General features: G+C 71.0%; 103 protein-coding genes (1 of these 103 running past the window's edge). 68 read left to right on the top strand and 35 right to left on the bottom strand.

The window, feature by feature from the left end:
• The 3 genes from IF78_RS0118465 to IF78_RS0118455 form a co-directional block, all read left to right on the top strand.
• On the top strand, nt 1-240 hold the final stretch of the coding sequence (locus IF78_RS0118465; protein WP_031483337.1) for an SAV_6107 family HEPN domain-containing protein. Its footprint begins 333 nt before the window's first position; only the last 240 of its 573 coding nucleotides appear in the window; its start codon lies beyond the left edge, outside the window; the stop codon is at nt 238-240.
• A 368-nt stretch (nt 241-608) separates the two neighbouring features.
• Nucleotides 609-1,436 carry a class I SAM-dependent methyltransferase gene (locus IF78_RS0118460; protein WP_078662493.1) on the top strand — a complete coding sequence of 276 codons (828 nt, stop codon included), beginning with the start codon at nt 609-611 and terminating at the stop codon, nt 1,434-1,436.
• Between the two features lie 290 nt (nt 1,437-1,726).
• Nucleotides 1,727-2,119, top strand: a complete 393-nt coding sequence (locus IF78_RS0118455) for a DUF3040 domain-containing protein (protein ID WP_031483339.1) — start codon at nt 1,727-1,729, stop codon at nt 2,117-2,119.
• A 259-nt stretch (nt 2,120-2,378) separates the two neighbouring features.
• On the opposite strand, the gene IF78_RS0118450 is transcribed toward IF78_RS0118455, so the two are convergent.
• The 4 genes from IF78_RS0118450 to IF78_RS0118435 all read right to left on the bottom strand — a co-directional run bounded on the left by IF78_RS0118450 (nt 2,379) and on the right by IF78_RS0118435 (nt 7,962).
• A complete protein-coding gene (locus IF78_RS0118450; RefSeq protein WP_031483340.1) occupies nt 2,379-4,766 on the bottom strand; it encodes a transglutaminase TgpA family protein in 2,388 nt (795 codons plus the stop codon).
• Nucleotides 4,763-6,136, bottom strand: a complete 1,374-nt coding sequence (locus IF78_RS0118445) for a DUF58 domain-containing protein (protein WP_031483341.1) — start codon at nt 6,134-6,136, stop codon at nt 4,763-4,765. The genes IF78_RS0118450 and IF78_RS0118445 overlap by 4 nt, the downstream gene beginning before the upstream one ends.
• Entirely contained in the window at nt 6,136-7,176 is a 1,041-nt protein-coding gene (locus IF78_RS0118440) for an AAA family ATPase (RefSeq protein WP_031483342.1), read from the bottom strand. Before IF78_RS0118440 ends, IF78_RS0118445 begins: the two co-directional genes overlap by 1 nt.
• Before the next feature lie 237 nt (nt 7,177-7,413).
• Nucleotides 7,414-7,962 carry a beta-class carbonic anhydrase gene (locus IF78_RS0118435; protein WP_031483343.1) on the bottom strand — a complete coding sequence of 183 codons (549 nt, stop codon included), beginning with the start codon at nt 7,960-7,962 and terminating at the stop codon, nt 7,414-7,416.
• 420 nt (nt 7,963-8,382) lie between these two features.
• Here IF78_RS0118435 and rsmH point away from each other — a divergent pair, with 420 nt between their 5' ends.
• From rsmH to IF78_RS0118355, 16 genes are all read left to right on the top strand, one after another.
• The gene (rsmH, locus tag IF78_RS0118430) at nt 8,383-9,339 is read left to right on the top strand and encodes a 16S rRNA (cytosine(1402)-N(4))-methyltransferase RsmH (protein WP_078662492.1); all 957 of its coding nucleotides are present in this window, start codon (nt 8,383-8,385) and stop codon (nt 9,337-9,339) included.
• A 38-nt stretch (nt 9,340-9,377) separates the two neighbouring features.
• Entirely contained in the window at nt 9,378-9,965 is a 588-nt protein-coding gene (ftsL, locus tag IF78_RS0118425; protein WP_031483345.1) for a cell division protein FtsL, read from the top strand.
• Nucleotides 9,966-9,970: 5 nt separating this feature from the next.
• Nucleotides 9,971-11,932, top strand: a complete 1,962-nt coding sequence (locus tag IF78_RS0118420; protein WP_280514409.1) for a peptidoglycan D,D-transpeptidase FtsI family protein — start codon at nt 9,971-9,973, stop codon at nt 11,930-11,932.
• A 172-nt stretch (nt 11,933-12,104) separates the two neighbouring features.
• Nucleotides 12,105-13,631, top strand: a complete 1,527-nt coding sequence (locus tag IF78_RS0118415; RefSeq protein ID WP_031483347.1) for a UDP-N-acetylmuramoyl-L-alanyl-D-glutamate--2,6-diaminopimelate ligase — start codon at nt 12,105-12,107, stop codon at nt 13,629-13,631.
• Nucleotides 13,632-13,635: 4 nt separating this feature from the next.
• A complete protein-coding gene (locus IF78_RS0118410; RefSeq protein WP_031483348.1) occupies nt 13,636-15,048 on the top strand; it encodes a UDP-N-acetylmuramoyl-tripeptide--D-alanyl-D-alanine ligase in 1,413 nt (470 codons plus the stop codon).
• Nucleotides 15,045-16,118 carry a phospho-N-acetylmuramoyl-pentapeptide-transferase gene (mraY, locus tag IF78_RS0118405; protein ID WP_031483349.1) on the top strand — a complete coding sequence of 358 codons (1,074 nt, stop codon included), beginning with the start codon at nt 15,045-15,047 and terminating at the stop codon, nt 16,116-16,118. Before IF78_RS0118410 ends, mraY begins: the two co-directional genes overlap by 4 nt.
• Nucleotides 16,100-17,524, top strand: coding sequence for a UDP-N-acetylmuramoyl-L-alanine--D-glutamate ligase (murD, locus tag IF78_RS0118400; RefSeq protein WP_031483350.1), 1,425 nt, complete (start codon nt 16,100-16,102; stop codon nt 17,522-17,524). Before mraY ends, murD begins: the two co-directional genes overlap by 19 nt.
• A gap of 103 nt (nt 17,525-17,627) precedes the next feature.
• Nucleotides 17,628-18,992 carry a putative lipid II flippase FtsW gene (gene ftsW / locus IF78_RS0118395; RefSeq protein WP_031483351.1) on the top strand — a complete coding sequence of 455 codons (1,365 nt, stop codon included), beginning with the start codon at nt 17,628-17,630 and terminating at the stop codon, nt 18,990-18,992.
• A gap of 6 nt (nt 18,993-18,998) precedes the next feature.
• Nucleotides 18,999-20,090 carry an undecaprenyldiphospho-muramoylpentapeptide beta-N-acetylglucosaminyltransferase gene (gene murG, locus IF78_RS0118390; protein WP_031483352.1) on the top strand — a complete coding sequence of 364 codons (1,092 nt, stop codon included), beginning with the start codon at nt 18,999-19,001 and terminating at the stop codon, nt 20,088-20,090.
• Nucleotides 20,091-20,115: 25 nt separating this feature from the next.
• Nucleotides 20,116-20,916 carry a cell division protein FtsQ/DivIB gene (locus IF78_RS0118385; RefSeq protein WP_031483353.1) on the top strand — a complete coding sequence of 267 codons (801 nt, stop codon included), beginning with the start codon at nt 20,116-20,118 and terminating at the stop codon, nt 20,914-20,916.
• A gap of 288 nt (nt 20,917-21,204) precedes the next feature.
• Nucleotides 21,205-22,410 (top strand): cell division protein FtsZ, encoded by a 1,206-nt coding sequence (ftsZ, locus tag IF78_RS0118380; RefSeq protein ID WP_031483354.1) that lies wholly within the window; start codon nt 21,205-21,207, stop codon nt 22,408-22,410.
• Nucleotides 22,411-22,420: 10 nt separating this feature from the next.
• Complete coding sequence (gene pgeF, locus IF78_RS0118375) at nt 22,421-23,149, top strand: peptidoglycan editing factor PgeF (protein ID WP_031483355.1); 729 nt, start codon at nt 22,421-22,423, stop codon at nt 23,147-23,149.
• Nucleotides 23,150-23,155: 6 nt separating this feature from the next.
• Nucleotides 23,156-23,875, top strand: a complete 720-nt coding sequence (locus tag IF78_RS0118370) for a YggS family pyridoxal phosphate-dependent enzyme (protein ID WP_031483357.1) — start codon at nt 23,156-23,158, stop codon at nt 23,873-23,875.
• A gap of 125 nt (nt 23,876-24,000) precedes the next feature.
• Nucleotides 24,001-24,642: a cell division protein SepF gene (locus IF78_RS0118365; RefSeq protein WP_031483359.1), complete on the top strand. Its 642-nt coding sequence runs from the start codon at nt 24,001-24,003 to the stop codon at nt 24,640-24,642.
• A 58-nt stretch (nt 24,643-24,700) separates the two neighbouring features.
• Nucleotides 24,701-24,988: a YggT family protein gene (locus IF78_RS0118360; RefSeq protein WP_031483361.1), complete on the top strand. Its 288-nt coding sequence runs from the start codon at nt 24,701-24,703 to the stop codon at nt 24,986-24,988.
• A gap of 55 nt (nt 24,989-25,043) precedes the next feature.
• Nucleotides 25,044-26,177 carry a DivIVA domain-containing protein gene (locus IF78_RS0118355; protein ID WP_031483363.1) on the top strand — a complete coding sequence of 378 codons (1,134 nt, stop codon included), beginning with the start codon at nt 25,044-25,046 and terminating at the stop codon, nt 26,175-26,177.
• Nucleotides 26,178-26,413: 236 nt separating this feature from the next.
• Here IF78_RS0118355 and ileS read toward each other — a convergent pair whose 3' ends face one another.
• Entirely contained in the window at nt 26,414-29,551 is a 3,138-nt protein-coding gene (gene ileS / locus IF78_RS0118350; protein ID WP_031483365.1) for an isoleucine--tRNA ligase, read from the bottom strand.
• Between the two features lie 602 nt (nt 29,552-30,153).
• Here ileS and IF78_RS0118340 point away from each other — a divergent pair.
• The 6 genes from IF78_RS0118340 to IF78_RS0118315 all read left to right on the top strand — a co-directional run bounded on the left by IF78_RS0118340 (nt 30,154) and on the right by IF78_RS0118315 (nt 36,306).
• A complete protein-coding gene (locus IF78_RS0118340) occupies nt 30,154-31,518 on the top strand; it encodes a TraR/DksA family transcriptional regulator (RefSeq protein WP_078662491.1) in 1,365 nt (454 codons plus the stop codon).
• 70 nt (nt 31,519-31,588) lie between these two features.
• A complete protein-coding gene (gene lspA / locus IF78_RS0118335; protein WP_031483369.1) occupies nt 31,589-32,242 on the top strand; it encodes a signal peptidase II in 654 nt (217 codons plus the stop codon).
• Between the two features lie 74 nt (nt 32,243-32,316).
• Nucleotides 32,317-33,261, top strand: a complete 945-nt coding sequence (locus tag IF78_RS0118330; protein ID WP_031483370.1) for an RluA family pseudouridine synthase — start codon at nt 32,317-32,319, stop codon at nt 33,259-33,261.
• Entirely contained in the window at nt 33,258-33,749 is a 492-nt protein-coding gene (locus IF78_RS0118325) for a GNAT family N-acetyltransferase (RefSeq protein ID WP_031483372.1), read from the top strand. Before IF78_RS0118330 ends, IF78_RS0118325 begins: the two co-directional genes overlap by 4 nt.
• A 191-nt stretch (nt 33,750-33,940) precedes the next feature.
• Nucleotides 33,941-35,527: a Na+/H+ antiporter gene (locus IF78_RS0118320; RefSeq protein WP_031483374.1), complete on the top strand. Its 1,587-nt coding sequence runs from the start codon at nt 33,941-33,943 to the stop codon at nt 35,525-35,527.
• 38 nt (nt 35,528-35,565) lie between these two features.
• Nucleotides 35,566-36,306, top strand: coding sequence for an SDR family NAD(P)-dependent oxidoreductase (locus tag IF78_RS0118315; RefSeq protein ID WP_031483376.1), 741 nt, complete (start codon nt 35,566-35,568; stop codon nt 36,304-36,306).
• 75 nt (nt 36,307-36,381) lie between these two features.
• On the opposite strand, the gene IF78_RS0118310 is transcribed toward IF78_RS0118315, so the two are convergent.
• Nucleotides 36,382-37,500 carry a mechanosensitive ion channel family protein gene (locus tag IF78_RS0118310; protein ID WP_031483378.1) on the bottom strand — a complete coding sequence of 373 codons (1,119 nt, stop codon included), beginning with the start codon at nt 37,498-37,500 and terminating at the stop codon, nt 36,382-36,384.
• A gap of 94 nt (nt 37,501-37,594) precedes the next feature.
• Here IF78_RS0118310 and IF78_RS0118305 point away from each other — a divergent pair, with 94 nt between their 5' ends.
• Nucleotides 37,595-38,164: a dienelactone hydrolase family protein gene (locus IF78_RS0118305; protein ID WP_031483379.1), complete on the top strand. Its 570-nt coding sequence runs from the start codon at nt 37,595-37,597 to the stop codon at nt 38,162-38,164.
• A 16-nt stretch (nt 38,165-38,180) separates the two neighbouring features.
• Here IF78_RS0118305 and IF78_RS0118300 read toward each other — a convergent pair whose 3' ends face one another.
• The 4 genes from IF78_RS0118300 to IF78_RS0118285 all read right to left on the bottom strand — a co-directional run bounded on the left by IF78_RS0118300 (nt 38,181) and on the right by IF78_RS0118285 (nt 42,987).
• Nucleotides 38,181-39,842, bottom strand: a complete 1,662-nt coding sequence (locus IF78_RS0118300) for an alkaline phosphatase D family protein (protein WP_031483381.1) — start codon at nt 39,840-39,842, stop codon at nt 38,181-38,183.
• 93 nt (nt 39,843-39,935) lie between these two features.
• Nucleotides 39,936-40,775, bottom strand: coding sequence for a thioredoxin domain-containing protein (locus IF78_RS0118295; RefSeq protein WP_031483382.1), 840 nt, complete (start codon nt 40,773-40,775; stop codon nt 39,936-39,938).
• 77 nt (nt 40,776-40,852) lie between these two features.
• A complete protein-coding gene (locus IF78_RS0118290; protein WP_031483384.1) occupies nt 40,853-41,554 on the bottom strand; it encodes a hypothetical protein in 702 nt (233 codons plus the stop codon).
• Nucleotides 41,555-41,643: 89 nt separating this feature from the next.
• On the bottom strand, nt 41,644-42,987 hold the full coding sequence (locus tag IF78_RS0118285) for a DUF2252 domain-containing protein (protein ID WP_031483386.1): 1,344 nt from the start codon (nt 42,985-42,987) through the stop codon (nt 41,644-41,646).
• 206 nt (nt 42,988-43,193) lie between these two features.
• Between IF78_RS0118285 and dnaE the strand changes: the two genes are divergently transcribed.
• Complete coding sequence (gene dnaE, locus IF78_RS0118280) at nt 43,194-46,733, top strand: DNA polymerase III subunit alpha (RefSeq protein WP_031483387.1); 3,540 nt, start codon at nt 43,194-43,196, stop codon at nt 46,731-46,733.
• A gap of 91 nt (nt 46,734-46,824) precedes the next feature.
• Here the strand turns inward: dnaE and IF78_RS48915 are convergent, their stop codons facing one another.
• Nucleotides 46,825-46,989, bottom strand: a complete 165-nt coding sequence (locus tag IF78_RS48915) for a hypothetical protein (RefSeq protein WP_167348319.1) — start codon at nt 46,987-46,989, stop codon at nt 46,825-46,827.
• A 245-nt stretch (nt 46,990-47,234) separates the two neighbouring features.
• Between IF78_RS48915 and IF78_RS0118270 the strand changes: the two genes are divergently transcribed.
• The 4 genes from IF78_RS0118270 (at nt 47,235) to IF78_RS43725 (ending at nt 51,343) form a co-directional block, all read left to right on the top strand.
• Entirely contained in the window at nt 47,235-48,455 is a 1,221-nt protein-coding gene (locus IF78_RS0118270; protein ID WP_031483388.1) for an NYN domain-containing protein, read from the top strand.
• Nucleotides 48,456-48,653: 198 nt separating this feature from the next.
• Nucleotides 48,654-49,628 carry an ABC transporter ATP-binding protein gene (locus tag IF78_RS0118265; protein WP_031483389.1) on the top strand — a complete coding sequence of 325 codons (975 nt, stop codon included), beginning with the start codon at nt 48,654-48,656 and terminating at the stop codon, nt 49,626-49,628.
• Nucleotides 49,629-49,731: 103 nt separating this feature from the next.
• Nucleotides 49,732-50,556, top strand: coding sequence for an ABC transporter permease (locus IF78_RS0118260; RefSeq protein ID WP_031483390.1), 825 nt, complete (start codon nt 49,732-49,734; stop codon nt 50,554-50,556).
• A 34-nt stretch (nt 50,557-50,590) separates the two neighbouring features.
• Nucleotides 50,591-51,343, top strand: a complete 753-nt coding sequence (locus IF78_RS43725; protein ID WP_051827981.1) for a DUF2567 domain-containing protein — start codon at nt 50,591-50,593, stop codon at nt 51,341-51,343.
• A 306-nt stretch (nt 51,344-51,649) separates the two neighbouring features.
• Here the strand turns inward: IF78_RS43725 and ybaK are convergent, their stop codons facing one another.
• From ybaK to IF78_RS0118235, 4 genes are all read right to left on the bottom strand, one after another.
• Nucleotides 51,650-52,147 (bottom strand): Cys-tRNA(Pro) deacylase, encoded by a 498-nt coding sequence (ybaK, locus tag IF78_RS0118250; protein ID WP_031483392.1) that lies wholly within the window; start codon nt 52,145-52,147, stop codon nt 51,650-51,652.
• Between the two features lie 40 nt (nt 52,148-52,187).
• Nucleotides 52,188-52,925 (bottom strand): LON peptidase substrate-binding domain-containing protein, encoded by a 738-nt coding sequence (locus IF78_RS0118245; protein ID WP_031483394.1) that lies wholly within the window; start codon nt 52,923-52,925, stop codon nt 52,188-52,190.
• Nucleotides 52,926-52,936: 11 nt separating this feature from the next.
• Complete coding sequence (locus IF78_RS0118240; RefSeq protein ID WP_037640740.1) at nt 52,937-53,971, bottom strand: hypothetical protein; 1,035 nt, start codon at nt 53,969-53,971, stop codon at nt 52,937-52,939.
• 140 nt (nt 53,972-54,111) lie between these two features.
• A complete protein-coding gene (locus tag IF78_RS0118235; protein ID WP_031483398.1) occupies nt 54,112-55,701 on the bottom strand; it encodes a hypothetical protein in 1,590 nt (529 codons plus the stop codon).
• Nucleotides 55,702-55,882: 181 nt separating this feature from the next.
• Between IF78_RS0118235 and hisD the strand changes: the two genes are divergently transcribed.
• The 10 genes from hisD (at nt 55,883) to IF78_RS0118185 (ending at nt 63,573) form a co-directional block, all read left to right on the top strand.
• Entirely contained in the window at nt 55,883-57,208 is a 1,326-nt protein-coding gene (gene hisD, locus IF78_RS0118230) for a histidinol dehydrogenase (RefSeq protein WP_031483399.1), read from the top strand.
• Nucleotides 57,205-58,311, top strand: a complete 1,107-nt coding sequence (locus IF78_RS0118225) for a histidinol-phosphate transaminase (protein ID WP_031483401.1) — start codon at nt 57,205-57,207, stop codon at nt 58,309-58,311. The genes hisD and IF78_RS0118225 overlap by 4 nt, the downstream gene beginning before the upstream one ends.
• Complete coding sequence (gene hisB, locus IF78_RS0118220; RefSeq protein ID WP_031483403.1) at nt 58,308-58,901, top strand: imidazoleglycerol-phosphate dehydratase HisB; 594 nt, start codon at nt 58,308-58,310, stop codon at nt 58,899-58,901. The genes IF78_RS0118225 and hisB overlap by 4 nt, the downstream gene beginning before the upstream one ends.
• Nucleotides 58,902-58,905: 4 nt before the next feature.
• The gene (locus IF78_RS48910) at nt 58,906-59,070 is read left to right on the top strand and encodes a hypothetical protein (RefSeq protein ID WP_031483405.1); all 165 of its coding nucleotides are present in this window, start codon (nt 58,906-58,908) and stop codon (nt 59,068-59,070) included.
• A complete protein-coding gene (gene hisH, locus IF78_RS0118210) occupies nt 59,067-59,708 on the top strand; it encodes an imidazole glycerol phosphate synthase subunit HisH (RefSeq protein WP_031483407.1) in 642 nt (213 codons plus the stop codon). Before IF78_RS48910 ends, hisH begins: the two co-directional genes overlap by 4 nt.
• A 4-nt stretch (nt 59,709-59,712) precedes the next feature.
• Nucleotides 59,713-60,438, top strand: a complete 726-nt coding sequence (gene priA, locus IF78_RS0118205) for a bifunctional 1-(5-phosphoribosyl)-5-((5-phosphoribosylamino)methylideneamino)imidazole-4-carboxamide isomerase/phosphoribosylanthranilate isomerase PriA (protein ID WP_031483409.1) — start codon at nt 59,713-59,715, stop codon at nt 60,436-60,438.
• Nucleotides 60,435-60,836, top strand: a complete 402-nt coding sequence (locus tag IF78_RS0118200; RefSeq protein WP_031483411.1) for a RidA family protein — start codon at nt 60,435-60,437, stop codon at nt 60,834-60,836. Before priA ends, IF78_RS0118200 begins: the two co-directional genes overlap by 4 nt.
• Nucleotides 60,833-61,588 (top strand): imidazole glycerol phosphate synthase subunit HisF, encoded by a 756-nt coding sequence (gene hisF / locus IF78_RS0118195; protein ID WP_031483413.1) that lies wholly within the window; start codon nt 60,833-60,835, stop codon nt 61,586-61,588. The genes IF78_RS0118200 and hisF overlap by 4 nt, the downstream gene beginning before the upstream one ends.
• 126 nt (nt 61,589-61,714) lie before the next feature.
• The gene (locus IF78_RS0118190; RefSeq protein WP_031483415.1) at nt 61,715-62,305 is read left to right on the top strand and encodes an ArsR/SmtB family transcription factor; all 591 of its coding nucleotides are present in this window, start codon (nt 61,715-61,717) and stop codon (nt 62,303-62,305) included.
• 32 nt (nt 62,306-62,337) lie between these two features.
• The gene (locus IF78_RS0118185; protein ID WP_031483417.1) at nt 62,338-63,573 is read left to right on the top strand and encodes an MFS transporter; all 1,236 of its coding nucleotides are present in this window, start codon (nt 62,338-62,340) and stop codon (nt 63,571-63,573) included.
• A gap of 21 nt (nt 63,574-63,594) precedes the next feature.
• On the opposite strand, the gene IF78_RS0118180 is transcribed toward IF78_RS0118185, so the two are convergent.
• On the bottom strand, nt 63,595-64,230 hold the full coding sequence (locus IF78_RS0118180) for a TIGR03085 family metal-binding protein (RefSeq protein WP_031483419.1): 636 nt from the start codon (nt 64,228-64,230) through the stop codon (nt 63,595-63,597).
• Nucleotides 64,231-64,370: 140 nt separating this feature from the next.
• On the opposite strand from IF78_RS0118180, the gene hisI reads away from it, so the two are divergent.
• The 11 genes from hisI (at nt 64,371) to lgt (ending at nt 73,308) form a co-directional block, all read left to right on the top strand.
• Nucleotides 64,371-64,769: a phosphoribosyl-AMP cyclohydrolase gene (gene hisI / locus IF78_RS0118175; protein WP_107049969.1), complete on the top strand. Its 399-nt coding sequence runs from the start codon at nt 64,371-64,373 to the stop codon at nt 64,767-64,769.
• An 11-nt stretch (nt 64,770-64,780) separates the two neighbouring features.
• Nucleotides 64,781-66,268, top strand: coding sequence for an anthranilate synthase component I (locus IF78_RS0118170; RefSeq protein ID WP_031483423.1), 1,488 nt, complete (start codon nt 64,781-64,783; stop codon nt 66,266-66,268).
• A gap of 69 nt (nt 66,269-66,337) precedes the next feature.
• Nucleotides 66,338-66,979: a TIGR02234 family membrane protein gene (locus IF78_RS0118165; RefSeq protein WP_031483425.1), complete on the top strand. Its 642-nt coding sequence runs from the start codon at nt 66,338-66,340 to the stop codon at nt 66,977-66,979.
• A 222-nt stretch (nt 66,980-67,201) separates the two neighbouring features.
• A complete protein-coding gene (locus tag IF78_RS0118160; protein WP_031483427.1) occupies nt 67,202-67,447 on the top strand; it encodes an HGxxPAAW family protein in 246 nt (81 codons plus the stop codon).
• Between the two features lie 103 nt (nt 67,448-67,550).
• Nucleotides 67,551-67,997 (top strand): DUF2752 domain-containing protein, encoded by a 447-nt coding sequence (locus IF78_RS0118155; protein ID WP_031483429.1) that lies wholly within the window; start codon nt 67,551-67,553, stop codon nt 67,995-67,997.
• 136 nt (nt 67,998-68,133) lie between these two features.
• The gene (trpC, locus tag IF78_RS0118150; protein ID WP_031483430.1) at nt 68,134-68,943 is read left to right on the top strand and encodes an indole-3-glycerol phosphate synthase TrpC; all 810 of its coding nucleotides are present in this window, start codon (nt 68,134-68,136) and stop codon (nt 68,941-68,943) included.
• Between the two features lie 21 nt (nt 68,944-68,964).
• Nucleotides 68,965-69,132 carry a tryptophan biosynthesis modulator TrpM gene (trpM, locus tag IF78_RS50880; RefSeq protein ID WP_369122750.1) on the top strand — a complete coding sequence of 56 codons (168 nt, stop codon included), beginning with the start codon at nt 68,965-68,967 and terminating at the stop codon, nt 69,130-69,132.
• A 136-nt stretch (nt 69,133-69,268) separates the two neighbouring features.
• The gene (trpB, locus tag IF78_RS0118145) at nt 69,269-70,555 is read left to right on the top strand and encodes a tryptophan synthase subunit beta (RefSeq protein ID WP_031483432.1); all 1,287 of its coding nucleotides are present in this window, start codon (nt 69,269-69,271) and stop codon (nt 70,553-70,555) included.
• Nucleotides 70,552-71,370, top strand: coding sequence for a tryptophan synthase subunit alpha (gene trpA, locus IF78_RS0118140; protein WP_031483434.1), 819 nt, complete (start codon nt 70,552-70,554; stop codon nt 71,368-71,370). The genes trpB and trpA overlap by 4 nt, the downstream gene beginning before the upstream one ends.
• Nucleotides 71,371-71,456: 86 nt before the next feature.
• On the top strand, nt 71,457-72,230 hold the full coding sequence (locus IF78_RS0118135) for a DsbA family protein (RefSeq protein WP_031483436.1): 774 nt from the start codon (nt 71,457-71,459) through the stop codon (nt 72,228-72,230).
• Between the two features lie 100 nt (nt 72,231-72,330).
• Complete coding sequence (gene lgt, locus IF78_RS0118130; protein WP_031483438.1) at nt 72,331-73,308, top strand: prolipoprotein diacylglyceryl transferase; 978 nt, start codon at nt 72,331-72,333, stop codon at nt 73,306-73,308.
• Nucleotides 73,309-73,443: 135 nt separating this feature from the next.
• On the opposite strand, the gene IF78_RS0118125 is transcribed toward lgt, so the two are convergent.
• The 7 genes from IF78_RS0118125 to IF78_RS0118095 all read right to left on the bottom strand — a co-directional run bounded on the left by IF78_RS0118125 (nt 73,444) and on the right by IF78_RS0118095 (nt 81,849).
• The gene (locus tag IF78_RS0118125) at nt 73,444-74,295 is read right to left on the bottom strand and encodes an HpcH/HpaI aldolase/citrate lyase family protein (RefSeq protein WP_031483440.1); all 852 of its coding nucleotides are present in this window, start codon (nt 74,293-74,295) and stop codon (nt 73,444-73,446) included.
• Entirely contained in the window at nt 74,292-75,494 is a 1,203-nt protein-coding gene (locus tag IF78_RS0118120) for a CaiB/BaiF CoA transferase family protein (RefSeq protein WP_031483442.1), read from the bottom strand. Before IF78_RS0118120 ends, IF78_RS0118125 begins: the two co-directional genes overlap by 4 nt.
• Complete coding sequence (gene rbsK / locus IF78_RS0118115) at nt 75,491-76,384, bottom strand: ribokinase (protein WP_031483443.1); 894 nt, start codon at nt 76,382-76,384, stop codon at nt 75,491-75,493. Before rbsK ends, IF78_RS0118120 begins: the two co-directional genes overlap by 4 nt.
• Nucleotides 76,381-77,856 (bottom strand): ADP-ribosylglycohydrolase family protein, encoded by a 1,476-nt coding sequence (locus tag IF78_RS0118110; protein ID WP_051827979.1) that lies wholly within the window; start codon nt 77,854-77,856, stop codon nt 76,381-76,383. The genes rbsK and IF78_RS0118110 overlap by 4 nt, the downstream gene beginning before the upstream one ends.
• Complete coding sequence (locus IF78_RS0118105) at nt 77,844-79,019, bottom strand: ADP-ribosylglycohydrolase family protein (protein WP_031483447.1); 1,176 nt, start codon at nt 79,017-79,019, stop codon at nt 77,844-77,846. Before IF78_RS0118105 ends, IF78_RS0118110 begins: the two co-directional genes overlap by 13 nt.
• A gap of 8 nt (nt 79,020-79,027) precedes the next feature.
• Nucleotides 79,028-80,482, bottom strand: coding sequence for an ADP-ribosylglycohydrolase family protein (locus tag IF78_RS0118100; protein ID WP_031483449.1), 1,455 nt, complete (start codon nt 80,480-80,482; stop codon nt 79,028-79,030).
• Between the two features lie 239 nt (nt 80,483-80,721).
• On the bottom strand, nt 80,722-81,849 hold the full coding sequence (locus IF78_RS0118095; RefSeq protein ID WP_234439850.1) for an ADP-ribosylglycohydrolase family protein: 1,128 nt from the start codon (nt 81,847-81,849) through the stop codon (nt 80,722-80,724).
• 270 nt (nt 81,850-82,119) lie between these two features.
• On the opposite strand from IF78_RS0118095, the gene IF78_RS0118090 reads away from it, so the two are divergent.
• From IF78_RS0118090 to IF78_RS0118080, 3 genes are all read left to right on the top strand, one after another.
• Nucleotides 82,120-82,851: a VIT1/CCC1 transporter family protein gene (locus IF78_RS0118090; protein ID WP_031483453.1), complete on the top strand. Its 732-nt coding sequence runs from the start codon at nt 82,120-82,122 to the stop codon at nt 82,849-82,851.
• A 391-nt stretch (nt 82,852-83,242) separates the two neighbouring features.
• Entirely contained in the window at nt 83,243-87,865 is a 4,623-nt protein-coding gene (gene gltB, locus IF78_RS0118085; RefSeq protein WP_078662489.1) for a glutamate synthase large subunit, read from the top strand.
• Nucleotides 87,858-89,318, top strand: coding sequence for a glutamate synthase subunit beta (locus tag IF78_RS0118080; protein WP_031483457.1), 1,461 nt, complete (start codon nt 87,858-87,860; stop codon nt 89,316-89,318). Before gltB ends, IF78_RS0118080 begins: the two co-directional genes overlap by 8 nt.
• A 96-nt stretch (nt 89,319-89,414) precedes the next feature.
• On the opposite strand, the gene IF78_RS0118075 is transcribed toward IF78_RS0118080, so the two are convergent.
• From IF78_RS0118075 to legP, 4 genes are read right to left on the bottom strand one after another with little or no spacing between them, the layout of a single operon-like run.
• Entirely contained in the window at nt 89,415-89,750 is a 336-nt protein-coding gene (locus IF78_RS0118075; RefSeq protein WP_031483459.1) for a YbaY family lipoprotein, read from the bottom strand.
• A 20-nt stretch (nt 89,751-89,770) separates the two neighbouring features.
• Nucleotides 89,771-90,031: a hypothetical protein gene (locus IF78_RS0118070; RefSeq protein ID WP_031483461.1), complete on the bottom strand. Its 261-nt coding sequence runs from the start codon at nt 90,029-90,031 to the stop codon at nt 89,771-89,773.
• A complete protein-coding gene (locus IF78_RS0118065) occupies nt 90,028-90,297 on the bottom strand; it encodes a hypothetical protein (protein WP_031483463.1) in 270 nt (89 codons plus the stop codon). The genes IF78_RS0118070 and IF78_RS0118065 overlap by 4 nt, the downstream gene beginning before the upstream one ends.
• A 33-nt stretch (nt 90,298-90,330) precedes the next feature.
• Nucleotides 90,331-91,422 (bottom strand): Dot/Icm T4SS effector Zinc-dependent metalloprotease LegP, encoded by a 1,092-nt coding sequence (gene legP / locus IF78_RS45075; RefSeq protein ID WP_051827976.1) that lies wholly within the window; start codon nt 91,420-91,422, stop codon nt 90,331-90,333.
• A 256-nt stretch (nt 91,423-91,678) separates the two neighbouring features.
• On the opposite strand from legP, the gene IF78_RS0118055 reads away from it, so the two are divergent.
• Both IF78_RS0118055 and qcrB read left to right on the top strand, forming a co-directional pair.
• Nucleotides 91,679-92,404 (top strand): vWA domain-containing protein, encoded by a 726-nt coding sequence (locus IF78_RS0118055; RefSeq protein WP_031483466.1) that lies wholly within the window; start codon nt 91,679-91,681, stop codon nt 92,402-92,404.
• 83 nt (nt 92,405-92,487) lie between these two features.
• On the top strand, nt 92,488-94,134 hold the full coding sequence (gene qcrB, locus IF78_RS0118050) for a cytochrome bc1 complex cytochrome b subunit (RefSeq protein ID WP_031483468.1): 1,647 nt from the start codon (nt 92,488-92,490) through the stop codon (nt 94,132-94,134).
• On the opposite strand, the gene IF78_RS0118045 is transcribed toward qcrB, so the two are convergent.
• On the bottom strand, nt 94,112-95,077 hold the full coding sequence (locus IF78_RS0118045; RefSeq protein ID WP_031483470.1) for an acyl-CoA dehydrogenase family protein: 966 nt from the start codon (nt 95,075-95,077) through the stop codon (nt 94,112-94,114). The two genes, qcrB and IF78_RS0118045, sit on opposite strands and share 23 nt — an antisense overlap.
• The gene (locus tag IF78_RS0118040) at nt 95,077-96,216 is read right to left on the bottom strand and encodes an acyl-CoA dehydrogenase family protein (RefSeq protein WP_031483472.1); all 1,140 of its coding nucleotides are present in this window, start codon (nt 96,214-96,216) and stop codon (nt 95,077-95,079) included. The genes IF78_RS0118045 and IF78_RS0118040 overlap by 1 nt, the downstream gene beginning before the upstream one ends.
• A gap of 57 nt (nt 96,217-96,273) precedes the next feature.
• Here IF78_RS0118040 and IF78_RS0118035 point away from each other — a divergent pair, with 57 nt between their 5' ends.
• From IF78_RS0118035 to IF78_RS0118025, 3 genes are read left to right on the top strand one after another with little or no spacing between them, the layout of a single operon-like run.
• Nucleotides 96,274-97,056, top strand: coding sequence for an SDR family oxidoreductase (locus IF78_RS0118035; protein WP_031483475.1), 783 nt, complete (start codon nt 96,274-96,276; stop codon nt 97,054-97,056).
• 15 nt (nt 97,057-97,071) lie between these two features.
• Nucleotides 97,072-97,683, top strand: coding sequence for a TetR/AcrR family transcriptional regulator (locus IF78_RS0118030; RefSeq protein ID WP_004002010.1), 612 nt, complete (start codon nt 97,072-97,074; stop codon nt 97,681-97,683).
• Between the two features lie 26 nt (nt 97,684-97,709).
• Nucleotides 97,710-98,867 (top strand): acetyl-CoA C-acetyltransferase, encoded by a 1,158-nt coding sequence (locus tag IF78_RS0118025; protein ID WP_031483478.1) that lies wholly within the window; start codon nt 97,710-97,712, stop codon nt 98,865-98,867.
• Here the strand turns inward: IF78_RS0118025 and IF78_RS0118020 are convergent.
• The 4 genes from IF78_RS0118020 to IF78_RS0118005 are packed head-to-tail and all read right to left on the bottom strand — an operon-like array spanning nt 98,851 to nt 102,247.
• Entirely contained in the window at nt 98,851-99,900 is a 1,050-nt protein-coding gene (locus IF78_RS0118020; RefSeq protein WP_031483480.1) for an NAD(P)H-dependent flavin oxidoreductase, read from the bottom strand. The genes IF78_RS0118025 and IF78_RS0118020 overlap by 17 nt on opposite strands.
• Nucleotides 99,900-100,655, bottom strand: coding sequence for a CoA-transferase subunit beta (locus IF78_RS0118015; RefSeq protein ID WP_031483481.1), 756 nt, complete (start codon nt 100,653-100,655; stop codon nt 99,900-99,902). The genes IF78_RS0118020 and IF78_RS0118015 overlap by 1 nt, the downstream gene beginning before the upstream one ends.
• On the bottom strand, nt 100,652-101,488 hold the full coding sequence (locus IF78_RS0118010) for a CoA transferase subunit A (protein ID WP_031483483.1): 837 nt from the start codon (nt 101,486-101,488) through the stop codon (nt 100,652-100,654). The genes IF78_RS0118015 and IF78_RS0118010 overlap by 4 nt, the downstream gene beginning before the upstream one ends.
• Nucleotides 101,489-102,247, bottom strand: coding sequence for an enoyl-CoA hydratase family protein (locus IF78_RS0118005; RefSeq protein ID WP_031483485.1), 759 nt, complete (start codon nt 102,245-102,247; stop codon nt 101,489-101,491). It lies immediately after the preceding gene.
• 54 nt (nt 102,248-102,301) lie between these two features.
• Here IF78_RS0118005 and IF78_RS0118000 point away from each other — a divergent pair, with 54 nt between their 5' ends.
• Both IF78_RS0118000 and IF78_RS0117995 read left to right on the top strand, forming a co-directional pair.
• Nucleotides 102,302-103,054 (top strand): SDR family oxidoreductase, encoded by a 753-nt coding sequence (locus IF78_RS0118000; protein ID WP_031483487.1) that lies wholly within the window; start codon nt 102,302-102,304, stop codon nt 103,052-103,054.
• Nucleotides 103,051-103,983, top strand: a complete 933-nt coding sequence (locus IF78_RS0117995; protein WP_031483489.1) for an SDR family oxidoreductase — start codon at nt 103,051-103,053, stop codon at nt 103,981-103,983. Before IF78_RS0118000 ends, IF78_RS0117995 begins: the two co-directional genes overlap by 4 nt.
• Nucleotides 103,984-104,034: 51 nt before the next feature.
• On the opposite strand, the gene IF78_RS0117990 is transcribed toward IF78_RS0117995, so the two are convergent.
• Nucleotides 104,035-104,943 (bottom strand): hypothetical protein, encoded by a 909-nt coding sequence (locus tag IF78_RS0117990; RefSeq protein WP_031483490.1) that lies wholly within the window; start codon nt 104,941-104,943, stop codon nt 104,035-104,037.
• A gap of 193 nt (nt 104,944-105,136) precedes the next feature.
• On the opposite strand from IF78_RS0117990, the gene IF78_RS0117985 reads away from it, so the two are divergent.
• Nucleotides 105,137-105,901, top strand: coding sequence for a S1 family peptidase (locus IF78_RS0117985; protein ID WP_031483492.1), 765 nt, complete (start codon nt 105,137-105,139; stop codon nt 105,899-105,901).
• Nucleotides 105,902-105,924: 23 nt separating this feature from the next.
• On the opposite strand, the gene IF78_RS0117980 is transcribed toward IF78_RS0117985, so the two are convergent.
• The gene (locus tag IF78_RS0117980; protein WP_031483494.1) at nt 105,925-107,700 is read right to left on the bottom strand and encodes a glycoside hydrolase family 35 protein; all 1,776 of its coding nucleotides are present in this window, start codon (nt 107,698-107,700) and stop codon (nt 105,925-105,927) included.
• An 86-nt stretch (nt 107,701-107,786) separates the two neighbouring features.
• Between IF78_RS0117980 and IF78_RS0117975 the strand changes: the two genes are divergently transcribed.
• From IF78_RS0117975 to IF78_RS0117955, 5 genes are all read left to right on the top strand, one after another.
• Complete coding sequence (locus IF78_RS0117975; protein WP_031483496.1) at nt 107,787-108,674, top strand: helix-turn-helix domain-containing protein; 888 nt, start codon at nt 107,787-107,789, stop codon at nt 108,672-108,674.
• 24 nt (nt 108,675-108,698) lie between these two features.
• Nucleotides 108,699-109,049 carry a chorismate mutase gene (locus IF78_RS0117970; protein WP_031483498.1) on the top strand — a complete coding sequence of 117 codons (351 nt, stop codon included), beginning with the start codon at nt 108,699-108,701 and terminating at the stop codon, nt 109,047-109,049.
• Between the two features lie 246 nt (nt 109,050-109,295).
• Entirely contained in the window at nt 109,296-109,841 is a 546-nt protein-coding gene (locus IF78_RS0117965; protein WP_031483500.1) for a response regulator, read from the top strand.
• A 79-nt stretch (nt 109,842-109,920) separates the two neighbouring features.
• Complete coding sequence (gene pepN, locus IF78_RS0117960) at nt 109,921-112,425, top strand: aminopeptidase N (RefSeq protein WP_031483502.1); 2,505 nt, start codon at nt 109,921-109,923, stop codon at nt 112,423-112,425.
• 240 nt (nt 112,426-112,665) lie between these two features.
• Complete coding sequence (locus IF78_RS0117955) at nt 112,666-114,234, top strand: pyridoxal phosphate-dependent decarboxylase family protein (protein WP_031483504.1); 1,569 nt, start codon at nt 112,666-112,668, stop codon at nt 114,232-114,234.
• Nucleotides 114,235-114,386: the final 152 nt, after the last annotated feature.

The raw sequence follows: 114,386 nt of genomic DNA, 5'->3' as shown, positions 1-114,386 counted from the left end.
GAGTGGAGCGCGCTGTTCGCCTCCGGCGCCCGCCGCCGCGCCAGGGCCGAGGCGGGCATCCAGGGCGCGGCCAGCCGCCGGGACGCCGACGACCTGATACGTGACGTGGCGATGTTCCTGCGCCTCGTCGAGCGGATGCTGGTACTCCAGCCGGTCCTGCCCCAGCCGCGAACGGACGCGGATGCGGGGGAGACCGACGGTTCGCGGCATGACCGGGAGGAGATGCCGGACGCGGGCTGATACGCGGGGCCGACGCGAGCTGAGGCGGGTTGACAGGGCTGACGGGGGCTGAAGAGGGCTGTAGGCGGGGGTGCCGGGCTTCTGCGCCGCGGGTTAGCGGTGGCGCCCGAGGCCGCCGCCCAGGCCCCTGCCGCCGCGGCCGCGGTGCGGGCTCCCGGGGCGCCGGAGACCACCCCCTGCCGACCGCCCCTGCCGTCCGCCGGGACAGACAGGTGGCGTCGCGTGGCACCGTGATGGCCGGGTGGGTCGCCGTAGGCAATAGGGTGGAGGGCGCCTGAAGCCTTCCTGCTCTCGTGACCCGGGCGCCGGGGAGGCAGTCGTTCGCTCCGCCGTGCAAGTGGCGGTGCCGTGCCGAGGAGTCACCTGCCGTGTCGGACCCGATGCGCCCGCCCGTCTCCCACAGCCACCCTCAAACGGCGTCGCTGCGCTCGGACCCCTCTCGACCCCGCGCCTCGCTTCGTACCGCCGTGGTCTGGGAGGTCCTCCAGGACGCCCTGGACCGCCGGGTCAAGGCGACGGGGCGTCAGGCGCTGGACGTCCTCGACACCGGAGGCGGCAGCGGCAACTTCGCCGTGCCGCTCGCTCGCCTCGGTCACCGCGTCACCGTCGTCGACCCCAGTCCGAACGCACTCTTCGCCCTGGAGCGGCGCGCCGCCGAGGCCGATGTCGCCGACCGGGTGCACGGCGTCCAGGGCGACGCCCACGGCCTCTTCGACGTGGTCGAGCGCGGCGGGTACGACGTCGTGCTGTGCCACGGCGTCCTGGAATACGTCGACGACCCCGCCGAGGGCGTCCGCAACGCGGTCGCCGCCCTGCGTGCCGAGGGCGTGCTCAGCCTGCTCGCCGCCGGACTGGGCGGTGCGGTGCTGGCACGGGCCCTCGCCGGTCACTTCAAGGAGGCCAAGCAGGCCCTGGAGGACCCGGACGGCCGCTGGGGCGAGGGCGACCCGGTGCCGCGTCGGTTCACCACCCAGCAGCTCACCGAGCTGGTCGAAGGGGCCGGCCTCCGGGTCGGTGCCGTGCACGGGGTGCGGGTCTTCGCCGACCTGGTCCCGGGTGTGCTGGTGGACACCGAGCCCGGGGCGCTGGAGGCGCTGCTGAAGCTGGAGGAAGCGGCGGCCGAGCTGCCCGCCTTCCACTCGGTGGCCACGCAGCTGCACGTGCTCGGCGAGACGCGGGAGACCGCGGGGGCCTGAGACCCCGCTGTGAGCGGGCCGCAGGCGTGTGCCTTGATCAGGGACTTGGCTGCACATGGAGTACGCCACAGGCCCCCCGATCGGGCGCTCGTCGCCGTATGATCGAGGGAGACCGTTCCGGCATGACGGGTCGGCTGCTGGGGAATGAAGATCTCAGCGAGCCGGAATGTCCATGCCGGAGCCCGGTTGGCCAATTGGCGTAGAGGGGCGGGTTTCACGGGGGCGATTCCCTGCCTATCCTGAAGGGACCCCCCGGGTCGCCCCGGCGACTGCACGATGAGGAGGACTCCGTGCCGCTCTCGGAGCACGAGCAGCGAATGCTCGAGCAAATGGAGCGAGCGCTGTACGCCGAAGATCCCAAGTTCGCGACAGCGCTTGAGGGAAGCGGGCTGCGTACGTACACCCGGCGACGGGTCTACCAGGCGGTCGCGGGCTTCCTCGTAGGTATCGCGCTCCTCATGGCTGGAATGGTCGCCAAGCAGGTCTGGCTCAGCGTGGTGGGCTTCCTCGTCATGCTCGGCTGTGCGGTACTCGCTGTGACCGGTTGGCGCAAGGCCCCCAAGCCGGGCGAACAGCCCGCCGGTGGCCCGCACGCCCGCCGTCAGCAACGTCAGAAGCGCTCCATGATGGACCGCATCGAAGAACGCTGGCAGCGCCGTCGCGACGAGCAGGGCGGCCATTAGCTCGACGAGCAGCTCCCGGACATACGCAGGGGGTGACCACCGGACTGGTGGCCACCCCCTGATGTATGCCCGCTGACGTATGCCCGCCCCTATACCGCTTGAGGAAGCGGGCCATCTCCCATGGGACGCGCCCTGTCAGCGCCGGGCTCGCCACCAGGCCGGTGCACGCTCAGCCGCCACCCGGCTGCTCGGCCCCGCGGAGCTGCTGCGGCCGCCGCCCGACGACGACCTCAGGCAGCCCCTCGCCCGCCGCGAGCCCTCATCCCCGTTGCCCGGGCGTCGACGGCCGTCGCCACGTCGGCCGGGCGGCGGCGGCCCGTCGCTTCACGTTGATCCACCAGTCCGACAGGGCCCAGGCCACCCGCACGCTGGAGCGCGGGGCCAGCAGGGCGCGCAGGTTCGTGGTCCAACCGACCTTGGACTCGAGGTTGGCGAGGACGCGGTGGACGTCCTCCGCGAGGCCGGCCACTGGTCGGGGAGTGGGCGCGTACAGGACCTGCTCTACCGCGTCGGCGACTCGGTGGACCGAGGCAGCGGCCGGTGGGTCGAGGTGACCCAGGCGGACGATGCGGGCGGCGGCCTTGCGGGGCGTCTGGGAGTCGTCCGGGGGAATGCCGAAGTCCCAGGCGCTGTCCGTGAGTTCTTGCCAGACCGCCAGCGTGTGGAGCGATACATCCGCCGCCGTGCGGCCGTGCCCTCCCAGCCGTACCGCTCGTGTCCGCAACCGCCACAGCATCGGCGCCAACGGGATCAGCAGCACCGCCGCCCCGCCCAGGATCCATAGCGGGACGACGACGTACCACCTCGGCCCGCCGCCGCCGACGCCCACCGCGGCCTCCGGGGACTCGCTCGCGCACAGCTGCGGGTTCTGCCCCGCGCAGCTCTCGCTCGCCGACGGCGAAGTGGAGGGGCCCGTGCTCGTCGACTGCGAGGGCCGCGCCACATCCGGAAGCGTGGAGCCGGGCGTGTCCGTCACGGTGTACGACGGAACCGAACCACGGGTCGGCGTCGGCTCGAAGCGGGTCCAGCCCACGCCCTCGAAGTACAGCTCGGGCCAGGCGTGTGCGTCCTTCAGCCCCACCGAGACCGAGCTGTCGCCCTGCGGGGTGCCGGGGGCGAAGCCCACCGCGACCCGGGCCGGTATGTCCAGCGAGCGGGCCATCGCCGCCATCGCGAAGGAGAAGTGGACGCAGAAGCCCTGCTTGTCCTTCAGGAAGCGGGCGATCGCCTGCCGACCGCTGCCCACCTTGACGTTGGTGTCGTACTGGAACCCGCCCGTCACGGCGAAGTACTCCTGCAGCTTGACCGCCTGCTCGTAATGGCTGGTCGCGCCCTCGGTCACCTGGCGCGCGGTCCGGGCGACCACGGCGGGCAGTGAGCCGGGCAGCTCGGTGAACTCGCGCTTCAGCGCGGCGGACGGCTCCGGGGCGTTCGCGAGCTGATCCGCCGTCGGCCGCACATCGAGACTGCGCACGGTGTACGTCACCCCGCGCGTGGTCTGGCGGCGGTCCCCGACGACCGTCATGCCCAGCGGCTCGTACCGCCAGTTGCCGTCGATGTTCACGCCGCTCGGCGGGTAGGGCATCGGCAGCCAGTTCTGGGCGTACCAGTCCGCGGCCGAGATCGTCGTCTCGACCTCCGCGCGCCGGACATCGGGGCCGAGGCCGATAGGAGTGGGGAACTGGCCCGGCACCGCCTGGATGCTGCGCTTCGACGGCTGCCAAGTGGTGCCGTCGAAGTCGTCCAGGGAGACGATCCGCAGATAGAGGTTGGAGAGATCGTCCGTGTTGGTCTTCAGGGACAGCACCTCGCGGTCCTCGTCCACGTTCAGGCTGTCGCGCAGCGACACCAGCGGGTTCACGGCGGAGATCGTGCCCCCGCTCCCGCTGCCCGAGCCGACGCCCGTACCGGCCGCGTCCAGCAGGCCGCCGTTCATGGCCGGCAGGGCGAGGGGCACCACCAGGGCGATGCCCAGCGCGACCATGCCGATGCGCCGCCCGGTGCGGACCGGGGCCACCGCGCCGCTCGGCTCCCCGCCCGGCGTCCGTGGCGCCCCGCCGAAGACCCGCCCCCACTGCGAGAGCCGGTCGCGTCCCTCGGCCAGCAGCAGCATCAGATAGCCCGCGGCGGCGACCAGGAACCACAGCCAGTCCGCGCCGCCGTCGGACAGCCCCGCGGCCACGGAGTACAGCGCCAGCAGCGGCAGCCCGGCCGGGGCCGCGCTGCGGAAGGTCACCGCGAGGGTGTCCACCGCGAGGCCGATGATCAGGACACCGCCGATCAGCATCAGCCGGATGCCGTCGGACAGCGGCGCCGGGATCGAGTACCGGCTGACGTCGTCCGCGCCGGCCCGCAACAGGTCGGCGAAGTGGCCGAAGGCCTCCGGGCCGGGGATCACCCCGAGGATCGCCTGCTGGTTGGCGAACGTCAGGGTCAGCAGCATCAGGGCGACGAGGGCCTGCGCCGCCACCGTCAGCGGCCGGGCCAGTGGCACCCGCCGGGTCGCCATGCCCACGCTGGTCTGGATCGCCAGCAGGAAGATCGCCTGGAGGAGCCAGGTGACCGGGGACACCAGCGGCAGCAGGGCGCACGATGCCAGCAGAGTGGCCGCCGCGGCGCTCAGCGCCATCCGTGTCCGCCCGCTCATGCCGCTCCCCCCTCGCCCCGTGCGCCGCTGGTCGCGGCGGCGTCCGTACGCGCTCGGTCCGCCTGCCGCCACAGCTCGGCCGGCGAAGCGCCCCGCGGCACGCTCAGGGCCGTCCAGCCCGCCTCCCGCAGCATCCGCAGCCGCTCCTCGCTCCTGTCCAACGGACCGGCCACATCGCTCGGTTCCCGCACCCAGGCCGCGCTGTCCAGCACGAAGGCCACCGCGCCTCCGCTGCGCTGCCGCATCTTGGCGGCCACCGTCGCCTGCTCCTCGTCGAGGTCGCCGAAGAAGGCGACCAGCAGCCCTTCGTTGCCGCCGCGCAGCACGTCGTACGCCCGCGACAGCCCCGTACCGTCGGAGTGGTCGATCACCGCGAGGGTGTCCATCATCAGCCCGGCCGCGTCCGCCGACTCCTGGCTCGCGCCCGCGAACCCGTCGGCACCCTCGCCGGGTACCGAGCTGCCGGTGTCGGTCAGCAGGCGTACCGAAAAACCCCGCTCCAGCATGTGGACCAGCACGGACGCGGCGCCCGAGACGGCCCACTCGAAGGCCGAGTCGGGGCCCGCGCCCTGGAAGGCCGGGCCTCGGGTGTCCAGCAGCACCGTGCAGCGCGCGCGCTGCGGCTGCTCCTCGCGGCGCACCATCAGCTCGCCGTAGCGCGCGGTGGAGCGCCAGTGCACGCGCCGCAGGTCGTCGCCGTAGCGGTACCCGCGCGGGATCACGTCGTCCTCGCCGGCCAACGCGAGCGAGCGCTGCCGTCCGTCGCCGTACCCCTTCGCCTCGCCGCTGAAGCGGACCGGTGGCAGCGGCTCCACGCGCGGGATGACCGTCAGGGTGTCGTACGTAGAGAAGGACCGGGTCAGTTCGCACATGCCGAACGGGTCGGTCAGGCGCAGCTGCAACGGGCCCAGCGGATAGCGGCCGCGCAGGTCGGAGCGGACGCGGTAGGACACCTCGCGGCTGCCGCCCGGCTCCACCCGGTCCAGCACGAAGCGGGGCCGCGGCCCGAGCACGTACGGCACCCGGTCCTGGAGCATCAGCAGGCCCGTGGGCAGCCGGGAGACGTTGTCCATCCGCAGGTGCACCCGGGCCTCGCTGCCCGCGGGCACGCGCGCGGGGGAGAGCCGGCGGCTGCCCGCGACCCGGTAGCGGGTGCGGTACAGCACGGTCGCGCAGACCAGCGGCAGCACGGCGAGCAGCAGCCCGACGCGCAGCAGGTCGCTCTGGCCGAGGACGTAGGCGCAGACGGCGGCCGCGACGCCGGCGGCCAGGAACGAGCGGCCGCGCGTGGTCAGACCGGCCAGCGCGGTGCGGATGCCGCCCTTCTCGCCGCGGTCCGCCTCGGCCTGGCCCGTACTGCCGGAGGTCATCACAGCCTCCGCGGCGGCTGCTGGCCGTACGCCGGAGTGCCGTGACCGAGGCCCCCGAAGCCGCTCTGCTGCTGCGGCGCGGCGGGCACCGGTGTGCGCTGCAGGATCTCCTGGACGACCTGCTCGGCCGTACGGCGGTTCAGCTGGGCCTGCGCGGTGGGCAGCAGGCGGTGGGCCAGGACGGCCACGGCGAGGGCCTGCACGTCGTCCGGCAGCGCGTACTCCCGGCCGCTCAGGGCAGCGGACGCCTTCGCCGCGCGCAGCAGGTGCAGCGTCGCGCGCGGGGAGGCGCCGAGTCTGAGGTCGGGGTGGGTACGCGTGGCGGCGACCAGGTCGACCGCGTACCGGCGGACCGGCTCGGCGACATGGACCCCGCGCACGGCGTCGATCAGCTTCACCACGTCGTGCGCGTGCGCCACCGGCTGCAGGTCCTCCAGCGGCGAGACGCCGCCGTGCACGTCCAGCATCTGCAGCTCGGCCTCCACGCTGGGATAGCCGACGGAGACGCGGGCCATGAAGCGGTCGCGCTGGGCCTCGGGCAGCGGGTAGGTGCCCTCCATCTCGACCGGGTTCTGCGTGGCCACCACCATGAAGGGGCTCGGCAGCTCGTAGGTCTGCCCGTCGATCGTGACCTGGCGCTCCTCCATGGACTCCAGGAGCGCGGACTGCGTCTTCGGCGAGGCGCGGTTGATCTCGTCGCCGATCACGATCTGGGCGAAGATCGCGCCGGGCTTGAACTCGAAGTCCTTGCGCTGCTGGTCCCAGATGGACACGCCCGTGATGTCGGACGGCAGCAGGTCGGGCGTGAACTGGATACGCCGCACCGAACAGTCGATGGACCGCGCCAGCGCTTTCGCGAGCATCGTCTTGCCCACACCGGGCACATCCTCGATCAGAAGATGCCCCTCGGCGAGCAGTACGGTCAGCGAAAGCCGTACGACCTCCGGCTTGCCCTCGATCACACCCTCCACCGAACTGCGGACACGCTCCACAGTGGCGGTCAGATCAGTGAGGCTCGCTCGATCGTCATAGGTCGTCACCCGGCCCTCCTCGGCCCGTTCTTTCCGGGCCGACGCTCTACGACGCGGACCGGTCCACCCCTGGAACACGGACACCACGCGTGAAAAGTTCCGCGTGTTGCCACACCCGCATTCTTGCTGCCGTTACCGATTCGTGTCACTCGCCTGTGGACAACTGCCTGCGATATGTCGGGTCTTACGGCCTTTTGGGCACGCCCGAGCCCAAATTGACAGCGAAACGACAGGTGTGGCGGATGGTCACGCGGGGTCGATCTCGCGCAGCAGACCCGTCTTCACGTCGAACACGAAGCCCCGCACGTCGTCGGTGTGCAGCAGGAACGGCGAGGTGCGCACGCGCTGCATCGACTGCCGTACGTCCTGGTCCACGTCCCGGAAGGCCTCCACCGCCCAGGCGGGCCGCTGGCCGACCTCCATCTCCAGTTCGGTGCGGAAGTCCTCGGTGATCGCCTCCAGACCGCAGCCGGTGTGGTGGATCAGGACGATGCTGCGGGTGCCGAGCTTGCGCTGGCTGATGGTGAGGGAGCGGATCACGTCGTCGGTGACAACGCCGCCCGCGTTGCGGATGGTGTGACAGTCGCCGAGTTCCAGCCCGAGCGCGGCGTGCAGGTCGAGACGGGCGTCCATGCAGGCCACGATGGCGACGTGAAGCACGGGACGGGCGTCCATTCCGGGGTCGGTGAACGCGGCCGCGTATCGCTCGTTGGCTTCCACGAGACGGTCCGTGACCGTGCCGCGGGGGGCTATGGCGCCCTCGGGACCTGCGGGAACCGATGCAGAAGTCGTCATACCCATGACGGTACTGGTCACGGCGTTTCCGGTCCTGTTGTGAGAAGGGAAAAAGAGCGTTATCACGCGCTCACTGTGAGGTAACCCACAAGGGTGAGGCGGAGGTTGCCGTGCGGGTGATTTCCCCCTGCTTGTCGCTTCAGGATCGCTCCTGAGCGCGACGCGCAGGCCGGTTGATTGACCGCGCGACACGGTGGACTAAAGTGACGCGAAGCGGGAGGGGCGGCTCTCCCTGCTGGACTGATTTTCCCGGAGACCCCGGCGATTTTCCGGAGATCTCCCCGCGTGCGCGGCGCGTACGTACGGCTCGGCCTCCTCCCGCTCCCGGTCGGCTGACGCTCTCGGCGCCGGCAGGCCTCCCCTTCACGAGCGGGCGGGGACCCGGCGGTGCGTACGGCCTGCCGGATCTGAGAGGGCCCCTTGAGCCAGAGTCGACATGTCCCGGTGATGCTCCAGCGGTGCCTGGACCTGTTGGCCCCCGCCCTGCAGCGGCCGGGAGCGGTGGTCGTCGACTGCACGCTCGGGCTCGGCGGCCACAGCGAGGCTCTCCTGGCGCGGTTCCCCGAGGCGCGGCTCGTCGCCCTCGACCGGGACAAGGAGGCCCTGCGCCTGTCCGGCGAGCGGCTCGCGCCGTACGGCGAGCGCGCGACCCTCGTGCACGCCGTCTACGACGAGCTCCCGGACGTCCTGGACAGGCTGGGCATCGCGCGCGTGCAGGGAGTCCTGTTCGACCTGGGCGTGTCCTCCATGCAGCTCGACGAGGCCGACCGCGGCTTCGCCTACGCCCAGGACGCCCCCCTGGACATGCGCATGGACCAGACGACCGGCATCAGCGCCGCGGAGGTCCTCAACACCTACCCGGCCGGCGAGCTGGTCCGGATCCTGCGCGCGTACGGCGAGGAGAAGCAGGCCAAGCGGATCGTGGCCGCGATCGTGCGCGAGCGGGAGAAGGAGCCGTTCAGCAACAGCGCCCGGCTCGTGGAGCTGATCCGCGACGCCCTTCCGCAGGCCGCCAAGCGCACCGGCGGCAACCCGGCCAAGCGCACCTTCCAGGCGCTGCGCATCGAGGTCAACGGCGAGCTCTCCGTCCTGGAGCGGGCGATCCCGGCCGCCGTGGAGGCCCTCGACGTCGGCGGGCGGATCGCCGTCCTGTCGTACCACTCGCTGGAGGACCGGCTGGTCAAGCAGGTGTTCGCGGCCGGCGCCGCCAGCACCGCCCCGCCGGGGCTGCCCGTCGTCCCAGAGCGCTACCAGCCCCGGCTCAAGCTGCTGACGCGCGGTGCCGAACTTCCCACCGAGGAAGAGGTCGCCGAGAACCGGCGCGCGGCACCAGCGCGCCTGCGCGGGGTCGAGCGCATCAGGGAGTCCATCGAATGAGGGGCGTGAGTTGGAGAACCGGACCCGGGGGAGGCTGAGTGAGTAGGAAACCCGAACTGAGGGGGCGTGCCGCCCGGCTCGCGCGACTCATTCCCGCAGGGCGCGCACGGGCCGCCCGCACCCCCTTCGTCCTCCTCGTCGTCCTGCTCCTCGGCGGCGGCCTCATCGGGCTTCTCGTCCTGAACTCCGCCCTCAGCGAAGGCGCTTTCAGGCTCGACGACCTGAAGAGGGACACCAAGGCCCTCACCGACGAGGAGCAGTCCCTCCAGCGGGACATCGACGCCTACTCCGCCCCCGACGCCCTCCAGCGCCGCGCCCACGAACTCGGCATGGTCCCCGGCGGCGACCCCGCCTTCCTCGACCCGGACGGCACGGTCAAGGGCGTACCGAGCCCCGCCCCCGCCGACCGGACCTCCGCGTACATGCCGCTGATCCTCGCCCCGGAGGCCCTCGTCAGCGAGCCCACGATGCCGCCGACGGTCGGCGCGACCCCCACGCCGTTCGCCGGGACCGCCCCCACCGCGCCCCAGTACGCGTCCCCCGAGGCCGCCCCCACCACGCCCCAGTACGCGCCCCCAGCCCAGCAGCCCACCCCGTTCTCGACGTATCCGACCCCCGGCAGGTGACGGAAGTGTCCGACAGGGAAGCGCCCCGCCGTCGCGTGCCCGGGCCCGCGAAGCCCGCCCGCTCCGGCGGCACCCAACGGCGTCCGGGCCCCGGTGCCCGCCCGGCCCGCCGCCCGGCACCGTCCCGCGGCCCGGGCCCCCGCATCATCCGGCTCGGCAGCCCACGCCCCCGGCTGCGCATGGTGAGCCTGGCCCTGACCCTCGTCCTGCTCGCGTTCGTCGTACGGCTGCTCCAGGTGCAGGGCGTCGACGCGGCCACGTACGCCGCCAAGGCCGAGAAGAACCGGTACGTCGGCTACACCCTGGCCGCGGAGCGCGGCGCCATCACCGACCGCAACGGCGTGGCGCTGGCGACCAGCGTGGACGCGTACGACATCACGGCCGACCCCACGCTGTTCAGCCGCGAGCAGCTGAAGATCGGCGACGGCCCCGAGCAGGCGGCCGCCCTCCTCGCGCCGATTCTCGGCCAGGACCAGGCCGCGATCGTCAAGAAGCTCCGGCCCGAGAACAAGAACCTGCGCTACACCCTGCTGGCGAGCCGCCAGACCCCGCAGGTCTGGAAGCAGATCAAGGACCTGAAGAACGCGCTGGCCACCAAGGCGGAGAAGGACAAGAGCACGGTCAACGTCCTCGCGGGCGTCCTCTCGGTCGCCAGCAGCAAGCGCGTGTACCCGAACGGCGACCTCGCCGCCGGGATACTGGGCTGGGTCAACGCCGACGGCAAGGGCGGCGGCGGTGTCGAGCAGCAGCTGAACAAGGAACTGTCCGGCAAGAACGGCGAGATCCGCTACGCCCAGTCCGGCGGCCGCCAGGTGCCCACCGTGAACTCCACCGAGACACCCGCCGTGCCCGGCAGCGAGGTCGAGCTCACCATCGACCGCGACATCCAGTGGGCCGCGCAGAACGCGATCAGCGAGCAGGTGGCGAAGTCCCAGGCGGACCGCGGCTATGTGATCGTCCAGGACACGCAGACCGGCGAGGTCCTCGCCATGGCCAACTCGCCCGGCTTCGACCCGAACAACCTCTCCCAGGCCAGCGCCGCGAACCTGGGCAACGCGGCCGTCCAGGACGCCTACGAGCCCGGCTCCACCGCGAAGGTCATCTCGATGGCCGCCGTACTGGAGGAGGGTGTGGCCACACCCGGTACGAATGTCGTGGTGCCCAACCGGCTGCACCGCGGCGACCGGCTCTTCAAGGACGACATCGACCACCCGACCTGGTACCTGACGCTCAACGGCGTCCTCGCCAAGTCCAGCAACATCGGCACCATCCTGGCCACCGGCCAACTGGGCAAGACGCAGAAGCAGTCCAACCGGATCCTCTACGACTACCTGCGCAAGTTCGGCTTCGGCAGCGCCACCGGGCTCGGCTTCCCGGGCGAGACCCCGGGCATCCTCGCCGCCCCGGGCACCTGGTCGACTTCGCAGCAGTACACGATTCCTTTCGGCCAGGGTGTGTCCATCAACGCGATGCAGGCGGCCTCCGTCTATTCGACGGTCGCTAACGGCGGCGTACGCGTCGAGCCCACGCTCGTGCGCGGCACCAAGGGACCCGACGGGCAGTTCACCCCCGCCCCGAAGCCCAAGAAGACCAGGGTGATCAGCGCCAAGACGGCGAAGACCCTCGCCCAGATGCTGGAGTCGGTCGTGGACGACAGGGAGGGCACCGGCACCAAGGCGCGCATCCCCGGCTACCGGGTCGCGGGCAAGACGGGTACGGCGAACCGTGTGGATCCGGCCACCGGCAGGTACCGCGGCTACACGTCGTCGTTCGCCGGCTTCGCGCCTGCCGACAAGCCCCGCATCACGGTCTACTGCGCGATCCAGAACGCCACCGCCGGCAACTACTTCGGCGGCCAGATCTGCGGACCCATCTACAAGAAGGTCATGGAGTTCGCGCTGAAGACCCTCCAGGTCCCGCCGACCGGAGCCAGGCCCGCGAAGCTCCCGGTCAGCTTCAAACCCTGACCACCCTGATCAGCACCGAGCACCCAGGAACCACCTCGTGACAACGATCACTCCCGACCCCGGGAACCAGAGCACGCCCCGCCCCTCACTTCGCTCCGAAGCCGGTGCGCCGGGTACGCTCACCGCCGTGCCACACGCTGATCAGTCCCAAACCACCCAGAAGGCGCATCCCGTGACATATCCGGGACCGCCCAGGCCGGCGCAGGTCTCCGCCACACCCCTCGCGGAACTCGCCGATCAGCTGGGTGTCCCCGCGCCGGAGACGAAAGGCGCCGCCGAGGTCACGGGCATCACCCATGACTCGCGCGCCGTCCGGCCCGGCGACCTGTACGCCGCCCTCCCGGGCGCCCGCCTGCACGGCGCCGACTTCGTCACGCAGGCCGCCGGCCTCGGCGCGGCCGCCGTGCTGACCGACCCGACCGGCGCCGGGCGCGCCGCCGAGACCGGACTGCCGGTCCTGGTCGTGGAGGACCCGCGCGGCCGGATGGGCGAACTCGCGGCGACGATCTACGGCCACCCCGGTCACGACCTGCTGCAGATCGGCATCACCGGCACGTCCGGCAAGACCACCACCGCGTACCTCGTCGAGGGCGGCCTCAAGAGCGCCCGCGCCACCGGACTCATCGGCACGGTCGAGATGCGTGTCGGCGACGAGCGCATCAAGTCCGAGCGCACCACCCCCGAAGCCACCGATCTGCAGGCCCTCTTCGCCGTCATGCGCGAACGCGGTGTCGAGGCGGTCGCCATGGAGGTCTCCAGCCACGCCCTGGTCCTCGGCCGGGTCGACGGCTGCGTCTTCGACATCGCCGTCTTCACCAACCTCAGCCCGGAACACATGGAGTTCCACTCCGACATGGAGGACTACTTCCGGGCCAAGGCGCAGCTGTTCACCCCGAAACGCAGCAAACTCGGCGTCGTCAACCTCGACGACGAGTACGGCCGCAGGCTCGCCAAGGAAGCCACCGTCCCGGTCGTCACCTTCTCCGCCGAGGGGCACCCCGACGCCGACTGGCGCGCCGAGGACGTCGAGATCGGCCCCATGGACTCGACGTTCACGGTGATCGGTCCCAAGGGCGATCGGATCGCCGCCCGGTCGCCGATCGCGGGCCCCTTCAACGTGGCGAACACCCTCGCCGCCATCACCGCCCTGGCCGCCGCCGGCCTCGACGCCCAGGCCGCCGCCGACGGCATCGCCGCCGTGCCCGGCGTGCCGGGCCGGCTCGAGCGCGTGGACGCCGGGCAGCCGTATCTCGCGGTCGTGGACTACGCCCACAAGACCGACGCCGTCGAATCGGTGCTCAAGGCGCTCCGCAAGGTCACCGAGGGCAGGCTGCACGTCGTGCTCGGCTGCGGCGGAGACCGGGACCAGACCAAGCGCGCGCCGATGGGCGCCGCCGCGGCCCGGCTCGCCGACACCGCCGTACTGACCTCCGACAACCCCCGCTCCGAAGACCCCCTGGCGATTCTCGCAACCATGCTCCAGGGCGCGGCGTCCGTGCCAGTACACGAGCGTGGCGAGGTCCAGGTCTTCGAGGACCGGGCCGCCGCGATCGCCGCGGCCGTCGCCCGCGCCGAGCCCGGCGACACCGTGCTGGTCGCGGGCAAGGGCCACGAGCAGGGCCAGGACATCGCCGGAGTGGTCCGTCCCTTCGACGACCGCCAGGTGCTTCGCGAAGCTATCCAGAAGACCCAGGGATGAACTTGTGATCGCCCTCTCTCTCGCCGAGATCGCAGAAGTCGTCGGCGGGCAGACGTACGACATACCGGATCCGTCCGTCCAGGTCACCGGACCGGTCGTCCGGGACTCCCGTGAAGTGGAGCCCGGCACCCTCTTCGCCGCCTTCGTCGGCGAGCGCGTGGACGGCCACGACTTCGCCGAGGCGGTCGTGGCGGCGGGTGCCGTCGCCGTACTGGCCTCGCGTCCCGTGGGCGTCCCCGCGATCGTCGTGGACGACGTCCAGACGGCCCTCGGCGCCCTCGCCCGTCATGTCGTACGACGGCTCGGCGCGACCCTCGTCGCCCTGACCGGCTCGGCGGGCAAGACCAGCACCAAGGACCTGATCGCCCAGGTGCTCCAGCGCAAGGCGCCCACCGTGTGGACGCCGGGCTCGCTCAACAACGAGATCGGGCTGCCGCTCACCGCACTCAGCGCCACCGAGGAGACCAGGTTCCTGGTCCTGGAGATGGGCGCCCGCGGCATCGGCCACATCCGCTACCTCGCCGATCTGACGCCGCCGAGGATCGGCCTCGTGCTCAATGTCGGCACCGCCCACATCGGCGAGTTCGGCGGCCGCGAGCAGATCGCGCAGGCCAAGGGCGAGCTCGTCGAGGGCCTGCCGTCGGAGGAGGACGGCGGCGCCGCGATCCTCAACGCCGACGATCCTCTCGTACGGGCCATGGCGTCCCGTACGAAGGCGAAGGTGATCCTTTTCGGAGAGTCAGGCGAAGCGGACGTACGCGCCGAGAACGTCAGACTCACGGACAGCGGACAGCCTGCTTTCACCCTTCACACACCCTCCGGTGCAAGCGATGTGACCATGCGCCTGTACGGTGAGCACCACGTGTCGAACGCGCTCGCCGCGGCCGCCGTCGCCCATGAGCTGGGCATGTCCGCGGAAGAGATCGCCACCGCGCTCTCCGAGGCGGGCTCCCTCTCCCGCTGGCGGATGGAGGTCACCGAGCGCCCGGACGGCGTGACGGTCGTCAACGACGCCTACAACGCGAACCCCGAGTCCATGAGGGCCGCTCTGCGTGCCCTTGCGGCCATGGGCAAGGGGCGTCGTACGTGGGCGGTGCTCGGCAAGATGGCCGAGCTCGGGGACGAGGCGCTCGCCGAGCACGACGCGGTCGGGCGGCTCGCCGTCCGGCTCAACGTCAGCAAGCTCGTCGCGGTCGGGGGCAGGGAAGCGTCCTGGCTGCAACTGGGCGCATATAACGAGGGTTCGTGGGGTGAGGAGTCGGTGCACGTGTCCGACGCACAGGCGGCGGTCGACCTGTTGCGCAGCGAGTTGCGCCCGGGGGACGTCGTACTCGTGAAGGCGTCCCGTTCGGTCGGTCTGGAGAGCGTTGCCCAGGCGCTCCTCGACGGTGCCGAGGGTGAGGTCGCAGCCCGATGATGAATCAGATCCTGTTCTCAGGAGTCATTGGTCTCTTCCTGACCCTGGTCGGCACCCCGCTGCTGATCAAGCTGCTGGCCCGCAAGGGCTACGGCCAGTACATCCGGGACGACGGCCCGCGCGAGCACCACAGCAAGCGCGGTACGCCGACCATGGGTGGTATCGCCTTCATCCTGGCGACGATCGCCGCGTACTTCCTGTCGAAGCTGATCACGGGCAAGCCGCCGACGTTCTCCGGCGTCCTGGTGCTCGGTCTGATGGCCGGCATGGGTCTGGTCGGCTTCCTGGACGACTACATCAAGATCGTCAAGCGTCGTTCGCTGGGTCTGCGGGCCAAGGCCAAGATGGCCGGCCAGCTCCTCGGCGGTATCGCCTTCGCGGTGCTGTCGCTGCAGTTCGCGGACAACCGCAACAACACCCCGGCCTCCACCAAGCTCTCCTTCGTGCAGGACTTCGGCTGGTCCATCGGCCCGGTGCTGTTCGTCGTCTGGGCGCTGTTCATGATCCTCGCCATGTCGAACGGCGTGAACCTGACGGACGGTCTGGACGGCCTCGCCACCGGCGCCTCCGTGCTCGTCTTCGGCGCGTACACGTTCATCGGCGTGTGGCAGTTCCAGGAGTCCTGCGCCAACGCCCAGACGCTCGCCAACCCCGGCGCCTGCTACGAGGTGCGAGATCCACTCGACCTCGCCGTCGTCTCCTCGGCGCTGATGGGTGCCTGCCTCGGCTTCCTGTGGTGGAACACGTCGCCCGCGAAGATCTTCATGGGTGACACCGGTTCGCTGGCCCTCGGTGGCGCGCTCGCCGGTCTCGCGATCTGCTCGCGCACCGAGCTGCTGCTCGCCATCCTCGGCGGCCTGTTCGTGCTCATCACCATGTCGGTGGTCATCCAGGTCGGCTCCTTCCGGCTCACCGGGAAGCGCGTCTTCCGGATGGCGCCACTCCAACACCACTTCGAACTCAAGGGCTGGTCAGAAGTACTCGTCGTGGTCCGTTTCTGGATCATTCAGGGCATCTGTGTGATCGTCGGACTGGGCCTCTTCTACGCGGGATGGGCAGCGGACAAGTGACCGACTGGCAGGGGAAGAACGTCACCGTCGCCGGGCTCGGCGTCTCCGGGATCCCGGCGGCCAAGGTGCTGCACGGCCTCGGCGCGAAGGTCACCGTCGTCAACGACGGCGACGACGCACGCGCGCGTGCCCAGGCCGAGGAGCTGGAGGCGCTCGGCGTCACCGTCCGCCTCGGCGACGGGGCGACCCTGCCCGAAGGCACCGAACTCATCGTGACCGCGCCCGGCTGGAAGCCGGACAAGCCGCTGTTCGCGGCGGCTCGTGAAGCAGGCATCGAGATCTGGGGCGACGTCGAGCTCGCCTGGCGGCTGCGCGGCCCCGACGCCGCGCCCTGGCTCGCGGTCACCGGCACCAACGGCAAGACCACGACCGTCCAGATGCTGGCCTCGATTCTGAAGGCGGCGGGCCTGCGCACCGCCGCCGTGGGCAACATCGGCGTCTCCCTCCTCGACGCGGTGCTCGGCGAGGAGCAGTACGACGTCCTCGCCGTGGAGTTGTCCAGCTACCAGCTCCACTGGGCGCCCTCGCTGCGCGCCCACTCCGCGGCCGTGCTGAACCTCGCCCCCGACCACCTCGACTGGCACGGCTCCATGGAGGCGTACGCGCGCGACAAGGGCCGTATCTACGAGGGCAACCGCGTCGCCTGCGTGTACAACGTCGCCGACAAGGCCACCGAGGACCTGGTGCGCGAGGCCGACGTCGAGGAGGGCTGCCGGGCCATCGGCTTCACCCTCGGCACGCCCGGCCCGTCCCAACTCGGCGTCGTGGAGGGCATCCTGGTCGACCGCGCCTTCGTCGAGAACCGGCAGCAGAACGCCCAGGAGCTCGCCGAGGTCTCCGACGTCAATCCGCCGGCCCCGCACAACATCGCCAACGCCCTCGCGGCGGCGGCCCTCGCCCGTGCCTTCGGGGTGCCCCCCAAGGCCGTCCGGGACGGGCTGCGGGCCTTCACCCCGGACGCGCACCGCATCGCGCACGTGGCGGACGTGGCCGGGGTCGCGTACGTCGACGACTCCAAGGCGACCAACACCCACGCGGCCGAGGCCTCGTTGGCGGCCTACGAGTCCATCGTGTGGATCGCGGGCGGGCTCGCCAAGGGCGCCGTCTTCGAGGAGCTCGTCGCCAAGTCGGCAAAGCGCCTTCGCGCGGCCGTGCTCATCGGCGCCGATCGTGGCCTGATCCGTGAAGCCCTCGCGCGACACGCGCCGGAAGTACCCGTCGTCGACCTCGACCGGACCGACACTGGGGCGATGCTCGCGGCAGTCCAGGAGGCGCAGCGGCTCGCACGACCCGGCGACACGGTGCTCCTTGCCCCGGCCTGTGCCTCGATGGACATGTTCGCCAACTACAACCAGCGCGGTGACGTGTTCGCGGAGGCGGTTCGCGAACTCGGCGCGGGCGCCTGACGCCGGGTCTCGGCCACTGCGGGTGCTTCGGGACCCTTGGAGGGACGCGTGACTCGGATGTGGCCGGCCAGTGTGTACGCGCATGGCGAGGCGGTGAGCGCCGATGCCCGGTAGCCGTACGGGACGGCCTCCCGTGCAGCGGGCCGTCCGACGCCGCCCCGACCCTCCCCGGCCGCCGAGCGACAACGCCGTACGACGGCTGTACACGCGCGTGCAGCGGGCGTGGGACCGGCCGCTGACCGCGTACTACCTGATCCTCGGCGGCAGCCTGCTGATCACCGTGCTCGGATTGGTGATGGTCTACTCGGCCTCCCAGATCAAGGCACTGCAGATGTCGTTGCCGGGGTCGTACTTCTTCCGCAAGCAGCTGCTGGCCGCGGCGATCGGCACCGGGCTGCTGTTCGCCGCCTCCCGGATGCCCGTGAAGCTGCACCGGGCGCTCGCCTACCCGATCCTCGCCGGCGCCGTCTTCCTGATGGCACTGGTGCAGGTGCCCGGGATAGGAGTCGCGGTCAACGGCAACCAGAACTGGATCGCCCTCGGCGGCTCCTTCCAGATCCAGCCCAGCGAGTTGGGCAAGCTCGCGCTGGTGCTGTGGGGCGCGGACCTGATCGCCCGCAAGCAGGACAAGAGGCTGCTGACGCAGTGGAAGCACATGCTGGTGCCGCTCGTGCCGGTCGCCTTCATGCTGCTCGGACTGATCATGCTCGGTGGCGACATGGGCACGGCGATCGTCATGTCGGCGATCCTGTTCGGCCTGCTGTGGCTGGCGGGGGCGCCGACCCGGCTGTTCGTGGGGGTCCTGTCGTTCGCCGGTGTGATCGGCGTGTTCCTGATCAAGAGCAGCGAGAACCGGATGGCCCGCCTGCAGTGCCTCGGCGCCACCGAGCCACAGGCCGGCCCCGTCGACTGCTGGCAGGCCGTGCACGGCATCTACGCGCTCGCGTCCGGCGGAATTTTCGGTTCCGGGCTGGGGGCGAGTGTGGAGAAATGGGGTCAACTCCCCGAAGCCCACACCGACTTCATCTTCGCCGTCACCGGTGAGGAACTGGGCCTGGCGGGGACGCTGTCGGTGCTCGCCCTCTTCGCGGCTCTAGGCTATGCGGGTATCCGCGTGGCCGGACGCACGGAGGACCCCTTCGTGAGGTACGCCGCGGGAGGCGTGACCACCTGGATCACCGCGCAAGCCGTGATCAACATCGGTGCGGTGCTCGGCCTGCTGCCGATCGCCGGTGTCCCCCTCCCGCTGTTCTCCTACGGAGGGTCCGCCCTGCTGCCGACCATGTTCGCCATCGGGTTGCTGATCGCCTTCGCGCGCGACGAGCCCGCTGCGCGGGCGGCGCTTTCTGCGCGGCAACCCCGCTTTGGTAGAAAGCGTGCGGGAGGCGCCGGCTCCGGCCGGGAGCCTCGGAGATGGAACACGATGCGACGGCGTGCCTCGGCGGCGCGTTCGTCCGGAGAGCGGTGAATTTCGGTGCATGTCGTACTCGCCGGTGGGGGGACCGCCGGCCACATCGAGCCCGCGCTCGCCCTCGCGGACGCCCTGCGCAGGCAGGACCCGACCGTGGGGATCACGGCCCTGGGCACGGAGCGCGGCCTTGAGACCCGGCTCGTGCCCGAGCGGGGCTACGAGCTCGCGCTGATCCCCGCCGTACCCCTGCCGCGCAAGCCCACGCCCGAGCTGATCACCGTCCCGGGCCGGCTGCGCGGCACGATCAAGGCGACCGAGCAGATCCTGGAGCGCACCAAGGCGGACTGCGTCGTCGGCTTCGGCGGCTATGTCGCCCTGCCCGGCTACCTCGCCGCCAAGCGCCTGGGTGTGCCCATCGTCATCCACGAGGCCAACGCCCGCCCCGGCCTCGCCAACAAGATCGGTTCGCGGTACGCGGCCCAGGTCGCCGTCTCCACCCCGGACAGCAAGCTCCGCAACTCGCGCTACATCGGCATCCCGCTGCGCCGGACCATCGCCACCCTCGACCGGGCCGCCGTCCGCCCCGAGGCCCGCGCGATGTTCGGGCTCGACCCGAACCTGCCGACGCTGCTGGTCTCCGGCGGCTCGCAGGGCGCCCGCCGCCTCAACGAGGTCGTCCAGCAGGTCGCGCCCTGGCTGCAGCAGGCCGGGATCCAGATCCTGCACGCGGTCGGTCCCAAGAACGAACTGCCGCAAGTGCATCAGATGCCGGGAATGCCCCCCTACATCCCGGTAAGTTACCTGGATCGGATGGACCTCGCGTACGCCGCGGCCGACATGATGCTCTGCCGCGCGGGCGCGATGACCGTCGCCGAACTCTCCGCCGTCGGACTCCCGGCCGCCTACGTCCCGCTGCCCATCGGCAACGGCGAACAGCGGCTGAACGCCCAGCCGGTGGTCAAGGCCGGCGGCGGGCTGCTGGTCGACGACGCGGAACTCACGCCCGAGTGGGTGCAGCAGAACGTCCTGCCCGTGCTCGCCGACCCGCACCGGCTGTACGAGATGTCCCGCGCCGCAAGCGAGTTCGGCCGCCGGGACGCCGACGACCTGCTCGTCGGCATGGTGTACGAGGCGATCGCCTCGCACCGTCGATAGGACTGTATGACGGAGGGCAGGGAGCGTGGCCGGACCGACGACCGCGGAGCGCGGTGAACGCCAGCAGGAGTCGTCCGACCCGCCCCTCGCCCGGCGGCGGTTGGGGCTGCGCCGCCGCCTTCGTACGATCATCATTCTTGTCGTCATCCTGGTGCTCCTCGGCGCGGGCTCCGTTTGGGCGTTGTACGGCTCTCAGTGGCTGCGCGTGGAGCGCGTCTCCGTCTCCGGAACGCGAGTCCTGACGCCCGGGCAGATCCATGACGCCGCCGACGTCCCCGTAGGGGCGCCCATGATTTCCGTCGACACCGATGCGATTGAGGCGCGACTGCGCCGGAAATTGCCCCGAATTGACGCGGTTGATGTGGTCCGTGCCTGGCCGCATGGAATCGGCCTGAAAGTGGTGGAGCGCACTCCGGTTCTGATTGTCCAAAAGGGCGGAAACTTCATCGAAGTGGACGATGAAGGTGTCCGTTTCGCCACGGTTTCTGAGCCACCGAAAGGCGTTCCCGCACTGGAATTGACGCCGTCCCGGTCCAGCTCCGCCGCGGCGAGCCTGCGACGCTTCGGAGAGGACCGTCTGGTGCGGGAGGCGGTGCGGGTCGCCCGCGCCATTCCGGCCGCCGTCGCGCGGTCCACCGAGGTCGTCAAGGTCCGTTCCTACGACGACATCTCGCTGGAGTTGGGTGACGGCCGGACCGTCGCGTGGGGGAGTGGCGAGAAGGGTGCCGCGAAGGCTCGCACACTCACCGCTCTCATGAAAGCCTCGCCGGATGCGCGGTACTTCGACGTCAGTGTTCCCACCGCCCCTGCGTCAGCGGGAAGTTGACGCACATTCGCGCAGGCCAGCACCCTGGTTGGGCAGCGACATGGCTGATCACATAGGGTGAAAAGAAAAACGGGAGGTTCGGCGTGTTCGTTGAACGTGCGCCACTTGTCGACTTAGTGTCCTGTTCAGAAGACTTCAAGGAACAGACACACTGGTAACCCTAAACTTCAGGGTTAGGGTTCGGGTCGGCGCTACGGACCGTCCCATTCGGCATCAGTCGCCGGTTCACGAAGGCACACCGCTTCCCGTGATCCGACGACCCGTAACTCGAGGCGAGAGGCCTTCGACGTGGCAGCACCGCAGAACTACCTCGCAGTCATCAAAGTCATCGGTGTCGGCGGCGGTGGTGTCAATGCCATCAACCGGATGATCGAGGTCGGTCTCAAGGGCGTCGAGTTCATCGCCATCAACACTGACGCGCAAGCTCTGTTGATGAGCGACGCCGACGTCAAGCTCGACGTCGGCCGCGAACTCACCCGCGGACTCGGCGCCGGAGCGAACCCGGCCGTCGGCCGCAAGGCCGCCGAGGACCACCGCGAGGAGATCGAAGAGGTCCTCAAGGGGGCCGACATGGTCTTCGTGACGGCCGGTGAAGGCGGCGGCACCGGCACCGGCGGGGCGCCCGTCGTGGCCAACATCGCACGCTCCCTCGGTGCCCTCACCATCGGCGTGGTCACGCGCCCGTTCACCTTCGAGGGACGGCGCCGCGCGAACCAGGCCGAGGACGGCATCGCCGAGCTCCGCGAAGAGGTCGACACCCTCATCGTCATCCCGAACGACCGGCTGCTGTCCATCTCGGACCGCCAGGTCTCGGTGCTCGACGCCTTCAAGTCGGCCGACCAGGTCCTGCTCTCCGGTGTCCAGGGCATCACCGACCTCATCACCACCCCCGGCCTGATCAACCTCGACTTCGCCGACGTCAAGTCGGTCATGTCCGAGGCCGGTTCGGCCCTCATGGGCATCGGCTCGGCCCGCGGCGACGACCGCGCGGTGGCCGCGGCCGAGATGGCGATCTCCTCGCCGCTCCTGGAGGCGTCCATCGACGGCGCCCGGGGCGTGCTGCTCTCGATCTCCGGCGGCTCCGACCTCGGCCTGTTCGAGATCAACGAGGCCGCCCAACTGGTCAGCGAGGCCGCCCACCCCGAGGCCAACATCATCTTCGGCGCGGTCATCGACGACGCCCTCGGCGACGAGGTGCGGGTCACAGTGATCGCGGCCGGCTTCGACGGGGGCCAGCCGCCGGCCCGCCGGGACAACGTCCTCGGCTCGACGTCGTCGTCCTCCTCCTCGGCCCGCCGCGAGGAGCCCACTCCGGTACGGCAGACCGAGAGCCGTCCGTCCTTCGGCTCGCTCGGCAGCGTCAAGCCGAAGGAGGAGCCGGAGCCGGAGCCCGAGCCGGTGGCCGACGTCCCGGTCGCCCCGCCGGTCCCGTCGTCGCGGACCTACGCCGACAGCGCGGCGGAGGAACTGGACGTCCCGGACTTCCTTAAGTGATCCTTCTGACGTGATAGGACAGCGCGACACCGTGAGCGGCGCGCACTTCGCCTTCACCGACCGGTGGGGCGGGGTGAGCGCCGCTCCGTATGAGGAGCTCAACCTCGGCGGGGCGGTCGGCGACGACACCGACGCCGTACTGACCAATCGCGAGCTCGCCGCCAAGTCGCTCGGGCTCGACCCGGGTGGCGTCGTGTGGATGAACCAGGTGCACGGGACGGACGTCGCCGTGGTCGACGGACCATGGCGTGATCGTCCGGTGCCCGACGTCGACGCGATCGTCACGGCGCGGCGTGGTCTCGCCCTCGCCGTTCTCACCGCCGACTGCGTGCCGGTCCTGCTGGCCGACCCGGTCGCCGGGATCGCCGCCGCGGCCCACGCGGGGCGGCCCGGCATGGTCGCCGGAGTCGTGCCGGCCGCGCTACGCGCGATGACCGAACTGGGCGCCGACCCGGCCCGGATCATCGCCCGCACCGGCCCCGCCGTATGCGGTCGGTGCTACGAGGTGCCGGAGACGATGCGCGCCGAAGTGGCCGCCGTGGAGCCGACGGCGCACGCCGAGACGAGTTGGGGCACTCCCGCGGTGGACGTCGCCTCCGGAGTGCACGCGCAACTCGCCCGACTCGGCGTGCGCGACCGGGAGCAGTCGCCGGTGTGCACCCGTGAGTCGGGCGACCACTTCTCGTACCGCCGCGACCGCACCACGGGGCGACTCGCGGGATATGTCTGGTTGGACTGAGAGAGCATGACGGACCGTAAGGGCGAACTCGCCGCGAACCTGGCGAAAGTGGAGGCGCGCATCGCCGCCGCCTGCGCCGCCGCCGGGCGGGGGCGCGACGAGGTGACACTCATCGTGGTCACCAAGACCTATCCCGCGAGCGATGTGCGGATCCTGTCGGAACTCGGTGTCCGTCACGTCGCCGAGAACCGCGACCAGGACGCGGCCCCCAAGGCCGCCGAATGCTCGGATCTGCCCCTCGCTTGGCATTTTGTTGGTCAATTGCAGACCAACAAGGTGCGATCCGTGGTGAGTTACGCGGATCTCGTGCAGTCCGTCGATCGTTCCAAGCTGGTGACGGCGCTCTCGAGGGAGGCCGAACGGCAGGAGCGCGAGGTGGGCTGCCTGATCCAGGTGGCGCTGGACGCGGGAGTGAGCCTGAGAGGCGAGAGAGGTGGTGTGGCGCCAGGTGGGATCGAAGAGTTGGCGGACCTCGTCGCGAAGGCTCCGGGGCTGCGGCTGGACGGACTCATGACCGTCGCCCCGCTCTCGGGGGAGTACGCCGGGCGCCAACAGGCGGCGTTCGAGCGGTTGATGGATTTGTCGACTGACCTGCGCCGAGCTCATCCGACTGCGAACATGGTGTCGGCAGGGATGAGTGCGGATCTCGAAGAGGCGGTGGCGGCCGGTGCGACACATGTGCGCGTCGGCACTGCGGTACTCGGAGTCCGCCCCAGGCTCGGGTAACGTCGCCAGGAAGTCGGACCACAGCAGAAAATATGGTCAATGTCGCCGAAAGGCGGGCGTAACGACCGCGTGGATGGCGGGCACTTGGCAGTCGCCGATCCACCACAGAGCGGAGGACTCAGAGCATGGCCGGCGCGATGCGCAAGATGGCGGTCTACCTCGGCCTCGTGGAGGACGATGGGTACGACGGCCGGGGGTTCGACCCCGATGACGACTTCGAGCCCGAACTGGACCCGGAGCCCGAGCGGGACCACCGACGGCACGAACCGTCACACCAGTCCCACAGCGCACATCAGTCCCAAAGGGACGAAGAGGTGCGAATCGTGCAGCCGCCCGCGCCGCGTGAACCCGTGGCCCGATCGACTTCGCTACCCGCGGAATCCAGCCGCCCGGCGCGTATCGCGCCCGTGGCATCCATCACACAAGAACGCGCAAGCCTGGAGAAGAACGCACCGGTGATCATGCCCAAGGTCGTGTCGGAACGAGAGCCGTACCGGATCACCACGCTTCACCCGCGGACGTACAACGAGGCCCGTACCATCGGGGAACACTTCCGTGAGGGCACGCCGGTGATCATGAATCTGACTGAGATGGATGACACAGACGCGAAGCGACTTGTCGACTTTGCGGCCGGTTTGGTGTTTGGTCTTCACGGCAGCATCGAGCGGGTGACGCAGAAGGTGTTCCTGTTGTCGCCTGCTAACGTCGATGTCACGGCGGAGGACAAGGCCCGCATCGCAGAGGGCGGGTTCTTCAACCAGAGCTGAGACGCACCACCGGAAGAACAGCACGGAACTGGGAACAGGGGAGAGGGAAGCACCAGTCATGAGCGTGGTCCTGCAGGTTCTTTACATCGCGCTGATGGTCTTCCTCATCGTGCTCATCTTCCGGTTGGTCATGGACTACGTCTTCCAGTTCGCCCGCTCATGGCAACCCGGCAAGGCGATGGTGGTCGTTCTGGAGGCCACCTACACTGTCACCGATCCACCGCTGAAGCTTCTGCGGCGGTTCATCCCGCCGCTGCGTCTCGGGGGCGTGGCGCTCGACCTGTCCTTCTTCGTACTGATGATCATCGTCTACATCCTGATCACGCTCGTGCGGAGCGCGATGTGAGCGATGTGACAGATACGGTCTTGCCGACTGCCGACGACAACGTTGAGGTGAAGAGATGCCGTTGACCCCCGAGGACGTGCGGAACAAGCAGTTCACGACCGTCCGCCTCCGAGAAGGCTATGACGAGGACGAGGTCGATGCCTTCCTCGATGAGGTCGAAGCCGAACTGACGCGCCTGCTCCGCGAGAACGAGGACCTGCGCGCCAAGCTGGCCGCGGCCACGCGTGCTGCTGCCCAGAACCAGCAGAACATGCGCAAGCCTCCGGAGCCGCCGCAGGACCAGCAGCAGGGCGGTATGCAGCAGGGCGGCATGCCGCAGCAGGGCATGCGCGGTCCCGGGGCTCCCGTTCCCGCCGGGATATCGGGCCCGCCGCAGCAGCAGATGGGTGGCCCCATGGGTGGTCCGCCCCAGCTGCCGAGCGGTGCCCCGCAGCTGCCCGCCGGTCCCGGCGGTCAGGGTGGCCCTCAGGGTCCCGGTCCGATGGGCCAGGGTCCGGGGCCGATGGGCCAGCCCCCCATGCAGCAGATGGGCGGCCCCATGGGCGGTCCGATGGGTGGCCCGATGGGCGGTCCCGGTCAGGGCGGCCCCGGTGGCGACAGCGCCGCGCGCGTTCTGTCGCTCGCCCAGCAGACCGCCGACCAGGCGATCGCGGAGGCCCGTTCCGAGGCCAACAAGATCGTCGGCGAGGCGCGTTCGCGTGCCGAGGGTCTCGAGCGGGACGCCCGTGCCAAGGCTGACGCCCTGGAGCGGGACGCGCAGGAGAAGCACCGCGTCGCGATGGGCTCGCTGGAGTCCGCTCGCGCCACGCTGGAGCGCAAGGTCGAGGACCTGCGCGGCTTCGAGCGCGAGTACCGCACGCGGCTGAAGTCCTACCTCGAGTCCCAGCTGCGCCAGCTGGAGACGCAGGCGGACGACTCGCTCGCCCCGCCGCGCACCCCGGCTACGGCATCCCTCCCGCCGTCCCCGGCGCCTTCCATGGCACCGGCCGGCGCGAGTGCCCCGTCGTACGGCGGCAACCAGACGATGGGCGGCGCCCCGTCTCCGGCCGGTCCGTCCTACGGCGGTCAGCAGCAGATGTCCCCGGCGATGACCCAGCCGATGGCACCGGTCCGGCCGCAGGGTCCGTCCCCGATGGGCCAGGCTCCGTCTCCGATGCGTGGGTTCCTCATCGACGAGGACGACAACTGACGGTTGGTAGTACGCCGTAGGCGTCGGCAGCGTTCAGGGCGGGGCCCCGGATTTCGATCCGGGGCCCCGCCCTTTTGCTACGCGTGTTCACGGGGTTTGCGGTGTTTGTTCGGACCGTGGGTGGGGTGTCCGACGTACGCAACGCCGAAGGCCCGGGCCGACCAAGATTTCTTGGCCGCCCGGGCCTTCGATGGGGCGCTTGCGTCCTCTAAGACGCGACGCTTCTCAGCGAAGCACTACATCTTGCGCAGGCGGAACGTCAGGGTCAGCCCCTCGTCCGTGAACGCGGAGCCATACCTGTCGTCCGCCTCGCCCTGGGCGAAGTCCGTCGCCAGGACCTCGTCGGCGATGAGCTCGGCGTGATCGCTGAGGGCTGCGGTCGTCGCCGCGTCCCTCGCCGTCCACCGCAGAGCGATCCGGTCGGCCACGTCCAGGCCGCTGTTCTTGCGGGCCTCCTGGATCAGGCGGATCGCGTCACGGGCCAGGCCCGCACGGCGCAGCTCCTCGGTGATCTCCAGGTCCAGGGCGACCGTCGCGCCCGAGTCGGAAGCCACCGACCAGCCCTCGCGCGGGGTCTCCGTGATGATCACCTCGTCCGGAGCGAGGGTGACCGTCTCACCGTCGACCTCCACCGATGCCGTGCCCTCGCGCAGGGCCAGGGACAGCGCCGCCGCGTCCGCGTTCGCGATGGCCTTCGCCACATCCTGGACGCGCTTGCCGAACCGCTTGCCCAGAGCGCGGAAGTTCGCCTTGGCGGTGGTGTCCACCAGGCTGCCGCCCACCTCGGACAGCGACGCCAGCGACGAGACGTTCAGCTCCTCGGTGATCTGCGTGTGCAGCTCGGGGTCGAGGGTCTCGAAGCCCGCGACCGCCACCAGGGCACGCGACAGCGGCTGGCGGGTCTTCACACCCGACTCCGCGCGCGTGGCACGGCCCAGCTCGACGAGTCGGCGGACCAGGACCATCTGCTTGGACAGCTCCGGGTCGATCGCCGACAGGTCCGCCTCCGGCCAGGCGGCGAGGTGGACCGACTCCGGGGCGCCGGGCGTGACCGGGACGATCAGGTCCTGCCAGACCCGCTCGGTGATGAACGGGGTCAGCGGGGCCATCAGCTTGGTGACCGTCTCGACGACCTCGTGCAGGGTGCGCAGCGCCGCCTTGTCGCCCTGCCAGAAGCGGCGACGCGAACGGCGGACGTACCAGTTCGACAGGTCGTCGACGAACGCCGAGAGCAGCTTGCCGGCGCGCTGGGTGTCGTACGCCTCCAGGGACTGGGTGACCTGGTCGACCAGCGCGTGCAGCTCGGACAGCAACCAGCGGTCCAGGACCGGGCGGTCGGCCGGGGCGGGGTCGGCCGCGGAGGGCGCCCAGTTCGACGTACGGGCGTACAGGGCCTGGAAGGCGACCGTGTTCCAGTAGGTGAGGAGGGTCTTGCGCACCACCTCCTGGATCGTGCCGTGGCCCACCCGGCGGGCCGCCCACGGGGAGCCACCCGCTGCCATGAACCAGCGGACCGCGTCCGCGCCGTGCTGATCCATCAGCGGGATCGGCTGCAGGATGTTGCCCAGGTGCTTGGACATCTTGCGGCCGTCCTCGGCGAGGATGTGGCCGAGGCAGACGACGTTCTCGTACGACGACTTGTCGAAGACCAGGGTGCCGACCGCCATCAGCGTGTAGAACCAGCCGCGGGTCTGGTCGATGGCCTCGGAGATGAACTGCGCCGGGTAGCGGCTCTCGAACAGCTCCTTGTTCTTGTACGGGTAGCCCCACTGCGCGAACGGCATCGAGCCCGAGTCGTACCAGGCGTCGATGACCTCCGGCACGCGCGTGGCCGTCTTTTCGCACTGGGGGCAGGCGAAGGTCACGTCGTCGATGTACGGGCGGTGCGGGTCCAGGGCGGACTGGTCGGTGCCGGTCAGCTCGGTGAGCTCCGCGCGGGAGCCGACGCAGGTGAGGTGGTCGTCCTCGCAGCGCCAGATCGGCAGCGGGGTGCCCCAGTAGCGGTTGCGGGACAGCGCCCAGTCGATGTTGTTGTTCAGCCAGTCGCCGAAGCGGCCGTGCTTGACCGTGTCCGGGAACCAGTTGGTCTTCTCGTTCTCCTCGAGGAGGCGGTCCTTGACGGCCGTCGTACGGATGTACCAGGAGGGCTGTGCGTAGTAGAGGAGCGCGGTGTGGCAGCGCCAGCAGTGCGGGTAGCTGTGCTCGTACGGGATGTGCCGGAAGAGCAGGCCGCGCTGCTGGAGGTCCTCGGTGAGCTTTTCGTCCGCCTTCTTGAAGAAGACGCCGCCGACGAGGGGGACGTCGTCCTCGAACGTGCCGTCGGGGCGGACGGGGTTCACGACGGGCAGGTCGTACGCGCGGCAGACCTTGAGGTCGTCCTCACCGAAGGCGGGGGACTGGTGGACCAGACCCGTACCGTCCTCGGTCGTCACATACTCGGCGTTGACCACGAAGTGGGCCGGAGCCGGGAACTCCACCAGCTCGAACGGACGTTGATACGTCCAGCGTTCCATTTCGGCGCCCGTGAAGGTCTGCCCGGTGGTCTCCCAGCCCTCGCCGAGGGCCTTGGCGACCAGCGGCTCGGCGACGACGAGCTTCTCCTCGCCGTTCGTCGCCACGACGTAGGTGACCTCGGGGTGCGCGGCCACGGCCGTGTTGGAGACGAGGGTCCAGGGCGTGGTCGTCCACACCAGGAGCGCGGCCTCGCCGGCCAGCGGACCGGAGGTGAGGGGGAAACGGACGTACACCGAGGGGTCGACGACCGTCTCGTAGCCCTGCGCCAGCTCGTGGTCGGACAGGCCGGTGCCGCAGCGCGGGCACCAGGGGGCGACGCGGTGGTCCTGGACCAGCAGGCCCTTGTTGAAGATCTCCTTCAGCGACCACCAGACGGACTCGATGTACTCGGGCTCCATCGTGACGTAGGCGTCGTCGAGGTCGACCCAGTAGCCCATGCGGGTCGTCAGGTCGGAGAAGGCGTCGGTGTGGCGGAGCACCGACTCGCGGCACTTGGCGTTGAACGCCGCGATGCCGTAGTCCTCGATGTCCTTCTTGCCGCTGAAGCCGAGCTCCTTCTCGACGGCCAGCTCCACCGGGAGGCCGTGGCAGTCCCAGCCGGCCTTGCGGGCCACGTGGTAGCCGCGCATGGTGCGGAAGCGGGGGAAGACGTCCTTGAAGACTCGGGCCTCGATGTGGTGGGCGCCGGGCATGCCGTTGGCGGTGGGCGGGCCCTCGTAGAACACCCACTCCGGGCGGCCCTCGGACTGCTCCAGGCTCTTGGCGAAGATCTTCTGCTCGCGCCAGAAGTCGAGCACGGCGTGCTCGAGCGCGGGCAGGTCGACCTGAGCGGGCACCTGGCGGTACGTCGGCGTTGTCATCAGCGAGCTTCCTCCGGCGGACTTGCTGCCTTCCGTCCGGAGGGACGAGAGCCGATTCTTTCCGTACGCCGGTTTCGGCGCGCTCCCGCGGTACCACCCTCCTTGGCCCTCCGACGCGGGGTGTGCGTCGGTGAGCCCCCTCATTGGGGTCGCGATGCCGGTTCTACTCGCCGCGACCTTCGGTTGCGGCTTTCTTCCGGCGGCTCCGGGGTGATCTTCACGTCGCGCTCGCCCCCGGGCTTCCACCGTCCCCGGGTCGCTCTGGGCTGCGTACGCCGCTACTCGTCCCCATCTACGCTTTTCGCTCCGCCCAGTGTACGGCGCCGCGCGGACAGCGGCCGACTGGATTTCCGGGCCGTGGGGGCGGGGACGCGGTTCCGGTCGTGCTGACCCGAATGGAGCGGTACGTGTGTTCGGAATCTGGGACGTTCGGCTCGGCGGCATACCCGGCGGGGAGCTGGGCACAACGCATGCATGTCTGGCGCGCGACATGCGCGAGGCGGGCGAATCGGGCGGTGTGCCCCGTTGCCGCGGGACTCAAGTCGATTTATCGTCCCAGCACGATTCGCGTGCAAGATCACAATATGTGAAGGGGCCGCGGCATGGTGGCGAAAGAGACCGCCGTACAGCAGTCGGCGTCGAGCAGCTCCACACATGCGCGTGCGGATGCCTCCGGCGGTGCGGCCAAGGGTGCTGGCGGGAAGAAAGGGATGCAGGGGGGTGCGACGGGGGCGGCCGGAGATATGCCGGTGAAGACGGTTCGAGGGGGCGTGGGGGTTGGGGCGGCGGCGAAGAGGGGCGTGAAGGAGGAGGGCTCGCGGGCGGCTGGGAAGGCGGCTGCGAAGAAAGCGAGTGGTAAGCAGGCGGCTGCGAAGCACGCGGCTGGGAAGCATGCGGCTGGAAAGAAAGCGGTCGCTGCCGGGACGCAGGCTCCCCAGGCGGTCGGCAAGAAGGCTGAGACGAAGAAGACAGCGGCGAAGAAGGCTGCGGCGAAGAAGGTGGCCAAGGACGCGGCGGCCAAGGGTGCGGCGGCCGAGAAGGCGGTTTCTCAGCGGAGGGCTGCCGGGGGCAAGGCGGCCGAGGAGAGCGCCGTCGAGAAGACGGCCGGGAAAGCAGGGGCTGGAAAGGAGACGGCCGGTAAGAGGGCCTCTGGCAAGCAGGGCGCCGGGGTGGAGGCGGGCGCTGCCGAGAAGGGCGCCTCCAAGAGGAGCGCTTCCAAGAAGGGTGCTTCCAAGAAGGGCGCCTCCGGGACGGGCGTTTCCGAGATGGGCGGCTCCGACAAGGGCGTCTCCGGGAAGAGCCCAACCGAGAAGAGCGCCTCCAGTAAGAGCGCCAAGAAGAGCGTCTCCAAGAAGAGTGCCTCCACGAAGGGCGCGGTCAGGCGGAGCGTGGGCGCGCAGGGGGCGGCCGGGAAAGGTGCGGTCGCCGAGAGCAGGGCCAAGATGGCGGGCGCGGCGCAGGCCGCGGAGCAGACGGGAGCCACGACAGTGGTTGCGAAGAAGACTCCTGGCACGGCCACGGCGGCGAAGACCGCCGTTCCCAAGGCACGCATCTCCGCGGCGGTGGAGCCCGGCGAGCTCGCGGTGCGCCCCGGTGAGGACCCCTGGACCGAGGAGGAGGTCGAGGAGGCGCGGGCCGAGCTGATGGCCGAGGTGATGCGGCTGCGCGACGAGCTCACGTCGTCCGAGGAGTCCCTCGTCGGCCTGATGCGGGACTCCGGCGACGGTGCCGGCGACGACCAGGCGGACACCGGCGCCAAGAACATCACGCGCGAGCACGAGCTGGCGCTCGCCGCCAACGCGCGCGAGATGCTCACCCAGACCGAGCGCGCCCTGGAGCGCCTCGACGCGGGCACCTACGGCCTGTGCGAGAACTGCGGCAACCCGATCGGCAAGGCCCGGATGCAGGCGTTCCCGCGCGCGACCCTGTGCGTGGAGTGCAAGCAGAAGCAGGAACGCCGGTACTGACCGGTAGGCGGGTGCCGCCGGACGTGCCGTACTCTCGTCCTCAGTCAGGTACCTAGGTTGAGGGACTCACGTGGCAGAGGCGGAGCGCATCATCGGTACGCCGCATACCCCAGAGCCGGCGGGAGCCGGGCCGGAGCAGTCCGACGCGGGCACGAAGGCCGCCCGCGACGCCGGGAACACGGCGTCGGCCGAGTCGTCCGGCGATGACGCGTCGCAGGCCGCAGCCGAGCGGCCCCGGGGCAAGCGCCGGATCGCCGTGCTGTTCGGGGTCGCCCTGTTCGCATACGCCCTCGACCTGATCAGCAAGATGCTCGTGGTCGCCAAGCTGGAGCACCACCCGCCGATCGAGATCATCGGGGACTGGCTGAAGTTCGAGGCGATCCGCAACGCGGGCGCCGCCTTCGGGTTCGGCGAAGCCTTCACCGTGATCTTCACGGTGATCGCGGCGGCCGTGATCGTGGTGATCGCCCGGCTCGCCCGCAAGCTGTACAGCCTGCCCTGGGCGATCGCGCTCGGCCTGCTGCTCGGCGGTGCGCTCGGCAACCTCACCGACCGGATCTTCCGCTCGCCGGGCGTCTTCGAGGGCGCGGTCGTGGACTTCATCGCGCCCAAGCACTTCGCGGTGTTCAACCTGGCCGACTCCGCGATCGTGTGCGGCGGCATCCTGATCGTGCTGCTGTCGTTCAGGGGGCTGGACCCCGACGGCACCGTGCACAAGGACTGAGCCCACGAGGCGCCCGGAAGGGTTGTCCACAGGCTCGGTACGGGGCTGTCGGACCCGTCCGGCATACTCGTCTGGTGAGCACAGTTCCCGAGGTCCGTACCCTGCCCGTGCCCGACGGCCTGGAGGGCGAGCGCGTCGACGCCGCCATCTCCCGCATGTTCGGCTTCTCCCGTACCAAGGCTGCGGAGCTCGCCGCGGCGGGCAAGGTGCTGGTCGACGGCACGGTGGTCGGCAAGTCCGAGCGGGTGAGCGGCGGGGCCTGGCTCGAGGTCGAGATGCCGCAGGCGCCCGCGCCGGTGCAGGTCGTCGCCGAGCCGGTCGAGGGCATGGAGATCGTGCACGACGACGATGACGTGGTGGTGATCGTCAAGCCGGTCGGCGTGGCCGCGCATCCGTCGCCGGGCTGGTCCGGGCCGACCGTCATCGGTGGGCTGGCCGCCGCCGGATACCGCATCTCGACGTCCGGCGCCGCCGAACGACAGGGCATCGTGCACCGGCTCGACGTGGGCACGTCGGGGCTGATGGTCGTCGCCAAGTCCGAGTACGCGTACACGTCGCTCAAGCGCCAGTTCAAGGAGCGCACGGTCGACAAGCGGTACCACACGCTCGTCCAGGGCCACCCCGACCCGACCAGCGGCACCATCGACGCCCCCATCGGCCGCCACCCCAACCACGACTACAAGTGGGCGGTCACCGCCGACGGCAAGCCGTCCGTCACCCACTACGACCTCATCGAGGCGTTCCGCGCGGCGTCGCTGCTCGATGTGAAGCTGGAGACCGGCCGCACGCACCAGATCCGCGTCCACATGGCGGCCCACCGCCACCCCTGCGTCGGCGACCTCACCTACGGCGCCGACCCGACGCTCGCCAAGCGGCTCCGCCTCACCCGCCAGTGGCTGCACGCGGTCCGGCTCGGCTTCGAGCACCCCGGGGACGGGCAGTGGGTCGAGTTCGAGAGCGACTACCCGGCCGACCTGGAGAAGGCCCTGGACCAGGTCCGCGAGGAGACGTGGGCATGAGCTCCCCGTCGTATCCGTCGGATGTCCCGTCGTATGCCGTGCGCGTCGCCGAGGACCCCGCCGACCGCGAGGCGTGCTTCGCGGTGCGCAAGGAGGTCTTCGTCGGGGAGCAGGGGGTTCCCGAGGACATCGAGTACGACGCGTACGACGCCACCGCCGTGCATGTGCTGGCGGTCCGGGAGGACGGCGTGCCGCTCGGGACCGGGCGGCTGCTGTACGGCGAGGCGGCCACGGCCAAGACCGACGGCGACCCGTCGGTGGGCTCGCTGGGCCGGCTCGCGGTGACGCAGGCGGCACGTGGCCTCGGCGTCGGGGCGGCCCTGGTGCGGGAGATCGAGGAGGCGGCACGCGCGCGTGGGCTGGCGGCCGTGGATCTGCACGCGCAGACGCATGCGCTGGGGTTCTACGAGCGGCTGGGGTACGTGGCGTACGGACCGGAGTTCCCGGACGCGGGGATACCGCACCGGGCGATGCGGCGTTCTCTGTAGCCGAAGCCGCCGGTCGAACGGGGCCCGCCGTGGCGGGTCGGCGCCGCCCGCCTGCGGCGCTGTGGCAGCTCGCCGCTGCGGGCGGGATCAGGGAACCGGCCGATCGCCGGCAAGGCGGCCCTCGGGTGGGTGAGCGTGGCACGCTGGACGACTGAAGGTTCTTGATCGTCCAGAGCTGCGGAGCGCTGACCGTGGATCAGCTCGCCCTGTTTTTCGTGCTCTTGCTCGGGGCCCTGGTGAGTGTCCCGGTGGGGGACCGGTTCAGATTGCCGGCGCCGGTGTTGATGACGCTGCTCGGAGTCGTGCTCGCGTTGCTCGACTTCGTGCCCAATGTCGACATTCCGCCGGACCTGATCCTGCCGCTGCTTTTGCCGCCGTTGCTGTACGCCGCCGTACGGCGTACCTCCTGGCGGCAGTTCGCGGCGAATGTGCGGCCCATCCTCCTGCTGGCCGTGGCGCTGGTGTTCGTCACGACGGTGTGCGTGGCGGCGGTCGCCCACGCGGTCGTGCCGGGACTGCCGCTCGCCGCCGCCGTGGCGCTGGGCGCGCTCGTGGCGCCGCCCGATCCCGTGGCGGCGACCGCTGTCGCCGGGCAGCTCGGGTTGCCGCGACGGCTGGTGTCCATCCTGGAGGGCGAGGGGCTCTTCAACGACGTGACGGCCATCGTGCTGTACCACGTGGCGATCGCGGCGGCCGTGAGCGGCACCTTCAGCCCCTGGTCGGCCGGACTCGATCTCGTGCTCTCCGGCGTCGTCGCGCTGGCCGTCGGGCTCGCCCTGGGCTGGGGCGCCAACAAGCTGATGGATCTCCTCGGGGACGCGACCCTGCAGATCGGGCTCACGCTGCTCGTGCCGTACGCCTCCTACGTGCTGGCGGAGGAGCTCCACGGCTCCGGCGTGCTCGCGGTGCTCGTCACCGCCCTGTTCCTCGCCGAGTACGGCACAGACGCCGACGACGTGATGACGCGGCTCGCCGGGCACACCTTCTGGGACATCGTCGACACGCTGGTCACCGGCGTCGCCTTCGGGCTGATCGGGCTGGAACTGCACAACGCGGTGCGCACGGCGTCCGGGCGGTGGGGCGAGATGCTCGGCTGGGCGGCCCTGGTGGTCGGGGTCGTCGTGGCGGTCCGGCTGCTGTGGCTGCTGCCGGCCACTTGGCTCACGAAGCGGCTGCACGCGAAACGGGACTACGACGAAGAAGTGCCGATGAGCTGGCGCGAGACCGTCGTGATGTGGTGGTCGGGGATGCGCGGCGTCGCCTCGGTCGCCCTGGCGCTGGCCGTTCCGCTGAAGACGGACTCGGGCGCCGCCTTTCCCGACCGGGACGAGATCGTGTTCATCGCGTTCGGGGTGATCATGGCGACGCTGGTGCTGCAGGGCCTGACCCTGCCCTGGCTGGTGAAACGGCTCGGCGTGCGCGCCGACAGCGAGCGGGAGAAGGAGTTCGAGAAACAACTGGCGGTGCGCGCGGCGAAGGCCGCGAAGCGAAGGCTCAAGGAGATCGAGGCCGTCGAGGATCTGCCGGAGGACCTGTCCGAGCAGATGCTGCGGCGGGCGTTCGAGATCGGGGTGCGGATCAGCCCGGAGATGGGCGAGGAGGAACGCAGGGGGGCGCACCGGCAGCGGGTCCGGCGGCTGAAGCGGGTGCGGCGGATCCAGGGCGAGCTGCTGAGCGCGGCGCGGCACGAGGTGCTGGCGGCACGCAGTGAGCCGGGGGCCGACCCGGAGGTGGTGGACCGGGTGCTGCGGCATTTGGACGTGCGCAGTCTGCGGTGACCTGGCAGCCGAGGCCGGTCCGTCCGTACGATCTGATCATGGCTCGCAACGTTGTCATCAGTGGAGGCGGTACGGGTATCGGCCTCGCGGCGGCCCACCTGTTCGCGGCGGACGGCGATCGGGTGCTGCTGCTCGGGCGGCGCGCCGAGGTGCTGGAGCGCTCCGGTGTGCCCGGGGCCCTCACCTACGCGGCGGATCTGAGCAAGTCGAGCGGCGCGCGGGGCGTGGAGCGGTTCGTGGCGGCGGAGTTCGGCACCGTGGACGTACTGATCCACAGCGCCGGAGGCAGCGGCTATCTGGAGCCCAAGGTGGACAGTGACGAGCCCCTCGACGTCGTCCTGCACAACTGGACCCTCAACTTCGGGCTCAACACCCTGACCGCGGCCCTGCTCACCGAGGCCCTCAAGGACCGGCTCGCGGACCCCGGCGGGCGGGTGCTGTTCCTCAGCTCCATCGCCGCCTTCCGGGGGTCCGGCAGCGGGGCGTACGCGGCGTCGAAGGCGGCGCTGCATCCGTACGCCCATGATCTGGCCCGGCAGCTGGGGCCGCGTGGGATCACCGTGAACGTGGTCGCGCCCGGCTTCATCGAGGACACCGAGTTCTTCGGCAACGGGATGAACGAGGAGCGGCGTGCCCGGCTCGTCGCGGAGACCTCGACCGGGCGGGCCGGCACGCCGGGGGACGTCGCCGCGACCCTGCACTGGCTGGCGTCCCACGGCGCCGGGCACATCACCTCGCAGATCATCCAGGTGAACGGCGGGGCCGAGCGCGGTCACTGAGCCGCCCAGGAGCGGCCAGGAGTGATCGGTGGCGGTCCGGGCCCGTCAGGCGTGGTCGGTGACGGTCGGGATCGGTCAGGGCCGCTCCGGCCGTGCGGCCGGCTGATGGTCGTGCTGGTGGGTGCGGCGGGCCGGGATGCGGGCGGGGACGGGGAAGCCGGGCGGCAGGGCCGCGTCCGTCGCGTTGACGCGCGGCAGCGCGTACGGGTGCTGCTCGGCCACCCAGGCGATCAGCTGCTCGCGCACCGTGACCCGTACCGTCCACAGGTCGTCCGCGTCCTTCGCCGTGACCAGGGCGCGCACCTCGATGGTGCTCGGTGTCGAGTCCGTGACGACCAGGCCGTAGTCGCGGCCGTCCCACGCGGGGCACGCGCGCAGGATGTCGCGGAGCTGCTCGCGCATCGCCTCCATCGGCGCCGAGTGGTCGAGGTGGAGGAAGACGGTGCCGGTCATCTGGGCACCGCCGCGCGACCAGTTCTCGAACGCCTTCGAGGTGAAGTACGACACGGGCATCGTGATCCGGCGCTCGTCCCACGTCCGCACCGTCAGGAAGGTCAGGGTGATCTCCTCGACCGTGCCCCACTCGCCGTCCACGACGACCGTGTCCCCCAGGCGCACCATGTCGCCGAACGCGATCTGGAACCCGGCGAACATATTGCTCAGCGTGGACTGCGCGGCGACACCGGCGACGATGCCGAGAATGCCGGCCGAGGCCAGCAGCGAGGCACCGGCGGCGCGGAACGCCGGGAACGTCAGCAGCATCGCCGCCACGGCCACCACGCCGACGACCGCCGCCACCACGCGCATGATCAGGGTCACCTGGGTGCGCACCCGCCGGACTCGGGCCGGATCGCGGTGCACGCGCGCGTAACGGCTGTACGTGGTCTCCACGACCGCCGCCGCGACACGGATCGCCAGCCAGGCCGCCGCACCGATCAGCACCAGCGTCAGCACCCGGCCGACGGCGACCTTGTGCTCCTCCAGCAGCTTCGACTCGTCGTACGACCCTCTGAGCAGGGCAGCGCACAGGACGAGCTGGTAGGGGACGCGGGCGCGGCGCAGCAGATCCCACAGCGGTGTCTCACTGTGCCGTTCGTCGGCCTTGCGCATCAGGCGGTCGGTCGCCCACCCGATGATCAGGGTGAGCAGGACCGAGCCACCGATCACGATCAGCGGTCGGAGTATGTTCTCCATCCCCCGAACGTAACCACCGGAGGGGGGTCATGAACATGTGCGCCGGTGAGGCGGTGGTCACGGCGCTGTCGTACCCGGCTGGCACCATGGCCTCATGAACATCATGCTCTTCCACTCGACCTATGGCCTCAGGCCCGCGGTGCGCCAGGCCGCGGACCGGCTGCGCGCCGCCGGACACGAGGTGTGGACGCCGGACCTCTTCGAGGGGCGTACGTTCGAGACGGTCGAGGAGGGCATGGAATTCAACGACCGGACCGGCAAGGACGAGCTGCTGAAGCGGGCCGTGCTCGCCGCCGCGCCCTACTCGGAACGCGGCCTTGTGTACGCCGGATTCTCGCTCGGCGCCTCCATCGCCCAGACCCTCGCCCTCGGCGACGAGAAGGCGCGCGGGCTGCTGCTCCTGCACGGCACGTCGGACATCGCGGCGAGCGCCTCCGTGGACGACCTTCCGGTGCAGCTGCATGTGGCGGAGCCGGACCCGTTCGAGACGGACGACTGGCTGAGCGCCTGGTATCTGCAGATGCGCAGAGCGGGCGCCGATGTGGAGGTGTACAGATACGCGGGCGCCGGCCACCTCTACACCGACCCCGACCTGCCGGACTACGACGAGGAGGCCGCCGAGGCCACCTGGCGGGTGGCACTCGGCTTCCTCGACACCCTCTAGGGGCTGTCAGGGGCTGTCAGACGGGGTCGTACGTCCGCTCGACCTTCTGCGTCCCGCTGCGCGTGCGGTACGAGCGCGCCCAGGAGGCGGTCGCGTCCTTCCTGGTCTTGTCGGACAGGACGTAGTAGTCCATCTGCGCCCGCTCGGCCGTGATGTCCAGGACGCCGTAGCCGTGGCGGTCGGTGTCGACCCAGTGGACGTGCCGGTTGGCCGCCTTGATGATCGGCGAGGCGATCGGGGAGACCGTGCCCTCGGGGACCTTGACGATGTCGTCGAGGTTGTCGGAGGTGACCGAGGTGACGACGAACTCCGTGGCGGCGGAGGCGGACAGCGGGTAGGTACCGGCGTCCACCGGCACGTCGTTGGCCCACGCCATGTGAATGTCGCCGGTCAGGAACACGGTGTTGCGGATCGCGTTCGAGCGCAGGTGGGCGAGCAGCTCCCGGCGGTCGTCGGTGTAGCCGTCCCACTGGTCGGGGTTGAGGGCGAGGCCCTCCTGCGGCAGGCCCAGCAGCTTGGCGAGCGGCTTGAGCAGGTCCGCGGTGAGGTTGCCGATGGCGAACGGCGAGATCATCACCGAGTTGCCGACCAGCCGCCAGGTGGTGTCGGAGGACTTCAGCCCCGCCTTCAGCCAGTCGAGTTGGGCCCTGCCGGTGAGCGTGCGGTTCGGGTCGTCGACCTCGCCGTTGCCGACGGAGACCTGCTGCGAGCGGAAGGAGCGCAGGTCGAGCAGGGAGAGGTCGGCGAGCTTGCCGAAGCGCAGCCGGCGGTAGGTGGTGCCCGCGATCGCCGGGCGCACCGGCATCCACTCGAAGTAGGCCTGCTTGGCGGCGGCCTGGCGCGCGGCCCAGGTGCCCTCGGCGCCCTCGGTGTGGTTCTCGGCGCCGCCCGACCAGGCGTCGTTGGCGATCTCGTGGTCGTCCCAGATCGCGACCACGGGCGCCTTCGCGTGCAGGGCCTGCAGGTCCGGGTCCGTCTTGTACTTGCCGTGCCGGACGCGGTAGTCGGCGAGGGTGAGGATCTCGTGGGTGGGCGTGGTCTGCCGGACGACGGTGCCGCGCGTGCCGTACTCGCCCGTGCCGTACTCGTAGATGTAGTCACCCAGGTGCAGCCACGCGTCCAGGTCACCGCGGGCGGCGAGATGGCGGTACGACGCGAAGTAGCCGGCCTCCCAGTTGGCGCACGAGACCACGCCGAAGCGCAGGCCCGCCACGGACGCGTTCGCCGCCGGCGTGGTGCGGGTGCGGGCCACCGGGGAGTCCGTGGGGCCCGCCGAGAAGCGGAACCAGTAGTCGGTGGCCGGCTCCAGGCCCCGTATGTCCGCCTTGACGGTGTGGTCGGAGGCAGCCTTCGCGGTGGTCGAGCCCTTCGCGACGATGTCCGTCAGCGCCTTGTCCCGGGCGACGATCCAGCTGACCTCGGTGTCCGGACCGAGCCCGGAGCCGGGGGTCGCCTCGGGGACCGGCGTCACCCGGGTCCACAGCAGGACGCCGTCGGGCAGCGGGTCACCGGAGGCGACACCGTGCAGGAAGGCGGGGGCCGCGTCGGCGGCGCCGGCGGGCAGCGCGGCGGCGAGCGGGCCGGCCAGGACAGCCGTCGCCGCCGCGGCCTTGACGACCGTACGGCGGCGCGGGGTAAGGGAGTTGAGCTGCTCGGATGATCTGTATCGACTGGTCACAGCCGATCAGGCTACTGATCGGTATGAACAAAGGCGGGCGAACCTGTGAAAGTTCGCCCGCCTTTCAGACGAAGGTCGGCTTCCCAGCCGGCGTCAGCCCTTGAGGGCCGCGTCCACCGCCTTGGTGAACTCCTCCGCCGTCCAAGGCTGGTTGGGGCCGGAGGTCTTCAGCTGCTTGCCGTCCATGACGAAGCTGGGGGTTCCCGTCACGCCGTCCTTGTTGGTGTCGAAAGCCTTCGACATGGCCAGCGCCCAGGCGTCGTAGGTACCCTTCTTCACCGCGTTCTCGAACTTGGCGTTGTTCTTCAGGGCGGGGACGGAGTTCCCGATCTCGATCAGGTAGTCGTCGTCCTTGAACTTGTCGTCCGACTCCTCCGGGTGGTACTTCGCCGAGTACAGCGCGTTCTTGTACTCCATGAACGCCTCCGGGCTCACGTTCAGCGCTGCGCCCATGGCGCTCATCGCGTTCTTGGAGCCCTCGGCGTTGGCGCCGATCTTGCCGTCCTTCAGTTGGTCGCCGTCAAGGAACGTGCCGCCGACGAACTGGATCTTGTACTTGCCGGCCTCGATGTCCTTGTCGACGACCGAACCGGCGGCCTGCTCGAACGAGGCGCAGACCGGGCAGCGCGGGTCCTCGAAGATCTTGAGGGTCTTCTTGGCGCTGTCCTTGCCGATGACTACGGTCGTGCCGTTCGTGCCCGTGGTGTTGGCCGGGGCGACGACCTTGTCGTCCTTCACGGCCTCCCAGTGACTGGGCTTGTTGGCCTGGACGATGGCGTAGCCGATGCCGCCAGAGGCCGCCAGGACGCCGACGATCGAGCAGGCGACGATGATCTGCCGCCTGACCTTCGCCCGCTTCGCCTCGCGCTCGCGCTCGGCGCGCAGCCGCTCGCGGGCCGCCGTCTTCGCCGCCTGGCTGTTCCGCTTGCTCATGTTGGTGATCTCCATGGGGACGCGCACACGTCGTGTGCGGGATACGTATGGGGTGGGCCGTGGTGCTCAGGTGCCGTTCACGCGCAGGTGAAGGCGGGTGAGCACGGCGGTCCACGCCGTCCCAGGGAGTGCACGAGGAAGCGGGTGCGGGCCGGGGCCGTACACCGTGCGGGGCGCGGCAGGCGCCGCACCGGCGCGGTCCGGGCGACCGTCACCGCGGCGACCGCCAGCAGCAGCGGGCGGAACGTGGTCGCCGTCACCGCCCCCAGCAGCTGGGCCAGAGCCCGCTCGCCGCGCCGCAGCCAGGCGGCGGCGAGGAGGCCGACGGCGATGTGCGCGCCTAGCAGGAGCCAGGGCGTCGCCGGGTCGGCCTGGGCCAGGACCGTGGCCAGGCGGTGCGGGTCGGCACCGGGCACACCGGCCAGGGGAGTGCCCACCGCGGTGTTGTCGCCGCACAGCACGTCGAAGCCGACGGACCGCAGCGGGCCCGTGACCGGGCCGCCCGCCCGGCCGTAGCAGACGTGCTGGCCGGTGGTGAGGATCGTGTCGGCGGCCAGCTCCAGCGGGATCAGCAGCGCCGCGATCCGACCGTAGGTCCGCTCCTCGCGGCCGGCCAGGGCGTACGCCAGCACGAACACGGCAGCCGTGAGCAGGGCCACCGTGTTCAGCGGCAGCGGCGCCCGGGACAGCAACACGTGCGACGCGGTGCTGAGCGTCACGACGAGTGACGTGAACAGCGCCGCGCGTACGGCTCGTAGCTGGGTCCCGGATATGTCCATTGCGGAGAAGAGTGTGTCACGTGGTCCTGTAAGAGACCCTTAAAGGATGCCTGTGAGCAGCCACCGAACGCCTGTGAGCTGCCTTTCCGTCACAGGCCCGGAATGCGGCCGTTGCGGAACAGGTCCACGAAGATCTGGTGGTCGGCACGCGCGCGTGCGCCGTAGCCGTGCGCGAAGTCGACCAGGAGCTCGGCGAAGCCCTCCTCGTCGGCCGCGATCGCCGCGTCGATGGCCCGCTCGGTGGAGAACGGCACCAGGGACTCGCCGGAGGTGTCGTCCGCCGCCGCGTGCATCGTGGCCGTGGCCCGGCCGAGGTCGGCGACGACCGCCGCGATCTCCTCCGGTTCGTCGATGTCGCCCCAGTCCAGGTCCACGGCGTACGGCGAGATCTCGGCGACCAGCTGCCCCGCCCCGTCCAGCTCGGTCCAGCCCAGCCACGGGTCGGCGTTCGCCTGGAGGGCGCGCTGGGAGATCACCGTGCGGTGGCCCTCGTGCTGGAAGTAGTCGTGCAGCGCCTGGTCCCTGATGTGCCGGGAGACGGCCGGGGTCTGGGCCTGCTTGATGTAGATCACGACGTCGTTCTCGAGGGCGTCGGTGTGGCCCTCCAGAAGGATGTTGTACGACGGCAGCCCGGCCGATCCGATGCCGATGCCGCGGCGGCCGACCACGTCCTTGACCCGGTAGGAGTCCGGCCGGGCCAGCGAGGCGTCCGGCAGCGTCTCCAGATAGCCGTCGAAGGCCGCGAGCACCTTGTAACGGGTGGCCGCGTCCAGCTCGATCGAGCCGCCGCCCGGGGCGAAGCGGCGCTCGAAGTCACGGATCTCGGTCATCGAGTCCAGCAGCCCGAAGCGGGTCAGCGCGCGGGCGTCGCGCAGCGCGTCCAGCAGCGGGCCCTGGGCGGTGTCCAGGGTGAAGGGCGGCACCTCGTCGCTCTTGGCGCCGGTCGCCAGGGCGTGCACACGTTCGCGGTATGCGCCCGCGTAGATCCGCACCAGCTCGCTGATCTGCTCGTCGCCCAGCGCCTTGGCGTAGCCGATGAGGGCGATCGAGGCGGCGAAGCGCTGAAGGTCCCAGGTGAAGGGGCCGACGTACGCCTCGTCGAAGTCGTTGACGTTGAAGATCAGCCGGCCGTTGGCGTCCATGTAGGTGCCGAAGTTCTCCGCGTGCAGATCGCCGTGGATCCACACGCGCGAGGTGCGCTCGTCCAGGTACGGGCCACTGGGCGTCTTCCCGCCACCTGCGTTCTCGGCGTCGAGGTCGTGGTAGAAGAGGCACGCCGTGCCGCGGTAGAACGCGAACGCCGAGGCCGCCATCTTGCGGAACTTCACGCGGAACGCGGCCGGGTCGGCGGCCAGGAGCTCGCCGAAGGCGGTGTCGAAGACGGCGAGGATCTCGTCGCCGCGCTGCTCGTCGTTGAGCTGGGGGACCGACATCGCTGGGTGCCTCCTGGTGCATGAACGTGTACGACAGCGTTTCTGTCGTCCTCAACGGGTGAGAGCACCCGGAAGTGCCCGCGACCCCTCGCTGTGAAGGTACGCGGGGGAGCCAGCCGAGTGTCAGTCCCGAGGCATAGACTTCGACGCTGACCCCAAGACTGTCCGCCAGCCTGTTGCCGCGCGTTTCCTTTGGAGGCCATACCGTGTCAAAGCCGCCGTTCACGCACCTGCACGTCCACACCCAGTACTCGCTGCTGGACGGTGCCGCGCGGCTGAAGGACATGTTCAACGCGTGCAACGAGATGGGCATGACGCACATCGCCATGTCCGACCACGGCAACCTCCACGGGGCGTACGACTTCTTCCACAGCGCGAAGAAGGCCGGTGTCACCCCGATCATCGGGATCGAGGCATATGTCGCCCCCGAGTCCCGGCGCAACAAGCGCAAGATCCAGTGGGGCCAGCCGCACCAGAAGCGGGACGACGTCTCCGGTTCCGGCGGTTACACCCACAAGACGATGTGGGCCGTCAACAAGACGGGCCTGCACAACCTCTTCCGGCTGTCCTCGGACGCGTACGCCGAGGGCTGGCTGCAGAAGTGGCCCCGTATGGACAAGGAGACCATCGCCCAGTGGTCCGAGGGGATCGTCGCCTCCACGGGCTGCCCCTCCGGCGAGGTCCAGACCCGGCTGCGGCTGGGCCAGGAGGAAGAGGCCCTCAAGGCGGCCGCCGACTACCAGGACATCTTCGGCAAGGACAAGTACTTCCTGGAGCTGATGGACCACGGCATCGACATCGAGCACCGGGTCCGCGACGGCCTCCTGGAGATCGGCCGCAAGCTCGGCATCCCCCCGCTGGTCACCAACGACTCGCACTACACGTACGCGCACGAGGCGGGCGCCCACGATGCGCTGCTGTGCATCCAGACCGGCAAGAACCTCTCCGACCCGGACCGCTTCAAGTTCGACGGCACCGGCTACTACCTGAAGTCCACGGACGAGATGTACGCCATCGACTCCTCGGACGCCTGGCAGCAGGGCTGTGCCAACACGCTCCTCGTCGCCGAGATGGTCGACACCGACGGCATGTTCGAGAAGCGCGACCTCATGCCCAAGTTCGACATCCCCGAGGGCTACACCGAGGTCACCTGGTTCAAGGAGGAGGTCCGTCGTGGCATGGAGCGCCGCTTCCCGGGCGGCATCCCCGAGGACCGCCAGAAGCAGGCCGAGTACGAGATGGACACCATCATCTCGATGGGCTTTCCCGGCTACTTCCTCGTCGTCGCCGACTTCATCATGTGGGCCAAGAAGCAGGGCATCGCGGTCGGCCCCGGCCGAGGCTCCGCGGCCGGCTCGATCGTCGCCTACGCCATGGGCATCACCGACCTCGACCCGATCCCGCACGGCCTGATCTTCGAGCGGTTCCTCAACCCCGAGCGCATCTCGATGCCCGATGTCGACATCGACTTCGACGAGCGCCGGCGCGTCGAGGTGATCAGGTACGTGACCGAGAAGTACGGCGCCGACAAGGTCGCCATGATCGGCACGTACGGCACCATCAAGGCCAAGAACGCGATCAAGGACTCCGCGCGCGTGCTGGGCTACCCGTACGCGATGGGTGACCGCATCACCAAGGCCATGCCCGCCGACGTCCTCGGCAAGGGCATCCCGCTCTCCGGCATCACCGACCCCAGCCACCCGCGCTACAGCGAGGCCGGCGAGGTCCGCGGGATGTACGAGAACGAACCGGACGTGAAGAAGGTCATCGACACCGCACGCGGCGTGGAGGGCCTGGTCCGGCAGATGGGTGTGCACGCCGCCGGCGTGATCATGTCCAGCGAGACCATCACCGAGCACGTCCCGGTGTGGGTGAGGCACACCGACGGCGTGACCATCACGCAGTGGGACTACCCGAGCTGTGAGTCGCTCGGCCTGCTGAAGATGGACTTCCTCGGCCTGCGCAACCTGACGATCATGGACGACGCCGTCAAGATGGTGAAGTCCAACAAGGGGATCGACATCGATCTCCTCAGCCTCCCGCTGGACGACCCCACGACCTTCGAACTCCTCCAGCGCGGCGACACCCTCGGCGTCTTCCAGTTCGACGGCGGCCCCATGCGCTCGCTGCTGCGCCTGATGAAGCCGGACAACTTCGAAGACATCTCCGCCGTGTCGGCCCTGTACCGACCGGGCCCGATGGGCATGAACTCCCACACCAACTACGCCCTTCGAAAGAACGGCCAGCAGGAGATCACGCCGATCCACAAGGAGCTCGAGGAGCCCCTCAAGGAAGTCCTCGACGTCACCTACGGCCTGATCGTCTATCAGGAGCAGGTGCAGAAGGCCGCCCAGATCATCGCGGGCTACTCGCTCGGCGAGGCCGACATCCTCCGGCGAGTGATGGGCAAGAAGAAGCCCGAGGAGCTGGAGAAGAACTTCGTCATCTTCCAGGGCGGCGCACGCAAGAACGGCTACAGCGACGAGGCGATCCAGGCCCTGTGGGACGTGCTGGTCCCGTTCGCCGGCTACGCGTTCAACAAGGCGCACTCGGCCGCGTACGGCCTGGTCTCGTACTGGACCGCCTACCTGAAGGCGAACCACCCCGCCGAGTACATGGCCGCCCTGCTGACGTCCGTCAAGGACGACAAGGACAAGTCGGCGATCTACCTCAACGAGTGCCGGCGCATGGGCATCAAGGTGCTCCCGCCGAACGTCAACGAGTCGGTGCACAACTTCGCCGCCCAGGGCGACGACGTGATCCTCTTCGGCCTCGAGGCGGTGCGGAACGTCGGTACGAACGTGGTCGAGTCGATCATCAAGAGCCGCAAGGCCAAGGGCAAGTACGCCTCCTTCCCGGACTATCTCGACAAGATCGACGCGGCCGCCTGCAACAAGCGCACCACCGAGTCGCTGATCAAGGCCGGCGCGTTCGACACCCTCGGCCACACCCGCAAGGGCCTCACCGCGCAGTACGAGCCGATGATCGACAACGTCGTCGCGGTCAAGCGCAAGGAGGCCGAGGGTCAGTTCGACCTCTTCGGCGGCATGGGCGAGGAGGAGAGCAACGAGCCCGGCTTCGGACTCGACGTGCAGTTCACCGACGAGGAGTGGGACAAGACCTATCTGCTCGCCCAGGAGCGGGAGATGCTCGGTCTGTACGTCTCCGACCACCCGCTCTTCGGCCTGGAGCATGTGCTGTCCGACAAGGCCGACGCGGGCATCGCCCAGCTGACCGGCGGTGAGCACGCGGACGGCGCGGTCGTCACCATCGGCGGCATCATCTCGGGCCTCCAGCGCAAGATGACCAAGCAGGGCAACGCCTGGGCCATCGCCACGGTCGAGGACCTCGCCGGTTCCATCGAGTGCATGTTCTTCCCGGCGACGTACCAGCTCGTCTCCACCCAACTCGTCGAGGACGCCGTCGTGTTCGTCAAGGGCCGCCTCGACAAGCGCGAGGACGTGCCGCGCCTGGTCGCGATGGAGCTGCAGGTGCCCGACCTGTCGAACGCCGGCACCAACGCGCCCGTGATCCTCACCATCCCGGCCACCAGGGTCACCCCGCCGATGGTCAGCCGCCTCGGCGAGATCCTCAGCCACCACAAGGGCGAGAGCGAGGTCCGCATCAGGCTCCAGGGCCCGACCAAGACGACGGTGCTGCGCCTCGACCGGCACCGGGTGAAGCCCGATCCGGCGCTGTTCGGTGACCTGAAGGTGCTGCTCGGGCCGTCCTGCCTGGCCGGCTGAGCGACCACCGCTCAACGCGCGAGAGGGGCGCACCCGCTCGGGGTGCACCCCTCTTCATGTGCCTGGGTCTCAACAACCCGTTATGCAGATGTCAGTTGTGACCGAAGCGCTTTTGCCGGCCCTTGCGGGCCATGTCGCCCGGGGTCGCCTGCGTGATGCGCTGCTCGGCCTGCGCCTCCATCGAGGGCTGCGGGGCCTGCTGCTGACCACGCTCGGCCTGCGGCTGCTTCCGGTCCTGTTTCTTGTTCTTGGCCATGGTGATGCCTCCTGTGGGGGATCTAGGGGCCAGGGCCGCGACCAGATTCACATAGGCTTACAAAGAACGCATTTCGGATAATTACCGTGTGTGACAGCGGTTGTCGGGGCGCGAGTCAAGGCGCGTCGCGGGAGCGATGCCCCGAAACGCCACGCCGAAGATCGAGTTCGCCCCGTTAACCCCCGCGTGGTCGGGCAGACTCGAAGGAAGCCCGAAGCAAACCTCCCAGGAAGAGGGTGAGTCGCGTGGACCGCTGCATCGTCCTGGTGGACGCCGGGTATCTGCTGGGCGCCGCCGCCAGCCTCCTCGCCGGGGAGCCCTCCCGGTCCCGGATCACCGTCGACCACGCCGCCCTCATCCAGGGCCTGCGCGAACGCGCCGAGTCCGACACCCAGCAGCCCCTGCTGCGCATCTACTGGTTCGACGGCGCCCCCGACCGCGTCCCCCAACCCGAGCACCGCAGGCTGCGCGTGATGCCCCGGGTCACCGTCCGGCTCGGCGCCCTGACCCGCAGCGACGGCCGCTGGGCGCAGAAGGGCGTGGACGCCGCGATGCACGCCGAGCTCACCGAGCTGGCCCGCAACCGCGCCTGCTCCGACGTGGTGCTGGTGACCGGGGACGGCGATCTGCTGCCGGGCATGATGGCCGCCAAGGAGCACGGAGTCGCCGTACACCTGTGGGCGGTGCAGGCCGCCGACGGTGACTACAACCAGTCCGAGGACCTGGTCGCCGAGGCCGACGAGCGGCGCGTCCTCGACCGTACGTGGATCACCAAGGCCGTACGCGCCAAGGAGCTCACCGGGGTGTGCGCGCCGCCACCCGCGCCCCGGCCGGAGATCGCGGCGATCCTGTCCGCGCCGCTGCCCGACTCCGCGCTCGGCGCGACGGCCGAGCGGCCCGCCGAGGAGGGCGAGCACGCCCCCGCGGTCGCCGCCTCCGAGAACGGCACGCAGGAGCGGGTGCCGGCACCCAAGGGCGTGCCCACGCCGAAGGACCTCGCCGCGCTGCGCGCGCCCGGCGTACAGCCGGCCCAGCACCCCACGAGCGCGACGTTGCGCTGGTCCTCCGACAAGGGGTGGGTCGACCGGCCAGGCGTCGCGGCCGAGTCGCCCGAGGCCGCGTCCATGCCGACACTGGCGCAGCTGACCACGGCGGAGCAGCGGTGGGCCGACCGGGAGGAGGACATCACGACGGTCGGCGGCGATCCGTACGAGGTGGGGCAGGTGTTCGCGCGGCGGTGGATGGGGCGGCTGGGAGACCAGGGCCATCTGCAGCGGCTGTCCGGGATGTACCCGCGGATCCCGCATCGGATCGACGGGGAGCTGCTGCGGTACGCGGCTCGGTTCGGACTGCTCGCGCACAAGGACGATCAGATCGACGAGCACGACCGGTACGCGATTCGGGCCGGGTTCTGGCGCGAGATCGATGTGCGGACGGCCGCGGAGCATGCGCCTGCCGGCGAGTGAGCAGGACCGGGGCGGTGAGTTCGGCACCGCCGCGGAACGCCGTCGTGGCGGATTTGTGGGTACCGGCGGATTTACTGCAGTGAGCAGGCGATTTGTGGCGAGTGGCCGACCCGAGGACGGATGGGGGTTCCGGACCCCGTAGTCTCGTCCCTTGTGAGTACGCGCGTGGGACAGGCACTTCGGCACAGTGGGGATGTCGTGTGTGCCGTGCGCGGGCTGACCAAGACCTATCCGGCCGTGCGGGGGCGGCGCGGCACGCCCGCGACACCCGAGGTGCGGGCCACCGACGATGTACGGCTGGACATCCGGCGCGGCGAGATCTTCGGCCTGCTCGGGCCGAACGGCGCCGGCAAGACCACTCTCGTACGGCAGCTCACCGGGTTGATGCGCCCCGACGCGGGGAGCGTCGAGATCCTCGGGCACGACATCGTGCGGCACCCGGAGCGGGCCGCGCGCATCCTCGCCTACCTCGGGCAGGAGTCGACAGCCCTCGACGACCTGACCGTCTCCCTCGCCGCCGAGACGACCGGGCGGCTGCGCGGCCTGGACGTACGGAAGGCGCGGGCCGAGCGGGACGCCGTACTCGACGAGCTGGGGCTCACACCGCTCGCGGGCCGGCCGCTGAAGAAGCTGTCCGGTGGGCAGCGCAGGCTGGCCTGCTTCGCCGCCACGCTGGTGGGGGAGCGGCCGCTGCTCGTGCTCGACGAGCCGACCACCGCGATGGACCCGGTGGCGCGGCGGGCCGTGTGGTCGGCCGTGGACCGGCGGCGGGCCGAACTCGGTACGACCGTGCTGCTCGTCACCCACAACGTCATCGAGGCCGAGACCGTCCTCGACCGGGTCGCGGTGCTGGACCGGGGCCGCGTGATCGCCTGTGACACGCCGTCCGGTCTCAAGGAGCGGGTCGCGGGCGAGGTGCGGGTCGAGCTGCTGTGGCGGGACCGGGCGCCCCTGGACGTCCCCGAGGTCGCCGCCCTGCAGGACCGGGTCGTGGAGTCCGGGCGCCGCTGGACGCTGCGGCTCGCCCCGGAGGAGGCCCGTGCGGTCGTCGCCACCGTCACCGGCGGGGCCGCCTTCGCCGCGCTGGACGACTTCACGCTCGCCACGCCGAGCCTGGAGGATGTGTATCTGGCGCTGGGCGGGGCCGCGCAGCAGGGGCTGGTGAAGGCATGAGCAGACCGCCCGTCGCTGTGAGCACACAGCCCGGCCCATCCGTATCCGTACAGGACAGGGCTACCTCCCCAGTGGGCCCCCGTGAGAAAGGGAGCAGCGCCACGTGAGTGTCGTACCCGCCGAGGTTCTGCCGGGCAGCGCCCTGGCCGTGGACGAGACGGCCGCGCCGGCCGCGGTCGAGCTCGGGCCGCGTGCGCGGCTGTGGCCGTCGCTGTGCGCCGTCTACCGGGCGCAGCTGTCCCGGGCGCGGGTCGCGCGCATTCCGCTGCTGTTCGTGGCGACCTTCCAGTCGATCGGGATCATGATCCTGATGCGCGGGGTCGTGGACGGCGGGGCCGAGGCGCAGGCCGTGGTGGCGGGGTCGTCGGTGCTCGTGGTCGCCTTCGTCGCGCTGAACCTGCTCGCGCAGTACTTCGGGCAGCTGCGGGCGAGCGGAGGGCTCGACCACTACGCCACGCTGCCGGTGCCGCCCGCCGCGGTGGTGCTGGGGGCGGCGGGGGCGTACGCCTCCTTCACCGTGCCGGGGACCGTGGTGACGGCCGGCTTCGGGTGTGTGCTGTTCGGGCTGCCGGTGGCGCATCTGTGGGTGCTCGTCGCGGTGATCCCGCTGGCCGGGGCCGCCCTCGCCGGGCTGGGAGCGGCGCTCGGGCTGCTCGCGCCGCGGCCGGAACTGGCCACGCTGCTCGGGCAGTTGGGGATGTCGGCGGCGCTGCTGCTGGGCGTGCTGCCGGCCGACCGGATGCCGGAGGTGGTGCGCCTCGCGCGGGACCTGCTGCCGTCGACGTACGGCGTGGAGGCGTTCGCGCGGACCTTCGGGCCGCACCCCGACTGGGCGTTCGTCCTCGGTGATCTGGCCGTGTGCGGGGTCGTCGGCGTCGTCTCGCTGGCCGTCGCCACCTGGGCCTACCGCCGGGCGGCCGTCCGGTGACGCGCCGCACAGGTCGGCCTGGCACGATGGCAGAGTGACCGCTCCGCTGACTCCACCACCGCCGCCGCGTGACCAGTCCCCGAACAACGGCTGGCAGCCGCCCGCTGCCGGGCCCGCCGCGTCCGCGCCGTATGACGCCGGTTACGGCGCCCCGGCCGGCTCGTACGGCCCTCAGGGCCCGCACGGTATCCACGGCGTCCACGGCTCGTACGAACAGGACGGTCCCGGGATGAAGACCGAAGTGCGAGAGGGTGCCGTGGTCGCGCTGGTGGTGGCGCTCAGTGGGGCGCTGCTCGGGGTCCTGTGGTGGTGGCTGGCGCCGAGCGTGCCGCTGGTCGGGGACGTCGTCGACAACAACTGGGTCGTCTACTTCAAGGACACCGAGGGGGAGCAGGCCGTCGGGGTGGACGGAACGTTCACTCTGCTCGCGCTCGCGTTCGGGCTGGTCAGTGCCGTTGCCGTGTTTCTCATACGGCGGCGCGGGGGCGTGCCGTTGGTGGTGGGCCTGGCGGTCGGCGGGTTTCTCGGGTCGCTGCTGGCCTGGAAGGTCGGTGTGTGGCTCGGGCCCTCGCAGGACGTGATCGCCCACGCGAAGGAAGCGGGCAAGGGGGTCACCTTCTCGGCGCCGTTGAAGCTGGGTGCCAAGGGGGTGTGGCTGGTGTGGCCGCTGGGTGCGTTGGTGGTGCATCTGGGGCTGACGGCGTTGTTCGGGCCTCGGGACGCGGATCCGTATCAGCAGCGGCTGGATGCGCATCAGCAGGGGCCGTACGGGGCGCCGCCGATGTAGGGCTCCGGTGGGTGGGTGGTTGCGCCTGGGGGGTCTCGCCCCCGCCGCCCCTACCCGTCCCGTCCTCCAGGGCTCTGCCCCTTCGACCCCGGTTCCTGGGGGCCTGCGGCCCGCAGACCCCCGCTTCGGCCCTAGAGGGGCCTCGTCCTCAAACTCCCCCAGAGGGGGCACCCCCAGACGGGCTGAACGGCTACGCCGGGCGGCGTCCGTGGTTCGAGCGGCCCTTCTTGATGCGCCACTTGCGTTTCCGCGTTTTCTTCGACATGTCCCTCGTACTTAACCGAGGAGACCGGGTTCGTCGAGGGGTCACGCACGGCCGATGGGGGCGACGACCGCTTCCGTGAGCTTGGCGAGGACCTCGGGGGAGAGTTCGACCTCCAGGCCGCGGCGGCCCGCCGAGACGCAGATCGTGGTGTGGGCGGAGGCCGAGGCGTCCAGGACCGTCGGGAGCTTCTTGCGCTGGCCCAGGGGGGAGATGCCGCCGCGGACGTAGCCGGTGGTGCGTTCCGCGAGGGCCGGGTCGGCCATGGCCGCGCGCTTGCCGCCGACCGCCGATGCCAGGGCCTTGAGGTCCAGCTGGCCGGCCACCGGGACCACCGCCACCGTCAGGGTGCCGTCCACGTCCGCCACCAGCGTCTTGAAGACCCGGTCCGGTGAGACGCCCATGGCCTCCGCGGCCTCCTCGCCGTAGGACGGGTGGGCGGGGTCGTGGTCGTAGGCGTGGACCGTGAACTCGGCGCCCGCCGCCGTGAGGGCGACCGTCGCGGGCGTGCCGCCCGATTGCTGCTGGTTCTTCTTCGCCATGGTGGCCGGTTCCCCAGAGGTCAAACGTCAGAGATGTGCGTCAGTTGAGACTCGTCGGACCGCGCGTCAGGTCCGACGCCGGCAGCGACGGCAGCGTACGGATGATCGCGGTCTCGGCGCGAAGGAGTTTCAGTTCGTCGCGCAGGCGGGACGCGGTGTCCGGGGCCTGGAGCAGACGCTGCTTCGTCGGGGTGTCCAGCATCATCGCGGCCGCGACGAGGTAGGAGACGACCGACGGCTGGTCCGGAAGCTCGGCCGCCGTGGACAGGGAGCGTTCACGGGCACCCGCCAGGCGCCTCTGGTACTGCCGGAACGCCCGCAGCACCCCTTCCGCCAGCGCCCCCGCCTCGTCCCCCGGCTCCTCCGGCAGCTCCTCGAGCTCCGCCGTCAGGAACGGGCCCGACGCGTCCACCGACACCAGCCGCACCCGGGTCGTCCCCGTCGCCAGCACCTCGAAGGTGCCGTCGGCCCGCTCCCGGATCGTCGCCGCGTCGGCCACACAGCCCACCCCGTGGAACGCCTTGACCGGGTCCGGGCCGAAGCCCGCCGCGGGCCCGCGCTCGGGCAGGGCCGTCGGGTCGGGCATGCCGGGCGCGCTCGGGGCCACCTCGTGGCCGTCACGGATCGCCACGACGGCGAAACGGCGCGGTTCCTCCTCGGGGGTCTTCAGCAGCTCGCGCATCATGGCGCGGTAACGCTCCTCGAAGACGTTCAGAGGCAGCACGAGCCCGGGGAACAGCACCGAGTTCAGGGGGAAGAGCGGAAGGCGGACGGTCACGGCGCCAAAGCCTAGTGGTCGCCGGAGTGAACGCGTCCGGCGCGCCCACTTCGTGGATCACCGGCGCGTGCCCGCCCGGTAGCCGCGGCGGCCGCCCGCACCCGGATCTCGTCCCGCACCTCCAGGAACCGGCCGAGCGGATCCTCCGAGAAGCGGCTCCACGGGAAGGACGTGGCGTACGGGCCGATCAGGCGCAGCTGCTCCAGGGCGTCCTCCCAGCGGCCCAGCCGTACCAGGACGTACGTCAGCTTGTTGCGCATCCCGGCCGGCCACAGGTCGGCCGCCGGGAACCGGGCGGAGAGCGCGACGGCCCGGTCGGCCGCCGCGTCCAGCCGCTCGGGCGGCACGCCCGGACCGCAGCCGTCGGTCAGGTAGGCGAAGGCGGCGCGGGTCGGCAGCGCCTGCATCAGGGAGTCGGCCGGGGCGTCCTGGGCCGCCCGGTCGGCGAAGTCGAAGCACTCCCGGTGCGAGCCGTGCCAGGACGAGGCGAGATAGCGCAGTGCCGCCACATGGCAGCCGTAGTGGCGCGGGGCGCGGCGCAGCGCCGCCTCCCACAGTTCCCCGAAGTAGGTGTGCCCGGCGCGTGAGCCGCGCGCGTGGTCGAGGGCGATCCGCCACGGCACCGGGTCGCGGTCGTCGGCGCGTGCGGCGGCCGTGATCAGCGGGCTCACCCCGCGCAGCAGCTCGGCCCGGGCCGGTGACCGCCAGGCGTGGTCCACCGCGAGCTGGGCCTTGACCAGCAGCGCGTCCGGGTCGTGCGGGGCGCCCGCGCACCAGGCCTGCAGCCACTCCGGCCGCGAGCGGGCGAAGGACGCCAGACGCAGCACGTATCCGTCGCGGTGCTCCCACCTGCCCGTCAGCCGCGTGGCGGCCAGCAGCTCGGCGGCAGGCTCGTACGCGCCCCGCCCGGCCGCGACCAGCGTGGGACCGAGGTGGTCGTCGGGCGCGTCGAGGAGCACCTCGGCGTCGGCGGGGAGCCCGACGGCGGGGCGTTCAACGGTCCTGGGCGTCCGGGACGCGCGGCCGAACGGGAGCAGCAGAGCCATGGTGGCTCTCCTTTGCGCCTAAACCGGCGCCGCTCTCGCGGACCGGGTTGCTCGCCATTGTGGTTACGCAATGGATGGTTGCGGTGACAAGACACTCGGCATGCGGCAAAGGTTGTCCTGTGCGCTCCCCGGTTTGCGGTTCAGCTTCGCCGCAGCAACCGCGTCGCCCCCGCCGCCACCGTCGTCGCCAAGATCCAGCCCAGCAGGATCATCGCGGCCGCCAGCCACTGCCAGGCGCCGCTGAGCTGCCAGAACCCGACCTGACCCAGGTCGATGACCGGCAGCAGCAGGTCGAGGGCGAACAGGGCCGGGCTCCAGTCCGGATGCTCGCCGCCCTTGAGCGGTGGCGGGTCGGCGTAGGTGAAGGCCACCGAACTCGCCGCCCACAGCACCGCCATCCAGACGGCCGCCCGGCCCGGCCGATAGCCGTAGGCGACCATCCAGTCCTGCGCGTACCCCACGAGCTTGGCCGCGGGCGGCAGCGTCTCGCGGCGCCGGCGCTGCTTGGCGAGCAGCACCTCGCGCGCGTCCTCGTCCTCACCGCCGTTGCGCAGTACGGTGGCCAGCAGCTCGTACGGCTCCGGGTTGTACTCGGCGGTCGCCGCCGCCACCCACTCCAGCCGCCGCTCCAGCGGGAACGGGCCGCGCGGCACGAGGTTCTCGTAGGTGAAGCCGCCCATGTGCAGCAGCCCCGGGCCGGGCCAGGCGTCCGCCCGGTCCATGAGGTTGACGACCCGCGCCCCCGACAGCACGACCCGGCCGCGCTCCGGCCGCTCCCCGAGGAAGCGCAGTTCGGGCGTCTGGATGCGGCGCAGTGACAGTTCCTGTTCGTCGGTGAAGGTGAACCGGGCCCGCTCGAGGTCGACGGCGTCCCCGAACCGCCCGTCGTCGAGGCGTACCCCGCCCTGGCACGCGAACCGCTGGATGCGCGTCCCGCGCGCGGGCGTACGGCCGCTCAGCAGCGGACTGCCGACGCCCGCCGGGGTCAGATAGAGGGTGCGCCCGACGGTCAGCTGGGGTGCGTTCAGCGCGAGCCGCGTGTACGGGTTGACCAGCCGAGCGCCCCGCAGGCTCAGCGACACGCCGATGGTGGCGCCGCGCAGACTCAGCTCGCCGTGCGACTCCAGCATCTCGGCCTGCAGGTCCTGGCCGACGCCGATGCCGTCCGCGGCGATCGAGCGGCCGCTGCGGTCGCGGTAGACGACGGCCTGGTTGAGCAGCAGATCCGTGCCGATCTGCGCGTCGGTGAGCCGGATGCCGTTGTGGAACCGGCAGCGCGGCAGATGCAGGTCGCCCTCGGTGTGCACCCGGGCGGCCTCCAGGCGCGGCACCTGGCAGTCCACCAGCCGTACGGTCGTGAAATGGGCCTCCGGCAACCGGATCTCCCGGTCGAAGCGGCAGCCGCGCATCTCGACGTACGGCACCACGGTGCCGCCCGCGAGGTCCATCGTGTCGCTGATCCGCACGCCGACGAGCTTCAGCGAGGACACGCGGCCGGCGAGGGCGGGCGGCCCGTCCAGCAGCAGCCAGCAGACGATCCGCGCGCGCACCGTCCGCTCCTCGCCCCAGGGATGCCCGCCGTGCGGATCGTCGACGACGGTGTCGCCGCTGCTCAGGTCGTACACACTGCCGTTGCGGAAGGCCTGCCACATGCCGAGTTCGGCGGCGGTCAGGTCGTTCGGCAGGTCGTCCGGCAGGTCTCCGTCGCGGAGGCCGGCACCTTCGGTCACGTTTCGCCCGTCCCCCTCATCTACTCATGGGTTCGTACAACTGTTCATGCCCGCTGAGTGACGCCACGAACGCCAGACGTGAAGGTGATCTTCCGGGTTCCCATGGGATCTTCGGAGGGATCTGTATCAGCCATTGATACGCGCGAACGACGCCGGACCTCGGTCTGAGAGAATTGAGCCCGTGATCTCCCGAATCGATCTGCGCGGCGACGCCCTCCCCGAGGGCCCCGCCCTGCGCGACCTGCTGCCCCGAGCCGACTTCGACGTTCAGGCCGCCCTGGAGAAGGTGCGTCCGATCTGCGAGGCCGTGCATCATCGGGGCGACGCGGCGCTGATCGACTTCGCCGAGAAGTTCGACGGGGTCAGGCTCGACCAGGTGCGGGTGCCCGCCGAGGCGCTCACGCGCGCGCTGGCGGAGCTCGACCCGGCCGTACGCGCGGCCCTGGAGGAGTCCATCCGCCGCGCCCGTCTCGTCCACCGCGAGCAGCGCCGTACGACGCACACCACCCAGGTCGTGCCCGGCGGCTCGGTCACCGAGAAGTGGGTGCCGGTCGACCGGGTCGGGCTGTACGCGCCCGGCGGGCGGGCCGTCTACCCGTCCTCCGTGATCATGAACGTCGTCCCGGCCCAGGAGGCCGGCGTCGAATCCCTCGCCCTCGCCTCCCCGGCGCAGGCCGACTTCGGCGGTCTCCCGCACCCGACGATCCTCGCCGCGTGCGCGCTGCTCGGCGTCGACGAGGTGTACGCGGCCGGCGGTGCGACGGCCGTCGCGATGTTCGCGTACGGCACCGAGTCCTGCCCGCCCGCCCCCATGGTCACCGGCCCCGGCAACATCTGGGTCGCCGCCGCCAAGCGTTACTTCACCGGCAAGATCGGCATCGACGCCGAGGCCGGCCCGACCGAGATCGCGATCCTCGCCGACGACACGGCCGACCCGGTGCACGTCGCCTCCGACCTGATCAGCCAGGCCGAGCACGACCCGCTGGCCGCCGCCGTCCTCGTCACCGACTCCGTCGAGCTCGCGGACGCGGTGGAGAAGGAGCTGGAGCCGCAGGTCGCGGCCACCAAACACATCGAGGACCGGATCGTCCCGGCCCTCAAGGGCAAGCAGTCCGCGATCGTCCTCGTCGACGGCATCGACGAGGGCCTGCGCGTCGTCGACGCGTACGGCGCCGAGCACCTGGAGATCCAGACGGCCGACGCGGCCGCCGTGGCCGACCGGGTGCGCAACGCCGGCGCGATCTTCATCGGCCCCTGGGCGCCGGTCTCCCTCGGCGACTACGCGGCCGGCTCCAACCACGTGCTGCCCACCGGCGGCTGCGCCTGCCACTCCTCGGGCCTGTCCGTCCAGTCCTTCCTGCGCGGCATCCACATCGTCGACTACACGAAGGACGCGCTGGCCGAGGTCGCGCATCACGTGGTCACGCTGGCGGAGGCGGAGGACCTGCCGGCGCACGGCGCGGCGATCAAGGCCAGGTTCGGCTGGAAGGTACCCGGAAGCAAGTGACAGGCATCGACGATCTCCCCGTACGGGACGAGCTGCGCGGCAAGTCCCCTTACGGCGCGCCCCAGTTGGACGTCCCCGTACGGCTGAACACCAACGAGAACCCCTACCCGCTGCCCGAGCCCCTGGTCGAGCGGATCACCGCGCGTGTCCGCGAGGCGGCCCGCAACCTCAACCGCTACCCGGACCGGGACGCGGTCGAGCTGCGCACCCAGCTCGCCACGTACCTGACGGACACGTCCGGCTACGAGGTCGGCCTGGCCAACGTCTGGGCGGCCAACGGCTCCAACGAGGTCATCCAGCAGCTGCTGCAGACCTTCGGCGGACCCGGCCGTACCGCGATCGGCTTCGAGCCGTCGTACTCGATGCACGGCCTCATCTCGCGCGGCACCGGCACGGGCTGGATCTCCGGCCCTCGCAACGAGGACTTCACGATCGACCTCGCGGCCGCCGAGAAGGCCATCGCCGAGAACAAGCCGGACGTCGTCTTCATCACCACACCCAACAACCCCACCGGCAACGCGGTCCCGCCCGAGACCGTCCTCGCGCTGTACGAGGCCGCGCAGGCGGCGAAGCCGTCGATGGTCGTGGTCGACGAGGCGTACATCGAGTTCAGCCACGGCGACTCGCTGCTGCCGCTGCTCGAAGGTCGGCCGAATCTCGTCGTCTCCCGGACGATGTCGAAGGCCTTCGGCGCGGCCGGCCTGCGCCTCGGCTATCTCGCCGCGCACCCGGCGGTGGTCGACGCCGTCCAGCTCGTACGCCTGCCGTACCACCTGTCGGCCGTCACGCAGGCGACCGCGCTGGCCGCCCTGGAGCACACCGACACACTGCTGAAGTACGTCGAGCAGCTCAAGGCGGAGCGGGACAGGCTGGTGAGCGAGCTGCTCGCCATCGGCTACGAAGTCACCGCCTCGGACGCCAACTTCGTGCAGTTCGGCCGGTTCGACGACGCGCATGCCGTCTGGCAGAAGATCCTCGACCGGGGCGTCCTGGTCCGGGACAACGGCGTGCCGGGCTGGCTGCGGGTCACCGCCGGAACCCCCGAAGAGAACGACGCGTTCCTCGACGCGGTACGTGAACTGAAGAAGGAGCAGAGCGCATGAACCGCGTAGGCCGCATAGAGCGGGTGACGAAAGAGACCTCGGTCCTCGTCGAGATCGACCTCGACGGATCCGGCAAGGTCGATGTGGCGACCGGCGTCGGCTTCTACGACCACATGCTCGACCAGCTCGGCCGCCACGGCCTGTTCGACCTCACGGTCAAGACCGAGGGCGACCTGCACATCGACTCCCACCACACCATCGAGGACACCGCCCTCGCGCTCGGCGCCGCCTTCAAGCAGGCCCTCGGCGACAAGGTGGGCATCTACCGCTTCGGCAACTGCACGGTCCCGCTGGACGAGTCCCTCGCCCAGGTCACCGTCGACCTCTCCGGCCGCCCCTACCTCGTGCACACCGAGCCCGAGAACATGGCGCCGATGATCGGCGAGTACGACACCACGATGACCCGGCACATCCTGGAGTCCTTCGTCGCCCAGGCCCAGATCGCGCTGCACGTGCACGTGCCGTACGGGCGCAACGCCCACCACATCGTGGAGTGCCAGTTCAAGGCGCTGGCACGGGCCCTGCGGTACGCCTCCGAGCGCGACCCGCGCGCGGCGGGCATCCTCCCTTCCACGAAGGGTGCGCTGTAAAGCCATGAACGGTCTGTCGACCCTTCTGATCGTCGTCGGCCTCTTCCTGGTCGGCGGTATCTACTCCTTCGTCAAGCAGCAGATGCCGAAGGGCCTCATCGTGCTGCTGTCGATAGGCGCCGCGATGTGTCTCGTCGCGGGCGTCCTGAGGCTGGAGGTGTGGAATTGACCAACCCCAAGAAGGTCGTGGTCTTCGACTACGGCTTCGGAAACGTCCGCTCCGCCGAACGCGCCCTCGCGCGCGCGGGAGCCGACGTCGAGATCACCCGTGACTTCGACAAGGCCATGAACGCCGACGGCCTGCTGGTGCCGGGCGTCGGCGCCTTCGCCGCCTGCATGCAGGGGCTGACGGAGGCCCGCGGCGACTGGATCATCGACCGCCGGCTGTCCGGCGGGCGTCCCGTGATGGGCATCTGCGTCGGCATGCAGATCCTGTTCGCGCGCGGTATCGAGCACGGCGTCGAGACCGAGGGCCTCGGCGAGTGGCCGGGCTCGGTGGAGCCGCTGCAGGCCGACATCGTGCCCCACATGGGCTGGAACACCGTGGACGTGGCAGCCGGCTCCGAGCTGTTCGCCGGACTGGAGGCGGACGCGCGGTTCTACTTCGTGCACTCCTACGCCGTCCACGACTGGGCCCTGGAGACGCACAACCCGCACATGACCGCTCCCAAGGTCACCTGGTCCACGCACGGCAAGCCCTTCGTGGCCGCCGTGGAGAACGGCGCCCTGTGGGCCACCCAGTTCCACCCCGAGAAGTCCGGCGACGCCGGAGCGCAGCTGCTCACCAACTGGATCGGAACCCTGTAGAGACATGGCCAAGCTCGAACTCCTCCCCGCCGTCGACGTCCGCGACGGCCAGGCCGTCCGCCTCGTGCACGGCGAGTCCGGCACCGAGACGTCCTACGGCTCCCCGCTGGAGGCGGCCCTCGCCTGGCAGCGTTCCGGCGCCGAGTGGCTGCACCTGGTCGACCTGGACGCCGCCTTCGGCACCGGCGACAACCGCGAGCTGATCGCCGAGGTCACCAAGGCGATGGACATCAAGGTCGAGCTGTCCGGCGGCATCCGCGACGACGCCTCCCTGGCCGCCGCCCTCGCCACCGGCTGCACGCGCGTGAACCTCGGCACGGCCGCCCTCGAGACTCCGGAGTGGGTCGCCAAGGTCATCGCCGAGCACGGCGACAAGATCGCCGTCGGTCTCGACGTACGCGGCACGACCCTGCGCGGCCGCGGCTGGACCCGCGACGGCGGCGACCTCTACGAGACGCTGGAGCGCCTCAACAACGAGGGCTGCGCCCGCTACGTCGTCACGGACATCGCCAAGGACGGCACCCTCCAGGGCCCGAACCTGGAGCTGCTGAAGAACGTCTGCGCGGCGACGGACCGCCCGGTGGTGGCGTCGGGCGGCGTCTCGTCCCTGGACGACCTGCGGGCCATCGCCGAGCTCGTCCCGCTCGGTGTCGAGGGCTCCATCGTCGGGAAGGCCCTGTACGCGAAGGCGTTCACCCTGGAAGAGGCCTTGGAGGCTGTGTCGTCATGAGCGATGCCGTGCGGCGCGTGCAGAGCGGAAGTCCCTGGGAGGAGTCCTTCGGTTTCGCACATGCCGTCGCGGCGGGCGATCGTGTGCTGGTGGCGGGCACCACGTCCTTCAAAGGGCATGTGCTGTACGGGGAGGGCGACCCGTACGAACAAGCCAAGGTGGCGTTCACCGGCGCGTTGGAGGCGATCGCCGAGTTCGGGCTCGGTCCCGAGTCGGTGGTCCGGACCCGGATGTACCTGAGCCATCAGCGGGACGTCGACGAGGTGGCCCGGGCGCACAAGGATCTCTTCGACTCCGTGCGCCCGGTCTCGACCCTGGTGGTCGTGGAGGGCTTCGTCGACCCGCGCATCCTGGTCGAAGTAGAGCTAGAGGCATACAGAGGAGCCGTGGATTCATGACCCTGGCGGTCCGAGTCATCCCCTGCCTGGACGTGGACAACGGCCGGGTCGTCAAGGGCGTCAACTTCCAGAACCTGCGCGACGCGGGCGACCCCGTCGAGATGGCCAAGGTGTACGACGCCGAGGGCGCCGACGAGCTGACGTTCCTGGACATCACCGCCTCGTCGGGCAACCGCGAGACGACGTACGACGTGGTGCGCCGCACCGCCGAGCAGGTGTTCATCCCACTGACGGTCGGCGGCGGCGTGCGTACGGCAGAGGACGTGGACAAGCTGCTGCGCGCGGGCGCCGACAAGGTGGGCGTCAACACCGCCGCCATCGCCCGCCCCGACCTGATCCGCGAGATCGCCGAGCGGTTCGGGCGGCAGGTGCTGGTGCTGTCGGTCGACGCGCGGCGCACTCCTGAGGGCACCTTCGAGGTGACCACCCACGGTGGCCGCAAGGGCACCGGCATCGACGCCGTCGAGTGGGCGCACCGGGCCGCCGAGCTCGGCGCGGGAGAGATCCTGCTCAACTCGATGGACGCGGACGGCACGAAGGACGGCTACGACCTGGAGATGATCCGGGCGGTCCGCAAGCACGTGACGGTCCCGGTGATCGCCTCCGGCGGCGCCGGCAAGCTCGCCGACTTCCCCCCGGCCGTCGGGGCGGGGGCGGACGCGGTGCTGGCGGCGTCGGTGTTCCACTTCGGGGATCTGCGGATCGGCGAGGTCAAGCAGTCGCTGCGGGAGGCGGGCCACCCGGTGCGGTGACGCTCGGCTCGGCTCGAGTGCCCCGGTTGCCCAGGTGGGTGGCCGGGGCTTCTTCGTGAGTAGATAGAAAAGGAAAGTTGCACAAAATCTATTGCGCAACTTTTCCTTCGCATCTACCGTCGAGGCATGACAGGCACGGAGAAGAACCGCCGGATCACGGACGTGGGCACGCTCAAGGCGCTCGCCCACCCGCTGCGGATGAAGCTCTACCGAGGGCTCACCGTCGCCCGCGTCGCGACCGCGTCCCAGCTCGCCGAGCAGGTCGACGAGGCCGTCTCACTGGTCAGCTACCACCTGCGCAAGCTCGCCGAGCACGGACTCATCGAGGAGGCCGAGCCGCGGAGCGCGGACGGCCGGGAGCGCTGGTGGCAGCCCGCCTCGGACGGCGTGAGCATCCGGGACGAGGACTTCAGGGACGCGCCGGAGAAGGCCGCCGCGCACACCGCCGCCAGCCGGCTCTTCTTCGAGCAGCGGGCCGACATGTACCGCCGCTTCCTCGACGAGCGGACACACTGGGACGAGGAGTGGAACTCCGTCGCGGAGTCCTCCGAGTCGACGCTGCGGCTGACGGCGGCCGAACTGGCCGAGCTGACCGCCGAGTTGCTAGCCCTCGTCCGCCGGTACGACGAGCGCGGCCGGGCCGCCGACGCCGCGGGCGACACCGAGGGCCGCGAGAACGTCGCGGTGCACACGTACGCCTTCCCGTTCCGCGTCTGAGAGAGGACACCCCTCCCGTGACCGCCACGCTCATGGCAGCGACCGACGTCGTCGACAGAGCCGCCCACCGCGACCGCAACGTCCTGCGCTGGCTCGCCGCCTACACCTCCTCGATGATCGGCGACAACGTCTACTACATCGCCCTGTCCTGGGCGGCCGTACAGGCCGGTTCGCCGGCCCAGGCCGGGGTGGTCATGGCGGTGAGTGCTCTGCCGCGGGCCCTGCTGATGCTGGGCGGGGGAGTGATCGCCGACCGGCTCGGGCCGCGCAAGGTCGTCATCGGCAGCGACGTGGTGCGGTGCGCGGCCGTCCTCGCGGTGGCCGGGCTGTTGTTCCTCACCACTCCGGGGCTGTGGCCGCTCGCCGCGCTCGCCCTGGTCTTCGGCACCGTCGACGCCGTGTTCATGCCGGCCCTGGGCGCGCTCCCCGCGCGCGTGACGACACGCGGCCAACTCGCGCGCGTGCAGGGCATGCGGGGCCTCGGGATCCGCTTCGCGAGCGTCGTCGGAGCTCCGCTCGGCGGACTCGGGGTCGCGGTCGGGGGCGCGGCGGCCGCGTTCGGCGTCGCCGGGTTGCTCATCGCGGTGTCGGTGCCGCTGCTGATCTCCGTGCGGGTGCGGGAGCTGCCCGCCGACGACAAGGCCGCCGCGCAGGGCGGCACCGCCTGGCGCGACCTGGTGGCCGGACTCGGCTACATCCGCCGCCACCGGGTGCTCGCACCGCTGATGCTCGCCATCGCCCTCGGCGACCTCGGCTTCGTCGGCCCGCTCAACGTCGGCCTGACACTGCTCGCCGACGAGCGGGGCTGGGGCGCCTCCGGGATGGGCTGGGTGCTCGCCGGTTTCGGCGTCGGTGCGGGTGCCGCGTCCCTGCTGCTGACCGTGCGCGGGCGCCTGCCGCACGCCGGGCGGGTGGCGGGGTACACGATCCTCGCCGGGTCGGTCGCGATCGGCGCCCTGGCCTTCGTGCCCGGCGTGGTCGCCGCCGTCGGGGTCGCCCTGCTCGTCGGACTGCTCGCCGGGCTCAGCGGCGCCATGTGCGGCGCCCTGCTGCAGACCCATTCCGACGCCGCCTACCTGGGCCGCGTCACGGCCGTCTCCGGGCTGGTCAGCCTCGGGTTCGCGCCGCTCAGCATGCCCCTGTCCGCCGCCGCCATCGGTGCCTGGGGTACCGGCCCGGTCTTCGTGGTCAGCGCGGCGGTGTGCGGGCTGGGCGGAGTGATCGCCCTGTGCGTGCCCGGCCTGCGCCGCGCCGAACTGCCCCGCTGACGGCCTCGCGCGCGGCTGCCCTCAGATACCCAGCTGCTTCGTCTCGTGCAGCTTGGCGATCGCGTCCTTGTCGCCGTCCAGCTCCACCTTGGCGGCGCTCTGCCGGCCGTAGGCGAACAGCAGCAGCTCCGAGGGCTCGCCGGTCACCGTGACGACCGGCGTGCCCTTGTGGGCGACCGCCGTCTGGCCGTTGGGGCGGCGCAGCACCAGGCCGGTGGGGGCGCTGCGGCCCACCAGCCGGGCGGAGCGCTCGAAGCGGGACCAGAGGGCGTCCTGGAAGACCGGGTCGAGCTCGCGCGGCGTCCAGTCCGGCTGGGCGCGGCGGACGTCCTCGGTGTGGACGTAGAACTCGATCGTGTTCGACGCCTCGTCGATCTGCTTGAGCTGGAAGGGCGAGAAGCGCGGCGGGCCGGTGCGGATGAGCTGGATCAGCTCCTCGTACGGCTTCGCCGCGAACTCCTCCATCGCCTTCTCCAGACGCGACCCCAGCTGCTTGATCAGCAGGCCGGCGGCGGCATCGGGGCGGCGTTCGCGCACCACGACGTGCGCGGCGAGATCACGGGTCTGCCAGCCCTCGCAGAGGGTGGGGGCCTCGGGGCCCTCGGCCTCCAAGAGGTCGGCGAGGAGAAGTCGTTCACGCTGGGCGAAGGTCGACATGCAGTCAGCCTACGACCACGTACCAGGTCCGCCCACCCGTCACCCGACCACCACCCCACACCGAGGCGCTTCGCGCCGCCCCTATCCACTCAGTGGACACCGAGCCGTCACTGTCAGTGGCAGGCGGCACAATGGCATCCATGACCACCAGCACGCCCCGTCAGCCCAGTCGGCTGGACCCCGAGATCGCCGCGCGCCTCAAGCGCAGCGCGGACGGACTCCTGCCCGCCATCGCCCAGCAGTACGACACCGGAGAGGTGCTGATGCTCGGCTGGATGGACGACGAGGCCCTGCATCGCACACTCACCACCGGCCGCTGCACCTACTGGTCGCGCAGCCGGCAGGAGTACTGGGTCAAGGGCGACACCTCCGGCCACTTCCAGTGGGTGAAGTCCGTCGCCCTGGACTGCGACGCCGACACCGTGCTCGTCAGGGTCGACCAGGTCGGCGCTGCCTGCCACACGGGCGCGCGTACCTGCTTCGACGTGGATGTGCTGCTCAAGGACGCCGATTCCGGCGTACCGGCAGCCGATCAGTAAGGTCAGCCGCCATGGACCTCGAGACGTTCCGCAAGCTGGCCTCCGACCGCCGCGTCATTCCGGTCACCCGCAAGCTCCTCGCCGACGGCGACACCCCGGTCGCGCTCTACCGCAAGCTCGCCGCCGAGCGCCCCGGCACCTTCCTGCTGGAGTCCGCGGAGAACGGCAGGTCCTGGTCCCGCTACTCGTTCGTGGGCGTACGCTCCGCGGCGACCCTCACCGAGCGCGACGGGCAGGCCCACTGGCTCGGCGCCCCGCCCGTCGGCGTCCCCGTGGAGGGCGACCCGCTGGCCGCCCTGCGCGCCACCATCGAGGCCCTGCACACCCCCCGTGACCTCGCCCACGACCTGGGCCTGCCGCCCTTCACCGGCGGCATGGTCGGCTACCTCGGCTACGACATCGTGCGCCGCCTGGAGAAGATCGGCCCCGGCGAGCGGGACGACCTGAAGCTGCCCGAGCTGACCATGCTGCTCACCAGTGACCTCGCCGTCATGGACCACTGGGAGGGCTCCGTCCTGCTGATCGCCAACGCGATCAACCACAACGACCTCGACACCGGCGTCGACGAGGCCTACGCCGACGCGGTCGCCCGCCTCGACGCCATGCAGGCGGACCTCTCACGCGCGGTCGCCCAGCCCCCGGCCGCCCTGCCGCCCTCCGAACTGCCGGAGTACACCGCCCTGTGGGGCGGAGAGGACTTCCAGGAGGCCGTCGAGGACATCAAGGAGCGCATCCGCGCCGGGGAGGCCTTCCAGGTGGTCCCCTCCCAGCGCTTCGAAACGCCGTGCACGGCAAGCGCGTTGGACGTGTACCGGGTGCTGCGGGCGACCAACCCCTCCCCGTACATGTACCTGTTCCGCTTCGACGGCTTCGACGTCGTCGGCTCCTCGCCGGAAGCCCTGGTGAAGGTCGAGGACGGGCAGGCGATGGTCCACCCCATCGCCGGCACCCGGTGGCGCGGGGCCACCCCGCAGGAGGACCAGGCCCTCGCCGAAGAACTGCTCGCCGACCCCAAGGAGCGCGCCGAGCACCTCATGCTGGTCGACCTGGGCCGCAACGACCTGGGGCGGGTCTGCGAGCCGGGCTCGGTCGAGGTCGTCGACTTCATGTCCATCGAGCGCTACTCCCACGTGATGCACATCGTCTCGACGGTGACCGGACGCGTCGCCGAGGGCCGTACCGCCTTCGACGTGCTGACCGCCTGCTTCCCCGCCGGCACGCTCTCCGGCGCCCCCAAGCCGCGCGCGATGCAGATCATCGACGAACTCGAGCCGTCCCGGCGGGGGTTGTACGGCGGCTGCGTCGGCTACCTCGACTTCGCGGGCGACTCCGACACCGCCATCGCCATCCGTACGGCCCTCCTGCGGGACGGCACGGCGTACGTCCAGGCGGGCGCGGGCATCGTCGCCGACTCGGACCCGGTCGCCGAGGACACCGAGTGCCGGAACAAGGCGGCGGCGGTACTGCGCGCGGTGCACACGGCGAACCGGCTCAAGTGAACGCGGGTGAGCCCGGCCGGCCGTCTCACCCGAACCCCGGGTGACTGATCGTTCGGGGTTCGGGTGATAGTGGAGTACGTGACTGCCGTACCGCACCCTCGTTCCGAAGCCCCCGGTTCCGCCCGGGCCGGCCGTATGAGTCTCGCCGTCGCCCTGCTGTGCGGGGCGCTCGGCGCGGCCGTGGCGCTGCTCTCCACCCGGCAGCGCTGGTCGGAGGGCACCGTGACGGTGGCCGGCGGCCCGTTCCCGCTGATCGCCAAGGGCAGCGACGTCACGGGCGTCCCCGCGGCCCTGGCGATAGTGGGGCTCGCCGCGCTCGTCGCCGTCTTCGCCGTCCGCCGGGCCGGCCGCTTCGTGGTCGCCGGCCTGCTCGCGCTCTCCGGCGCCGGCACCGTCGCGGCCGCCCTGCTCGGCGCCTCCGACAGCTCCGCGCTCGACGAGAAGGCCGCCCAGGCCTCCGGCGACACCTCGGCCACCGTCCAGGCCCTCACCCACACGGCGTGGCCGTACGTCGCGGCCGTGGGCGGCGTCCTGATCCTGCTCGCCGGACTGCTGGCCCTGCGCTACGGCCGGCTCTGGCCCGGGATGTCCGGCCGCTACGAGCGCGGCGGCGCATCCCGCCCGCGCCGCGAGGCCCCGGCCACCGACCCCGACCGCCCCGAGGACCTGTGGAAGGCTCTCGACCGGGGCGAGGACCCGACCGGCGCGTAGCGCTCCGCGGGTAGGGCCGTCTTTCACTGCGGGCCGGTGGGGCTGGTCGCGCCCGCGCGGCGGTAGCCGCAAATCCAACGGAGCCCCGCGCCCCTGAAGGGGCGCTGCCATTCCCGGCGTCGACTCGGGAGGGCTACCCCCGATCACCCCATGCGCACGCGTGCGGGACAATGACAGCGAGCGTCCGGCTCGGACACGTACTTCAGCAACGAGGAGCAAGTAATGGCGGGCAGCAGCCACGGTCACACCCCGGCCGCCTGGACCGGTGTCACGATCGCCTTCATCGGTTTCTGCGTCTCGGGCGCCTTCATGGTGTTGGCTCAGCCCGTGGGCTTCTGGGCCGGCCTGGGGATCGTGGTCCTCGGTGGCGTCATCGGCTGGATCATGCGCGGCATGGGCCTCGGCCAGCCCAAGGACGCTCACGTGCTCCTCGCGGAGAAGCGCGAGCCGGCGGACGTCCAGAGCTGATTGCGTACGGCTCTCCCGTACGACCGCGTCGAGGGGCGGCTTCCGGTACACCGCGTACCGGAAGCCGCCCCTCACGCGCGCGTGGGGGGCCGCAGAGGGCAGAATGCGAGGCGTGAACTCCGACGGCCAGGGGATGACGCGGTCCGGCACGGGGAGCGTGTTCGGGCGGCTCGCCGTGCCTGCGGGCGTGCTCGGAGCCGTCGTGGGCGCCTTCGCCTACGTGGGCGCCGTGGACCCGAACGAACCCGGCCACTACCCCGCCTGTCCGCTCCTCCAGGTCACCGGGATCTACTGCCCCGGCTGCGGCGGACTGCGCAGCGCGCACGCCGTCGTCCACGGGGACTTCGCGGCGGCGCTCCAGGACAACGCGCTCGCTGTCGTCGGCTATGTGCTCTTCGCCGTGGTGTGGACCGTCTGGGTGATCCGGGCGGCGCGAGGGCGACCGCTCGCGCTCGATCTCTCGCCGGTGCGCCTGTGGGCGGCGGGGGCGTTGGTGCTGGTCTTCACCGTTGTCCGGAATCTGCCGTCCGGTGGCTGGCTGCATCCTTGATCAACTGGAGAATGTCCAGGTAGTGGGACGTGGCGTCAACCGGATGCGAGGCCTACGCCCTCCTGCGGATACCATCGCAGTGACCATAGGTTTTGAACCGCTTTCACAGTCAACCGTCTGGAAGGGGGCCGCTCGCGTGAGTGTGCTCGACGAGATCATCGACGGAGTCCGTGCCGACCTCGCGGAGCGGCAGGCGCGCGTCAGCCTCGACGAGCTCAAGGAGCGCGCGGCGAAGGCTCCCGCGGCCAAGGACGGGGTCGCCGCGCTCAGGGGCGACGGCGTCAAGGTCATCTGCGAGGTCAAGCGCTCCAGCCCCTCCAAGGGTGCGCTGGCCGCGATCGCCGACCCGGCCGGGCTCGCCGCGGACTACGAGGCGGGCGGCGCGGCCGTCATCTCCGTCCTCACCGAACAGCGCCGCTTCGGCGGCTCGCTGGCCGACCTGGAGGCCGTCCGCGCGCGCGTGGACATCCCGGTCCTGCGCAAGGACTTCATCGTCACGTCGTACCAGCTGTGGGAGGCCCGGGCCTACGGCGCGGATCTCGCCCTGCTGATCGTGGCCGCGCTGGACCAGCCCGCCCTGGAGTCGCTGATCGAGCGTGCGGTCTCCATCGGCCTCACGCCCCTCGTCGAGGTGCACGACGAGGACGAGGTCGAGCGCGCGGTGGACGCCGGCGCGAAGGTGATCGGCGTCAACGCGCGCAACCTCAAGACCCTCGAGGTCGACCGCTCCACCTTCGAGCGCGTGGCCCCCGAGATCCCCGACACCATCGTCAAGGTCGCCGAGTCCGGCGTCCGCGGCCCGCACGACCTCATCGCCTACGCCAACGCCGGCGCCGACGCCGTCCTGGTCGGCGAGTCCCTGGTCACGGGCAAGGACCCCAAGTCCGCGGTCTCCGACCTCGTGGCGGCGGGCGAGCACCCCGCATTGCGGCACGGCCGAGGCTGATCACCCGCTAGGCTGACCCCGATGAACCGCACTGTGACGACCGTGGACCGGTACGCCCGCCTCGCGCGCGGCTGCCGCCCTCGCGGCTGCCGCGCGCCGGCACGCCGCGTGCACGGCCGTCGCGTGCGATACGTCATCGGAGACGAACCTGGGCAGGTAAACGGCCGTCGATGGCAGCGCGCCCCATAGGGGCGCGGGACTCTGTTCGATTTGCGGCTACCGCCGCGCGTGCGCGACCAGCCACATCGGGCCCGCAGCCAACGGACAAACCCCGCCCCCACGGCGATCAGTGCTGTTCACACACCACTCACCGTGAGGTTCACTCATGCCCAGCGACTTCTTCATCCCCGACCCGGAGGGTCAAGTCCCCACCGCCGAGGGCTACTTCGGCGCCTTCGGCGGCAAGTTCATCCCGGAGGCCCTCGTCGCCGCCGTGGACGAGGTGGCCGTCGAGTACGACAAGGCCAAGCACGACCCCGAGTTCGCCCGGGAACTCGACGACCTGCTGGTCAACTACACCGGCCGCCCCAGCTCCCTCACCGAGGTGCCGAGGTTCGCCGAACACGCCGGTGGCGCACGGATCTTCCTGAAGCGGGAAGACCTCAACCACACCGGCTCCCACAAGATCAACAACGTCCTCGGCCAGGCCCTGCTCACCAAGCGCATGGGCAAGACCCGAGTGATCGCCGAGACCGGGGCCGGCCAGCACGGCGTGGCGACGGCGACGGCCTGCGCGCTCTTCGGCCTCGAGTGCACGATCTACATGGGCGAGATCGACACCCAGCGCCAGGCCCTCAACGTGGCCCGCATGCGCATGCTCGGCGCCGAGGTCATCGCCGTGAAGTCGGGCAGCCGCACCCTCAAGGACGCCATCAACGAGGCGTTCCGCGACTGGGTCGCCAACGTCGACCACACGCACTACCTGTTCGGTACGGTCGCCGGCCCGCACCCCTTCCCCGCGATGGTCCGCGACTTCCACCGCGTCATCGGGGTGGAGGCACGACGCCAGCTGCTGGAGCGCGCCGGACGCCTCCCCGACGCCGCCATCGCCTGCGTCGGCGGCGGCTCCAACGCCATCGGCCTCTTCCACGCCTTCATCCCCGACACGGACGTACGCCTCATCGGCTGCGAGCCCGCCGGGCACGGCGTCGAGACCGGCGAGCACGCGGCGACCCTGACCGCCGGCGAGCCCGGCATCCTGCACGGCTCCCGCTCCTACGTCCTCCAGGACGAGGAGGGCCAGATCACCGAGCCGTACTCGATCTCGGCGGGCCTGGACTACCCCGGCATCGGCCCGGAGCACTCCTACCTCAAGGACATCGGCCGCGGCGAGTACCGCGCGGTCACCGACGACGCGGCCATGCAGGCGCTGCGCCTGCTGTCCCGCACCGAGGGCATCATCCCGGCCATCGAGAGCGCCCACGCGCTCGCCGGTGCCCTGGAGGTGGGCAGGGAGCTGGGCAAGGACGGGCTGATCGTGGTCAACCTGTCCGGGCGCGGTGACAAGGACATGGACACGGCCGCCCGCTACTTCGGCCTGTACGACACCGACGCCGAGGTCGCCGCCGACGCCAACGGCGGTGCCGCCGAGATCCAGGGGGACGCCAAGTGAGCGGAAACATCCAGCTGTTGACGGACACCCTGCAGGCCGCCAAGGCCGAGGGCCGCTCCGCCCTCATCGCCTACCTCCCGGCCGGGTTCCCGTCCGTGGACGGCGGCATCGAGGCGATCAAGGCCGTGCTCGACGGGGGCGCCGACGTCGTGGAGGTGGGTCTGCCGCACAGCGACCCCGTCCTCGACGGCCCCGTCATCCAGACCGCCGACGACATCGCCCTGCGCGGCGGCGTCAAGATCGCGGACGTCATGCGGACGGTCAAGGAGGCCCACGCGGCCACCGGGAAGCCGGTCCTCGTCATGACGTACTGGAACCCCATCGACCGCTACGGCGTCGAGCGCTTCACCGCCGAGCTGGCCGAGGCGGGCGGTGCGGGCTGCATCCTGCCCGACCTGCCCGTCCAGGAGTCGGCCCTGTGGAGGGAGCACGCCGAGAAGCACGGGCTCGCGACCGTCTTCGTCGTGGCGCCCAGCAGCAAGGACGAGCGGCTCGGGCAGATCACCTCGGCGGGCAGCGGCTTCGTCTACGCCGCCTCGCTGATGGGCGTCACCGGTACCCGTGAGTCCGTGGGCGCGCAGGCGCAGGACCTGGTCGAGCGCACCCGGGCCACCGGCACCGAGCTGCCCGTCTGCGTCGGGCTCGGCGTCTCCAACGCCGAGCAGGCCGCCGAGGTCGCCGGGTTCGCGGACGGCGTGATCGTCGGCTCGGCCTTCGTCAAGCTGATGCTGGACGCGCCGGACGACGCGGCCGGCGTCGAGGCTGTCCGCGCGCTCGCCGGTGAGCTGGCGAAGGGCGTGCGCGGGCAGGCGTAACCAGGCGGGATTTCATACAGCTCCCTCGTAAGGGTGGACCTGTGGCCGGGGAGGCGCGCTGCGCCTCCCCGGTTCGTTCTGCGGGTGTGAGCGAAAAGAATCGTGAGGGAAAGCGGACCGCCCGAGAGCGGCTGGCGGTCGAGCGGGAGAAGCAGAAGGCCGCCGACAAGCGGCGCCGCGCGCTGATCGTGGGCGCGAGCGTGGTCTGCGTCCTCGGACTCGCGGCGGTGGTCGGAGTCGTCGCGGCGAACGCCGGCAAGGACGACAGCAGTGACGCGGGGCCGGTGGTGGGCCCCTCGGGGGCGCAGGGCAAGGACGGCCTCGCGATCCCGGTCGGCGAGGAGAGCGCCAAGTCGACACTCACGGTCTGGGAGGACTTCCGCTGCCCGGCCTGCAAGTCCTTCGAGGACGCGTACAGGTCGACGATCCACGAGCTGACGGACTCCGGGAAGCTCAAGGTCGAGTACCACCTGGCGACGATCATCGACGGCAACATGGGCGGCACCGGCTCCCGCAACGCCGCCAACGCCGCGGCCTGCGCCCAGGACGTCGGGAAGTTCGTGCCGTACCACGACGTGCTGTACCAGAACCAGCCGCCGGAGGTCGACGACGCCTTCGCGAAGAACAGCAAGCTCCTGGAACTCGCGGGCAAGGTCGACGGCCTGGACACGCCCGCCTTCCGCAAGTGCGTCGAGAACGGCACGCACAACAGCTGGGTCGACAAGTCCAACGACGCGTTCAAGGAAGGCGGCTTCAGCGGTACGCCGACGGTGCTGCTGAACGGCAAGAACATCTACCAGGACCAGACGATGACTCCGGCCAAGCTGAAGCAGATGGTGGAGGAGACCGCCAAGGGATGAACCGGCGTGGGCAGGGCCTGCTCGGGGCGCTGCCTGTTATGGACCCGTAGCCGGGCCGCCCGACATCGGCGCCGCCCGGCAGGGTAGCGTCGACCTTGCCATGGAACTTGCCTACATTCCCAGCCCGTCGCGCGGGGTGATCCACCTCGGCCCCGTCCCGCTGCGCGGCTACGCGTTCTGCATCATCATCGGTGTCTTCGTAGCCGTCTGGCTCGGCAACAAACGCTGGATCGCCCGGGGCGGGCGGGCCGGCACGGTGGCCGACATCGCGGTCTGGGCCGTGCCCTTCGGCCTGATCGGCGGCCGGCTCTACCACGTGATCACGGACTACCAGCTGTACTTCAGCGAGGGCCGTGACTGGGTGGACGCCTTCAAGATCTGGGAGGGCGGCCTCGGTATCTGGGGCGCCATCGCCTTCGGGGCGCTGGGCGCCTGGATCGGCTGTCGGCGCCGGGGCATCCCGCTGCCCGCGTACGCCGACGCCGTCGCGCCCGGCATCGCCTTCGCGCAGGCGATCGGGCGCTGGGGCAACTGGTTCAACCAGGAGCTGTACGGGCGGCCGACCGATCTTCCGTGGGCCCTGGAGATCACGTCCTCGACGGACGGACGGGTGCCGGGCACCTACCACCCGACATTCCTGTACGAGTCGCTGTGGTGCATCGGTGTCGCGCTGCTGGTGATCTGGGCCGACCGCCGCTTCAAGCTGGGGCACGGGCGGGCGTTCGCGCTGTACGTCGCCGCGTACTGTGCGGGGCGGTTCTGGATCGAGTACATGCGCGTGGACGACGCCCACCACATCCTCGGGCTGCGGCTGAACAACTGGACCGCGCTGATCGTGTTCCTGCTCGCGGTGACGTACATCGTGCTCTCGGCGAGGAAGCGGCCCGGCAGGGAGACCGTGGTTGAGCCGGGTGCGGAGGCCTCCGGCGGTGAAGCCGACGGTGAGGTCGAGGGCGGCACCGACGCCGATGGTGAGAGGACCGACGCCGAGAAGGCCGAGGCGGACTCCACCGACTCCTCGGACGCGGAGGCCGAGAAGGAAGCGAGCGACGAGGCCGAGTCGGCGAAGAAGAGCTGACGCTTCGTTGTACGGCGATGGGGCGCTCGGAACTCTCCGAGCGCCCCTCGTTGTGTGTGGGCGACGGGTTTCGTGAGTCCGGCACCGCCGGAGCGCGCCGTGTAGGTACTCGCCGTTGTGGCGGAAAGGAACAGGTCAGCGTCGGCGAGCGAGTGACAGGGTTCGCTGGGCCGCCGACACCACCGCCGCGTCGATGAAGGTTCCGTCCTGCAGGGCCTGGGCGCCGTGTTCCGTTGCCGCTGCCTTGACGATCGTTTCCGCCTGTTCCAGTTCCGCCTCCGTGGGCAGGTAGGCACGTTCGATCACCGGGAGCTGGCGGGGGTGGATGGCCGCTCGGCCCAGGAAGCCCAGGGTGCGGCCGTGGGCGCAGGACGCCGCAAGGCCCTCCAGGTCGCGGATGTCCGGGTGGATGGACTGGGCCGGCGGAGGCAGGCCGGCCGCCCGCGCGGCCACGATGACACGGGAGCGGGACCAGTCGAGGCCCGCGTCGCCCCGTACGCCCAGGTCGGCCCGTAGGTCCGCCTCGCCCAGCGAGATGCCGTGCAGGGAGGGGTGCGCGGAGGCGATCGCGTGTGCGCGCTCGATGCCGACGGCCGACTCCAGGAGGGCGTGGAGCGGGGTCGTGCCCGGGTCGTCGGCCGGCGTGGTCTGGGCGAGGTGGATGATCTGCTCGGCGGAGATCACCTTGGGCAGGCGCAGGGCGGACAGGCCGGGGAGGGCGGCCAGCACCGTGAGGTCCTGCGCCGCCGGCGGGGTGCCCAGGGCGTTCACACGGACGTGGACCGGGACGGGCTGTTCCGCTTCGGAGAGCAGATCGGCCGTGGCCGCCCGGGCGTAGTCCTTGCGGTCCGGGGCGACCGCGTCCTCCAGGTCGACGATGACGATGTCGGCGCCGGACGCCAGGGCCTTGGCCACCACACGCGGGCGGTCGCCGGGAACGTACAGCCAGGTCAGGGGGTACGGAACGGACTTCGCCGGACTCGTCACAGGGCGCCCTCCTCGCGCAGGGCCGCCAGTTCGGCGGGGGTCAGGCCCAGGTCCGTGAGGATCTCGTCGGTGTCGGCGCCGTGCGGGCGGCCCGCCCAGCGGATCGCGCCGGGGGTGGCGGAGAGACGGAAGAGGACGTTCTGCATGCGCAGGGGGCCGAGTTCGGGGTCGTCGACGGTGGTGATCGTGTCGAGGGCCCCGTACTGCGGGTCCGTCATCACCTCCCGTACGTCCTGGACCGGGGCCACCGCCGCCTCCGCCTTCTCGAAGGCCGCGAGCACGTCGGCGCGGGTGTGGCGGGCGATCCAGTCGCCGACCGCCCGGTCCAGGACGTCGGCGTGGCGGGCCCGGTCGGCACCCGTCGCGAACCAGGGTTCGTCGATCAGGTCGGGGCGCCCCACCAGGTGCATCACGCGCTCGGCGATCGACTGGGCGGAGGTGGAGACGGCGACCCAGGTGCCGTCCGCTGTGCGGTAGGTGTTGCGCGGGGCGTTGTTGGCTGAGCGGTTGCCGGTGCGTTCCTGGACGTAGCCGAGCTGGTCGTACCAGGTCGCCTGGGGACCCAGCGCCAGCAGCATCGGCTCGATGAGGGCCATGTCGACGACCTGGCCCTCGCCGGTGCGTTCGCGGGCGGCCAGCGCCGTCAGCACCGCGTACGCGGTCGCGAGGCCCGCGATCGAGTCGGCCAGGCCGAAGGGCGGGAGCGTCGGGGGCGCGTCCGGTTCGCCGGTGAGCGCGGCGAAGCCGCTCATCGCCTCGGCGAGGGTGCCGAAACCGGGGCGGTGGGCGTAGGGGCCGAACTGGCCGAAGCCGGTGACGCGGGTGAGGACCAGGCGCGGGTTGGCGGCGGAGAGCTCCGGCCAGCCCAGGTCCCATTTCTCCAGGGTGCCGGGGCGGAAGTTCTCGATCACGACGTCCGCGGTCGTGGCGAGGCGCAGGAAGGTGGCGCGGCCACCGGGCTTGGACAGGTTCAGGGTGATCGTGCGCTTGTTGCGGCCGAGGAACTTCCACCACAGACCCACGCCGTCCTTCGACGGGCCGTGGCCGCGGGAGGGGTCCGGTTTCTCGGGGTGCTCGACCTTGACGACCTCGGCGCCGAAGTCGCCGAGCATCGTGGCGGCGAGGGGGCCGGCGAACAGGGTGGCCAGGTCGAGGACGCGCAGGCCGGCCAAGGGGGCGGCGTCGGCTGCTTCGGTCATGACGCGTACCGTGCCTCGATCTCGGGGCGGTACGGCATCGACGCCGAGGCGCCCTCCCGCTGGACCGACAGCGCTGCCGCTGCCGCCGCCCAGGCCAGTGCGTCCCGCATCGGGCGGCCTTCGCCCAGGGCCACCGCGAGGGCGCCCACGAACGTGTCCCCGGCGCCGGTGGAGTCGACGGCGGTGACCTTCGGGGCCGGGACGGTCAGGGGGTCGGCGCCGCGGGTGGCGTACAGGCTGCCCGCCGCGCCCAGGGTGACGACGACCTCCGGCACCCGCTCGAGCAGCGCGGTGGCGGCCTCGCGCGGGTCGGTGCGGCCGGTGAGGGTGGTGGCCTCGTGCTCGTTGGGGACCAACAGGTCGATGGCGGCGAGGAGTTCGTCCGGGAGCGGCTGGGCGGGGGACGGGGTGAGGATCGTACGGACGTCGTGGCGGTGGGCGGCCTGCGCGCCGGCGAGGACCGCGGCCAGCGGGACCTCCAGCTGGAGCAGCAGGAGGTCGGCGGAGGCGATGACGCCCTCGTCGCCGGGGCTCAGATGGTCGACCGTGCCGTTCGCGCCGGGGATCACGACGATCGCGTTGCCGCCCTCGTCGTCCACGACGATGTGCGCGGTGCCGGAGGGGCCCTCGACCGTGCGGAGGTCGTCGGTGTCCACGCCGGAGTGTTCGAGGGTGGAGCGCAGGTGGGCGCCGTAGGCGTCGTTGCCGACGGCGCCGATCATCAGGACGTCGCCGCCCGCGCGGGCCGCCGCGATCGCCTGGTTGGCGCCCTTGCCGCCGGGGATCGTGCGGAACTCCCGTCCCGTCACGGTCTCGCCGCGCTGTGGGGCCTTTGCGACATAGGTGACAAGGTCCATGTTCGTGCTGCCGAGCACGACGATGTCGGTCATGGGCGAGTGGCCTCCAAGTGGGTGGGTGCCTCGTGGACTTGGGGGGCGGGTTGAGGTGTGCGGAGGTGGTCGGGGCTGTGGGCGAGTTCGTGGGTGAGCCGGGCCAGTGCGTCGAAGCCGGTGCCGTTGAAGTCGGCGATGGAGGTGGCGAGGCGGTTCTTGAGGGGGGCGGTCCAGCGGTCGGGGAGGGCGCAGGGGGCGCCGGCGAGGAGGGCGGCGATGCTGCCCGCGGTCGCGCCGTTGGAGTCGGTGTCCCAACCGCCGGACACCGCGCGGCAGATGGAGCCGGTGAAGTCGCCGTTCGCGTGGGTGAGGGCGGCGGCGATCAGGGCGGTGTTCGGGATGGCGTGCACCCAGTGGTGGGTGGGGGAGTAGGTGGCGTGGAGTTCGTCGACGACCGTGCCGAAGTCCTCGTGGGAGCGGGACAGTTGGATCGCCTGGCGGATCGCCTGTGCCAGGCGGGAGGCCGGGGGGATCACCCTGAGTCCGGTGCGCAGGCAGGCGTGGATGTCGTGGGGGCCCCTCGCCGTCGCCGCCTGGGCGATGACGGCCGCCGTGAACATCGCCGCGTAGACGCCGTTGGCGGTGTGGGTGAGGGCGGCGTCGCGGTGGGCCTGTTCGGCCGCGGCGGACGGGTTGCCGGGGTTGGTCCAGCCGTGGACGTCCGCGCGGATGAGGGCGCCGATCCACTCGCGGAAGGGGTTGCGGTGGCGGGCCGTGTGCGGGGGTTCGAGGCCGAGGAGGAGATTGCGGTGGGCGATGCGTTCGGCTGTGAAGGTGCGGCCCGGAGGGAGTTCGTCGAGCCAGAGGCGCGCCACGTCGGTGGTGGTGAAGGCTTTGCCGTGGCGTTGGAGCAGGAGGAGGTTGAGAAGGGGGTAGTTGAGGTCGTCGTCCTCGGGCATGCCGTCGATGTTCTCGGCGAGGGAGGTGGTGGCCGAGCGGCGGTTCCAGGGGTACTTCGTGGTGAGGTCTTCGGGGACTCCCCTGGCCGTGAAGTAGTTGCTGAGCGGCCAGTTGCCGGTGGACCGGGCGAGTTGGCGGATGGCTTCGAGGGGAAGTTTCTCGACGGGCTTGCCCAGGAGACAGCCGACTGCTCGGCCGAGCCAGGCGGCTTCGTAGCGGATCGGGGTGACCGCTCCGGCGACACCACCGCCGGCGGGCTCAGCGGTTCCACTGCTCGCAGGCTCTGACGGCCAGTTCGGGCACAGAGACTTGATCGTCTCCAGGTCTGTCGGCTCCGCGTCCTTAAGACTGCTGGGCAGATCTGCCAGTTCGTCCAGCAAGTCCTTGGCCAGCGTCCTGAGATACCGGGACGCCGGTTCTGCTGACGCCCCCGCCCGCAAGGGCGCCTCCCCACCACCCGCCGCCCGCCACCTCTCCGCGATCCTCGACGGCTCCCGGCCGTCCAGGGCCGCCTGCCGGAGTTCGTGTCCCAGGAGGTCCTCCGGCTGGACCCAGGTCAGTCGGAGCATCCTCGGCCCCCCAACGCGGTGAACGCCGCCTCATGCGCCCTGCGTCGGCGGACGTCCCGCTCGTGGATTTCCCTCGCGACCTCGGTCAACGCGCGGGGCGGCTCCCAAAGGTCCAGACGGCTGGCCTCCGCGACGGTCTTCGACCAGTCCTCCGGGACCGGTGAGCCCAGGGCCCCGGCCAGTGCGCCCGCCATCGTCGCGATCGAGTCGCAGTCACGTCCGTAGTTCACCGCGCCCAGCACCGCCTGGCGGTAGTCGCCGCTCGCGATCAGCAACATGGCGAGGGCGATGGGGAGTTCCTCGATCGCGTGGAGACGGGAGGGGCGGCGGGCGCCGAGGGAGGGGGTGCGGTAGTCGGGCCCGACCGTGTCGTACGGACTCACCGCCTCACGCAAGGGCCCCAGTGCCGGCTCGAAGCCCGGGTAGCCACCTGCCACTTCGCAGACGCTCTCGATCGCTGTCCGCGTGCCGTCCTTCGCCAGCGACAGGCAGGTCGAGATGACCGAGTCCGGTGTCGCCCCTGGTGTGCACGCCGCCGCCACCGCCGCCGCGAAGACGCCCGCCGCCTCACGGCCGTACGACGACTGGTGGGCGCCCGCGACGTCCAGCGCCTCGGCGTAGGCGGCGGGCGGGTCGGCCGCGTTGACCAGGCCCACCGGGGCCATGTACATCGCCGCGCCGCAGTTGACGATGTTGCCGACGCCTGCTTCCCGGGGGTCCACATGGCCGTAGTGGAGGCGGGCCACCAGCCATTTCTCCGCCAGGAAGACCCGGTGCAGGGGGAGGGCCTCCGCCTCCAGCTCGGGGATCCAGCGCGGGTTCGTCATCAGGTCCGGGACCAGGTGGTCCGCGATGGAGTACGCGTCCAGGTGGTCACGGACCCGCGCATAGACCCGCACCAGCGCGTGCGTCATCAACGTGTCGTCGGTGACGTGTCCGTCGCCCTTGTGGTACGGCGCGATGGGGCGGGCCGTGCGCCAGGCGTCGCCGTTCCAGGGGCCGACGATGCCGTGGACGCGGCCGCCGTGGCGCTGAAGGATCTGGTCGGGGGAGTAGCCCTCCACCGGGCCGCCGAGGGCGTCGCCGACCGCCGCGCCGACCAGGGCGCCGGTGATCCGCTCGTCGAGACGCGGGCCACTGCTTTCTTCTGCTTTGGGCGTCATGCCCCGAATCATCCTCCTGGTCGGGCCGGTTGTGCTGCTTCCAGGAGTTCGGCGAGTTCCACCAGGTCGGTGCCGGTGAGCCGGGGGAGTGCGCAGCCGGAGAGGGTGCGGCAGGTGTCGCGCCAGCTCGCCGGGATCGCCGCGCCGCCGCCCAGCGCGCCGGTCAGTGCGCCTGCCAGGGCCGGTGCCGAGTCGGCGACGCGGGAGAGGCAAGCGGCGGCGGGGACCGCCTCGGCGATACGGCCGCCTGCCGCGACCGTGAGGGCCAGGGCCACCGGGACCGTTTCGGCCGCGGCGATGCCGTAGCTGTAGACGTGGTCGACGATTTGGTGTTCGAGGAGGGGGATGAGGGCGAAGGCGCTGTCGGCGGCTTGTGCGAGCTCGAGGGCGTGGCGGGCGTTTCGGCCGATCTCCGTCTCCTCGGGGAGTTCGGTGAGGGCGGCGGCTACACAGGACTCGGTCTTCGCGCCGGTCAGGGCCAGTGCCACGGCCGCCGCCATCGCCCTCGCGCCGTGTACGCCGTCGCCGTCCTGGGTGTAGCGGGCGTCGAACTCGGCGAGGTCGGCGGCGCGGTGGGGGTCGCCGGGGTGGGCGACCGCCAGGACGCAGGCCCGTACGCAGGCCGCGTCGTCGAAGTAGTGCGGGTTGTCGTGGCCGGTGGCGGGTGGGCGCAGGCCGGTGGCGAGGTTGCCGAGGCCGGCGCGGACGGAGATGCGGGCGCGGAGGGGGAGGATCGCCGATTCGACCTCCGGGGCGCGGTCGGCTGCGGCGGCCACTTCGCCGGCTACGGCGTTCCAGGTCAGGTCGATGGCTGCTCGGATGCGGCGTTCTCGGCTGAGGTCGGCGAGGGCGGTGTCGTCGCCGGCTCGCAGGACTGCCTCGGCCGCGAAGGCCGCCCATTCCGCGTCGTCGGAGGGGCCCAGGCGGAGGGGTTCGGGGGGCTGGTTGAGGGCGATGGGGACGGGGAGGGTGGTGGTCGCGTTGTGTTCGGCGAAGGTGTCGAGTTCGCGGGTGAGGCGGCGGGTCCATTCGGGCATGCGGGCGGCTCGGTGGCGGGCGGCGGGCCAGCCGGCGGCGTCGCCTGCGGCCAGGCCGAGCAGGAGGCCGAGGACTCGTTGACCGGCCTCGGCTTCGCCTTCGGCCTGGTGTTTCCCGCCCGCACCACCCGTGCGACTTTCGTCGTCGGGTGCGGGTGGCCCCGGCGGGGCGTGCTCGCCGTCGGCGGCCGCGGGTTCCTCCGGGGGCTTGGCGGCGGGGGACTGCGGGGTCGCGTGGGGCACGAGGTCCTGCGGGGGCGTGCGGGCCACGAGGTTTTGCGGGGCTTCCGGGGTTGCCGGGGCTGCGGGTGCTTCCGGGGCTGTGGGGGTTGCGGATGCCTCCGGGGCCGCTCCGGTTGTGGGTGCTTCCGGGGTGGTGCCGGTCGTGCGTGTCTCCTGGGGCGTCCCGGGTGCGAGTGCCGCCACGGTCGTACCGGTCGCGAGTGCTTCCGAAGGGGTGCCGGTCGCGCGGGTCTCTGCGGCCGCGTCCGTCACGAGTTCCTCCGGAACCGTCCCTGACGCGAGTTCGTCCGAGGTCGTCCCCGCCGCGATGCACTCCGAGCTCGTCCCGGCCGCTGCCTTCTCCGAGCCCGCGGCCGCCCCCCGCTCCGTCGGCGCCGGAGTCTCGGCCGGGTGTCCGCCCTCGTCCCAGGGGCTGGGCGGTGTCACGGCCGGGCCTCCGGCTCGGTGTCCGTGAGCAAGGTGAAGGAGCGGCTTGCGGGGGCCTCTTCCCGTACCGGTTCCACGGCTTCCACGGCCTGCGTCGGTGCCGGTGCCCCCGCCGCCCACTTCCCGCCCTCCGTGGGCGTCAACAACTCCGCCACGTCCAGCACATGGTGTCCCGCCATCGACGGCAGACAGCTTCCGCGGGCCGGGCCGATCGCCGCCGCCCACTCCGTCGGGATCGCCGACTCGCCCTGGGTCGCGCCCGCCAGCGCGCCCGCCACCGCTGCCGTCGTGTCCGCGTCGCGGCCCATGTTCACGGCCGTCAGTACCGCCTGGACGAAGTCGCCGTCCGCCGCCGCGTACGCCCCGAAGGCCAGGGCGACCGCCTCGGGGGCCAGGTCGGTCCAGGGGTAGCCGCCGATGACGACCGCGGAGCGGACCGCGCGTTCGCCTCGGTGGGCCACCGCCACCGCCCGCCTCAGCGACCTGGCCGTCCAGGAGTCGTCCGGGACCACCGCGAGCGCCGAGGCGACCACCGCGATCGTCGGCGCGCCCGCCATCGCCGCCGCCACCCCCGCCGCCACCGCCTGGCCGCCGTAGATGCCCTCGCCGTCATGGCTCACCGAACCGTCGATCGCCACCAGCCGGGCCGCCTCCGCCGGGCGGCCCGCCGCGAAGACGCCGAACGGGGCCGCCCGCATGGCGAGGCCGTCGCTCCAGGCGTGGCGGTGCTGGGCCGAGATGGGGGCCGCCAGCCCCCGGCGGAGGTTCTCCAGCGTGCCCCGTTCGCTGAAGCCGGCGCCCCGGAAGGGGCCTTCCGCCCGGTCCGCGATCCACTCGTGCCAGGCCGTTTCCACATGGGCCGGGGTGAGGGCCGAGCCGTGGCGGGCCAGGAGGAGGCCGGAGAAGATCGCGTACTCGGTGTCGTCCGTGCCGGAGGGCTTGTCGGTGACGAAGCCCGTGACCCGGCCCCAGCGGGCGCGGATCTCTGAGGGCTTCATGTTCTCCGCCGGGGCGCCCAGAGCGTCGCCGACCGCCAGGCCGAGGAGCGCGCCGCGGGCCCGTCCGCGGAGTTCGGCGGCGTCCCCGGGCGCCGGAACCGAGGGGATGCAGGCGATCGATGCCATACACGGCCTTCCTCCGGGGGCTCCGCCCAGGGCGCGGAGCCCTTTGCGGATATGTCCCACCGTCGGCGGTTGACCCGAGCCTCGGAGGCCTCAGTGTCACCCGGTCGACATTTGTGCGGGCACCCACACGAATGAGCGTTCCAAGGGAAAACCGCAGGTTAGCCCAGCCTTTCCTTGCTGGCGGAGCGGAATTTCCGGGCGTAGATTTGGCGTTGTCGAAGAATAGAACTTGTCTAAAGACAGCCTTACCTGAGTTTCTGGGGGACCTTCATGGCCATCATCGAGATCGAGGCGCCGCTCCACGAAGCGCACCGCGACAACCACACCCACCGTGATGTGAACGGCGGCTGGCTGCGGCCCGCCGTCGTCGGGGCGATGGACGGTCTGGTCTCCAACCTCGCCCTGATGACCGGTGTCGCGGGAGGGGCGGTCGGTCATCAGACCATCGTGCTGAGCGGCCTCGCCGGGCTGGCCGCCGGCGCCTTCTCCATGGCCGCGGGTGAGTACACCTCCGTGGCCTCGCAGCGCGAGCTCGTCGAGGCCGAGCTGGACGTCGAGCGGCGGGAGCTGAGAAAGCACCCGGAGGACGAGGAGGCCGAGCTCGCGGCGCTGTACGAGGCCCGGGGTGTCGAGCCGAAGCTCGCGCGGGCCGTGGCAGCGCAGCTCTCCCGTGATCCCGAGCTGGCCCTGGAGATACACGCCCGGGAAGAGCTCGGCATCGACCCCGGTGATCTGCCGTCCCCGCTGGTCGCGGCCGTCTCGTCCTTCGGGTCGTTCGCGCTGGGCGCCCTACTGCCCGTACTGCCGTATCTGCTCGGCGCCACCGCGCTGTGGCCGGCCGTACTTCTCGCGCTCCTGGGGCTGTTCCTGTGCGGGGCCGTTGTGGCCAGGGTGACCGCGCGGACCTGGTGGTTCAGCGGGCTGCGACAGCTCGCGCTCGGGGGTGCCGCGGCCGGTGTGACGTACGCCCTGGGCAGTTTGTTCGGAACGGCCGTAGGATAGCTCGGCTGGAACTTATGCGTTGGGCCGCATAAGTAGCCGTTACTCGCTGGTTTCGGATGCATGACCACCGGGCATGAGCCGTAAGCGCTGTGGGCAATGACGCCTGCGGCGCACTCGCGGGGTGGGCGACGACGCCTCCCTCGCCACCGGACCGACGGAACTCCGATCTGATCGATCTTTTTCCGCCGGATCCCACATGCTTTCCGCACATACTTTCCGCCGCCGTGCGCGGTACCCGCCGCGACCGCGGCGTCCGCATGTTGGAACGGAGTATCCCGGTTCCCGAGAACCGCTCCATCATGTAACCTGCACGAAATTTTGCACTCACGCAGAGGGCCAACGTCGTCCCTCGGCAATCTGCATATGCCACATGACGACGACGGGAGAGCCGATGCGTACGCCGCGCCAGCCGTCCCAGCACTCCGCGAATGGCCAGAACTGGTCGTTCATGGATGCTCGCCCTGCTGCGCAGGGTATGTACGACCCCCGCAACGAGCGCGACGCCTGTGGCGTCGGGTTCGTGGCCACCCTCACCGGCGAGGCGAGCCACGCGCTGGTCGAGCAGGCGCTCACCGTTCTGCGCAACCTCGAACACCGCGGTGCCACCGGCTCCGAGCCCGACTCGGGCGACGGCGCGGGCATCCTCTCCCAGGTGCCGGACGCCTTCTTCCGCGAGGTGGCCGAATTCGAACTGCCCGCAGCCGGTGCGTACGCCGTCGGTATCGCCTTCCTGCCGGAGGAGGAGACGGCCGAGGCCGTCTCACGCATCGAGACGATCGCCGGTGAGGAGGACCTGACGGTCCTCGGCTGGCGTGAGGTTCCGGTCGCGCCCGAACTCCTCGGTGCCACCGCCCGGTCGACGATGCCGGCCTTCCGGCAGATCTTCGTCGCCGACGGTTCCTCGGAGGGCATCTCGCTCGACCGCAAGGCCTTCGTGCTGCGCAAGCGCGCCGAGCGCGAGGTCGGCGTCTACTTCCCGTCGCTGTCCGCGCGGACCATCGTCTACAAGGGCATGCTGACCACGGGCCAGCTGGAGCCCTTCTTCCCGGACCTGTCCGACCGCCGTTTCGCCTCCGCGATCGCGCTCGTGCACTCCCGGTTCTCCACGAACACCTTCCCGTCGTGGCCGCTCGCCCACCCGTACCGCTTCGTCGCGCACAACGGTGAGATCAACACCGTCAAGGGCAACCGCAACTGGATGGTCGCCCGCGAGTCGCAGCTGGTCTCGGACTTGTTCGGCTCTGCCGACCATGGACACAGCGGCGCCGAGGACAAGGCCCTCGAGCGGATCTTCCCGGTGTGTACGCCGGACGCCTCCGACTCCGCGTCCTTCGACGAGGTGCTGGAGCTGCTCCACCTCGGCGGCCGCTCCCTGCCGCACTCCGTGCTGATGATGATCCCGGAGGCGTGGGAGAACCACGACTCCATGGACCCGGCCCGGCGCGCCTTCTACCAGTACCACTCCACGATGATGGAGCCCTGGGACGGCCCGGCCTGCGTCACCTTCACCGACGGCACCCAGGTCGGCGCCGTGCTCGACCGCAACGGCCTGCGCCCCGGCCGCTACTGGGTCACCGACGACGGCCTCGTCGTCCTCGGCTCCGAGGTCGGAGTCCTCGACATCGACCCCGCCAAGGTCGTCCGCAAGGGCCGCCTGCAGCCGGGCCGTATGTTCCTCGTCGACACCGCCGAGCACCGCATCATCGAGGACGACGAGATCAAGGCCGCCCTCGCCGCCGAGCACCCGTACGCGGAGTGGCTGGAGGCCGGCGAGATCGAGCTGCCCGACCTGCCCGAGCGTGAGCACATCGTGCACACCCACGCCTCGGTCACCCGCCGCCAGCAGACCTTCGGCTACACGGAGGAGGAGCTGCGCGTCATCCTCGCGCCGATGGCCAAGGCCGGCGCCGAGCCGATCGGTTCGATGGGCACCGACTCGCCGATCGCCGCGCTGAGCGAGCGTCCGCGTCTGCTCTTCGACTACTTCACCCAGCTGTTCGCGCAGGTCACCAACCCGCCGCTGGACGCGATCCGCGAGGAGCTCGTGACCTCGCTGCGCTCGTCCCTGGGCCCGCAGGGCAACCTGCTGGAGCCGACGGCGGCATCCTGCCGCTCGGTCACCCTGCCCTTCCCGGTGATCGACAACGACGAGCTGGCCAAGCTCATCCACATCAACGCCGACGGCGACATGCCGGGCTTCAAGGCCGCGACCCTCTCCGGTCTGTACCGGGTGCACGGCGGCGGTGACGCCCTGGCCGCGCGCATCGAGGAGATCTGCGCCGAGGCCGACGCCGCCATCGACAACGGCGCCCGTCTGATCGTCCTGTCGGACCGCCACTCCGACGCCGAGCACGCGCCGATCCCGTCGCTGCTGCTCACCGCGGCCGTCCACCACCACCTCATCCGCACCAAGCAGCGCACCCACGTGGGCCTGTTGGTCGAGGCCGGCGATGTCCGCGAGGTCCACCACGTCGCCCTGCTGATCGGCTACGGCGCCGCCGCGGTCAACCCGTACCTGGCGATGGAGTCCGTCGAGGACCTGGTCCGCGCCGGCACCTTCCTGTCGGACATCGAGCCCGAGCAGGCCATCCGCAACCTGATCTACGCCCTCGGCAAGGGCGTCCTGAAGGTCATGTCCAAGATGGGCATCTCGACGGTCGCCTCCTACCGCGGCGCCCAGGTCTTCGAGGCCGTCGGTCTCGACGACGCCTTCGTGGAGAAGTACTTCAACGGCACGGCCACCAAGATCGGCGGCGTCGGCATCGACGTCATCGCCAAGGAGGTCGCCGCCCGCCACGCCAAGGCGTACCCCGCCTCCGGCATCGCCCCGGCGCACCGCGCGCTCGACATAGGCGGCGAGTACCAGTGGCGCCGCGAGGGCGAGCCGCACCTGTTCGACCCGGAGACGGTCTTCCGCCTCCAGCACTCCACGCGCACCGGCCGCTACGACATCTTCAAGAAGTACACGGAGCGCGTGAACGAGCAGTCCGAGCGCCTCATGACGCTCCGCGGGCTCTTCGGCTTCAAGTCGGACCGCCAGCCGATCTCCATCGACGAGGTCGAGCCGGCCAGCGAGATCGTCAAGCGCTTCTCCACCGGCGCCATGTCGTACGGCTCCATCTCCAAGGAGGCGCACGAGACCCTCGCCATCGCCATGAACCAGCTGGGCGGCAAGTCCAACACCGGTGAGGGCGGCGAGGACCCGGAGCGGCTGTACGACCCGGCGCGGCGTTCGTCGATCAAGCAGGTCGCCTCCGGCCGCTTCGGTGTGACGTCCGAGTACCTGGTCAACGCCGACGACATCCAGATCAAGATGGCCCAGGGCGCCAAGCCCGGTGAGGGCGGCCAGCTGCCCGGCCACAAGGTCTACCCGTGGGTCGCCAAGACGCGTCACTCGACGCCGGGCGTGGGCCTGATCTCCCCGCCGCCGCACCACGACATCTACTCCATCGAGGACCTGGCCCAGCTGATCCACGACCTCAAGAACGCGAACCCGCAGGCGCGGATTCACGTCAAGCTGGTCTCCGAGGTCGGCGTCGGCACGGTCGCGGCGGGTGTGTCGAAGGCGCACGCGGACGTGGTGCTCATCTCCGGCCACGACGGTGGTACGGGCGCCTCGCCGCTGACGTCGCTGAAGCACGCCGGTGGCCCCTGGGAGCTCGGCCTCGCCGAGACCCAGCAGACGCTGCTGCTCAACGGCCTGCGCGACCGCATCGTCGTGCAGACCGACGGCCAGCTGAAGACCGGCCGTGACGTCGTCATCGCCGCGCTGCTCGGCGCCGAGGAGTTCGGCTTCGCGACCGCGCCGCTCGTCGTCTCCGGCTGCGTCATGATGCGCGTCTGCCACCTGGACACCTGCCCGGTCGGCATCGCCACCCAGAACCCGACGCTGCGCGACCGCTTCTCCGGCAAGGCCGAGTACGTCGTCAACTTCTTCCAGTACATCGCCGAGGAGGTCCGCGAGATCCTCGCCGAGCTGGGCTTCCGCTCCATCGAGGAGGCCGTCGGCCACGCCGAGGCCCTCGACGTGACCCGCGCGGTCGACCACTGGAAGGCGCAGGGCCTGGACCTGGAGCCGCTGTTCCACGTGCCCGAGCTGCCCGAGGGCGCGGTGCGCCACCAGCTGATCGAGCAGGACCACGGCCTGGAGAAGGCGCTCGACAACGAGCTGATCAAGCTCGCCGCCGACGCGCTGGCCGCGGACTCCGCGACCGACGCCCAGCCGGTGCGCGCCCAGGTCAAGGTCCGCAACATCAACCGCACGGTCGGCACCATGCTCGGCCACGAGGTGACGAAGAAGTTCGGTGGCGCGGGCCTGCCCGACGACACCATCGACATCACCTTCACGGGCTCCGCCGGCCAGTCCTTCGGCGCCTTCCTGCCGCGCGGTGTCACGCTGCGCCTGGAGGGCGACGCCAACGACTACGTCGGCAAGGGCCTCTCCGGCGGCCGGGTGATCGTCCGTCCCGACCGGGGCGCCGACCACCTCGCCGAGTACTCGACGATCGCGGGCAACACCATCGCGTACGGCGCGACCGGCGGCGAGCTGTTCCTGCGCGGTCGTACGGGCGAGCGGTTCTGTGTCCGCAACTCCGGCGCGACGGTCGTCTCCGAGGGCGTGGGCGACCACGGCTGCGAGTACATGACCGGTGGCCACGCGGTGGTCCTGGGCGAGACCGGCCGTAACTTCGCGGCCGGTATGTCCGGCGGTATCGCGTACGTCATCGACCTCGACCGCGACAACGTCAACGTCGGCAACGTCAGCGCCATCGAGGCCCTCGACGACACCGACAAGCAGTGGCTGCACGACGTGGTCCGCCGTCACCGGGAGGAGACCGGCTCCACGGTCGCCGAGAAGCTCCTGGCCGAGTGGGACACCGCCGTCGAGCGCTTCAGCAAGATCATCCCCAGCACGTACAAGGCAGTGCTCGCCGCCAAGGACGCCGCCGAGCGAGCCGGTCTGTCCGAGACCGAGATCACCGAGAAGATGATGGAGGCGGCGATCAATGGCTGACCCGAAGGGCTTCCTGAACCACGGCCGTGAGGTCGCCAAGTCCCGCCCGGTCGACGTGCGTCTGAAGGACTGGAACGAGGTCTACGTCCCCGGCTCCCTGCTGCCGATCATCAGCAAGCAGGCCAGCCGCTGCATGGACTGCGGCATCCCGTTCTGCCACAACGGCTGCCCGCTCGGGAACCTGATCCCCGAGTGGAACGACTACGCCTACCGCGAGGACTGGGAGGCGGCGTCGGAGCGCCTGCACGCCACGAACAACTTCCCGGAGTTCACGGGCCGGCTGTGCCCCGCTCCCTGTGAGTCGGCGTGCGTGCTCGGCATCAACCAGCCGGCCGTCACCATCAAGAACGTCGAGGTCTCGATCATCGACAAGGCGTGGGACGCGGGCACCGTCGCCCCGCAGATCCCCGAGCGCCTGTCCGGCAAGACCGTCGCCGTCATCGGCTCGGGCCCGGCAGGCCTGGCCGCCGCCCAGCAGCTCACCCGGGCCGGCCACACGGTCGCCGTCTACGAGCGCGCGGACCGCATCGGAGGCCTTCTCCGGTACGGCATCCCCGAGTTCAAGATGGAGAAGCGGCACATCAACCGCCGTATCGAGCAGATGCGCGCGGAGGGCACCCGCTTCCGTACCGGCATCGAGATCGGCCGCGACCTCAAGGCGACCGACCTGAAGAAGCGGTACGACGCGGTCGTCATCGCCGCCGGCGCCACGACCGCCCGTGACCTCCCGGTCCCCGGCCGCGAGCTCAAGGGCATCTACCAGGCCATGGAGTACCTGCCGCTGGCCAACAAGGTCCAGGAGGGCGACTACGTCACCTCCCCGATCTCGGCCGAGGGCAAGCACGTCGTGGTCATCGGCGGTGGCGACACCGGCGCCGACTGCGTGGGCACCGCCCACCGTCAGGGCGCGGCCTCCGTCACGCAGCTGGAGATCATGCCCCGCCCGGGCGAGGAGCGTGCCGCGCACCAGCCGTGGCCGACCTTCCCGATGCTCTACAAGGTCACGTCGGCCCACGAGGAGGGCGGCGAGCGGGTCTACTCCGTCTCCACCACTCACTTCGAGGGCGACGAGGACGGCAACGTCCAGTGGCTGCACCTCACCGAGGTGGAGTTCATCGACGGCAAGCTGACCCCGAAGCCGGGCACGGAGCGCAAGATCCCCGCCCAGCTGGTCACCCTCGCCATGGGCTTCACCGGCACGGACCGGGAGAACGGCCTGGTCGAGCAGTTCGGCCTGGACCTCGACGAGCGCGGCAACATCGCCCGCGACGCCGACTTCCAGACCAACGTGCCGGGTGTGTTCGTCGCCGGTGACGCGGGCCGCGGCCAGTCCCTCATCGTGTGGGCGATCGCGGAGGGCCGCTCGGCCGCCCGCGGCTGCGACCGCTTCCTGACCGGCGCGAGCGAGCTGCCGGCGCCGATCCGGCCGACGGACCGCGCGCTGATGGTCTGACATCTCCAGAGACGTCCCGTACAACGGCGTACGGAACATTGACGGCGCCTGCCCCTTGTCCCCGACCGGACGAATGGGCAGGCGCCGTCGCCTTTCTCAGATGGCTCGCAGCCGTACGGTCACCGGGGCGGGCTCCTCGGGGACGGGCAGCGACTGCACGGTCAGCGCGTCCCCGCTCTCGACCACTCCACTGCCGGAGCGGTCGAGATGCGCGTCCACCACGACCCGCCGCCCCGGCGTCCAGTCGGCCGACAGCCGGAAGGGCACCGCGAGCGTGCCCTCCCCGTCGTACGAGATGTCCTGGACGGTCAGCGCGAGCTCCCGTGAGGGCGCGTCCGCGAGTGTCACGTCGAGGACCCGCACCCGGAGGACCGCCGCCGAGAAGGCGCCCAGGTCGGGAGTGAGCAGTACCCGTCCAGAAACTGTCGTCATGTCGCTCAGGAGTATGTCTCTCAGGAGTTGAGCACGGCGTACCGCGCCTCGATGTCGACCGGCCCGCCGGTCAGGTTGCGGATCTCGATGAAGTACTTGATCAGGTTGCTCGCCTGACGGTCCACCTGGACCTTCCACTCCACCTGGGCGTTGCCGTCCACCATCGGCCACGTCGGCACGACAGTCCAGTCGACCCTCCAGGCCTCCGGCCAGCTGTGCGTGAACCACCGGCGGCTGGTGTTCGCCGGTACCTGTCCGCGGAACTGCACTCCCAGAATCATGACTCTTCCCCCTTCGGCGCCTCGGGCGCGCCCCCGCCGTCCTGCAGCTTCTCCGCGGCCGGGGCGCCCGCGACGCCCCCGCCGTCCTGTGCCGCGCCGAGCGGCGCGTACCCGGCGCCGGCGAACTCGGGCCCGCCGATGCCGCTGCCGGTCCCGGTGACCACCGTTCCCGCCGGCGCGCCCGGCGCCCCGCTCAGGCTCGGTGCCGGACCGGCGTCGACCGCGTCGGCCCACCCTGCGGGCATGGACTCGCCCGGCATTCCCATGGATTGCATGGTTCCCCCTGTTTCTCGGACCCGTCAGGTCGCGTTGGCGCCCCAGCCCAGTACGTCGTAGCGGGCCTGGATGTCGATGGGACCGCCGGTCAGGTTGCGGATGTTGAGGAAGTACTTGAGCAGTCCACCGGACTGCCGGGTCACCTGGACCCATGACTCGGTCTGCGCGGGCCCGTCCACCACGGGCGCGGTCGGCACGACCGTCCAGTGGACGTACCAGTGCGCGGGCCAGCTGTGCGTGAACCAGCGCCCGACCTGCCCGGCCGCGACCCGCCCCGTGAACTGCACGCCGGAGAAGCGCGCCGGCGACTCCAGGTTCGCGTACATCGTGCGTATGGCGAGACAGTCGCCGGGGCTGAGCCCCGCCCGCTGGCCGATCTCGACGTTCTGCCGGGGCACGATGGTGTCCTGGCCGTTGTTCGAGAACGCCCAGCGCGGATAGTGCATGATCGAGTGGTAGTCGTACGCGCCGACGTCGTCGCCGTCGGTGATGTGCTGGTTGAAGTTGTGGGCCATGCCCTGCTGGATGTTGGCCCAGTGGATGGTGACGAACTGGTCCCGGTCCTCGCGGCTCTGCTCGTGCCAGAGCCCGACGGCATGCCCGATCTCATGGATCGCGGCGCCCAGCTCGCAGCCCTGGCCCAGCGTGATCTGCTGGACGTTGCCCCGCCGGCCCACGGCCGAACTGCAGCCGCCGCCGGGGACGAACCGGATGTAGTCCGGGTACTGGGCCTGGTTCTGAGCCGTGCGCTGCACGAACCGGATGCGGGTGTTGCGCTGCCAGTGGTCGATGGCGCCGGTCACCCGGGCCTGGTCGGGCAGGTTCGGGTCGATCTCGTACGGCACGAGTCCGTTCACCCAGCGGAACTGCGTGCCGGGCAGGACGACCCCGTTCTCCTCCAGGGCCACCGCGTGCTCGGCGGCGACCTGCTTGGACTCGATGAGGTCGAGGATGATGTCGCCCTCGAACACGGGCTGCCCGTCGACCTCGGTGTACTGCACCGCCTTCGGCCCCTTGCCCGCCAGCTGGACGAGGCCCGCCTGGACCTCCGGTCCGACGTGGTAGGGCCCGAAACCCGAACCGGCGGCGGCCGGTTCGGCCGTGTCGGTTGCCATGGCGTCCCCCTTGATTGACGTTGTTCCCCCTTGGGGTGATTAACGTCGATGAGGCGCCATCTTTCGTCAATGGAGGGCGGGGGCGGCTTTTGTCTCGTACGTCTGGCCCAGCACGGCCAGGGCACCTTCTACGTCTCCCCGTACCCCTGCCCCGCCGGCGAGGTGTGCGGCGGAGCTTCTGGTCGCTGAGAGGGAGGTGGGGCCGCTGTGCCGTAATCTCGGCAGCCGGAGCAGTGCGTCAAGGGGGAAACAGGACATGGCCGCGATCGGTCTCAGCAAGGTCGAGGAGACCGCGCCCGCGCTGGTGAGCCTCTACAAGAGCGCCGCGGTGTCGCTGCGCAAGCACGGGCTGGACGGGGTGCGGGCCGCGGTCTACCTGGTCGTGGACTACTCCGGGTCGATGAAGCCGTACTACAAGGACGGCAGTGTGCAGGCGCTGGCCGACCGGGTGCTCGGGCTGTCGGCGCACTTCGACGACGACGGGACCGTGCCGGTGGTGTTCTTCTCGACCGACGTCGACGCCGAGACCGAGATCGCGCTGGCCGACCACCGGGGGCGCATCGAGCGGATCGTGGCCGGCCTCGGGCACATGGGCAAGACCAGCTACCACCTGGCCATGGACGCCGTCATCGACCACTACCTCGACAGCGGGTCGACGGACCCCGCCCTGGTCGTCTTCCAGACCGACGGCGGTCCGATCAACAAGCTCGCCGCCGAACGCTATCTGTGCAAGGCGGCCCGGCTCCCGCTGTTCTGGCAGTTCATCGGCTTCGGGGACCCGAACAGCAAGCAGTTCGACTACCTGCGCAAGCTCGACGAGCTGTCCGTCCCGGACAAGAGGGCCGTCGACAACGCCGGGTTCTTCCACGCGGGTTCGGAGCCGCGGAAGGTGTCCGACGCCGAGCTCTACGACCGGCTCGTCGGCGAGTTCCCGAAATGGCTGATGGCCGCTCGGGCGCAGGGGATCGTACGCCCGGCCTGACCCGTAGACCGGTTGCCCGCCCCGTTGGCCGGGCCCGTGGGGCCGTGTCACCCTGAGGTGATCCGAGGGGAAGGCGACGACACATGGACGGCGCACGATCGGGGAACGAGGGAGCGGCGGCCGGGCGGGCCGCGTCGCCCGGGAGAGGCGAGAAGATCGCCGACTGGGCCGACGGGCGACTCGGGATCTATGCGGTGGCCAAGGCCAACATGCGCAAGGTCTTCCCGGACCACTGGTCCTTCATGCTGGGCGAGGTCAGCCTCTACAGCTTCCTCGTCCTGATCCTCACCGGCGTCTATCTCACCCTGTTCTTCGATCCGAGCACCCACGAGGTCGTCTACAACGGCTCCTACGAGCCCCTCAACGGTGTCCTGATGACCAGGGCCTACGAGTCCACGCTCGACATCAGCTTCGACGTGCGCGGCGGGCTGCTCATGCGGCAGATCCACCACTGGGCGGCGCTGGTCTTCATCACCGGCATGATGGTGCACATGATGCGGGTGTTCTTCACGGGCGCCTTCCGCAAGCCGCGCGAGCTCAACTGGGTGTTCGGCTGGACCCTGCTGATGCTCGGCATCATCACCGGCCTGACCGGCTACTCCCTCCCCGACGACCTGCTGTCCGGCACCGGCCTGCGGTTCGCCCACGGCGCGATCCTGTCCATCCCGATCGTGGGGACGTACATCGCGTTCTTCCTCTTCGGCGGGGAGTTCCCCGGGGAGGACTTCATCGCGCGGCTGTACCCGATCCACATCCTGCTGCTGCCCGGGATCATGCTCGGCCTGGTGGCCGCGCATCTGATCCTGGTCTTCTACCACAAGCACACGCAGTTCCCGGGCCCCGGCCGCGACGAGAAGTCGGTCGTCGGCATGCCCTTCCTGCCGGTGTACATGGCCAAGGCGGGCGGCTTCTTCTTCCTCGTCTTCGGCGTGCTGGCGATCATGGGCGGCATCGCCAGCATCAACCCGGTGTGGGCGTTCGGGCCCTACCGCCCGGACCTGGTGACCACGGGCGCCCAGCCCGACTGGTACCTGGGCTTCTCCGAGGGCCTGATCCGGGTGATGCCGGGATGGGAGATCAACGCCTGGGGCCATACCCTGGAGTTGGGTGTCTTCATCCCCTTCTCGCTCTTCCCGCTGATCCTGCTCGCGATCGGCCTGTATCCCTTCCTCGAGGCGTGGGTCACCGGCGACAAACGTGAGCACCACATCCTCGACCGGCCGCGCAACATGCCGGTGCGCACCGGTCTCGGCGCGGCCTGGCTGAGCCTGTACGCGGTGCTGCTGATCGGCGGCGGCAACGACATCGTGGCCACGCATCTGCATCTGTCCATCAACGTGATCACGTGGTTCGTGCGGATCGCGGTGTTCGTCGTGCCCGTCGTCACCTTCACGGTGACCAAGCGCATCTGCCTCGGGCTCCAGCGCCGGGACCGGGCCAAGGTGCTGCACGGCCGGGAGACGGGCACCATCAAGCGGCTTCCGCAGGGCGAGTACATCGAGGTCCACGAGCCGCTCGCCCAGGCGCAGCTGTTCACCCTCACCCAGCACGAGCAGCATCCGCCGTACGAGGTCGGCCCGCTCGTCGACGCGAACGGCGTCCGGCGCCGGGTCGCCCCGTCCCAGCGGGTACGGGCCCGGCTGGCGCGGGCCATGTTCGGGCCTCGGACGCGGATCGCGAAGCCGACGGTGGAGGAGTACCGCGAGGTCACCAGCGGCGATCACCACTGAGCACGTCCGCTCGGCACACGTCCGGGCTGCCCCACGCGTTTCTCAGCGCCCGGGCTTTGGTCAGCCACAGCGACAGGTCGTACTCCGCCGTGTAGCCGATCGCGCCGTGCAACTGGAGTGCGGTACGGGCGGTGGCGTACGCGGCCTCGCAGGCGGTGACCTTGGCGGCGGCGACATCGGCCGGGGTCATGGTGAGCGCGGCGCCGAGAACGAGGGGCCGGGCGAACTCGAGGGCGATCTTGGCGTCGGCCAGGCGGTGCTTGACGGCCTGGAACGAGCCTACGGGGGCGCCGAACTGAGTGCGCTGCCTGACGTACGTGACGGTCCTGTCGAGCAGTGCGAGGCCCACGCCGAGGGCCTGGGCGGCGGTGGCCAGACGGGCGTAGGCGAGGGCTTGTGCGGTGGGTGGGTCGGGGCTGAGGAGCTCGCCACCGGGGTCGAGGGGAGTGAGGCTGCGGGCCGGATCCAGGGAGGGGCGCACGGGGCCATGGCCGGGGGAGAGGTACAGGCCACGCGGGGTGAGCGCGAGGCGGGTGGTGGCCGCCTCGCCGTCCAGGGCGTACGGCGCCGTCCACGCCAGCGTCGCCATCGCCTCGCCCGCCGCCAGCGCCGGAAGGAGCCGCTTGGCCGGGCCGGGGTCGGGCAGACCGGCGAGCAGTGCCGCGGCGGTGACCGTCTCCACCAGGGGACCCGGCACCGCATGCCGCCCCAACTCCATGAAGGCGACGGCGAGTTCGACGGGCCGGGGGCCCAGCCCTTCGTACGCCTCGGGAACCGCCAGCGCGAACACCCCCGTCTCGGCGATACGGGACCACAGCGCACGGCCCCGCGCATGCTCGCCCCGGCTCCACTCCCGTATGACCGACGGGGTGTCCGCCGCCGTCAGCATCGAGTCCAGCGAATCCGCGAGGGCGCGCTGCTCGGCGTCGAGGAGGAACCTCATCAGCGTCGCCCCTTCGGCAGGCCGAGCAGCCGCTCGGCGATGATGTCGCGCTGGATCTCGTTCGTCCCCGCGTAAAGGGGACCGGCGAGGGAGAAGACATAGCGCTCGGACCAGTCGGTGTCGGCCGGCTCGCCCTCGGCGGCCAGGAGATCGAGGGCCGTCTCGTGCAGCGCGATGTCGTACTCCGACCAGAAGACCTTGTTCAGGCTGGACTCCGGGCCGATCGACTCGCCGTCGAGGAAGCGGGAGGCGGCGGCGTAGGTGAAGAGCTGGTACGCCCGGGCGCCGATCAGGGCGTCGGCCACGCCGGCACGGGCGCTCTCCGGGCTGCCCTGGGTGTGCCAGAGGTTCAGCAGACGGTCAGCGCTCGCCAGGAAGCGGCCGGGGGAGCGCAGCATCAGCCCGCGTTCGTTGCCCGCCGTCGACATCGCGATCCGCCAGCCCTGGCCCGGCTCGCCGATCACGTCCTCGTCCGGCACGAACACCTCGTCCAGGAACAGCTCGGCGAACGCCGGCTTCCCGTCGAGGCGTGCGAGGGGACGGACCGTGACGCCGGGGGCGCGCAGGTCGAACATGAGGTAGGTCAGGCCCTGGTGGGGTTTGGGCAGGTCCGGGGCGGTGCGGAACAGGCCGAAGGCACGGTCGGCGAAGGCGGCGCGCGAGGACCAAGTCTTCTGGCCGGACAGCAGCCAGCCGCCGTCCGTGGAGACGGCCCTCGACCTGAGGGAGGCCAGATCCGAGCCCGCCTCCGGCTCCGACCACGCCTGCGCCCAGATCACCTCACCGGTGGCCATGGGCGGCAGCACGCGCGCGCGTTGCTCCCGCGTGCCGTACTCGAAGAGGGTCGGGGCGAGCAGGCTGACGCCGTTCTGGTTGACGCGTCCCGGCGCACCCGCCGCCCAGTACTCCTCCTCGAACAGCAGCCATCGCACGAGCGTGGCGTCACGGCCGCCGTACGCCGTCGGCCAGTTCACCACCGACCAGCGGTCGGCGGCGAGTTCGGCCTCCCACATCCGGTGTGCCGCGAAGCCCTCCGCCGTCTCCAGAGAGGGCAGTGGATCGGGCGGCACGTGCGCGCGCAGCCAGGCGCGGGCCTCGGCGCGGAACTCCTCGTCGGCCGGAGAGTGCGTGAGGTCCACCGGCACCGTCCTTCCCCCATCTTCCCTAACAAGTGTTTGGTAGGTTAGCGTGCTGCCATGACAAACGTCGAGGCGCTGGCGTACGTTCCCGGGCACGGACTGCTCCGCGGGCGCACGGCCGTCATCACCGCCGCGGCGGGCGCGGGCATCGGCGGCGCGACCGCCCGCCGGCTCCTGGAGGAGGGCGCGCGCGTGCTGATCAGCGACGGGCACGGGCGGCGGCTGAAGGAGTACGAGGCGGAGCTGGCCCGGGAGTTCGCGGGCGCGGTGACGTCCGCGGTCTGTGACGTCACCGACGAGACGCAGGTGCGGGCCCTGTTCGACACCGCCGTACAGGAACACGGCCGGCTCGACGTCGTCGTCAACAACGCGGGCCTGGGCGGGACTTCGCCGCTCGTCGACATGACCGACGAGCAGTGGTCGAAGGTACTCGACGTGACCCTGAACGGCACCTTCCGATGCACCCGGGCCGCCCTGAGCCGGATGCGCGACACCGGCGGCGTGATCGTCAACAACGCCTCCGTCGTCGGCTGGCGCGCCCAGGCGGGCCAGGCGCACTATGCCGCCGCCAAGGCGGGAGTGATGGCGCTGACCAGGTGCGCGGCGATGGAGGCCGCCGAGTACGGGGTGCGGGTGAACGCCGTGGCGCCGAGTCTCGCCATGCACCCCCACCTGGCGAAGGTGACGACCCCCGAGCTGCTTCAGGAGCTGACCGCGCGCGAGGCGTTCGGGCGGTACGCCGAGCCCTGGGAGGTGGCCAACGTGATCGTCTTCCTGGCGTCGGGCTACTCGTCGTACCTGACCGGAGAGATCGTCTCCGTCAGCAGCCAGCACCCGTAGGACGACAATGGACCCGTGCCGACCAAGAAGAAGCCCCAGGTGACCGCCGCAGCCGCCAGGCGGCGCGAACTCCTCGACACCGCCGCCGAGGTCTTCGCCGAGCAGGGCTACAACGCCACGACCGTACGCAAGATCGCGGACCACGCGGGCATGCTCGCGGGCAGCCTCTACTACCACTTCGACTCCAAGGAATCGATGCTGGAGGAGATCCTGCGGAGCTTCCTCGACGAGCTCTGGGGCGGCTACGACGCCGTCCTGGGCGCCGAGCTCGGGCCCCGCGAGACCCTCGAGGCCCTGGTCACCGAGTCGTTCCGGGAGATCGACCGGCACCGCGCCGCCGTCGCGATCTACCAGAAGGAGAACAAGCAGCTGGTGGCGCAGGAACGGTTCGCGTTCCTCGCCGAGTCGCAGCGCAGGTTCGAGAAGGCGTGGCTGTCCACGCTGGAGCGCGGGGTCGCGGCCGGGGTGTTCCGTTCCGACCTCGACGTCCGGCTCACCTACCGGTTCGTGCGGGACACGGTGTGGGTCGCCGCGTCCTGGTACCGGCCCGGCGGACAGCACAGCCCGGAGGAGATCGCCCGGCAGTACCTGTCGATGGTGCTGGACGGGATCGCCGTACGTACGTAACTCACTGAGGAGTCTGGGGAGTTGCCATGGCCGAGGCCTACATCGTCGAAGCGGTCCGGACGCCCGTCGGGCGGCGCGGAGGAGGGCTCAGCGCGGTCCACCCGGCCGACCTGGGCGCGCATGTGCTGAAGGAGCTCGTCTCGCGCGCGGGCATGGACCCGGCCGCCGTGGAGGACGTCGTCTTCGGCTGCCTGGACGCCGTCGGGCCGCAGGCCGGGGACATCGCGCGGACCTGCTGGCTGGCGGCCGGGCTGCCCGAGGAGGTGCCGGGCGTGACCGTGGACCGGCAGTGCGGGTCCTCGCAGCAGGCCGTGCACTTCGCGGCGCAGGGCGTGCTGTCCGGCACCCAGGACCTCGTGGTCGCGGGCGGCGTGCAGAACATGTCGATGATCCCCATCGCCTTCGCCACCCGGCAGGCCGCCGAGCCGCTCGGCCTCACGGCGGGTCCCTTCGCGGGCAGCGAGGGCTGGCGGGCGCGGTACGGGGAGAAGCCGGTCAACCAGTTCGTCGGCGCCGAGATGATCGCCGCGAAGTGGGGGATCAGCCGGCAGGACCAGGAGGAGTTCGCGCTGCGGTCGCACCGGCGGGCACTGCGGGCCATCGACGAGGGGCGCTTCGAGCGGGAGCTCGTGCCGTACGGGCATGTCACGGTCGACGAGGGGCCGCGCCGGGACACCTCGATGGAGAAGATGGCCGGGCTGAAGCCGGTCATCGACGGCGGCACCATCACGGCCGCCTGTTCCTCGCAGGTCTCCGACGGCGCGGCGGCGATGCTGCTGGCCTCGGAGCGGGCGGTGCGCGAGCATGGGCTCACGCCCCGGGCCCGGGTGCACCATCTCTCGGTGCGCGGTGAGGATCCCATCCGCATGCTCACCGCGCCGATACCCGCCACCGCCCACGCCCTGAAGAAGACCGGACTGTCGATCGACGACATCGACCTCGTCGAGATCAACGAGGCGTTCGCGCCGGTGGTGCTGGCCTGGCTGAAGGAGACCGGCGCCGACCCGGACAAGGTCAACGTCAACGGGGGTGCGATTGCTCTGGGACATCCGCTGGGGGCGACCGGTGTGAAGCTGATGACGACCTTGCTGCACGAACTGGAGCGCACAGGCGGCCGGTTCGGGCTTCAGACCATGTGCGAGGGGGGCGGCCAGGCCAACGTCACGATCATCGAGAGGCTGTGAGACGCCGACGGGTGTCCTCCGCCTCCATCATGATCCGCTCCACCAGCTCCGCGCACGACGGCAGGTCGTCGATCACGCCGGCGACCTGACCGGACGCCATCACTCCCAGATCGGTACGGCCGTCCACCATGGACGCCTTGAGCAGCATCGGCGTGTTCGCGGCCAGCAGGACCTGGCTCCAGGTCAGGTCCTTGCCGTGCCGCAGTGCGCGACCGTCGCGGAGCATGCGGCGCCAGCTCGTGCCGGACAGCTTCCGGTATCCCGCTGCCCTGCGCACCGAATGGAGGAGGGTGCGTGCCCGGCTGGAGCGCTCCAGGGCGTCGACCAGTTCCGTACGCAGCATGCGGTGGGGCAGGCCGTCCACGGCCCGGGTGACCGTCACGTCCCGGACCGTCGCCGCCAGATACCGCGCCTTCACCGCGTCCGGCACCGTCGAGTCCGAGGTGAGCAGGAACCGCGTGCCCATGGCGACGCCCGCCGCCCCGTAGGCCAGTGCCGCGACCAGCCCGCGCCCGTCGAAGAAGCCGCCCGCCGCGACGACCGGGATGTCCACGGCGTCGACCACCTGCGGCAGCAGTACCGTCGTCGCCACCTCGCCGGTGTGCCCGCCGCCCTCGCCGCCCTGCACGATCACCGCGTCCGCACCCCACCCGGCGACCTTCTCGGCGTGCCGCCGGGCACCGATCGAGGGGATGACGACCACGCCCGCGTCCTTGAGCTCGGCGATCAGCTCACGGGAGGGCGCGAGGGCGAAGGAGGCGACGCGCACACCCTCGTCGATCAGCACGCGGACCCGGTCGCCGGCGTCCGAGGCGTCCGCCCGCAGGTTCACCCCGAACGGTGCGTCCGTACGGGACCTGACCTCGCGTATCGCCTCACGCAGCCGGTCGACGGACATCGTCGCGGAGGCCAGGATGCCCAGCGCGCCCGCGTTCGCCGTCGCCGAGACCAGCCGGGGGCCCGCCACCCAGCCCATCCCGGTCTGCACGATCGGGTGGCGGACCCCGACCAGCCGGGTCAGCGGCGTCTCCATCACGCGCCGACCTCCCTGGCGCGGGTGTTCTCCGGGTCGATCACCTCGCGGATGAGCCGCAGCTCGTCGGCGGTGGGCGGACGCGTCCGCGGCACGTCGTCGGGGACGGCCAGCTCGAAGGAGGTGGCTTCCCTGACCTGCGCCGGTGTGACGCCTGGATGAAGCGAGGCCAGTCGCATCGAGTGGTCGGGCGTGGCGAAGTCGAAGACGCCGAGGTCGGTGACGACACGGGGGATGCGGTGATGGCGGGCCGTTTCCGGATGCGCGGCCGCGTGGTCGTAGCCGACTCCGCACACCATGTCGACCTTCTCGACGAAGACCCGCCGGGACTGCCTCGGGATCCAGTAACTGGTCGGATGGTTCAGGGTGTTGACCGGTGCGCCCCGCACGCCGAGCAGCTGCCGTTTCGGCCGCTCCCAGTCGCCGATGCAGGAGATGTTCTGGTTGCCGTAGCGGTCGATCTGGCTCGCGCCCATCATCACGTGCCGCCGTCCACCGGTGACCAGGGCCAGATGCTGCCGGTACGGCAGCCAGCCCTCGGTCGTCCCGTCCGGGCGGACGAGGGTCGCCTCGCCGTCGGTCAGCAGCAGGTCGGGTGCGAAGGTGAGCCGTGCCAGCCGGGCCCCCACGGACGGGATCAGGCCCATCGGGCTCGCCAGGATCTCACCCGCGTCCCGCCAGGCCTCGGCACAGGCGATCACGCAGTACTCGGCACGGGTGGGCGGGACAGGAGCCGCCTGAGTGAACTCCGTCATGACCGCTCCCCGACCGCCGTCTGGTATGCCTGCTCGTCCCCGCCGAGGAACCGCGCCGCGAACTCGGCCCACGGCGTGCTCGCGTACGCCTTCTGGAAGGCCTCGTCCCGGCCGTAGTCGGGTGCGCAGGACGTGAAGTGCGCTCCGTTCGGGGCCTCGACGACCCCCGTCACCGTGTGCCGCTTGATCAGCAGGGTCTGCGGCGCGGCCTCCTTCGTCAGCTCGGCCGTGTCGACGATGCGCTCGCAGGAGACGTACGCAGTCTCGGCCGCCGCGCAGAAAAGATCGTCGAAGTAGGGATCGGGGCCCAGATACTGGCCGTTGCCCAGCCGGTCGGCACGGTTCACATGCACCAGGGCGGCGTCCAGGCGCAGGGCCGGCATGGCGACGAACGTCTCCCCGTCGTCGTACGGCGAAGTCACAGTCCGCAGAGCCGGGTTGACCCGCATCACGTCCGAACCGATCCCGGCCCGCACCGGCAGGAAGGGCAGCCGGTTGGCGGCCGCGTGCAGGCCCCACATGAACATCGCCTCGTCGATCTCCATGAGCTCGAAGGCGCCCTGTTCGCGGGCCGCGCGATAGTGCGGTTCCAGCGGGATCGAGTCGAGGGTGACGAAGGCCGTGACCAGCTTGCGGACACGTCCGGCCGCGGCGAGCATGCCGACGTCGGGGCCGCCGTACGAGACGATCGTGAGGTCGGTGACGTCGGAGCGCAGCAGCGCCCGCACCAGGGCCATCGGCTTGCGGCGCGAGCCCCAGCCGCCGATGCCGAGGGTCATGCCACTGCGCAGCCGGGAGACGACCTCGTCCGCGGTTGTCGTCTTGTCGCTCATTCAGCCACCGTCCCTTCCGAACGTGTCACGAACCCGGTCGGCGACCCCGCTGAGGCCCGCCTCGAAGGTGAAGCCCTGCTCGAAGCGGTAGCTGCGCCGCACGTCGACCGGGTCGATGCCGTTGATCGCGGCCTTGGCCAGGCGCAGCAGCTGACCGTCCTTCGCGGCGATCTCGCGGGCCAGCTCCAGGGCGGCGTCGCGCAGTCGGTCACGCGGCACGACCCGCCACACCGAGCCGTGCGCGTGCAGCTCGGCCGCGGTCGCGGTGCGCGAGGTGTAGTACAGGGCGCGCATCAGATGCTGGGGGACCAGCCGGGCCAGATGGGTGGCCGCGCCCAGCGCTCCCCGGTCCAGCTCGGGCAGCCCGAAGGTGGCGTCCTCGCTCGCCACGATCACGTCCGCGTTGCCCACCAGACCGACCCCGCCGCCGAGGCAGAAACCGTGCACGGCCGCGACGACGGGCACCTCGCAGTCGTACACCGCGGCGAAGGCCTCCGCGCAGGCGTGGTTGGCGCCGATCAGCGCACCGTGCCCGTCCCGCTGTATCTCCTTGATGTCCACGCCCGCGTTGAACCCGCGTCCCTCGGCCGCGACGACGACACAGCGGATCCCCGGGTCCCGGCCCGCCGACCGCACGGCGTCGGCCAGCGCGAACCAGCCCTCCACCGGCAGGGCGTTCACCGGCGGGAAGTCGACCGTGACGAGGGCGATCCCGTCTTTTCCGGGCCCCTTTTCCGGGGCCGAGGTGGAGACACCCATGGCCGCATCAGCTACCTTTCCACCAAACGTTTGTTAGGTGAAGGGTAGCCGCGCATGGGGCTGGACGGGAAGGTCGTGGTCGTCACGGGCGGCACGCGAGGTGTCGGCGCGGGCATCGCGCGCGCCTTCGCCGGGGCCGGGGCGCACGTCGTGGTCTGTGCACGCCGACCGCCCGAAGTCCCGTTCTCCGGCGCCGAGTTCAGGCCCCTCGACCTCCGCGATCCGGAAGCCGTACGAGCCTTCTTCGCCGCCCTGCCCCGCCTCGACGTGCTGGTCAACAACGCGGGTGGCACACCGTACCGACGGTTGACGGACACGGATGCCGAGCGGCACGCGCGCGTGATCGAGCTGAACCTTCTCGCGCCGATGACGGCGTCCCTGGCCGCGTACGAGCAGCTGAGGCGAGTGCGGGGCTCGGTGGTGATGATCGGCAGCGTCAGTGGCGGCCGCCCGTCACCCGGGTCGGCGGCGTACGGGGCGGCGAAGGCCGGGCTGGAGAGCCTGGCCAGGTCGATGGCGGTGGAGTGGGCGCCGGAGGTGCGCGTCAACACGCTGGTCGTCGGCATGGTCCGCACCGAGCAGTCGCATCTGCACTACGGCGGCGAGGACGGCATCGCGGCCGTCTCCCGCACCGTCCCGCTCGGCCGCCTCGCCGAACCGGCCGACATCGGCGCGGCCGCCGTCTTCCTCGCCTCCGAGGCCGCCGCCTATATCAGCGGGGCGAGCCTGCTCGTGCACGGCGGGGGAGAGCGGCCCGCGTTCCTGGACGCCGCAACGGTCAACAAGCAGGAAGGGGACATGGCATGAGCCGGATCTGTGAGGGGCGGGTCGTCGTCGTCACCGGAGCGGGCCGGGGGCTCGGGCGCGCGCACGCGCTCGCGTTCGCGGCCGAGGGGGCGAAGGTCGTCGTCAACGACCTCGGGGTCGGGCTCGACGGCACGCCGGGCGCCGGGGACTCCGCCCGGGGGGCGACCGCGGAGAGTCTCGCCCTGCGGGTCGTCGAGGAGATCCGCGCGGCGGGCGGCGAGGCGATCGCGCACGGCGGTGACGTCGCGACCGGCGCCGGGGCGGCGTCCTTGGTGGCTGCGGCTTTGGAGACGTACGGCCGTCTCGACACCCTCGTCAACAACGCGGGCTTCCTGCGGGACCGGATGCTGGTCAACCTGGACGAGGACGACTGGGACGCTGTCGTACGCGTCCACCTCAAGGGGCACTTCCTCCCCCTGAAGTACGCGGCCGCGCACTGGCGGGCGGAGGCGAAGGCGGGCCGTATGCCGGACGCCCGGATCGTCAATACGAGTAGCGGGGCGGGGCTGTTGGGCTCGCTGGGGCAGGGCAACTACAGCGCCGCGAAGGCGGGGATCGTTGGCCTGACGCTGGTCGCCGCGGCCGAGCTCGCCCGCTACGGCATCCGGGTCAACGCGATCGCGCCGGCGGCGCGAACCCGGATGACGGAACGTACCTTCGCGGAATCGATGGCGGCTCCTGCCGCCGGCTTCGACGCGATGGCCCCGGAGAACGTTTCTCCGCTGGTCGTCTGGTTGGGCTCCGCGGGGAGTGAGGGCGTGACGGGGAGGGTCTTCGAGGCGGAAGGCGGCCGGATCACGGTGATGGAGGGGTGGAGGGCGGGGCCGAGCGTGGACAAGGGGGCGCGGTGGACGCCGGAGGAGGTGGGGGAGATGGCGCGGAAGCTGGTGGGGGAGGCGGGGGTGCCGGGGGCGGTGTACGGCGCGTGAGGGTTTTTTCGCCCGGCCAGGGCGCTCTGCCCTCTGGCCGGAGAAAAACCCCTACGTGTCGCACTCGAGAACCGTCCGGCACAACCCACACCGCGCCCGAACCCTCCCCCGCACCGGCACCCGAATCCGCTGCTGACACGTAGGACACGCGAACGACACCCGCAACGGCCCCCGCCCGTCCGGCGTGAACGCATACGGCGCCCCCGGCCGCACCCCGGCACCATGGTGGTCCTGAGCATGGTCCTGCGCATGGCGCCGATCGCGGGCATACCGCCGCCGCCCCGCCCACCCGGCCGCCGTCAGCGGTGGCTGCTGCTCGTCACGGCGGGCCTCGGCCAGGCCCTTCACATACGCCGCGTACGCCTGCGGACTGGTGAACCACACCGACGGATCCTCGGCGAACAACAGCGCCCGCTTGGCGAGGACGTACCCGAACTCCTCCGGCGTCAGATACCCCAGCTTCTGCGAGGACGCCGCGTCCTCCCGGTACGCGTCGAGGAGCAGCCAGCCCGCCCCCAGATACGTGGTCGCCGTGTCCGTGAGGATCTCGTTGTCCCGCGTGCCCGGGAAGGACAGCCCGAGGCGGTGCAGATACACGTGCATCACCTCGTGGGCGAGCGCCGCCCCGATGTCCCGGCGATGGGTGCGGAAACGGTCGTTCAGCTCGACGAAGTACTCCGGCCCGGCGGCGAGTTCGACGTTCGCCGCATGGCTCATCTCCCGGAAGCTGACGATCAGCCGGGCGTCCGGCAGGCGGTAGTGCCGCACCAGCTCACGGGCCACACGCTGCGCGCCCAGATACAGATCATCCGTGTCGGCGAACGCCACGTCGACCGGCGCCACGCTCGCCGCGAAGGTCTGGATGGTGTCGTACGACAGCCGCCTGTAGAGCGCGGTGATGGAGGCCCGCACCGTCTCCAGGTGTGGGAAGCCGTGCTGAACCGGTCCGCCGTTCGCCACGCCCGTACCCCCAAGACGCCTTGAACCCGATTCCACTCTACGGGGATGAGAGGGGATTTTCCCTGGCGAGGTTCCACCGCCGGGGCGTGAGATCCGTCCTTGCCAGGCAAGCCGTCCGATCTTCATACTGCGGGCCGCTCAACACGCCATGAAAGGACGTATGTTGACCCACAGCCTGCCGAAGAGAAGCGGCATGACCCTGGCCAAGAGAGCGGCGGCCGTCGGTGCCGTCGCGCTCGCCGTCGCCTCCCTCCAGCCCCTCAGCGCGAACGCCGCGTCCACCCGTGTCGTCGGTGGAACGCCTGCCGCACAGAACGAGTTCCCCTTCATGGTCCATCTCTCCATGGGCTGCGGCGGGGCGCTCTACAAGAAGGACGTCGTCCTGACCGCCGCCCACTGCATGGACGGCTCCGGCAACAACACCAGCATCACCGTCACCGCCGGTGTCAACGACCTGAACTCCTCCGCCGCGATCAAGGTCAAGTCGACCAAGGTCAAGGTGGCCCCGGGCTACAACGGCAGCGGCAAGGACTGGGCGCTGATCAAGCTCGCCCGGCCCATCGACAAGCCGACGCTGAAGATCGCCACCACGGACCGCTACAACCGCGGCATGTTCACGATCGCCGGCTGGGGCGACCTGAAGGAAGGGGCCGGCGAGGGCACGACCAAGCTCCAGAAGGCCACCGTTCCCTTCGTCGCCGACCGCATCTGCAAGCGCCACTACGGAAACCGGCTGGTGTCGAAGGAGGAACTGTGCGCCGGCTGGCAGAGCGGCGGCATCGACACCTGCCAGGGCGACTCCGGCGGCCCCATGTTCCGCAAGGACGACGCGGGCAAGTGGATCCAGGTCGGCATCGTCAGCTGGGGCGACGGCTGCGCCCGCGCCGGTGTGCCCGGCGTCTACACCGAGGTCAGCCACTTCGCCAAGGACATAGCCCGCGCGGCGAACGCCCTGTAGGCGTCCGCCGCACCAGGAGCACGTCAGACGGCCCGGAGCACCGGGGCACCGGCCTCGCCGGACCCCGGCCGGGCCGTCTCCTCCAGCTCCAGCACCCAGATCTCGTTGACTCCCTCCCGCAGCACGGGACCCGGGACGTACAGCGAGCGCTGCGGCCCCGCGGACCAGTAGCGGCCGAGTCCGAAGCCGTTGATCCAGACGAACCCGCGGGTCCGGCCCGGCAGCTCCAGACGGGCGTCACCGGCGCCCCGCACCTTCACGGTGCCCCGGTACAGCCCCGGGGCACCGTCCCCGGGCAGCTCCCGCGACGGCACCGCCCGGACCCGCTCGACGTCGTCCAGCTCCTCCAGCCGCAGCCCACGCGCGCGTACGTCGTGCAGATACTGCCGCTCGTGCAGCACGCCCCCGGTGATCCCCTTGGGCTCGCCCAGCCGAGGCCCGTAGTTCACCCGCCCCAGGGACTCCACCCACAACTCCACGCGCGCGTGCCCCGCCACGGGCTCCTTGAGGCACACGTCGTCCTCGCCGAGCACCCCGGCCCGCTCCCCGTCGACGTACACCACGGCCAGATCCCGCAGCCCGCGCACCGTCAGCGGATACGGCTGCCGCGGCCCCGGCACCATCACCTCGTACCGCACCAGGCCCCGCTCGACGCCCAGCTCCTCGAACGTGGGCGGCACGGGACCGGACGCCTCCGGGCCGCCGAGCGTCTCCAGTACGTCACTCAGGGGCGCCCAGTCGGTCAACGCCACCTCGGCCGGCGCGCTCAACGACGCGGGCGCGGGCGGGACTTCGGGCAGCGGACCGTCGGCGTACTCGGCGAGGACCGCGCGGAAGGCCCGGAACTTCTCCGTGGGGCGGCCGTACTCGTCGATCGGGGCGTCGTAGTCGTACGACGTCACGTCGGGCTCCAGCGGGCCGTCGTGCATCGCGCCGCCGCTGCGGTTGGCGCCCGCCCAGCCCGCGAAGTTCGTGCCGCCGTGCGCCATGTACAGGTTGACCGAGGCCCCGCACTCCAGGATCTCCCGCAGGGCCGCCGCCGCGTCCCCGGCGTCCCGTACGACGTGCTCACCGCCCCAGTGGTCGAACCAGCCGCACCAGAACTCCATGCACATCAGCGGACCGTCGATGCGGTGCCGGCGCAGCGTCTCGAAGGCCACGCGCGCGTGGGAGCCGAAGTTCACCGTCGCCAGGACGCCCGGGATCGAGCCGCCGGAGAGCATGTGGTCCTCGGGGCCGTCCGAGGTGAACAACGGCACCGTGACACCGTGCTCGCGCAGCAGGCCGGCCAGGCGGCGCAGATACTCCGCGTCCGAGCCGTAGCTGCCGTACTCGTTCTCGACCTGCACCATGATCACCGGTCCGCCCCGGTCGATCTGCCGGGGCACGACCTCGCCCAGCAGCCGCCCGAACCAGCTCGCCACGTGTCCGAGGTAGCGCTCGTCGCGGGTACGCGCGCGTGCGCCCACCTCGGCCGTCAGCCAGTACGGCAGCCCGCCGTTCTCCCACTCGGCGCAGATGTACGGCCCCGGCCGCACGATCGCCCACAGCCCCGCCTCACCGGCCGCGTCCAGGAACCGGCCGAGCGCCGCCACGTCCCGGCTGCGGCCCGGCGCCGGCTCGTGCAGGTTCCACGGCACATACGTCTCCACACAGTTGAGGCCCATCGCCCGCAGCATCGCCAGCCGATGACCCCACTGCGCCTCGTGCACCCGGAAGTAGTGCAGCGCGCCGGACAGCAGCCGCACCGGCCGCCCGTCCAGCAGGAAATCCGTGTCCCCCACCGTGAACTCACTCATGGCCCCACCCTCACCTCTGGCGGTGATCAGGTCCATGGACAAAGATCGGCGCTGCTTGGACCGAAGCGACGCGGAAGGGACCGCGGATGTACCACACCTGGATGCGGTTCTTCACGCCCGGCCCCGCCCACCACCGGCTCGGCCTCGTCTGCCTCGGCGTCGGCCTCCAGTACGGCGCCCTGCCCACCGTCGGACCCAGGGTCCTGGACCACCATGTCGCCGTCGTGATCAGTACCGGCGGCGGGTGGTACGCCGACCCCGACGGCCGCCGCACGCCCGTCACCGCGCCCGCACTGCTGTGGCTCACCCCCGGCGTACCGCACCACTACGCGCCCGACCCCGGCACCGGCTGGGACGAGGGCTTCGTCGACTTCGCCGGGCCCGCCACCGCCTCGTACACCGAACTCGGCTACATCGAGCCGGACCGCCCCGTCGTACCCCTCTCCGACGCAGCCGGCCCGCGGGCCGTCATCGGGCGCATGGCCCGCGCCGCCCGCCGCGACAACCCCCTCCTGGAGGTCGAGACCGGCGCCGCCGTCCACGAACTCCTCGTCGCCCTGCGCCGCGCCCGCGCCGACCTCGCACCCGACGGCGACCCGGTCCTCAAGGCCCTCGCCCGCGACGCCTGCCTGCCGCTCACGGTCGCCGACCACGCCGCCCGGCACGGCATGACCCTCACCGAACTGCGCACCGCCGTACGGCGCGGCGCCGGCTGCAGCCCCAAGGACTACCTGCTCGGCATCCGCCTCGGCCGCGCCAAGGAACTCCTCGCCGCCACCGACCTGCCCGTCGCCGCCGTCGCCCGCCGCGTCGGCTACGACGACCCCGCCTACTTCTCCCGCCTGTTCACCCGCCGCGTCGGCATGGCCCCCGTCCGCTTCCGCGCCCAGCAGAGCCGCACCGTGCCCGGCGGCTGGAGCAACCAGGTCCCCGACCCCGACGACCCACCCATGATCGAACGAACGACCATGTGAGGCGGCCCCGTAGGCTGGGCCCCCATGACCACCAGCAACCCGTCCCAGGGCGACGTCGACCCCGCCGTCCGCGAGGAGCTCGCCCGGCTGCGCGACAGCATCGACAACATCGACGCGGCCGTCGTCCACATGCTCGCCGAACGCTTCAAGTGCACCCAGCAGGTCGGCCACCTCAAGGCCAGGCACCAGCTCCCGCCCGCCGACCCCGCCCGCGAGGCCCGGCAGATCGCCCGGCTGCGCACCCTCGCCGAGAACGCCAAGCTCGACCCGGCGTTCGCCGAGAAGTTCCTGGGCTTCATCATCGGCGAAGTGATCAGGCACCACGAGAGCATCGCCGAGGACACGATCAACGGCGTCGCGTCCACGGCCACATGACCCCCGGACCAGGCTCTGACGTACGGATCACCCCGGCGGCGCGGGGGCAGTCGAAAGGCGCGGCACCGCACCCGCCCGCGCGGGCGACGCGAATATGACGGCGGGCCCCGGACAGGCCCGCCCGGGGGAGTGACACGGCGGCCCGTGCCGGGCATGCTGCGCTGTGCACCGCATGTCAGCTGACACGCACTCCCCGTCAGCGCCCCGGACATACCCTGGCTGTCCACGTGGGAGGGACGTCGGGCCATGCCGTCGGATGCCAAGATCCTCATCGTCGACGATCACAAGGACACGCTGTACGCGCTGGAGAGCGCCCTGGCCCCCCTGGGCTACCGGCTCGCCCGCGCCACCAGCGGCGACGAGGCGCTCAAACAGGTGCTCCGCGGCCAGGTCGGCCTGCTGCTCCTGGACGTCCGGATGCCCGGCGTCAGCGGCCTGGACGTGGTGCGCTACATGCGACGGGTGGAACAGACCCAGCACATACCGGTCATCCTGCTCACCGGCTTCGGCACCGACCAGGAACTGATGTCCACCGCCTTCGCGCTCGGCGTCGCCGACCTCGTCATGAAGCCCATCGACCCCTGGACACTGCGCACCAAGGTCCGCTACCTGTACGACGCCTACCGGCGCCAGCGCGCACTGGAGCAGGAGGTCCGCGAGTTACGCGCCCTCGTCAAGGACGACCCCGGCACCCGGGAACCCGGACCGCGCCCCGCCTTGCCCCACCCCGACACCCGCGTCCCACCGCAGCGCGACAGCCCGACGGCGACACCGACCACGGACCGGACATGACGCCGACCACGAGCCGGACATAACACCCGTACCGATCCGCCCCTGTGCCTTGTCAGCGGCATCAGGCAGCATGTCGTCCATGTCCGTACTCACGCGCGACGAAGCGCAGACCCGTGCCCAGCTCCTCGACGTCCACCGCTACACGATCGAACTCGACCTGACCACCGGTGACGAGACCTTCGACTCCCGCACCGTCATCCGGTTCAGCACGCGCGCGGACCAAGCGGACACGGACACCTTCGTCGAGATCAAGCCGGCCGAGCTGCGCACCGTCACCCTCGACGGACAACCCCTCGACCCCGAGACCCTGGACGGCAACCGGCTGCCCCTGAAGGACCTCACCGCCGGCGAGCACGAACTGCGCGTCGACGCCGTCATGCGCTACTCCCGCACCGGCGAGGGCATGCACCGCTTCACCGACCCCACCGACGGCGAGACCTACGTCTACACCCAGCTGTTCATGGACGACGTCCAGCGCGTCTTCGCCGCCTTCGACCAGCCCGACCTCAAGGCCGTCTTCGACCTCACCGTCACGGCACCCGAGGGCTGGACCGTCCTCGCCAACGGCATCACCGAACACCTCGGCGACGGCCGCTGGCAAGCCGCCCCCACCCCGCTGATCTCCACCTACCTCGTCGCCGTCGCCGCCGGCCCCTGGCACTCCGTGCGCACCGAACACCGCGGCCTGCCCTTCGGCCTGCACTGCCGCCGCTCGCTCGCCCCCTACCTCGACACGGACGCCGACGAACTCCTCGACGTCACACGCGCGTGCTTCGACCGCTACCACGAGACGTTCGACGAGCCCTACCCCTTCGACTCCTACGACCAGGCATTCGTCCCCGAGTTCAACGCCGGCGCCATGGAGAACCCCGGACTGGTCACCTTCCGCGACGAGTTCGTCTACCGCTCCGCCGTCACCGACACCGAGCGCCAGACCCGCGCCATGGTCATCGCCCACGAGATGGCCCACATGTGGTTCGGCGACCTCGTCACCCTGCGCTGGTGGGACGACATCTGGCTGAACGAGTCCTTCGCCGAGTACATGGGCTACCAGACCTGCGCCGAAGCCACCCGCTTCACCGACACCTGGACCGACTTCGGCGTCGCCCGCAAGTCCTGGGGCTACGACGCCGACCAGCGCCCCTCCACCCACCCCGTCGCCCCCGAAGCCGTCAACGACACCGCCACGGCCCTGCTCAACTTCGACGGCATCTCCTACGCCAAGGGCGCCTCCGCACTGCGCCAACTGGTGGCCTGGCTCGGCGAGAAGGACTTCCTCGCCGGCATCAACACCCACTTCGCCCGCCACAAGTTCGCCAACGCCACCCTCGCCGACTTCATCGACTCCCTCGCCTCCGCCGCCGAACGCGACGTCCACGCCTGGGCCGACACCTGGCTGCGCACCACCGGCGTCGACACCCTCACCCCGGCCGTCACCCCCGGCGAGAACGGCACCTACAGCCTCACCGTCGACCACGCCGGCCACCGCCCGCACCGCATCGCCGTCGGCCTGTACGACCAGGACCTCGGCGACAACGAGGGCCACCTCGTCCTGCGCGAACGCCTCGACCTCGACGTCCCGCACACGGCCCCGCTGCCCATCGGCAAGCGCCCCGCCCTGCTGCTCCTCAACGACGGCGACCTGACCTACGCCAAGGTCCGCTTCGACGCCGAGTCCTTCGAGACCATCCGCAAGAGCCTCGCCGGACTCCCCGAACCCCTCACCCGCGCCGTCGTCTGGAACGCCCTGCGCGACGCCGTCCGCGACGGCGAACTGGCCGCCACCGCCTACCTGGAGACGGCCCGCACCCACCTCCCGCACGAGACCGACCTCGCCATCGTCCAGGGCGTCCTCGCCTTCGCCGGCGCCCAGATCGCCGACCGCTACCTCACCCCCGACGAGCGCCCCGCCGCCCTGGCCACGCTCTCCTCCCTCTGCCGCGACCTGATCCGCCGCACCGAGGACGGCGACAATCCCGGCCTGCGCCTGATCGCCGTACGCCACTTCATCGACGTCGCCGCCCACCCCGAGACGATCGCCGCCTGGCTCGCCGACGGCACCGTGCCCGGCGGACCCGAACTCGACCCCGAGCTGCGCTGGCGCGTCCTGGGCCGCCTCGCCGTCCTCGGCGCCGTCGACGAAGCCGCCATCGCCGCCGAGCTGGAACGCGACCCGAGCGCCACCGGCCAGGAGGGCGCCGCCCGCTGCCGGGCCGCCCTGCCCGACGAGGAGGCCAAGGCCAAGGCCTGGGACGCCATGTTCGCCACCGACGACAGCACCGACCTGTCCAACTACCTCTTCATCGCCACCGCCCAGGGCTTCTGGCAGCCCGAACAGGAAGAACTCGTACGGCAGTACGTCCCGCGCTACTACAAGGACGCCGTCGCCCTCGCCGCCCGCCGCGGCCCCGCCATCGCCGACGCCGCCGGCCGCTACGCCTTCCCGGCGTACTCCGTCGACGCCGAGGCCCTGCGACTGGGCGAGGAATGCCTGCGCGACGGCGAGCCGATCCCGGCGCTGCGACGCAGGTTCGCCGACCAACTCGACGACCTCGCAAGGGCGCTGCGCGTACGGGAGGCGTAGGGCGCCGGCCCGTACGACGTACGGGGAACCGCTTCCGACGGCCGACGCACAGGGCCGGTCGTCCTGCTCGACCGGCCCTCGGAAGCTCCCTTACTCCGCAACCATCCGTACGCCACCCCGACACGCTTTCCCCGCACGCAGGTACCCCCTTTCGGGTTCCGATCGTTGGGCTTTTCGGGTGTGACCACGCATCCGGGTACAAGCTGGTAATCCCTCTTGCCCAGCGCCCGGGAGGACACGATGAGCGCGTCGGCGTCGCTCGCGTCAGGCCCTGAAGGTCCGCACGCCCTACGGCCGTTGCTCGACACCGTGCTCGACGCGCTGAGCGAGGGCGCCCGGGCGCGCGGCGGGCCACTGCCCTCGGGCGGCCCCGACGCGGTAGCCGCGCGCGTGCGGGACGCGGTCGGGGACGTACTGCCCGACCAGGGCGACCCGAACGCCCTCCACGACGTCGTCCGAGCGCTCACGGAAGCCGCCACCGACCCCTCCGACCCCTACTGCACCGCCCACCTCCACTGCCCACCCCTCGCCCTGGCCACCGCCGCCGACCTGGCCGCCTCCGCCCTCAACCCCTCACTGGACTCCTGGGACCAGGCACCCGGGGCATCCGAGCTGGAGGCACTGGTCACGGGGGCGCTCGCGCGGGAGGTCTATCGCGGCCCGGGAGCGGCACTTCTCGACGCCGGTTCAGGCATTCCAGCCCGTCTGGGGGTGCCCCCTCTGGGGGAGTTTGAGGACGAGGCCGTTCAGGCCGATGGGGGTCCAGGGGGCGAAGCCCCCTGGCGGGGTCGAAGGGGCAGAGCCCCTGGGGATGGGACGGGTAGGGGCGGCGGGGGCGAGAAAACCCCCGCACACCCCGACGCCCTGATCACCACCGGCGGCACCGAATCCAACCACCTCGCCCTCCTCCTCGCCCGCGAAGCCCACGGCACCGGCGTCCGGCTCGTACACGGCGCGAACGCCCACCACTCCCTGCCCCGCGCCGCCTGGCTGCTCGGCCTGCCTGAACCCGTCGTCGTCCCCGCCCCGGCCGGCACCCTCGACCCCGCCGCCCTCGACGAGGCCCTTACCGACCTGCCCGGCCCACCCGGCTCCCTCGTCGTCGCCGCCACCGCCGGCACCACCGACGCCGGCCACATCGACCCCCTCCCGGAGATCGCCGCCCTGTGCGCGGCCCACGGCGCCCGACTCCACGTCGACGCGGCCTACGGCGGAGCCCTCCTCTTCAGCGACCGCTACCGCGACCGGCTCACCGGCCTCGACGCCGCCGACACCGTCACCCTCGACCTGCACAAGCTCGGCTGGCAGCCGGTCGCCGCAGGCCTCCTCGCCGTCCGGGACCCACGCGACCTCGCCGCACTCCACCACCGCGCCGACTACCTCAACGCCGAGGACGACACCGAGGCGGGCCTGCCCGACCTGCTCGGCCGCTCCCTGCGCACCAGCCGCCGACCCGACGTCCTCAAGGTCGCCGTCACCCTCAAGGCCCTCGGCCGCACCGGCCTCGGCCGGCTCGTCGAGCAGGTCTGCGACCACGCCGGTGAGTTCGCCGCCCTCGTCCACGACCACCCCGGGTTCGAGCTCTACGACCCGCCCACCATCAGCACGGTCCTGTTCCGGCCCGCACACGCCACCGACGACGCCGTCGCCGCCGTACGCCGAAGGCTCCTCACCGACGGCCGCGCCGTCCTCGGCCGGGCCCGGATAAACGGGCGCCTGTGGCTCAAGGCCACACTCCTCAACCCGCACACACGCCCGGACGACCTGGCCGCCCTCCTGAAACTGGTGGAAGGAAACACCCCCGGATGACCCCCCAGCCAAACCCCCACGCAGCCCCCCGCACCGCCCCCCACGCAGCGGAGCCCCGTACCGTCTCCCACGCCGGGCCCCACGCAGGCCCCCACACGAGCCCCCACCCAGACCCTGTCTCTTATACACATCTCCGAGCCCACGAGACTAGG

The organism is Streptomyces bicolor, from assembly GCF_000719285.1.
Lineage (GTDB): Bacteria > Actinomycetota > Actinomycetes > Streptomycetales > Streptomycetaceae > Streptomyces > Streptomyces bicolor.
Note: the sequence above shows the minus strand (reverse complement) of the source record. Positions and strands in the feature narration are given on the sequence as shown.

Excerpts from the sequence above, each read along its gene's own strand:
- IF78_RS0118120 (WP_031483442.1), bottom strand. The coding sequence starts at position 75,494 with ATGACCGAAGCAGCCGACGCCGCCCCCTTGGCCGGCCTGCGCGTCCTC.
- IF78_RS0118325 (WP_031483372.1), top strand. The coding sequence starts at position 33,258 with ATGAGCTCCCCGTCGTATCCGTCGGATGTCCCGTCGTATGCCGTGCGC.
- murD (WP_031483350.1), top strand. The coding sequence starts at position 16,100 with ATGGGCAGCGGACAAGTGACCGACTGGCAGGGGAAGAACGTCACCGTC.
- IF78_RS0117975 (WP_031483496.1), top strand. The coding sequence starts at position 107,787 with ATGTACCACACCTGGATGCGGTTCTTCACGCCCGGCCCCGCCCACCAC.
- ileS (WP_031483365.1), bottom strand. The coding sequence starts at position 29,551 with ATGACAACGCCGACGTACCGCCAGGTGCCCGCTCAGGTCGACCTGCCC.
- IF78_RS0118000 (WP_031483487.1), top strand. The coding sequence starts at position 102,302 with ATGGGGCTGGACGGGAAGGTCGTGGTCGTCACGGGCGGCACGCGAGGT.
- IF78_RS0118080 (WP_031483457.1), top strand. The coding sequence starts at position 87,858 with ATGGCTGACCCGAAGGGCTTCCTGAACCACGGCCGTGAGGTCGCCAAG.
- IF78_RS0118305 (WP_031483379.1), top strand. The coding sequence starts at position 37,595 with ATGAACATCATGCTCTTCCACTCGACCTATGGCCTCAGGCCCGCGGTG.
- pepN (WP_031483502.1), top strand. The coding sequence starts at position 109,921 with ATGTCCGTACTCACGCGCGACGAAGCGCAGACCCGTGCCCAGCTCCTC.
- qcrB (WP_031483468.1), top strand. The coding sequence starts at position 92,488 with ATGGACGGCGCACGATCGGGGAACGAGGGAGCGGCGGCCGGGCGGGCC.
- IF78_RS0118445 (WP_031483341.1), bottom strand. The coding sequence starts at position 6,136 with ATGACCTCCGGCAGTACGGGCCAGGCCGAGGCGGACCGCGGCGAGAAG.
- IF78_RS0118015 (WP_031483481.1), bottom strand. The coding sequence starts at position 100,655 with ATGACGGAGTTCACTCAGGCGGCTCCTGTCCCGCCCACCCGTGCCGAG.
- IF78_RS0118290 (WP_031483384.1), bottom strand. The coding sequence starts at position 41,554 with ATGGACATATCCGGGACCCAGCTACGAGCCGTACGCGCGGCGCTGTTC.
- gltB (WP_078662489.1), top strand. The coding sequence starts at position 83,243 with ATGCGTACGCCGCGCCAGCCGTCCCAGCACTCCGCGAATGGCCAGAAC.
- IF78_RS0118240 (WP_037640740.1), bottom strand. The coding sequence starts at position 53,971 with ATGGCTCTGCTGCTCCCGTTCGGCCGCGCGTCCCGGACGCCCAGGACC.
- IF78_RS0118200 (WP_031483411.1), top strand. The coding sequence starts at position 60,435 with ATGAGCGATGCCGTGCGGCGCGTGCAGAGCGGAAGTCCCTGGGAGGAG.
- IF78_RS0118180 (WP_031483419.1), bottom strand. The coding sequence starts at position 64,230 with ATGTCGACCTTCGCCCAGCGTGAACGACTTCTCCTCGCCGACCTCTTG.
- IF78_RS0117985 (WP_031483492.1), top strand. The coding sequence starts at position 105,137 with ATGACCCTGGCCAAGAGAGCGGCGGCCGTCGGTGCCGTCGCGCTCGCC.
- IF78_RS0118355 (WP_031483363.1), top strand. The coding sequence starts at position 25,044 with ATGCCGTTGACCCCCGAGGACGTGCGGAACAAGCAGTTCACGACCGTC.
- IF78_RS0118065 (WP_031483463.1), bottom strand. The coding sequence starts at position 90,297 with ATGGGAATGCCGGGCGAGTCCATGCCCGCAGGGTGGGCCGACGCGGTC.
- mraY (WP_031483349.1), top strand. The coding sequence starts at position 15,045 with ATGATGAATCAGATCCTGTTCTCAGGAGTCATTGGTCTCTTCCTGACC.
- hisF (WP_031483413.1), top strand. The coding sequence starts at position 60,833 with ATGACCCTGGCGGTCCGAGTCATCCCCTGCCTGGACGTGGACAACGGC.
- IF78_RS0118190 (WP_031483415.1), top strand. The coding sequence starts at position 61,715 with ATGACAGGCACGGAGAAGAACCGCCGGATCACGGACGTGGGCACGCTC.
- IF78_RS48915 (WP_167348319.1), bottom strand. The coding sequence starts at position 46,989 with ATGGCCAAGAACAAGAAACAGGACCGGAAGCAGCCGCAGGCCGAGCGT.
- IF78_RS0117955 (WP_031483504.1), top strand. The coding sequence starts at position 112,666 with ATGAGCGCGTCGGCGTCGCTCGCGTCAGGCCCTGAAGGTCCGCACGCC.
- IF78_RS0118095 (WP_234439850.1), bottom strand. The coding sequence starts at position 81,849 with ATGGCATCGATCGCCTGCATCCCCTCGGTTCCGGCGCCCGGGGACGCC.
- IF78_RS0118020 (WP_031483480.1), bottom strand. The coding sequence starts at position 99,900 with ATGGAGACGCCGCTGACCCGGCTGGTCGGGGTCCGCCACCCGATCGTG.
- IF78_RS0118160 (WP_031483427.1), top strand. The coding sequence starts at position 67,202 with ATGGCGGGCAGCAGCCACGGTCACACCCCGGCCGCCTGGACCGGTGTC.
- legP (WP_051827976.1), bottom strand. The coding sequence starts at position 91,422 with ATGGCAACCGACACGGCCGAACCGGCCGCCGCCGGTTCGGGTTTCGGG.
- IF78_RS0117980 (WP_031483494.1), bottom strand. The coding sequence starts at position 107,700 with ATGAGTGAGTTCACGGTGGGGGACACGGATTTCCTGCTGGACGGGCGG.
- IF78_RS0118155 (WP_031483429.1), top strand. The coding sequence starts at position 67,551 with ATGCGAGGCGTGAACTCCGACGGCCAGGGGATGACGCGGTCCGGCACG.
- ftsW (WP_031483351.1), top strand. The coding sequence starts at position 17,628 with ATGCCCGGTAGCCGTACGGGACGGCCTCCCGTGCAGCGGGCCGTCCGA.
- lgt (WP_031483438.1), top strand. The coding sequence starts at position 72,331 with ATGGAACTTGCCTACATTCCCAGCCCGTCGCGCGGGGTGATCCACCTC.
- hisB (WP_031483403.1), top strand. The coding sequence starts at position 58,308 with ATGAACCGCGTAGGCCGCATAGAGCGGGTGACGAAAGAGACCTCGGTC.
- IF78_RS0117970 (WP_031483498.1), top strand. The coding sequence starts at position 108,699 with ATGACCACCAGCAACCCGTCCCAGGGCGACGTCGACCCCGCCGTCCGC.
- hisI (WP_107049969.1), top strand. The coding sequence starts at position 64,371 with ATGACCACCAGCACGCCCCGTCAGCCCAGTCGGCTGGACCCCGAGATC.
- IF78_RS0118315 (WP_031483376.1), top strand. The coding sequence starts at position 35,566 with ATGGCTCGCAACGTTGTCATCAGTGGAGGCGGTACGGGTATCGGCCTC.
- IF78_RS0118285 (WP_031483386.1), bottom strand. The coding sequence starts at position 42,987 with ATGTCGGTCCCCCAGCTCAACGACGAGCAGCGCGGCGACGAGATCCTC.
- IF78_RS0118310 (WP_031483378.1), bottom strand. The coding sequence starts at position 37,500 with ATGGAGAACATACTCCGACCGCTGATCGTGATCGGTGGCTCGGTCCTG.
- IF78_RS0118450 (WP_031483340.1), bottom strand. The coding sequence starts at position 4,766 with ATGAGCGGGCGGACACGGATGGCGCTGAGCGCCGCGGCGGCCACTCTG.
- IF78_RS0118055 (WP_031483466.1), top strand. The coding sequence starts at position 91,679 with ATGGCCGCGATCGGTCTCAGCAAGGTCGAGGAGACCGCGCCCGCGCTG.
- IF78_RS0118090 (WP_031483453.1), top strand. The coding sequence starts at position 82,120 with ATGGCCATCATCGAGATCGAGGCGCCGCTCCACGAAGCGCACCGCGAC.
- IF78_RS0117995 (WP_031483489.1), top strand. The coding sequence starts at position 103,051 with ATGAGCCGGATCTGTGAGGGGCGGGTCGTCGTCGTCACCGGAGCGGGC.
- priA (WP_031483409.1), top strand. The coding sequence starts at position 59,713 with ATGGCCAAGCTCGAACTCCTCCCCGCCGTCGACGTCCGCGACGGCCAG.
- IF78_RS0118035 (WP_031483475.1), top strand. The coding sequence starts at position 96,274 with ATGACAAACGTCGAGGCGCTGGCGTACGTTCCCGGGCACGGACTGCTC.
- IF78_RS0118025 (WP_031483478.1), top strand. The coding sequence starts at position 97,710 with ATGGCCGAGGCCTACATCGTCGAAGCGGTCCGGACGCCCGTCGGGCGG.
- IF78_RS0118005 (WP_031483485.1), bottom strand. The coding sequence starts at position 102,247 with ATGGGTGTCTCCACCTCGGCCCCGGAAAAGGGGCCCGGAAAAGACGGG.
- IF78_RS0118105 (WP_031483447.1), bottom strand. The coding sequence starts at position 79,019 with ATGACGCCCAAAGCAGAAGAAAGCAGTGGCCCGCGTCTCGACGAGCGG.
- IF78_RS0118185 (WP_031483417.1), top strand. The coding sequence starts at position 62,338 with ATGGCAGCGACCGACGTCGTCGACAGAGCCGCCCACCGCGACCGCAAC.
- IF78_RS0118045 (WP_031483470.1), bottom strand. The coding sequence starts at position 95,077 with ATGAGGTTCCTCCTCGACGCCGAGCAGCGCGCCCTCGCGGATTCGCTG.
- IF78_RS0118435 (WP_031483343.1), bottom strand. The coding sequence starts at position 7,962 with ATGACGACTTCTGCATCGGTTCCCGCAGGTCCCGAGGGCGCCATAGCC.
- IF78_RS0118365 (WP_031483359.1), top strand. The coding sequence starts at position 24,001 with ATGGCCGGCGCGATGCGCAAGATGGCGGTCTACCTCGGCCTCGTGGAG.
- IF78_RS0118110 (WP_051827979.1), bottom strand. The coding sequence starts at position 77,856 with ATGCTCCGACTGACCTGGGTCCAGCCGGAGGACCTCCTGGGACACGAA.
- IF78_RS0118360 (WP_031483361.1), top strand. The coding sequence starts at position 24,701 with ATGAGCGTGGTCCTGCAGGTTCTTTACATCGCGCTGATGGTCTTCCTC.
- trpB (WP_031483432.1), top strand. The coding sequence starts at position 69,269 with ATGCCCAGCGACTTCTTCATCCCCGACCCGGAGGGTCAAGTCCCCACC.
- IF78_RS0118340 (WP_078662491.1), top strand. The coding sequence starts at position 30,154 with ATGGTGGCGAAAGAGACCGCCGTACAGCAGTCGGCGTCGAGCAGCTCC.
- IF78_RS0118075 (WP_031483459.1), bottom strand. The coding sequence starts at position 89,750 with ATGACGACAGTTTCTGGACGGGTACTGCTCACTCCCGACCTGGGCGCC.
- rbsK (WP_031483443.1), bottom strand. The coding sequence starts at position 76,384 with ATGACCGACATCGTCGTGCTCGGCAGCACGAACATGGACCTTGTCACC.
- IF78_RS0117965 (WP_031483500.1), top strand. The coding sequence starts at position 109,296 with ATGCCGTCGGATGCCAAGATCCTCATCGTCGACGATCACAAGGACACG.
- IF78_RS0118010 (WP_031483483.1), bottom strand. The coding sequence starts at position 101,488 with ATGAGCGACAAGACGACAACCGCGGACGAGGTCGTCTCCCGGCTGCGC.
- ybaK (WP_031483392.1), bottom strand. The coding sequence starts at position 52,147 with ATGGCGAAGAAGAACCAGCAGCAATCGGGCGGCACGCCCGCGACGGTC.
- IF78_RS0118170 (WP_031483423.1), top strand. The coding sequence starts at position 64,781 with ATGGACCTCGAGACGTTCCGCAAGCTGGCCTCCGACCGCCGCGTCATT.
- IF78_RS0118295 (WP_031483382.1), bottom strand. The coding sequence starts at position 40,775 with ATGAGCAAGCGGAACAGCCAGGCGGCGAAGACGGCGGCCCGCGAGCGG.
- IF78_RS48910 (WP_031483405.1), top strand. The coding sequence starts at position 58,906 with ATGAACGGTCTGTCGACCCTTCTGATCGTCGTCGGCCTCTTCCTGGTC.
- IF78_RS0118070 (WP_031483461.1), bottom strand. The coding sequence starts at position 90,031 with ATGATTCTGGGAGTGCAGTTCCGCGGACAGGTACCGGCGAACACCAGC.
- IF78_RS0118370 (WP_031483357.1), top strand. The coding sequence starts at position 23,156 with ATGACGGACCGTAAGGGCGAACTCGCCGCGAACCTGGCGAAAGTGGAG.
- trpM (WP_369122750.1), top strand. The coding sequence starts at position 68,965 with ATGAACCGCACTGTGACGACCGTGGACCGGTACGCCCGCCTCGCGCGC.